General features: G+C 61.2%; 103 protein-coding genes and 1 pseudogene. 50 read left to right on the top strand and 54 right to left on the bottom strand.

Annotated features, from left to right (window positions below; genetic code table 11):
• Positions 1-62 precede the first annotated feature (62 nt).
• The 5 genes from AC07W0_RS18235 to arcD (AC07W0_RS18255) form a co-directional block, all read right to left on the bottom strand.
• Positions 63-425, bottom strand: coding sequence for a DUF5064 family protein (locus AC07W0_RS18235; RefSeq protein WP_102617895.1), 363 nt, complete (start codon positions 423-425; stop codon positions 63-65).
• An 18-nt stretch (positions 426-443) separates the two neighbouring features.
• Positions 444-1,373 carry a carbamate kinase gene (gene arcC, locus AC07W0_RS18240; RefSeq protein WP_017847146.1) on the bottom strand — a complete coding sequence of 310 codons (930 nt, stop codon included), beginning with the start codon at positions 1,371-1,373 and terminating at the stop codon, positions 444-446.
• 185 nt (positions 1,374-1,558) lie between these two features.
• Positions 1,559-2,569, bottom strand: a complete 1,011-nt coding sequence (locus AC07W0_RS18245; RefSeq protein WP_017847147.1) for an ornithine carbamoyltransferase — start codon at positions 2,567-2,569, stop codon at positions 1,559-1,561.
• 69 nt (positions 2,570-2,638) lie between these two features.
• The gene (gene arcA, locus AC07W0_RS18250; protein ID WP_017847148.1) at positions 2,639-3,895 is read right to left on the bottom strand and encodes an arginine deiminase; all 1,257 of its coding nucleotides are present in this window, start codon (positions 3,893-3,895) and stop codon (positions 2,639-2,641) included.
• A gap of 24 nt (positions 3,896-3,919) precedes the next feature.
• Positions 3,920-5,347 (bottom strand): arginine-ornithine antiporter, encoded by a 1,428-nt coding sequence (arcD, locus tag AC07W0_RS18255; protein ID WP_026140052.1) that lies wholly within the window; start codon positions 5,345-5,347, stop codon positions 3,920-3,922.
• Between the two features lie 440 nt (positions 5,348-5,787).
• On the opposite strand from arcD (AC07W0_RS18255), the gene arcD (AC07W0_RS18260) reads away from it, so the two are divergent.
• Entirely contained in the window at positions 5,788-7,215 is a 1,428-nt protein-coding gene (arcD, locus tag AC07W0_RS18260) for an arginine-ornithine antiporter (protein WP_017847150.1), read from the top strand.
• Between the two features lie 59 nt (positions 7,216-7,274).
• Here the strand turns inward: arcD (AC07W0_RS18260) and AC07W0_RS18265 are convergent, their stop codons facing one another.
• The 7 genes from AC07W0_RS18265 to AC07W0_RS18295 form a co-directional block, all read right to left on the bottom strand.
• Entirely contained in the window at positions 7,275-8,624 is a 1,350-nt protein-coding gene (locus AC07W0_RS18265; RefSeq protein ID WP_102617894.1) for a CoA transferase, read from the bottom strand.
• A 40-nt stretch (positions 8,625-8,664) separates the two neighbouring features.
• Positions 8,665-10,008, bottom strand: coding sequence for a sensor histidine kinase (locus AC07W0_RS18270; RefSeq protein ID WP_102617893.1), 1,344 nt, complete (start codon positions 10,006-10,008; stop codon positions 8,665-8,667).
• A gap of 67 nt (positions 10,009-10,075) precedes the next feature.
• Positions 10,076-10,543: an LTXXQ domain protein gene (locus AC07W0_RS18275; RefSeq protein ID WP_046490095.1), complete on the bottom strand. Its 468-nt coding sequence runs from the start codon at positions 10,541-10,543 to the stop codon at positions 10,076-10,078.
• Between the two features lie 169 nt (positions 10,544-10,712).
• Positions 10,713-11,390, bottom strand: coding sequence for a response regulator transcription factor (locus tag AC07W0_RS18280; protein WP_046382270.1), 678 nt, complete (start codon positions 11,388-11,390; stop codon positions 10,713-10,715).
• A gap of 7 nt (positions 11,391-11,397) precedes the next feature.
• Entirely contained in the window at positions 11,398-11,805 is a 408-nt protein-coding gene (locus AC07W0_RS18285) for an SH3 domain-containing protein (protein WP_102617892.1), read from the bottom strand.
• A gap of 106 nt (positions 11,806-11,911) precedes the next feature.
• Positions 11,912-12,211: a YciI family protein gene (locus AC07W0_RS18290; protein WP_017847156.1), complete on the bottom strand. Its 300-nt coding sequence runs from the start codon at positions 12,209-12,211 to the stop codon at positions 11,912-11,914.
• Between the two features lies 1 nt (position 12,212).
• A complete protein-coding gene (locus tag AC07W0_RS18295; RefSeq protein ID WP_102617891.1) occupies positions 12,213-12,809 on the bottom strand; it encodes a septation protein A in 597 nt (198 codons plus the stop codon).
• 87 nt (positions 12,810-12,896) lie between these two features.
• Here AC07W0_RS18295 and AC07W0_RS18300 point away from each other — a divergent pair, with 87 nt between their 5' ends.
• The 5 genes from AC07W0_RS18300 to rluB all read left to right on the top strand — a co-directional run bounded on the left by AC07W0_RS18300 (position 12,897) and on the right by rluB (position 17,698).
• Positions 12,897-13,760 carry a PHP domain-containing protein gene (locus AC07W0_RS18300; RefSeq protein WP_046382274.1) on the top strand — a complete coding sequence of 288 codons (864 nt, stop codon included), beginning with the start codon at positions 12,897-12,899 and terminating at the stop codon, positions 13,758-13,760.
• Positions 13,761-13,773: 13 nt separating this feature from the next.
• On the top strand, positions 13,774-14,403 hold the full coding sequence (locus tag AC07W0_RS18305) for an L-threonylcarbamoyladenylate synthase (RefSeq protein WP_017847159.1): 630 nt from the start codon (positions 13,774-13,776) through the stop codon (positions 14,401-14,403).
• Positions 14,404-15,222: a segregation and condensation protein A gene (locus tag AC07W0_RS18310; RefSeq protein WP_017847160.1), complete on the top strand. Its 819-nt coding sequence runs from the start codon at positions 14,404-14,406 to the stop codon at positions 15,220-15,222.
• A gap of 12 nt (positions 15,223-15,234) precedes the next feature.
• On the top strand, positions 15,235-16,161 hold the full coding sequence (scpB, locus tag AC07W0_RS18315; RefSeq protein ID WP_046382275.1) for an SMC-Scp complex subunit ScpB: 927 nt from the start codon (positions 15,235-15,237) through the stop codon (positions 16,159-16,161).
• 292 nt (positions 16,162-16,453) lie between these two features.
• On the top strand, positions 16,454-17,698 hold the full coding sequence (gene rluB / locus AC07W0_RS18320; RefSeq protein ID WP_017847162.1) for a 23S rRNA pseudouridine(2605) synthase RluB: 1,245 nt from the start codon (positions 16,454-16,456) through the stop codon (positions 17,696-17,698).
• 189 nt (positions 17,699-17,887) lie between these two features.
• On the opposite strand, the gene AC07W0_RS18325 is transcribed toward rluB, so the two are convergent.
• Both AC07W0_RS18325 and AC07W0_RS18330 read right to left on the bottom strand, forming a co-directional pair.
• Complete coding sequence (locus tag AC07W0_RS18325) at positions 17,888-18,847, bottom strand: CgnE/CgnB domain-containing protein (protein ID WP_102617890.1); 960 nt, start codon at positions 18,845-18,847, stop codon at positions 17,888-17,890.
• Positions 18,848-18,920: 73 nt separating this feature from the next.
• Positions 18,921-19,058 (bottom strand): hypothetical protein, encoded by a 138-nt coding sequence (locus AC07W0_RS18330; RefSeq protein ID WP_003175756.1) that lies wholly within the window; start codon positions 19,056-19,058, stop codon positions 18,921-18,923.
• A gap of 648 nt (positions 19,059-19,706) precedes the next feature.
• Between AC07W0_RS18330 and AC07W0_RS18335 the strand changes: the two genes are divergently transcribed.
• Positions 19,707-21,122 carry an amino acid permease gene (locus AC07W0_RS18335; RefSeq protein ID WP_102617889.1) on the top strand — a complete coding sequence of 472 codons (1,416 nt, stop codon included), beginning with the start codon at positions 19,707-19,709 and terminating at the stop codon, positions 21,120-21,122.
• Between the two features lie 110 nt (positions 21,123-21,232).
• On the top strand, positions 21,233-21,646 hold the full coding sequence (gene arfB / locus AC07W0_RS18340) for an alternative ribosome rescue aminoacyl-tRNA hydrolase ArfB (RefSeq protein ID WP_017847165.1): 414 nt from the start codon (positions 21,233-21,235) through the stop codon (positions 21,644-21,646).
• Here the strand turns inward: arfB and AC07W0_RS18345 are convergent.
• The 4 genes from AC07W0_RS18345 to AC07W0_RS18360 form a co-directional block, all read right to left on the bottom strand.
• The gene (locus tag AC07W0_RS18345) at positions 21,643-22,839 is read right to left on the bottom strand and encodes an MFS transporter (RefSeq protein WP_102617888.1); all 1,197 of its coding nucleotides are present in this window, start codon (positions 22,837-22,839) and stop codon (positions 21,643-21,645) included. The two genes, arfB and AC07W0_RS18345, sit on opposite strands and share 4 nt — an antisense overlap.
• 103 nt (positions 22,840-22,942) lie before the next feature.
• A complete protein-coding gene (locus tag AC07W0_RS18350; RefSeq protein ID WP_046382277.1) occupies positions 22,943-23,125 on the bottom strand; it encodes a hypothetical protein in 183 nt (60 codons plus the stop codon).
• Positions 23,126-23,199: 74 nt separating this feature from the next.
• On the bottom strand, positions 23,200-23,328 hold the full coding sequence (locus tag AC07W0_RS18355) for a hypothetical protein (RefSeq protein WP_017847168.1): 129 nt from the start codon (positions 23,326-23,328) through the stop codon (positions 23,200-23,202).
• Positions 23,329-23,488: 160 nt separating this feature from the next.
• Positions 23,489-23,800, bottom strand: a complete 312-nt coding sequence (locus AC07W0_RS18360; protein WP_102617887.1) for an Mpo1-like protein — start codon at positions 23,798-23,800, stop codon at positions 23,489-23,491.
• A 160-nt stretch (positions 23,801-23,960) separates the two neighbouring features.
• Here AC07W0_RS18360 and AC07W0_RS18365 point away from each other — a divergent pair, with 160 nt between their 5' ends.
• Positions 23,961-25,019 carry an AraC family transcriptional regulator gene (locus AC07W0_RS18365; protein WP_102617886.1) on the top strand — a complete coding sequence of 353 codons (1,059 nt, stop codon included), beginning with the start codon at positions 23,961-23,963 and terminating at the stop codon, positions 25,017-25,019.
• Here the strand turns inward: AC07W0_RS18365 and AC07W0_RS18370 are convergent.
• Positions 24,976-26,430 (bottom strand): TrkH family potassium uptake protein, encoded by a 1,455-nt coding sequence (locus AC07W0_RS18370; protein WP_017847171.1) that lies wholly within the window; start codon positions 26,428-26,430, stop codon positions 24,976-24,978. The two genes, AC07W0_RS18365 and AC07W0_RS18370, sit on opposite strands and share 44 nt — an antisense overlap.
• Positions 26,431-26,587: 157 nt before the next feature.
• On the opposite strand from AC07W0_RS18370, the gene AC07W0_RS18375 reads away from it, so the two are divergent.
• Positions 26,588-30,823: a dermonecrotic toxin domain-containing protein gene (locus AC07W0_RS18375; protein ID WP_173677817.1), complete on the top strand. Its 4,236-nt coding sequence runs from the start codon at positions 26,588-26,590 to the stop codon at positions 30,821-30,823.
• 78 nt (positions 30,824-30,901) lie between these two features.
• On the opposite strand, the gene AC07W0_RS18380 is transcribed toward AC07W0_RS18375, so the two are convergent.
• The 5 genes from AC07W0_RS18380 to AC07W0_RS18400 all read right to left on the bottom strand — a co-directional run bounded on the left by AC07W0_RS18380 (position 30,902) and on the right by AC07W0_RS18400 (position 36,342).
• Positions 30,902-32,245 carry an imelysin family protein gene (locus AC07W0_RS18380; protein ID WP_102617884.1) on the bottom strand — a complete coding sequence of 448 codons (1,344 nt, stop codon included), beginning with the start codon at positions 32,243-32,245 and terminating at the stop codon, positions 30,902-30,904.
• Between the two features lie 127 nt (positions 32,246-32,372).
• Positions 32,373-34,424 (bottom strand): putative bifunctional diguanylate cyclase/phosphodiesterase, encoded by a 2,052-nt coding sequence (locus AC07W0_RS18385; RefSeq protein WP_017847174.1) that lies wholly within the window; start codon positions 34,422-34,424, stop codon positions 32,373-32,375.
• Between the two features lie 203 nt (positions 34,425-34,627).
• Entirely contained in the window at positions 34,628-34,810 is a 183-nt protein-coding gene (locus AC07W0_RS18390) for a hypothetical protein (protein ID WP_102617883.1), read from the bottom strand.
• Between the two features lie 157 nt (positions 34,811-34,967).
• A complete protein-coding gene (locus tag AC07W0_RS18395) occupies positions 34,968-35,564 on the bottom strand; it encodes a superoxide dismutase (protein ID WP_017847176.1) in 597 nt (198 codons plus the stop codon).
• Positions 35,565-35,742: 178 nt separating this feature from the next.
• Positions 35,743-36,342 carry a LysE/ArgO family amino acid transporter gene (locus AC07W0_RS18400; protein ID WP_017847177.1) on the bottom strand — a complete coding sequence of 200 codons (600 nt, stop codon included), beginning with the start codon at positions 36,340-36,342 and terminating at the stop codon, positions 35,743-35,745.
• A gap of 100 nt (positions 36,343-36,442) precedes the next feature.
• Between AC07W0_RS18400 and AC07W0_RS18405 the strand changes: the two genes are divergently transcribed.
• The 10 genes from AC07W0_RS18405 to AC07W0_RS18450 all read left to right on the top strand — a co-directional run bounded on the left by AC07W0_RS18405 (position 36,443) and on the right by AC07W0_RS18450 (position 47,494).
• Positions 36,443-37,336: a LysR family transcriptional regulator ArgP gene (locus AC07W0_RS18405; protein ID WP_017847178.1), complete on the top strand. Its 894-nt coding sequence runs from the start codon at positions 36,443-36,445 to the stop codon at positions 37,334-37,336.
• A gap of 52 nt (positions 37,337-37,388) precedes the next feature.
• On the top strand, positions 37,389-38,387 hold the full coding sequence (locus AC07W0_RS18410; RefSeq protein WP_017847179.1) for an NAD-dependent epimerase/dehydratase family protein: 999 nt from the start codon (positions 37,389-37,391) through the stop codon (positions 38,385-38,387).
• Positions 38,388-38,514: 127 nt separating this feature from the next.
• Entirely contained in the window at positions 38,515-39,360 is an 846-nt protein-coding gene (locus AC07W0_RS18415; RefSeq protein ID WP_102617882.1) for an ATPase, read from the top strand.
• 114 nt (positions 39,361-39,474) lie between these two features.
• Positions 39,475-40,734: a D-mannose isomerase gene (locus AC07W0_RS18420; protein ID WP_102617881.1), complete on the top strand. Its 1,260-nt coding sequence runs from the start codon at positions 39,475-39,477 to the stop codon at positions 40,732-40,734.
• A 104-nt stretch (positions 40,735-40,838) separates the two neighbouring features.
• Positions 40,839-42,125, top strand: coding sequence for an ABC transporter substrate-binding protein (locus AC07W0_RS18425; protein WP_102617880.1), 1,287 nt, complete (start codon positions 40,839-40,841; stop codon positions 42,123-42,125).
• Positions 42,126-42,202: 77 nt separating this feature from the next.
• The gene (locus AC07W0_RS18430; protein WP_026140056.1) at positions 42,203-43,111 is read left to right on the top strand and encodes a carbohydrate ABC transporter permease; all 909 of its coding nucleotides are present in this window, start codon (positions 42,203-42,205) and stop codon (positions 43,109-43,111) included.
• The gene (locus AC07W0_RS18435; RefSeq protein ID WP_017847184.1) at positions 43,104-43,949 is read left to right on the top strand and encodes a carbohydrate ABC transporter permease; all 846 of its coding nucleotides are present in this window, start codon (positions 43,104-43,106) and stop codon (positions 43,947-43,949) included. The genes AC07W0_RS18430 and AC07W0_RS18435 overlap by 8 nt, the downstream gene beginning before the upstream one ends.
• Positions 43,950-43,951: 2 nt before the next feature.
• On the top strand, positions 43,952-45,112 hold the full coding sequence (locus tag AC07W0_RS18440) for an ABC transporter ATP-binding protein (RefSeq protein ID WP_102617879.1): 1,161 nt from the start codon (positions 43,952-43,954) through the stop codon (positions 45,110-45,112).
• A gap of 87 nt (positions 45,113-45,199) precedes the next feature.
• Positions 45,200-46,546 carry a carbohydrate porin gene (locus AC07W0_RS18445; protein WP_017847186.1) on the top strand — a complete coding sequence of 449 codons (1,347 nt, stop codon included), beginning with the start codon at positions 45,200-45,202 and terminating at the stop codon, positions 46,544-46,546.
• Positions 46,547-46,648: 102 nt separating this feature from the next.
• Positions 46,649-47,494, top strand: coding sequence for a D-hexose-6-phosphate mutarotase (locus tag AC07W0_RS18450; RefSeq protein ID WP_017847187.1), 846 nt, complete (start codon positions 46,649-46,651; stop codon positions 47,492-47,494).
• A gap of 132 nt (positions 47,495-47,626) precedes the next feature.
• Here the strand turns inward: AC07W0_RS18450 and AC07W0_RS18455 are convergent, their stop codons facing one another.
• Positions 47,627-48,487: a MurR/RpiR family transcriptional regulator gene (locus AC07W0_RS18455; RefSeq protein WP_169850571.1), complete on the bottom strand. Its 861-nt coding sequence runs from the start codon at positions 48,485-48,487 to the stop codon at positions 47,627-47,629.
• Positions 48,488-48,706: 219 nt separating this feature from the next.
• Between AC07W0_RS18455 and zwf the strand changes: the two genes are divergently transcribed.
• The 3 genes from zwf to AC07W0_RS18470 are packed head-to-tail and all read left to right on the top strand — an operon-like array spanning position 48,707 to position 51,556.
• Positions 48,707-50,173 carry a glucose-6-phosphate dehydrogenase gene (gene zwf, locus AC07W0_RS18460; protein WP_017847189.1) on the top strand — a complete coding sequence of 489 codons (1,467 nt, stop codon included), beginning with the start codon at positions 48,707-48,709 and terminating at the stop codon, positions 50,171-50,173.
• Positions 50,160-50,873 (top strand): 6-phosphogluconolactonase, encoded by a 714-nt coding sequence (gene pgl, locus AC07W0_RS18465; RefSeq protein ID WP_046382287.1) that lies wholly within the window; start codon positions 50,160-50,162, stop codon positions 50,871-50,873. Before zwf ends, pgl begins: the two co-directional genes overlap by 14 nt.
• 17 nt (positions 50,874-50,890) lie before the next feature.
• Positions 50,891-51,556, top strand: coding sequence for a bifunctional 4-hydroxy-2-oxoglutarate aldolase/2-dehydro-3-deoxy-phosphogluconate aldolase (locus AC07W0_RS18470; protein ID WP_017847191.1), 666 nt, complete (start codon positions 50,891-50,893; stop codon positions 51,554-51,556).
• Positions 51,557-51,701: 145 nt separating this feature from the next.
• On the opposite strand, the gene AC07W0_RS18475 is transcribed toward AC07W0_RS18470, so the two are convergent.
• On the bottom strand, positions 51,702-52,937 hold the full coding sequence (locus tag AC07W0_RS18475) for an aminotransferase class V-fold PLP-dependent enzyme (protein ID WP_102617878.1): 1,236 nt from the start codon (positions 52,935-52,937) through the stop codon (positions 51,702-51,704).
• Positions 52,938-52,948: 11 nt separating this feature from the next.
• Positions 52,949-53,185: a DUF3820 family protein gene (locus tag AC07W0_RS18480; RefSeq protein ID WP_003213031.1), complete on the bottom strand. Its 237-nt coding sequence runs from the start codon at positions 53,183-53,185 to the stop codon at positions 52,949-52,951.
• Between the two features lie 207 nt (positions 53,186-53,392).
• Here AC07W0_RS18480 and AC07W0_RS18485 point away from each other — a divergent pair, with 207 nt between their 5' ends.
• Entirely contained in the window at positions 53,393-53,860 is a 468-nt protein-coding gene (locus tag AC07W0_RS18485) for a ferritin-like domain-containing protein (RefSeq protein ID WP_102617877.1), read from the top strand.
• A 54-nt stretch (positions 53,861-53,914) separates the two neighbouring features.
• On the opposite strand, the gene AC07W0_RS18490 is transcribed toward AC07W0_RS18485, so the two are convergent.
• Positions 53,915-54,385 carry a MaoC family dehydratase gene (locus AC07W0_RS18490; RefSeq protein ID WP_017847194.1) on the bottom strand — a complete coding sequence of 157 codons (471 nt, stop codon included), beginning with the start codon at positions 54,383-54,385 and terminating at the stop codon, positions 53,915-53,917.
• A gap of 57 nt (positions 54,386-54,442) precedes the next feature.
• Positions 54,443-55,387: an alpha/beta hydrolase gene (locus AC07W0_RS18495; protein ID WP_046489897.1), complete on the bottom strand. Its 945-nt coding sequence runs from the start codon at positions 55,385-55,387 to the stop codon at positions 54,443-54,445.
• Positions 55,388-55,597: 210 nt separating this feature from the next.
• On the opposite strand from AC07W0_RS18495, the gene fadD2 reads away from it, so the two are divergent.
• Together fadD2 and fadD1 are read left to right on the top strand one after the other, a co-directional pair.
• On the top strand, positions 55,598-57,286 hold the full coding sequence (gene fadD2, locus AC07W0_RS18500) for a long-chain-fatty-acid--CoA ligase FadD2 (RefSeq protein WP_017847196.1): 1,689 nt from the start codon (positions 55,598-55,600) through the stop codon (positions 57,284-57,286).
• Between the two features lie 384 nt (positions 57,287-57,670).
• Positions 57,671-59,362 carry a long-chain-fatty-acid--CoA ligase FadD1 gene (gene fadD1, locus AC07W0_RS18505; RefSeq protein WP_017847197.1) on the top strand — a complete coding sequence of 564 codons (1,692 nt, stop codon included), beginning with the start codon at positions 57,671-57,673 and terminating at the stop codon, positions 59,360-59,362.
• Between the two features lie 116 nt (positions 59,363-59,478).
• Here the strand turns inward: fadD1 and AC07W0_RS18510 are convergent, their stop codons facing one another.
• A complete protein-coding gene (locus AC07W0_RS18510; RefSeq protein WP_017847198.1) occupies positions 59,479-59,856 on the bottom strand; it encodes a hypothetical protein in 378 nt (125 codons plus the stop codon).
• Positions 59,857-60,055: 199 nt separating this feature from the next.
• Between AC07W0_RS18510 and AC07W0_RS18515 the strand changes: the two genes are divergently transcribed.
• From AC07W0_RS18515 to def, 3 genes are all read left to right on the top strand, one after another.
• Positions 60,056-60,241: a CsbD family protein gene (locus AC07W0_RS18515; protein WP_046382290.1), complete on the top strand. Its 186-nt coding sequence runs from the start codon at positions 60,056-60,058 to the stop codon at positions 60,239-60,241.
• A gap of 180 nt (positions 60,242-60,421) precedes the next feature.
• Positions 60,422-61,372, top strand: a complete 951-nt coding sequence (locus AC07W0_RS18520; RefSeq protein WP_017847200.1) for a YihY/virulence factor BrkB family protein — start codon at positions 60,422-60,424, stop codon at positions 61,370-61,372.
• A 3-nt stretch (positions 61,373-61,375) separates the two neighbouring features.
• Positions 61,376-61,915, top strand: a complete 540-nt coding sequence (def, locus tag AC07W0_RS18525) for a peptide deformylase (protein ID WP_046489890.1) — start codon at positions 61,376-61,378, stop codon at positions 61,913-61,915.
• A 43-nt stretch (positions 61,916-61,958) separates the two neighbouring features.
• Here def and AC07W0_RS18530 read toward each other — a convergent pair whose 3' ends face one another.
• From AC07W0_RS18530 to gntR, 5 genes are all read right to left on the bottom strand, one after another.
• Positions 61,959-62,375 carry a GNAT family N-acetyltransferase gene (locus AC07W0_RS18530; protein ID WP_102617876.1) on the bottom strand — a complete coding sequence of 139 codons (417 nt, stop codon included), beginning with the start codon at positions 62,373-62,375 and terminating at the stop codon, positions 61,959-61,961.
• A 397-nt stretch (positions 62,376-62,772) separates the two neighbouring features.
• Positions 62,773-63,285 carry a hypothetical protein gene (locus AC07W0_RS18535; RefSeq protein WP_057004505.1) on the bottom strand — a complete coding sequence of 171 codons (513 nt, stop codon included), beginning with the start codon at positions 63,283-63,285 and terminating at the stop codon, positions 62,773-62,775.
• A 177-nt stretch (positions 63,286-63,462) separates the two neighbouring features.
• Complete coding sequence (locus AC07W0_RS18540; RefSeq protein WP_046489885.1) at positions 63,463-63,888, bottom strand: hypothetical protein; 426 nt, start codon at positions 63,886-63,888, stop codon at positions 63,463-63,465.
• Between the two features lie 213 nt (positions 63,889-64,101).
• Complete coding sequence (locus tag AC07W0_RS18545) at positions 64,102-64,734, bottom strand: glutathione S-transferase family protein (protein ID WP_017847205.1); 633 nt, start codon at positions 64,732-64,734, stop codon at positions 64,102-64,104.
• A 175-nt stretch (positions 64,735-64,909) separates the two neighbouring features.
• On the bottom strand, positions 64,910-65,941 hold the full coding sequence (gene gntR / locus AC07W0_RS18550; RefSeq protein ID WP_162231529.1) for an HTH-type transcriptional regulator GntR: 1,032 nt from the start codon (positions 65,939-65,941) through the stop codon (positions 64,910-64,912).
• 213 nt (positions 65,942-66,154) lie between these two features.
• Between gntR and AC07W0_RS18555 the strand changes: the two genes are divergently transcribed.
• A complete protein-coding gene (locus AC07W0_RS18555) occupies positions 66,155-66,688 on the top strand; it encodes a gluconokinase (RefSeq protein WP_017847207.1) in 534 nt (177 codons plus the stop codon).
• Positions 66,689-66,772: 84 nt separating this feature from the next.
• Complete coding sequence (locus tag AC07W0_RS18560) at positions 66,773-68,125, top strand: GntP family permease (protein WP_057004503.1); 1,353 nt, start codon at positions 66,773-66,775, stop codon at positions 68,123-68,125.
• 141 nt (positions 68,126-68,266) lie between these two features.
• Here the strand turns inward: AC07W0_RS18560 and alaC are convergent, their stop codons facing one another.
• On the bottom strand, positions 68,267-69,484 hold the full coding sequence (alaC, locus tag AC07W0_RS18565) for an alanine transaminase (protein ID WP_017847209.1): 1,218 nt from the start codon (positions 69,482-69,484) through the stop codon (positions 68,267-68,269).
• A 196-nt stretch (positions 69,485-69,680) separates the two neighbouring features.
• On the opposite strand from alaC, the gene AC07W0_RS18570 reads away from it, so the two are divergent.
• Positions 69,681-70,163, top strand: coding sequence for a GyrI-like domain-containing protein (locus AC07W0_RS18570; protein WP_017847210.1), 483 nt, complete (start codon positions 69,681-69,683; stop codon positions 70,161-70,163).
• 107 nt (positions 70,164-70,270) lie between these two features.
• On the opposite strand, the gene AC07W0_RS18575 is transcribed toward AC07W0_RS18570, so the two are convergent.
• Positions 70,271-70,765: a GNAT family N-acetyltransferase gene (locus AC07W0_RS18575; RefSeq protein ID WP_102617875.1), complete on the bottom strand. Its 495-nt coding sequence runs from the start codon at positions 70,763-70,765 to the stop codon at positions 70,271-70,273.
• Positions 70,766-70,909: 144 nt separating this feature from the next.
• Here AC07W0_RS18575 and AC07W0_RS18580 point away from each other — a divergent pair, with 144 nt between their 5' ends.
• The 3 genes from AC07W0_RS18580 (at position 70,910) to AC07W0_RS18590 (ending at position 73,052) form a co-directional block, all read left to right on the top strand.
• Complete coding sequence (locus tag AC07W0_RS18580; protein ID WP_046382301.1) at positions 70,910-71,329, top strand: YybH family protein; 420 nt, start codon at positions 70,910-70,912, stop codon at positions 71,327-71,329.
• Positions 71,330-71,371: 42 nt separating this feature from the next.
• Positions 71,372-71,716 (top strand): YciI family protein, encoded by a 345-nt coding sequence (locus tag AC07W0_RS18585; RefSeq protein ID WP_017847213.1) that lies wholly within the window; start codon positions 71,372-71,374, stop codon positions 71,714-71,716.
• A gap of 118 nt (positions 71,717-71,834) precedes the next feature.
• Positions 71,835-73,052 (top strand): RNA polymerase sigma factor, encoded by a 1,218-nt coding sequence (locus AC07W0_RS18590; RefSeq protein ID WP_102617874.1) that lies wholly within the window; start codon positions 71,835-71,837, stop codon positions 73,050-73,052.
• Between the two features lie 54 nt (positions 73,053-73,106).
• On the opposite strand, the gene AC07W0_RS18595 is transcribed toward AC07W0_RS18590, so the two are convergent.
• On the bottom strand, positions 73,107-73,961 hold the full coding sequence (locus tag AC07W0_RS18595) for a LysR family transcriptional regulator (RefSeq protein ID WP_102617873.1): 855 nt from the start codon (positions 73,959-73,961) through the stop codon (positions 73,107-73,109).
• A gap of 87 nt (positions 73,962-74,048) precedes the next feature.
• Here AC07W0_RS18595 and AC07W0_RS18600 point away from each other — a divergent pair, with 87 nt between their 5' ends.
• The gene (locus AC07W0_RS18600) at positions 74,049-74,561 is read left to right on the top strand and encodes a multidrug/biocide efflux PACE transporter (protein WP_102617872.1); all 513 of its coding nucleotides are present in this window, start codon (positions 74,049-74,051) and stop codon (positions 74,559-74,561) included.
• Here the strand turns inward: AC07W0_RS18600 and AC07W0_RS18605 are convergent.
• A complete protein-coding gene (locus AC07W0_RS18605; protein ID WP_017847217.1) occupies positions 74,460-75,218 on the bottom strand; it encodes an SDR family NAD(P)-dependent oxidoreductase in 759 nt (252 codons plus the stop codon). The genes AC07W0_RS18600 and AC07W0_RS18605 overlap by 102 nt on opposite strands.
• Positions 75,219-75,323: 105 nt before the next feature.
• Here AC07W0_RS18605 and AC07W0_RS18610 point away from each other — a divergent pair, with 105 nt between their 5' ends.
• Entirely contained in the window at positions 75,324-76,220 is an 897-nt protein-coding gene (locus tag AC07W0_RS18610) for a LysR family transcriptional regulator (RefSeq protein ID WP_017847218.1), read from the top strand.
• Here the strand turns inward: AC07W0_RS18610 and AC07W0_RS18615 are convergent.
• Positions 76,217-77,134, bottom strand: coding sequence for a LysR family transcriptional regulator (locus tag AC07W0_RS18615; protein WP_046489870.1), 918 nt, complete (start codon positions 77,132-77,134; stop codon positions 76,217-76,219). The two genes, AC07W0_RS18610 and AC07W0_RS18615, sit on opposite strands and share 4 nt — an antisense overlap.
• Before the next feature lie 104 nt (positions 77,135-77,238).
• Here AC07W0_RS18615 and AC07W0_RS18620 point away from each other — a divergent pair, with 104 nt between their 5' ends.
• The 3 genes from AC07W0_RS18620 to AC07W0_RS18630 are packed head-to-tail and all read left to right on the top strand — an operon-like array spanning position 77,239 to position 79,903.
• Entirely contained in the window at positions 77,239-77,997 is a 759-nt protein-coding gene (locus tag AC07W0_RS18620) for a 5-oxoprolinase subunit PxpA (RefSeq protein WP_057004500.1), read from the top strand.
• Positions 77,998-78,053: 56 nt separating this feature from the next.
• Positions 78,054-78,932 carry a 5-oxoprolinase subunit B family protein gene (locus AC07W0_RS18625; protein ID WP_046489868.1) on the top strand — a complete coding sequence of 293 codons (879 nt, stop codon included), beginning with the start codon at positions 78,054-78,056 and terminating at the stop codon, positions 78,930-78,932.
• Positions 78,929-79,903, top strand: a complete 975-nt coding sequence (locus tag AC07W0_RS18630; protein ID WP_102617871.1) for a 5-oxoprolinase subunit C family protein — start codon at positions 78,929-78,931, stop codon at positions 79,901-79,903. The genes AC07W0_RS18625 and AC07W0_RS18630 overlap by 4 nt, the downstream gene beginning before the upstream one ends.
• 140 nt (positions 79,904-80,043) lie before the next feature.
• On the opposite strand, the gene AC07W0_RS18635 is transcribed toward AC07W0_RS18630, so the two are convergent.
• Together AC07W0_RS18635 and AC07W0_RS18640 are read right to left on the bottom strand one after the other, a co-directional pair.
• Positions 80,044-81,660 (bottom strand): inorganic phosphate transporter, encoded by a 1,617-nt coding sequence (locus tag AC07W0_RS18635; RefSeq protein WP_017847223.1) that lies wholly within the window; start codon positions 81,658-81,660, stop codon positions 80,044-80,046.
• A 140-nt stretch (positions 81,661-81,800) separates the two neighbouring features.
• Complete coding sequence (locus AC07W0_RS18640) at positions 81,801-82,823, bottom strand: transporter (RefSeq protein ID WP_017847224.1); 1,023 nt, start codon at positions 82,821-82,823, stop codon at positions 81,801-81,803.
• 835 nt (positions 82,824-83,658) lie between these two features.
• Here AC07W0_RS18640 and AC07W0_RS18645 point away from each other — a divergent pair.
• Positions 83,659-83,769: pseudogene (locus AC07W0_RS18645) on the top strand (hypothetical protein); the annotation flags it as partial.
• Positions 83,770-83,997: 228 nt separating this feature from the next.
• Positions 83,998-84,702 carry a methyl-accepting chemotaxis protein gene (locus AC07W0_RS18650; protein WP_371918780.1) on the top strand — a complete coding sequence of 235 codons (705 nt, stop codon included), beginning with the start codon at positions 83,998-84,000 and terminating at the stop codon, positions 84,700-84,702.
• A gap of 59 nt (positions 84,703-84,761) precedes the next feature.
• Here the strand turns inward: AC07W0_RS18650 and AC07W0_RS18655 are convergent, their stop codons facing one another.
• Positions 84,762-85,070 (bottom strand): PepSY domain-containing protein, encoded by a 309-nt coding sequence (locus AC07W0_RS18655; protein WP_017847226.1) that lies wholly within the window; start codon positions 85,068-85,070, stop codon positions 84,762-84,764.
• 87 nt (positions 85,071-85,157) lie between these two features.
• Positions 85,158-86,285 (bottom strand): glycerophosphodiester phosphodiesterase family protein, encoded by a 1,128-nt coding sequence (locus AC07W0_RS18660; protein ID WP_017847227.1) that lies wholly within the window; start codon positions 86,283-86,285, stop codon positions 85,158-85,160.
• Between the two features lie 233 nt (positions 86,286-86,518).
• On the opposite strand from AC07W0_RS18660, the gene AC07W0_RS18665 reads away from it, so the two are divergent.
• Positions 86,519-86,842: a DUF2025 family protein gene (locus AC07W0_RS18665; protein WP_017847228.1), complete on the top strand. Its 324-nt coding sequence runs from the start codon at positions 86,519-86,521 to the stop codon at positions 86,840-86,842.
• Between the two features lie 58 nt (positions 86,843-86,900).
• On the opposite strand, the gene AC07W0_RS18670 is transcribed toward AC07W0_RS18665, so the two are convergent.
• Positions 86,901-87,221: an antibiotic biosynthesis monooxygenase family protein gene (locus AC07W0_RS18670; protein WP_046489860.1), complete on the bottom strand. Its 321-nt coding sequence runs from the start codon at positions 87,219-87,221 to the stop codon at positions 86,901-86,903.
• Positions 87,218-87,925, bottom strand: coding sequence for a CTP synthase C-terminal region-related (seleno)protein (locus AC07W0_RS18675; protein ID WP_017847230.1), 708 nt, complete (start codon positions 87,923-87,925; stop codon positions 87,218-87,220). Before AC07W0_RS18675 ends, AC07W0_RS18670 begins: the two co-directional genes overlap by 4 nt.
• An 80-nt stretch (positions 87,926-88,005) precedes the next feature.
• Between AC07W0_RS18675 and AC07W0_RS18680 the strand changes: the two genes are divergently transcribed.
• Positions 88,006-88,887: a LysR family transcriptional regulator gene (locus AC07W0_RS18680; RefSeq protein WP_057004496.1), complete on the top strand. Its 882-nt coding sequence runs from the start codon at positions 88,006-88,008 to the stop codon at positions 88,885-88,887.
• A 20-nt stretch (positions 88,888-88,907) separates the two neighbouring features.
• Here AC07W0_RS18680 and AC07W0_RS18685 read toward each other — a convergent pair whose 3' ends face one another.
• From AC07W0_RS18685 to AC07W0_RS18695, 3 genes are all read right to left on the bottom strand, one after another.
• A complete protein-coding gene (locus AC07W0_RS18685; protein ID WP_102617869.1) occupies positions 88,908-89,432 on the bottom strand; it encodes a DUF1003 domain-containing protein in 525 nt (174 codons plus the stop codon).
• 117 nt (positions 89,433-89,549) lie between these two features.
• Complete coding sequence (locus AC07W0_RS18690) at positions 89,550-90,608, bottom strand: diguanylate cyclase (RefSeq protein WP_046382314.1); 1,059 nt, start codon at positions 90,606-90,608, stop codon at positions 89,550-89,552.
• Between the two features lie 191 nt (positions 90,609-90,799).
• The gene (locus AC07W0_RS18695; RefSeq protein WP_102617868.1) at positions 90,800-91,426 is read right to left on the bottom strand and encodes a TetR/AcrR family transcriptional regulator; all 627 of its coding nucleotides are present in this window, start codon (positions 91,424-91,426) and stop codon (positions 90,800-90,802) included.
• Positions 91,427-91,550: 124 nt separating this feature from the next.
• Here AC07W0_RS18695 and AC07W0_RS18700 point away from each other — a divergent pair, with 124 nt between their 5' ends.
• From AC07W0_RS18700 to AC07W0_RS18710, 3 genes are all read left to right on the top strand, one after another.
• Positions 91,551-92,609 (top strand): MBL fold metallo-hydrolase, encoded by a 1,059-nt coding sequence (locus tag AC07W0_RS18700; RefSeq protein WP_102617867.1) that lies wholly within the window; start codon positions 91,551-91,553, stop codon positions 92,607-92,609.
• 198 nt (positions 92,610-92,807) lie between these two features.
• On the top strand, positions 92,808-93,461 hold the full coding sequence (locus tag AC07W0_RS18705; protein WP_102617866.1) for a hypothetical protein: 654 nt from the start codon (positions 92,808-92,810) through the stop codon (positions 93,459-93,461).
• Positions 93,462-93,601: 140 nt separating this feature from the next.
• Complete coding sequence (locus tag AC07W0_RS18710) at positions 93,602-95,107, top strand: amidase family protein (RefSeq protein WP_102617865.1); 1,506 nt, start codon at positions 93,602-93,604, stop codon at positions 95,105-95,107.
• A gap of 58 nt (positions 95,108-95,165) precedes the next feature.
• Here the strand turns inward: AC07W0_RS18710 and AC07W0_RS18715 are convergent, their stop codons facing one another.
• From AC07W0_RS18715 to AC07W0_RS18730, 4 genes are all read right to left on the bottom strand, one after another.
• Positions 95,166-95,540, bottom strand: a complete 375-nt coding sequence (locus AC07W0_RS18715) for a helix-turn-helix domain-containing protein (RefSeq protein WP_102617864.1) — start codon at positions 95,538-95,540, stop codon at positions 95,166-95,168.
• Positions 95,541-95,697: 157 nt separating this feature from the next.
• Positions 95,698-96,651, bottom strand: coding sequence for a hypothetical protein (locus AC07W0_RS18720; protein ID WP_046489847.1), 954 nt, complete (start codon positions 96,649-96,651; stop codon positions 95,698-95,700).
• A gap of 117 nt (positions 96,652-96,768) precedes the next feature.
• The gene (locus AC07W0_RS18725) at positions 96,769-97,413 is read right to left on the bottom strand and encodes an HAD-IB family hydrolase (RefSeq protein WP_102617863.1); all 645 of its coding nucleotides are present in this window, start codon (positions 97,411-97,413) and stop codon (positions 96,769-96,771) included.
• A 364-nt stretch (positions 97,414-97,777) separates the two neighbouring features.
• The gene (locus tag AC07W0_RS18730; RefSeq protein ID WP_102617862.1) at positions 97,778-98,704 is read right to left on the bottom strand and encodes a LysR family transcriptional regulator; all 927 of its coding nucleotides are present in this window, start codon (positions 98,702-98,704) and stop codon (positions 97,778-97,780) included.
• A 304-nt stretch (positions 98,705-99,008) separates the two neighbouring features.
• Between AC07W0_RS18730 and AC07W0_RS18735 the strand changes: the two genes are divergently transcribed.
• The 3 genes from AC07W0_RS18735 to AC07W0_RS18745 are packed head-to-tail and all read left to right on the top strand — an operon-like array spanning position 99,009 to position 101,794.
• Positions 99,009-100,445, top strand: coding sequence for an NAD-dependent succinate-semialdehyde dehydrogenase (locus tag AC07W0_RS18735; RefSeq protein WP_102617861.1), 1,437 nt, complete (start codon positions 99,009-99,011; stop codon positions 100,443-100,445).
• Between the two features lie 12 nt (positions 100,446-100,457).
• Positions 100,458-100,790: a carboxymuconolactone decarboxylase family protein gene (locus AC07W0_RS18740; protein WP_017847243.1), complete on the top strand. Its 333-nt coding sequence runs from the start codon at positions 100,458-100,460 to the stop codon at positions 100,788-100,790.
• A 2-nt stretch (positions 100,791-100,792) separates the two neighbouring features.
• Positions 100,793-101,794 (top strand): NAD(P)H-quinone oxidoreductase, encoded by a 1,002-nt coding sequence (locus AC07W0_RS18745; protein WP_102617860.1) that lies wholly within the window; start codon positions 100,793-100,795, stop codon positions 101,792-101,794.
• Positions 101,795-101,980: 186 nt separating this feature from the next.
• Here AC07W0_RS18745 and AC07W0_RS18750 read toward each other — a convergent pair whose 3' ends face one another.
• Entirely contained in the window at positions 101,981-103,231 is a 1,251-nt protein-coding gene (locus AC07W0_RS18750; RefSeq protein ID WP_079444551.1) for a ribonucleotide-diphosphate reductase subunit beta, read from the bottom strand.
• Positions 103,232-103,644 lie beyond the last annotated feature (413 nt).

Here is a 103,644-nt window from a genome sequence, read left to right on the forward strand (position 1 = left end):
GATCAAAAATGGGGGAGGGGCGGTGCGACGATTCGACTTGCCCCTCCCACATTTGGACCGAGTTATGCGAGGTGTTCGGGGTTGACGGGGTCGCCGGGCTTCACATTCAACTGATGCCGCACATCTTCGAACATCAAGTCGTACTGCTTGTGCATCTCGCCATTGAGTGTCGCGATCTTCGGCATCCCGTACTTCTGCGCGATATTCATCGCGTGCCGGGCAAAGTCGAAGGCCTGGTCCTTGGGCAGGAAGAATTCTTCCTTGAGGTCCTTGCCCTCCACAGAACCATGCAGGGTGAACAGCATCCCCTGGCCTTCCTTGGGGTGCTGGCTGATTTCATAGTCGATGCACAGGTTGTAGCTGTAGTCGCTGTCGTTCAGCGCGTGGCGTTCGATGTGCAAGTGCCCGGGTTCAAAGGTAGCCATAGGCATTTCTCCTCAACTTCACAGATAACGGATGCCAGGGGTCGCTGTGCTGACACGGGTGCCGGCGGTGCCCTGGACGATGGCTTCGATGTCCGAGAGTGAACCGATCACTGCGGTTTTGCCAGTCTGGCGGGCGAACTCGCAGGCCGCTTGGACCTTGGGCCCCATGGAACCGGCGGCGAAACCGAGTTTTTCCATGTCGTCCGGGTGGGCCTGGCTGATAGCCTTCTGGGTGGGTTTGCCGTAGTCGATGAACGCCGCGTTGACGTCGGTGGCGATCACCAGCAAATCGGCTTCCAGTTGCGAAGCCAGCAGCGATGAGCACAGGTCTTTGTCGATGACTGCTTCAATGCCGCGCAGTTTGCCGTCTTCGCCATACATCGTCGGGATACCGCCACCGCCGGCGCAGATCACGATGCTGCCTTTCTCCAGCAGCCATTGGATCGGGCGAATTTCAAAGATGCGTTTCGGCCGCGGGCTGGCCACCACGCGGCGGTATTTATCGCCATCCGGGGCAATGGTCCAGCCTTTCTCAGCGGCGAGTTTCTCGGCTTCGGCCTGGGAGTACACCGGGCCGATCGGTTTGCTGGGTTTTTTGAAGGCCGGGTCGTTGGCGTCCACTTCGACCTGGGTGAGCAGGGTGGCAAACGGGACTTCGAAGTCCAGCAGGTTGCCCAGTTCCTGTTCGATGATGTAACCGATCATGCCTTCGGTTTCGGCACCGAGCACGTCCAGCGGGTACGGCGAGACGCTGGTGTAGGCTGCTGCCTGCAACGACAGCAGGCCGACTTGCGGGCCGTTACCATGGGCGATCACCAGCTCGTTGCCGGAATGGATCTTGGCAATCTGTTCGGTGGCGATTCGGATATTGGCGCGTTGGTTGTCCGCTGTCATGGGTTCACCACGGCGGAGCAGGGCGTTACCGCCCAGTGCAACGACGATACGCATAATGCAATCCTTCTAGAGTTCAGCGTGTGAACACAGGACTAAGTGTGGGAGGGCGCTTACTCCCGATGGCGGGCTAACATTCAATACTTGTGTCGACTGATACACCGCTATCGGGGGCAAGTCGAATCGTCGCACCGCCCCTCCCACATTTTGACCGTGTTCCTACAGTAGACGTTGTGTCGAAATCAGATATCCGCCAACGCCGACACCAGGATCGCCTTGATGGTATGCATGCGGTTTTCCGCCTGTTCAAAGGCAATGTTGGCCGGGGATTCAAACACCTCTTCGGTCACTTCCACGCCATTGGCCAGGTTCGGATAACGCGTGGCGATGTCCTTGCCGACCTTGGTTTCGCTGTTATGGAACGCCGGCAGGCAGTGCATGAACTTCACCCGGGGGTTGCCCGAGGCTTTCATCATCTTGGCGTTGACCTGGTACGGCAGCAGTTGCTCGATACGCTCGTCCCACGCTTCCACTGGCTCACCCATGGACACCCAGATATCGGTGTGGATGAAGTCCACGCCCTTCACCGCCTCAAGAGGGTCTTCGGTGATGGTGATGCGCGCGCCGCTTTCTTCGGCAAAGGCCTGGCACTGTTTGATGAAGTCTTCGTGGGGCCACAGGGCTTTCGGCGCGCCGATACGCACGTCCATGCCCAGCTTGGCGCCGATCATCAGCAGCGAGTTGCCCATGTTGTAGCGCGCGTCGCCCAGGTAGGCGTAGCTGATGTCATGCAGCGGCTTGTCGCTGTGTTCGCGCATGGTCAGGGTGTCGGCGATCATTTGGGTCGGGTGGAATTCGGCGGTCAGGCCGTTGAACACCGGCACACCGGCGAACTTGGCCAGTTCTTCGACGATTTCCTGCTCGAAGCCACGGTATTCAATGGCATCGAACATCCGACCGAGGACGCGGGCGGTGTCTTTCATGCTTTCTTTGTGGCCGATCTGCGACGACACCGGGTCGATGTAGGTGACGTGGGCACCCTGGTCGTGGGCCGCGACTTCGAAGGCGCAGCGGGTGCGGGTCGAGGTTTTTTCGAAGATCAGCGCGATGTTCTTGCCCTTGAGGTGCGCGCGCTCGGTGCCGGTGTATTTGGCGCGTTTGAGGTCGCGGGACAGGTCCAGCAGGTAGTGCAGCTCGCGGTTGGTGTGGTGCATCAGCGACAGCAGGCTGCGGTTGCGCATGTTGAAAGCCATGGTGGATCTCCTTGTGTTCAGGTTATCCCCTTGGCCGACGCCTTGTGGGCGGCGGCCAAGGCCTGGAAATTAATAGTCGATAGGGTCGCGGATGATCGGGCAGGTCATGCAGTGGCCGCCGCCACGGCCACGGCCGAGTTCACCGGCACTGATGGTGATGACTTCCACGCCGGACTTGCGCAGCAGGGTGTTGGTGTAGGTGTTGCGGTCGTAGCCGATCACCACGCCAGGCTCCAGGGCCACGACGTTGTTGCCGTCATCCCACTGCTCGCGCTCGGCGGCGAAGCTGTTGCCGCCGGTTTCGACCACACGCAGGGTTTTGAGCTTGAGGGCGGTGGCGACCACGTCGAGGAAGCTTGCGTCTTCACGGCGCACATCGATGCCACCGGGCTTGCTGTCGTCCGGGCGCAGGCTGAAGGCGACGATCTGGCTGACCACTTCGGGGAAGATGGTGACCAGGTCGCGGTCGCAGAAGCTGAACACGGTATCCAAGTGCATCGCCGCGCGGGATTTCGGCAGGCCGGCGACGATGACGCGCTCGACGGCTTTGTGCTTGAACAGGTTCAGCGCCAGTTGGCCGATGGCCTGGCGCGACGAACGCTCGCCCATGCCGATCAACACCACGCCGTTGCCGAGCGGCATGACGTCGCCGCCTTCGAGGGTGGCGTTGCCATGGTCCTGGTCCGGGTCGCCGTACCAGATCTGGAAGTCGGCGTTGGTGAACTCGGGGTGGAATTTGTAGATGGCGCTGGCCAGCAGGGTTTCCTGGCGTCGCGCCGGCCAGTACATCGGGTTCAGCGTCACGCCGCCAAAGATCCAGCAGGTGGTGTCGCGGGTGAACTGGGTGTTCGGCAGCGGCGGCAGGATGAAGCTGGAGTGGCCGAGGAAATCGCGGAACATCTCGATGGTCTTGCCACCGAAGCTGTCCGGCAGGTCATCGGCCGACACGCCGCCGATCAGGAACTCGGCGATTTTGCGCGGCTCCAGGCTGCGCAGCCACGAGCCGACTTCGTTGATCAGGCCGAGGCCGACCTGGTTGGCGGTGATCTTGCGTTCCAGAATCCAGTCCAGGGCTTCGGGGATGGCGACGATATCGGTCAACAGGTTGTGCATTTCCAGCACATCGATGTCCCGTTCGCGCATCTTGGTGACAAAGTCGAAATGGTCGCGCTTGGCCTGGGCCACCCACAGCACATCATCGAACAGCAGTTCATCGCAGTTGTTGGGGGTCAGCCGCTGGTGGGCCAAACCTGGGGAGCACACCATGACTTTACGCAGTTTGCCGGCTTCGGAATGTACGCCGTACTTCACTTTTTCCGTGGTCATTACAGATCCTCCAGTGAGCAACAATTACATAGTCAGGAAGCCGGCGTAGAGGCCATAGGCAGCCACCAGGGCGCCAACGACCACCGCAGCGAAAATCAGCTTCTCGACGTTGGTGAAAATCGGTTTGCCCAGTTCATGCTTGGCCTTGGCGAACAGGATCGCGCCAGGGGCATAGAGCAGGGCGGAGAGCAGCAGGTATTTGGTACCGCCGGCGTAGAGCAGCCAGACCGCATAGATCAGCGCGATCGCGCCGATGATCAGGTCCTTTCTGCGCTCGGCCGGGGCGTTTTCGTAGGTCTCGCCACGTACCGCCAGCAGCAGCGCATAAGCTGCCGACCACAGGTAAGGCACCAGGATCATCGAGGTGGCGAGGTAGATCAGCGACAGGTACGTGCTGGCGGAAAACAGGGTAATCACCAGGAACACCTGGACCAGAGCGTTGGTCAGCCACAGGGCATTGGCCGGCACGTGGTTGGCGTTCTCGCGGCGCAGGAACTCCGGCATGGTGTGGTCCTTGGCGGCGGCGAACATGATCTCCGCACACAGCAACACCCACGACAGCAGCGCGCCGAGCAGCGAGATGACCAGGCCGACGCTGATCAACACGGCGCCCCAGTGGCCCACGACGTGCTCCAGCACGGCAGCCATCGACGGGTTCTGCAGCTTGGCCAGTTCCGGTTGGGTCATGATGCCCAGGGACAGCACGTTGACCAGCATCAGGAACAGCAGCACGGTGATAAAGCCGATCACAGTGGCCTTGCCCACGTCGCTGCGTTTTTCGGCCCGCGCCGAGAAGATGCTTGCGCCTTCGATGCCGATGAACACCCACACGGTGACCAGCATCATGTTGCGCACTTGGTTCATCACGCTGCCCAGGTCCGGGTTTTTCAGGCCCCAGATGTCAGCGGTGAAGATGTCCAGCTTGAACGCGAATACGGCGATCAGCACGAACAGCACCAGCGGCACGACCTTGGCGACGGTGGTCACCAGGTTGATGAACGCCGCTTCCTTGATCCCGCGCAATACCAGGAAATGCACGGCCCACAGCAGCACCGAAGCGCCAATCACCGCGGCCGGGGTGTTGCCCTCGCCAAAGATCGGGAAGAAGTAGCCGAGGGTGCTGAACAAGAGCACGAAGTAGCCGACGTTGCCCAGCCAGGCGCTGATCCAGTAACCCCAGGCGGACGAGAAGCCCATGTAGTCGCCGAAGCCGGCCTTGGCGTAGGCATATACGCCGCCGTCGAGATCGGGTTTGCGGTTAGCCAGGGTCTGGAACACAAACGCCAGGGTCAACATGCCTACAGCCGTAATCACCCAGCCAATCAGGACGGCGCCGACATCGGCGCTGGCCGCCATGTTTTGCGGCAGAGAGAAGATCCCGCCGCCAATCATTGAACCCACGACAAGTGCAACCAGTGCGCCAAGTCGAAGTTTTCCGGCAGATTCAGACATTGCATGACTCCAATGCAGGAGAAGAGAGACCACAGAATAATTCCGTGCGCTAATCAAACAGCTGACTTAGATCACATCATTGGCACATTCCATTGTGAATTAATGACTTAGAGTGAAAATGCCGTGCGCGCGATAGTGCCGCCAAGGCGCTCGTCGTAGAGCCTCTATGCGCTTTTTTATTATTAAGGTTTCCTGATTGCCGGGACGTTTCAAGCTAGTCCCTTTTGGTGAATGTGCAAACTTTTTCCGGGCCGGCTTGGCAAGACGCTCAAAACCTTAAAGTTCAATACTTATTTAATTTATAAATTTGACTAAACTCTGTTTTTTGACATGCCTTTGGGTTATTAGAGCCTGCGCTTTATTCGCGATATCTGATAAACGCTAACGCGCCTGCGTAAATTAGTTGAGTACACGGTGGTTCTTTTAATTCTGGAGAATTCATGTCGCAATCGTCTGAAAAGCTTCGACTCAGCGCCTTGATCGCCCTGGTGGTGGGCTCCATGATTGGCGGCGGGATTTTTTCCCTGCCACAAAACATGGCCGCGCGCGCGGAAGTCGGCGCGGTATTGATCGGCTGGGCGATCACCGCCGTGGGCATGCTGACCCTGGCATTTGTGTTCCAGACCCTGGCCAACCGCAAACCCGAACTGGATTCCGGGGTGTATGCCTACGCCAAGGCCGGTTTCGGCGACTACATGGGCTTCTCGTCCGCCTGGGGTTACTGGATCAGTGCGTGGATGGGCAACGTCGGTTACTTCGTGTTGCTGTTCAGCACCCTTGGCTATTTTTTTCCGGTATTCGGTGAGGGCAATACGCCTGTGGCCATCGGCTGCGCCTCGATGTTGCTGTGGGCCGTGCATTTTCTGGTGATGCGCGGGATCAAGGAGGCGGCGTTCATCAACCAGATCACCACCGTGGCCAAGCTCGTGCCGCTGTTGATGTTCGTGGTCATCGCCGGCGTGGCGTTCAAGGCCGATGTCTTCACCGCCGACATCTGGGGCCTGGGCAAGCCGCATTTCGGCAGTGTGATGAATCAAGTGCGCAACATGATGCTGGTCACGGTGTTCGTGTTCATTGGCATCGAGGGCGCCAGCGTGTACTCGGCGCGGGCGCAGAAGCGCTCGGACGTGGGCCGGGCCACGGTGATCGGGTTTCTCGGTGTGCTGGCGTTGCTGGTGCTGGTGAACCTGCTGTCCCTGGGGATCATGAGCCAGGCGGAACTGGCGCAATTGCAGAACCCGTCCCTGGCCGGCGTGCTGGAGCACATCGTCGGTCCCTGGGGCGCGCTGCTGATCAGCATCGGTTTGGCGGTATCGCTGCTGGGCGCGTTGTTGTCATGGGCGCTGCTCTGCGCGGAAATCCTCTACGCCACGGCCCATGACAAGACCATGCCGGCCTTCCTGAAAAAGGAAAACGCCAATCAGGTGCCGGTCAATGCGCTGTGGCTGACCAATGTGATGATCCAGATATTCCTGGTGATCACGCTGTTTTCCGAAAGCACCTACACCACCCTGATTTACCTGGCTTCATCCATGATCCTGGTGCCTTACCTGTGGTCGGCAGCCTACGCGGTGTTGTTGAGCGGGCGCGGGGAAACCTACGAAGGCGCCCAGCGCCAGCGTCTGAAAGATCTGCTGGTGGGCCTGATTGCATTGGGCTACGCAGTGTGGCTGCTGTACGCCGGGGGGCTGAAGTATTTGCTGCTGTCGGCGTTGCTATATGCGCCGGGCGTGGTGCTGTTTGCCCTGGCCAAGCGCGAGCAGGGCCTGCCGTTGTTTACCCATGTGGAAAAAGGCATTTTCGCCTGTGTGATTGCGGGCGCGGGGCTGGCGGCGTATGGGCTGTATAGCGGGGTGTTGTCGTTATGAGCTGGGTGGCTTGATCGTGTGGGCCTCATCGCGGGCACGCCCGCGATGGCGGTCTCAGGTCACCAGCGAGGCCGGTGCGACCCCAATTCCCCTGCCGGCAAATCCCACTGCAACGGTGTGCCGCTGATGGTCAGCGGCGCGAGCAATCGGTGCGCCGGTCCCCAGGCGGTTTGCTCCACCACCAGCCCCTGGTCTTCGAGGGCTTCGGCCCGCAATGCCGGTTGCTCCGGAACCGGCCCGGCCTCCATCAAGCATTTTGCCGTGCGCGCCAACGATAATCGCGCCGAGCCGCCACGGCCGGACGCCAAGCGCTCGCGCAGGGCCAGGATCGCGCTGGCCGCCATCAAGTAGCCGGTGGCGTGATCCAGCGCCTGCAACGGTAGCGGCACAGGTTCATTCGTGTGTTTCCAGGCCATGCCCGCGTCGGCGATGCCGCAGCTCATCTGCACCAGACTGTCGAAGCCCCGGCGGTTACGCCACGGGCCGCTCCAGCCATAGGCGTTGAGGCTCACGTCGATCAGGCCGGGGGCGAGCTGTTGCAATGCGCTGGCGGTGTAGCCCAATTGCTCGAGGGCATCGGCGCGGTAACCGTGGAACAGGATGTCGGTGTCTTTGAGCAACCCTTCGAAAACCTGGCGGTCTGCGGCGGTTTTCAGGTCCAGGCGCGCACAGCGTTTGCCCAGGGTCATTTCCGGCACCACGCCCGGCTCGTTCCAGGTCGGCGAGTCGATGCGCAGCACGTCCGCGCCCAGCCCGGCGAGAAAACGACTGGCCACGGGGCCGGCCAGCACGCGGGTCAGGTCCAGCACTTTGATGCCGGCCAGCGGGCGAGCCGCCGCGCCGCGCCAGAGCCTGTTGGCGGTGGGTTCAAAGGTTTGGCGCTGAACCAGGTGCTCGGCATTCACCGCCAAGCCTTGGGGATGTTGCTGCCAGGCCTGCCACGACCGCATCTGCGCGGCACAACCGCCGGCATCGACAATCGCCTGCTCCAGCTCGGCAGCGTTCCACGCGACGACCTTGCTCGCCATCTCGGCACGGTCAGCGACGTGGCCCAGCACCCGCTCGGCAGCAGCACGGTGATGCGGCGCGTTGGTGTGCAAGCGAATCCAGCCGTCGGCGCTGGCATAGTCACCGGCCACCGGGTCCCACAGTGGCGGTACTTGCCAGCCTGTGGGGCGGATCGAAGACGAGAACCAGAAAGACGCGAGGCGTCGGTCCACGCTCACGCTGGGCAAGCGCCCGGTCTGTTGCAGGATGAGTTGGGCAACTGCCTGGCCGGCGGCGCCGATGCTGGCGCAGGCCAGGTCGCTCACGGCGAAGATCGACGGCAGGGCGCCGGCCCCGGTCGAGGTCAGCGGGGTGCGCGGTAGATCGAGTGCGGCTTGGATGGGAGTCAGCAGGTCAGTCATCGAAGGCCCTCCATAAGAGAAGGGCCACTATAGAAGATCATCACACCGGTGTGACAACTCCCGGCGTCAATGGCAGCTCGATGCTGGCGCTGAAACCGCCGTCGGGATGATTGGCCAGGATCAGGTTGCCGCCATGCCGTTCCGCTGCGCGCCGTGCAATCGCCAGGCCCAGGCCGTGGCCCTGCGCCGTTTGGCCGGGGGCGCGGTAGAACGGCTCGCCCAGTTGGCTCAGGTGCTCGGCTTCGACGCCGGGGCCGTGGTCGCGCACGCTGATCAGAATGCGTTCGCCCAGGCGGCGCGCCTGCAACTCGATCGGTTGGCCGGGCGGGTTGAAGCGCTGGGCATTGCGCAACAGGTTATCCACGGCGCGTTCGATCATGGTCGGCCAGCCTTTGAGGCGCAGGTCGGGATCGGCGCTCAGTTGCACCACTTGGTCTGGCGCGCTGAGTTGGGCGTCCTTTTGCAGGGTCTTGAGCAGCGGGATGAGGTCGACGTCTTCGGCACTGGCGTTGTCGGCATCGACCCGGGCCAGCACCAGGATTTCGCTGATCAGCGCTTCCAGGCGGTCGCACTCGCGGGTCAGGCGCGGCCAGAGTCTTTCCCGTTCCTCGGGGCCGGCCCGTTCGGCCAGGGCCAGGGCGATACGCAGGCGGGCCAGGGGCGAGCGCAGTTCGTGGGACACGTCTCGCAGCAGCTGGCGCTGGCTGCCGATCAGGCTCTGCAAGCGTGCGCCCATGCGGTTGAAGTCGGTGGCGAGTACGCCGAACTCATCGCGGCGGTTGGCCAGTTGCGCCAGGCTGTTCTGCTGGTAGGTGGCCTGGCCGAGGTCGTGTACCGCGCCACGCAGGCGGCTTAAGGGGCGGGTGATGGACAGTGTCACCAGCAGGCTGAACAGGGTCAGCACCACCAGGGCAATCGCCAATGCGCTCAACGGCCACATCAGGCTGCTGCGATGCCAGGCGTCCAGCTCCGGGTGGGGGATGCGATAGATCAGCAGGTAGGTGTCGCCGGTCTTTTCGCTGGTGTACTCGGCGGTCAGGCGCCGCCAGGGCAGGTGGCCGTCCTTGCTGTCGTTCTGCCGGGCTTCGAAGGCGGCGGCGCGGCGCGGAAAGGTGCCGCGTACCACGGGCTCGCCGCTTTCGTTGAGTACTTGCACGTCAATGTGATACTGACGCTTGCGCTGTTGCAGCAAGTCTTGGGCGGCGTCCTCGCCCTGGGCTTCGTAGAGTTGGGTCCACTCTTCGGCCAGGTTATTGAGGCCGGGGTGGCGGCTGAGAATCCAGGCGTCCTGGTTGAGCATATGCCCAAGCAGGATCGACAGCCCGGCAACCAAGGCGATAGCCAGCCAGAAACTGGCCAGGATGCGCCAGAACAATGAACGCACAGGAAACCCTCAAACAGGAAAAGCCCAGCGGCGTGAACCGCTGGGCTGGGGCAGTGAAGCTAACGCATTATTGCGCTTTTTGCGGCTGCTGCGCTTTCCAGGCCTGGAATTCCTTCCATTCGGCGCGGCGTTGTTCCTGTTTCTTGACGATCTCGTCGAATTTCTTCTGCTGGTCAGGCTTGAGTACGGCACGGATATCGGCCTGGGTTTTCTGCTTGCCGGCGGCGATTTCATCTTGCATGGCTTTCTGGTCAGCAGCCGGGAGTTTGTCCAGGTACTTTTTGACCAGGTCTTTGCGAGCCTGCCATTGGCCACCCATCAGCTTGCCAATTTGCTCGCGCTGTTCCTTGCTCAAGTCCAGCTGGCTGAGCGGGCCACCTTTGCCACGCGGACCGTGTTCACCGCCGTGGCCCGGGCCACCCATCATCATGTGGCCTTCTGGGCCGCCCATCGGGCCTGGGCCTTCGGGCATTGCCGCCATGGCAACGGTGGGCAGGGCAGCGGCGAACATCAGAGCGATTAGGGTCTTGCGCATGGTGATTCTCCTGTCTCTATTCCGGTGAGTCCGGATGTGAGTAGATTACGGAGATCAAGGTCAGCGGCGGTCAGGTGTGGGTAAAGCTTGGGTAAAGAGGGTTTTGGCGGCGCCTGACAAAACCCTTGGGAACGAGCAGATCAACAGTGGGATCAGTGTGGCGCGGGGTTCAGAGGCTGTAGTAGTAGCCGCGGCTGCGCAGCGCCACGATCCGTGGCCGGCCATCCGGGTGCGGGCCGATCTTCTTGCGCAGGTTGCTGACGTGCATGTCGAGGCTGCGATCGTAGAGGGTCAGCTTGCGGCCGAGGGCGATCTGCGCCAGTTCCTGTTTATCCAGCGGTTCGCCGGGCTGGCGCAGCAAGGCTTCGAGCAGGCGGCTTTCGGAGACGGTGAGGGTGAATTCCTGATTGTCGATGCTGACCACGCCGCGCACCGGGCTGAAGCACAGGTCGCCCAGTTCGAGCTGGGTCGACACGGCAGCCGGGTGGCTGCGACGCAGCACCGCGCGCAGGCGGGCAGTCAGTTCCCGCGGGTCACAGGGCTTGGCCAGGTAATCGTCGGCGCCCAGTTCCAGGCCGAGGATGCGGTCCAGCGGCTCGCCCCGGGCCGACAGCATCAGCACCGGCAACTCCGGATGGTCGTTGCGCAATTGCTTGAGCAGCTCCAGGCCGCTGCCGTCGGGCAACATCACGTCGAGCACCACGGCCGCCGGGGCGCTGTCGGCCAAGGCTTTGCGGGCGCTCAAGCCGTCGTGGCAGGCGCGCACCTGGAAGCCTTCCTGGCCCAACCAACTGGTCAGCAGCTCACAGAGCTCCTGGTCATCATCTATCAGTAACAGCTCGCTCATGACTCACTCAATTTAGCCATTGTCGACGGCGACGGTGCCCACCGCTGGCGAAGATCCCGCACAGCAAGGCGATCAGCGCGACGGCCGCGCCGGTGACAAACCACTGCTGCTGTTCGGTCAGCCATCGGGTCAAGCCGCCGCCCTGTGCCTCTTTGAGTTGCTGGGCCAGGCGTTGGTTCTCTTGGCGCAAGCGACTCAACTGGGCACTTTCACGCGCAGCCTCCGTGGTTTGCAGTTGCTTGCTCAGTTCTTCACGCAGCCGTTCGCTTTCTTTCAAGCGTTGCTGCAATTCGGTGATCTGGCTGCCGGCGCTCAAGGACAGGGGCGTAGAACTGCCGGTGCTTGAGGTTTCTTCAGCGTGGGCCGTAGCCCCGATCATTAACACTGCCAACAGACACAACTGACGTAAGCGCATCGGAACTCCTGATTCCACACGAATATTCAGAACGTTGTCGGCAGGTTACCCAGAATAATGAGCAATTAGGAGTGCGCCGAACCGAATTGGTTCGGCGCAACCGGGGTCAAGGCAGGACTTGCTTGAACGGTTTGATCACCACGTCCGCGTAGACGCCGGCCGCTACATACGGGTCAGCCTTGGCCCAGGCCTGGGCATCGACCAGGGACGCGAACTCGGCAACGATCAGGCTACCGGTGAAACCGGCGTCGCCCGGGTCGTTGCTGTCGATCGCCGGGAGCGGGCCGGCCAACACGATGCGGCCTTCGGCCTGCAGTACTTTCAGGCGCTCGACGTGGGCCGGGCGCGCGGAGAGGCGTTTTTCCAGCGAGTTGGCAACGTCGGTGGCAATGATGGCGTAGAGCATGTCAGTCCTCGGTTTTCGGCGAAGTGGGTTCGGTGTCATGCAGGTGGCGCGACAGGTAGATGCCTTGGCCGACCAGGAACAATAAGGTCATGCCCAGACTGCCGAACACCTTGAAGTCGACCCAGTAGTCCTGGAAGGTGAAGGCCACGAACAGGTTGGCGGCGCCGCAGAACAGGAAAAACACGATCCAGGCCATGTTCAGGCGGGTCCATACCGGCTCCGGCAGGGTCAGGGCGTGGCCCATGATCCGCTTGATCAACAGGCGGTCGCCAATGAAGTGGCTGCCGATAAACGCCAGGGCGAACAGCCAGTTCACCACCGGGGCTTTCCATTTAAGGAAGGTTTCGCTGTGGAAAGCCAGGGTCAGGCTGCCGAAGACCAGGCAGGCGACCAGGGTCAGCCATTGGCTTTTTTCGAGTTTGCGCTGGGAGATGAAGATGGCGCCGTAGACCACGATGGAGCTGATGATCAGCACGGCGGTGGCGCTGTAGATGCCTCCGAAGGTCAGTTCATGGCCGGCGAGATCGATGACCCTGGGGTCGAGTTTGTAAACGATGAAAAACAGCAACAGCGGGATGAAGTCGATGAATTGTTTCACAGTAAGAGCCAGAAGCTGGATGTGGCGGCATAATAACAAACATCCTTGGTAGCGAAAGCGCCACCTGACTTGAGGTTACACACTTCCGTGAATGTTGATTTGCACTGCCACAGCACGGCCTCCGATGGCGCCCTGGCGCCCGCGGTGCTGGTTGCGCGTGCGTTTGAAAAAGGCGTGCGAGTCCTGTCGTTGACCGACCACGATACCCTCGAAGGCCTCGACGAAGCGCGCGAAGCCGCCCAGGCCCTGGGTATGCAACTGGTCAACGGCGTGGAATTGTCCTGCACCTGGGGTGGCGCCACCATTCATGTGCTTGGCTACGGTTTCGACCAAAAAGCTCCGCCGCTGGTGGAGGCCATCGCCCAATTGCGCGATGGCCGCTGGCTGCGCTCCGAAGAAATAAGCCGCAAGCTCGGCCTCAAAGGCATGTCCAACGCCCTCGACGGCGCCCGGGCCATCCAGCAGGAACTGGGCGACAGCGGCAACGCACCGGCCCGGCCGCATTTCGCCGATTGGATGGTGCGCGAAGGGTTTGTCAGGGACCGCGCCGAAGCCTTTCGCAAATGGCTGGGCGCCGGCAAGCTGGGCGACGTCAAGCAGCACTGGCCGACCTTGGACGACACCGTCGAGACCCTGCGGGCCTCCGGGGCATGGGTCAGCCTGGCACATCCCTGGCATTACGATTTCACCCGCAGCAAGCGTCGCAAGCTGATTGGCGACTATATTGGTGCGGGCGGCCACGCAATTGAAGTGGTCAACGGGCATCAACCCGCAGAACAGGTTGGCAGCCTGGCGATTCTTGCCCGCGAATTTGGTCTGCTGGTCAGCGCCGGCAGTGACTTTCATGGCCCAGGCGGCTGGTCCGAGATCGGCGAATATCGCCCGGTCCCGGAAGACTTGCCGCTCTTGTGGGGGCGATTCAAGCATGACCCCATTATTGCCACCGTCTGAACAGGTAGAGCACGTGAGTCAATTCTTCCAGATTCATCCGGAAAACCCTCAGCCACGCCTGATCAAGCAGGCTGTGGAGATCATTCGCGCCGGTGGCGTGGTGATCTATCCAACGGATTCGTCCTACGCCATCGGTTGTCAGATCGGCGACAAAAACGCGGTCGAGCGTGTCAGACGCCTGCGTCAGTTGGACGACAAGCACAACTTCGCGCTGATCTGCAGCGACCTGTCCCAACTGGGCCTGTTCGCCAAGGTCGACACCGGCACCTTCCGCCTGCTCAAGGCCCACACGCCGGGGCCGTACACCTTTATTCTCAACGCCACCCGCGAAGTGCCGCGCCTGCTGCTGCATCCGAAGAAGCGCACCATCGGCCTGCGCGTGCCGGAACACCCGATCGCCCTGGCGCTGCTGGCCGAGTTGGGCGAGCCGCTGATGAGCGTGTCGCTGATCATGCCCGGCGCCACCGAACCGCTGGAAGACCCCTACGAAATGCGCCAACTGCTGGAAAAACATGTCGACCTGATCATCGACGGTGGTTTCGGCGGCGGCAAGGCGTCCACCGTGATCAACCTGGCCGACGGCGACCCCGAAGTGATCCGCGTCGGCTGCGGCGACCCGGCGCCGTTTATGGCCGAGGCCTGAATGTCGGCCGTGGAAACCGTCGACAGCCAGGCCGGCGCCCAGCAGGAACTGCCGTTTGCCATGGTATATGGCCAGGCGGTCATGGAAATGCCGCTGGACCTGTACATCCCGCCGGATGCCCTGGAGGTGTTCCTCGAGGCCTTCGAAGGCCCGCTGGACTTGCTGCTGTACCTGATCCGCAAGCAGAACATCAACATCCTTGACATCCCGGTGGCGGAAATCACCCGCCAGTACATGGGCTATGTCGAGCTGATGCAGTCGGTGCGCCTGGAACTGGCCGCCGAGTACCTGGTGATGGCCGCGATGCTCGCCGAGATCAAGTCGCGCATGCTGTTGCCGCGCTCGGAGACGATCGAGGCCGAAGAGGACGACCCGCGCGCCGAACTGATCCGACGCCTGCAGGAGTACGAACGCTTCAAGGCCGCCGCCGAAGGCATCGACGGCCTCAGCCGCGTGGGCCGCGATGTGGTGGTGCCCAAGCTCGATGCGCCGGAAGCCCGGGCGCGCAAGCTGTTGCCGGACGTGAGCCTGGAAGAGTTGCTGATGTCGATGGCCGAGGTACTGCGCCGTGGCGACATGTTTGAACACCACCAGGTCAGCCGCGAGGCATTGTCGACCCGCGAGCGCATGAGCGATGTGCTCGAACGCCTCAAGGGCGGCGGTTTTGTGCCGTTTGTCGAGCTGTTCACCGCCGAAGAGGGGCGCCTGGGGGTGGTGGTGACCTTTATGGCGATCCTTGAGCTGGTCAAGGAATCCTTGGTCGAGCTGGTCCAGAATGAGCCTTTTGCGGCTATCCACGTGCGGGCGCGAGCCGAATAACGAGCTGAATCGATGAATCTGACTGAACCCCGCGAACTGGCCCCGCTGCTGGAGGCCTTTCTTCTGGCCTCGGGTAAGCCGCAATCCCTGGAGCGCCTGTTCGAACTCTTTGAAGAGGCCGAGCGTCCTGAACCGCCGGTCTTCAAGAAAGCCCTGGAGATCCTGCGCAAGTCCTGCGACGGCCGTGCCTTTGAACTGCGCGAAGTGGCGTCGGGTTATCGCCTGCAGATACGTGAGAAGTTTTCCCCATGGGTCGGCCGCTTGTGGGAAGAACGCCCGCAGCGTTATTCCCGGGCGATGCTGGAAACCATGGCGCTGATCGCCTATCGCCAGCCGATCACTCGCGGTGAAATCGAGGACGTGCGCGGCGTGGCGGTCAACAGCCATATCGTCAAGACGTTGCTGGAGCGCGAGTGGATTCGCATCGTCGGTTACCGCGACGTGCCCGGCAAACCGGCGATGTTCGCCACCACCAAGGTGTTCCTCGACCACTTCAACCTGAAAAACCTCGACGACCTGCCGCCCTTGGCCGAATTGCGCGAGATGGAAACCGAGCCGGAACTCGACTTCGACGACGCCCCGGTCCCGGCGAGCCTGCAGGAACTGGCCGATGCCACGGCCGAGCCGGAAGAACCGAAGGACGAAACCAGTTTCCATACCTTGTTGCTGGAACTGGATGACATGGAGCAGGGGATCAAGACCGACTTCGATGACTTGCTGCGTGATGGCGCGGCCGAGCCCGAAAGCCAGGTGAATGTTGAAGTCGAGCCGGAGCCCGAAGCGGAACCTGAGGAAGACATTCTCGGCGTCGCCCAAGCCCGCGAAAAACTCCTGGCCGCCGTCGCCGCCCTCGAACAGCCGCCGCTGAGCGACGAAGAGGACGAAGCCCGTGCCCTGGCCGAAGCGATCGAGGCCGAGCGCCGCCAGCTCGACGACTGACGCCCACCGGCTGTAGGAGCGAGCTTGCTCGCGAAAAACCCAAGAACACCGCCGACAACCAGATTCCACGCGTTATCGTTGACGATTTTCGCGAGCAAGCTCGCTCCTACAGCCGGTGGGCACCACCGGTCGGCGGAAAAACCACCGACTCGGCACTTATCGACTAGCCTCTGATGCGCAACGCGCGCCATGCGCGTATGATTCGCGACCCTTTGCCGATGTATTCGGCCAAAGCCCCGCTTTCAACACTCTTCAGGCCACGCCTGAATCGACCCACCGGGAGGTGCTTAAGATGAACGATAAAGACCAGAACGACAGCCAGGAAATCGGCCCAGCAGGCGAAAAACTGCAAAAGGTGCTGGCGCGTATCGGCGTGGGCTCGCGCCGCGACGTCGAAGCCTGGATCACCCAGAAGCGCATCAAGGTCAACGGCGTCGAGGCCACCCTCGGCCAGCGCGTCGACCTGCACGATGCAATCACCATTGATGGCAAGGTCATCAAGCGTGAAGAGGCCGCCGAATCGGTGCGCCGCGTGATCATGTACAACAAGCCCGATGGCGAGATCTGCACCCGTGACGACCCGGAAGGCCGTCCGACCGTGTTCGACAAGATGCCAAAGCCCAAAGAAGGCCGTTGGATCAACATCGGCCGTCTCGACATCAACACCACCGGCTTGCTGATGTTCACCACCGACGGTGAGCTGGCCAACCGCCTGATGCACCCGTCCTACGAGATGGACCGCGAATACGCCGTGCGTGTGCGTGGTGAAGTCGACGACGAGATGATCGAACGCTTGAAAGCGGGCGTCGTCCTCGAAGACGGCCCGGCCAAGTTCACCGACATCAAGCAAGCACCCGGCGGCGAAGGTTTCAACCACTGGTACCACTGCGTGGTGATGGAAGGTCGCAACCGTGAAGTGCGTCGCCTGTGGGAATCCCAGGGCCTGGTGGTCAGCCGCCTGAAGCGCGTGCGCTTCGGTCCGGTGTTTCTCAACTCCGACCTGCCGATGGGCCGCTGGCGCGAAATGAGCCAGTACGAAGTCGACATCCTCAGCGCCGAAGTCGGCCTGACGCCGGTCGCGATGCCGCAGATGAACGCCAAGAGCAAAGACAAGCTCGAACGCATGCAGCGTAAATCGTCGCGCCCGGTGGCCCGCACCGAACGCGTTGCCCGCACCCTGCGCCCAGCGCTGGATGCACCGGCTACCGGCGGGCGGATTTCCCGTGAGCCGCACATTGAAGGCGAGCGTCGTCCAACCGCGCCATCGCGTCAGGAAGGCGAACGTGCGCCACGCACGCCGCGTCCTGCCGGCCGTGGCGAAGCGCCAAGCGGTGGTCGCGGTAATCGCGGTGAAGCCGGTCGCGGTGCGCCCGCAGGTCGCCCGGCCGACAACGCCAGCACCAAGCGCCCAGCCAAGCCCGCGCCGAACAAGCGCCCAGGCCTGAAACTGGTGGCGGACGAGCCCTCGGGCAAGCGCCGTGGCGCGCCGGCCGGTTCCGGTCAACGCCCGGGTTTTGGTCGCAAGAAACCGCAGTGATGTAAGCGCTGCATAAAAACGCCAACCCTCGGGTTGGCGTTTTTTTTGGATCTGCATTTGCAATGCCATCAACTGTGGGAGGGAGCTTGCTCCCGATAGCAGTCTATCTGCTTGCACATGCATTGACTGAACCACCGCTATCGGGAGCAAGTCGAATCGTCGCATCGCCCCTCCCACAGTTGGATCTGATCAGAACGCAAAGGTGCCATCGAACACCGGCTTGTCATCCAGCGCCAACACCCCGCTGGCGAAGATCAAATCCAGGTGATGACTGCCTTTCTGCCCGCCACCCAACCCAAGGTGCAGGCCGCAGTGACGCTCTTCGAACCCGGCGTTGCGCGCATACAGATCCTTGACCCCTTCATTGGTACCGATCCCCAGTTCCTCCACGCGGCGGTTCGATGGGTTGGCGTTCAGGTACTTGTTGAAATCGTCCGCCAGCCCCGGGACGTCGCTGGCCACACTGCAGATGGTCGAGTTTTCGATCCACAGCTCCAGCGGTGATTGCAGCACGCCATATTTGCGTGCGAAGGGGATGGTGCTGAGGAAGGTGCCGACAAACCGCACCTGGCCGTTGATGGCTTCGCTGTGGGTGGCGATCTCGCCGGGGGCCAGGTCGTGGTTGCCGATGCCGTTGATATTGGTCCACTTCTTGATGCTGCTCAGCGGTGCTCGCAGGCGTGAGCCGTGCCGATCGCTGAAGCTCAGCACCGAGGCCTGGGACATGCGCCGGATCAGCGTGGCGTTGAGGTCGGCGATGCGTTGCGGCTCGACGCTGAAGGTGTCGTAGAAGTAGTCGCCGTAGTCCTTGAACAGCAGGGATTTTTTCCAGTGCTCGGCCATTACGCCATGCAAGGCGCGGATAAAGTCCGGGCCTTCGGCGCGGGGGTTGGGCAGGGTCGAGGCGTCGTAGAAAAACAGGTACAGGTCGCAGGTTTCGATGGCTTCGGCCAGGGTGTCGCTGGCGGCCAGGTCCAGGCGCTGCACCTGGAAGTTGAAGCGGGCGGCGCTGCCGAGGCTGATCGCCTGGGCAATCGCCTCGTAGCGTTCGGTATGGCCCAGCAGCACGGTCGGCCGGTTCAAGCCGCTGAGGGCCGGATGGTGGGCGAGGTAGTAGAGAAAGTGTTCGACGGCGCGGGCCTTGTCCATGACGGGTGTCCTTGTGTGCCTTGGGTAAGGGGGCAGGTGCAGCGCACTGCACCTGCCGGATGCCTGCCGAGGGTTAGAACGGCCACATCGCGGTGCCAAAAGGCACCACGGCATCGGCTTGCATCATTTCAACGGCGGCCTCATGGGTCGGCGCTTCAAACCAATCGTCGAGTTGCAGTTCGGTTTCCAGGTCGTTTTCCAGTGCTTGCATGGTGTATCTCCTAGAGGACGTTGTTTGAGAACGGCTTACCCGCGGGCTTCGCTGGGCAAGTGAAAGAACCTAGGTGAGAGTGTTTCGGAATGCAAAAATTTTATTGACACGGTCTCATTTGGATTTTTTGTTCTGTTTTTGACGCGCCATTTTTTCCCCATGCAAAACAGCGCACTGGGGCAGGCGAGTGTTCGGATATGTCCTACCGCCAATTTTTTGTGAACTGACAGATACTGGCTGGGTGTAACGCCGATTTTCCGCGCTGTAACGATTGATTTACGCAAAAGGCCTGCGGTATCGGGCCAGCACCGCGCTGTAAGGAATACCTGACAGATTGTCGCGGAGGCTCGCGAGGGCCGTCCGCAAGCGGTCGAGCGGTGTACAATGCGCCGCGTTTTACTGTGACCCCCTTGCGTAACCGCGCAAAAGGCCAAGACCTCAGGGTTAATCCACCCTGATCACTCCGCCTGGCCACGAGCCAGACGGGTTCGATTTCGTCACAGATAAAAACAAACAGGTGACGCATGACCGATAGAACGACGCTGTATTCCTGGTGCCTGCGCTGGGGTTTGAGCGGCGCTGCTTGAGTCGAACAACAAGGCAGCAACCTGCATTCAACATCATCAAACCTTGCGTGAGAGCCTTTTCATGAGTGGACCCGATTCCTCTTCAGGCGAACTGAAACGTGGCCTGAAAAACCGTCATATCCAGTTGATCGCCCTCGGTGGCGCCATCGGCACCGGCCTGTTCCTGGGTTCGGCCGGGGTGCTCAAATCCGCCGGCCCGTCGATGATCCTGGGCTATGCCATCTGCGGCTTCATTGCCTTCATGATCATGCGCCAACTCGGCGAAATGATCGTCGAAGAGCCGGTAGCCGGCTCCTTCAGCCACTTTGCCCACAAATACTGGGGCGGTTTCGCCGGCTTCCTGTCGGGCTGGAACTGCTGGATTCTGTACATCCTGGTGGGCATGTCGGAGCTGACGGCTGTCGGCAAATACGTGCATTACTGGTGGCCGGAGATTCCGACCTGGGTGTCGGCGGCGGCGTTTTTCGTGTTGATCAACCTGATCAACCTGGCCAACGTCAAAGTCTTCGGCGAGGCTGAGTTCTGGTTCGCCATCATCAAGGTGGTGGCCATCGTCGGCATGATCGCCCTGGGCAGCTACCTGCTGGTCAGCGGCAGCGGCGGCCCGCAAGCCTCGGTGAGTAACCTGTGGGAACACGGCGGCTTCTTCCCCCACGGTGTCGGTGGGTTGGTGATGGCCATGGCGCTCATCATGTTCTCGTTCGGTGGCCTGGAAATGCTCGGCTTTACCGCGGCCGAAGCCGACCAGCCACGCACTGTGATTCCCAAGGCGATCAATCAGGTGATCTACCGCATCCTGATCTTCTACATCGGCGCCCTGGTGGTGCTGTTGTCGCTGACGCCGTGGGACAGCCTGCTGGCGACCCTCAATGCGTCCGGCGATGCCTATAGCGGCAGCCCATTCGTGCAGGTGTTCTCGATGCTCGGCAGCAACACTGCCGCGCATATCCTCAACTTTGTGGTGCTGACCGCCGCGCTGTCGGTGTACAACAGCGGCACCTACTGCAACAGCCGCATGCTGCTGGGCATGGCCGAGCAGGGCGACGCGCCGCGGGTGTTGGCGAAGATCGACAAGCGCGGTGTGCCGGTGCGCTCGATCCTCGCCTCGGCGGCGATCACCCTGGTGGCGGTGCTGATGAATTACCTGATCCCGCAACACGCGCTGGAACTGCTGATGTCGCTGGTGGTGGCCACGCTGGTGATCAACTGGGCGATGATCAGCTTCTCCCACTTCAAGTTCCGCCAGCACATGAACCGCACCGGCCAGGTGCCGTTGTTCAAGGCGCTGTGGTATCCGTATGGCAATTACCTGTGCCTGGCGTTCGTGGTGTTTATCCTGGTGATCATGCTGATGATTCCGGGGATTCAGGTCTCGGTGTATGCGATCCCGGTGTGGGTGGCGTTCATGGGGCTGTGTTACTGGATCAAGAACAAGCGCCGCGCGGATCAGCGTCTGGCGATGGCCGCGCTGGAGTAACCCTTCGATGCTGTTGAGCAAACCCGGCCGCGTGCCGGGTTTGTCGTTTGAAGGGATGGGCGGGGCGCATTCGCGTATCCTTGGGCTCCCCTTAGAGGAACCCGTTGCTCATGCTGGTGATTTCCAACAACGTCCACTTGCCCGACGCCGAGATCGAGCTGACCGCCATTCGCGCCCAGGGCGCCGGCGGGCAGAACGTCAACAAGGTGTCGAGCGCGGTGCATCTGCGCTTTGATATTCCGGCCTCGTCGTTGCCGGAATTCTATAAGGAGCGCTTGCTGGCACTGCGCGACAGTCGGATTACCAGCGACGGCGTGCTGGTGCTCAAGGCCCAGCAATACCGCACCCAGGAACAGAACCGCGCCGATGCGCTGGAGCGCCTGGTGGAGTTGATCCTCAGCGCCACCAAGGTGGAGAAGAAACGCCGCCCGACCAAACCGACCCTGGGCTCGAAGAAACGCCGCCTCGAATCCAAGACCAAGCGCGGCAGCATCAAGGCCGGGCGCGGCAAGGTCGACTTCTAGGCGTCGCGCGCCTCGCGGGCCTTGGGTGCTTGCCGGTACAGGTAGACACTCAGCAGCAACCCGACCAAAGCGGCGAGGGCGGCGAACAGGAAGATCGACGCAAAGCCAAAGCCGGCCGCCACGGCCCCGGCCAGCGGGCCGGTGATCCCCAGCGACAGGTCGATGAACAGCGAGTACGCGCCCACCGCCGAACCCCGGCTGGACGCAGGCACCAGATTGACCGCCTCCACTCCCAGCGCCGGAAACACCAAAGAAAAACCGAAGCCGCTCAACGCCGCGCCCGCCAGTGCCCACGGCGCATCCGGCGCCAGCCACAGCAGCAGCAAGCCCAGCACCTCCACCGACAGGCAGGCGATCGCCACGCGAAAGCCGCCGATGCGGTTGATCAAATTGCCGAACAACAGGCGCGCGCCGATAAAACTGGCGCCGAACAGGCTCAGTGCCCACACCGCGTTATCCCAATGCTGGGTGGTGTAATACAAGGTGATGAAGGTGGCGATGGTGCCAAAGCCGATGGAGCCCAGCGCCAGTGCGCAACCGTGGGGCAATACCCGGCCCAGCACATTCATGAAAGGCAGGCGCACCCCGGCGACAATCGGTGTCGGCTCTTTGCGCCACGCCAGCAGCAGGCCCAGCGCCGCCAGCAGCAGGATACTCACGCCCATGCTCCACAAGCCGAGGTGACGCACCAGCAGCACCCCCAACGGCGCGCCGACCGCCAGGGCGCCATAGCTGGCGATGCCGTTCCACGAGATGACCTTCGCCGTGTTCGCCGCCCCCACCCGGCCAATGCCCCAGCCGATGGCGCCCGAACCTACCAGGCTTTCGGCACTGCCCAGCACCAGGCGGCCGATGAGCAGGCTACCCAGGCTCAGTGCCGGCAGGCTGGAAAACCACGCCGCGAGCAACATGAACACGCCGCTCAGGCCGCAGCCCGCCAGGCCGATCAGCACGGCGCGCTTGCTGCCCAGGTTATCGATGATGCGCCCGGCATACGGCCGGCTCAGCAGGGTGGCGAGGTATTGCACACTGATCACCAGCCCGGCGATCACCGCGCCAAAGCCCAGCTCACTGTGGACATAGCCCGGCAACACGGCCAGGGGAATGCCGATATTCAGGTAGCCGATAAAGGTGAACAACACGATGGAAACAACTTGCAGCGTGACCGCCATGGGGCGCTGGGTATCTGGCATGGGAAGGGTCCACTGTCGCAGCAGGTAAAGATAGGCTGCTAATGATACCGATGCTTTGGCCCGCGCAGGGCAGTAAAAAGCCAAAACGTCGGTCTAAACCGCGTCAGGACCGGGCAGGAGCGAGCAATTGCGTGGTGACCAGGGCGGCCAGGGCGTTTTCCTGGGTGCCGAAGCGCTTGAGCAGCAGGGCCTGTTTGTCCGCGTTGAGGCGGTTCCATACGTCGACCATCTGCAGGGCAGTGTCGAGTATGGCGGCGTTGGGGCTATCGGAGTGGTTGTCGGTCATGGCGGGTATCTCGGGAATTTCAGGCAGTGTGGAAAGCGCTCAAAGGTGCGCTTTCCACACGGTCTGGTACGGCGTCAGTCCTGGCTTTCGCGGTCGACTGGTTTTGCTTCTTTGGCCTCAGGCTGCTTGTCGCCGGCCTGCTGCGGTGTTGGCTGCTCTGTTGGGTGCAGGCTTGGGAAGGGGAGATTAGGTATCTCGTGCATCGTCGTCGCTCCTCGCAAAGTCTGTTTTTTCAATCGCAGGTGATTCCGCGCTCTCAAAAAGCCTTGGCAGGATACAGCACTGTAAATGACAAAAAGACTTTTATATCGACGGACGGACAAAGCGTCATCGTTAAAGCACAAGTGACCAGACGTCGCACGGCTAGAACGGCACTTTGCCCAGGATCATGTCGCGGTACATCACGAAATCCCCGAGCAGGCTGTAGAACGGATACTGGAAGGTCGCCGGGCGGTTCTTTTCGAAGAAGAAGTGGCCCACCCAGGCGAAGCCGTAGCCGGCGATGGGCACCGCAATCAGCAGGCCGAGGGCGCCTTTGCCCAGCACATACGCCAGAAGCCCAATCACCAGCGTGGTGCCGATAAAGTGCAGGCGCCGGCAGGTGCTGTTGCCGTGTTCTTTCAGGTAATACGGGTAAAACTCGGCGAAGCTATTGAATTGCTTGGTATTTCCCACGGTGGTCGGCCCTCTGATTGTTATGCCGTCGAACAGTTGTTCGGCGGGGAGCTTATTTAAGTCTAGAGTGATCAGTGGTAACAGCCAGTGACATTAGATGCCACTTTAGTATCCTTGCCTTCCTGGCTGCGGTTTCAGCCTGCTTTATTAAGAAGACGCCATGAGCGAACGAACAACTTCTGCAAGCTGGGCGATGGGGATAGTCAAGGCACTGGAAATGGACGGCCTGGATTGCCAGGTGTTGTTCAAACAATTGGGCCTGGACTATGCCGCCCTCAACGACCCCGATGCGCGCTTTCCGCAAGACTCCATGACGCGGCTGTGGCAGCGTGCCGTGGAATTGTCGGGCAACCCCGCGATTGGCCTGAACATGGGCAAAGTGGTGCGCCCGGCGTCGTTTCACGTGACCGGTTACGCGCTGATGTCCAGCAACACATTGGCGGAAGGCTTTATGCGCCTGGTGCGCTACCAGCGGATCATCGCCGAAAGCGCTGACCTGAGTTTCCAATTATTACCCGAAGGCTATGCGCTGATTCTGACAGTACATGGCGATCACCTGCCGCCCACCCGGCAAAGCGCCGAAGCCTCGCTGGCCTGTGCGCTGGCGCTGTGCGGCTGGTTGACCGGGCGTACCCTGCAACCGCGCAAGGTGCTGCTGCAAGGTGAGCAACCCGCCGACCTCGCGCCCTACAAACAGGCGTTCCATGCGCCCCTGGAATTCAACGCGGCCTATGACGCGCTGATTTTCGAGCGCGCCGACATGGAGGCGCCGCTGCCCACCGCCAATGAGGCAATGGCGCTGCTGCACGACCGGTTTGCCGGTGAATACCTGGCGCGCTTCTCCGAAAGCCGCGTGACCCACAAGGCGCGGCAGGTGCTGTGCCGCCTGTTGCCCCAGGGCGAACCCAAGCGCGAAGTGGTGGCCCAGACCCTGCACCTGTCCCAACGCACGTTGCAGCGGCGTCTGCAGGAAGAGGGCACCAGTTTCCAGACCCTGCTGGACGACACCCGCCGCGAACTGGCCGAGCAATACCTGGCGCAGCCGAGCATGACCCTGCTGGAGATCGCCTATCTGCTGGGCTTTGCCGACCCGAGCAACTTCTTCCGCGCCTTCCGCCGCTGGTTCGACGCCACGCCCGGCGAGTACCGCGCGCGCTTGCTGGATACGTCGACGGTCAGTGACGCCAGAACGCCGGGATGCACAGAACAAAGACTGTAATGATTTCCAGCCGGCCGAGCAGCATGCCCAGCGCCAGGATCCACTTGGCCGCGTCCGGCAGGCTGGCGAAGTTGCCGGCCGGGCCGATGGTTTCGCCCAGGCCCGGGCCGACCCCGGATACCGTGCTGGCGGCGCCGGTCAGCGCGGTCATCCAGTCCAGGCCGAGCAGCGACAAGGCCAGGGCGATCATGCAAATGGTGATGGCGAAGAAAAACGAGAAGGTCAGGATAGAACGCACGATCTCTTCGTCGAGACGGTGGCCGTTGTACTTCTGCTTGATCACCGCGCGCGGGTGAATCAACTGGTTCAAGTTGGCCTTGAGCAGGATATAGGCGACCTGGAAGCGGAAGATCTTGATCCCGCCCGCCGTTGACCCCGAGCAACCGCCGATAAAACCCAGGTAGAAAAACAGCATCAGTGAGAAATTGCCCCACAGGCTGTAGTCCCCCAGTGCAAAACCGGTCGTCGTCACCACCGACGTCACGTTCAGGGCCACATGGCGCAGCGCATCCAGCCAGTGCAGGTTGGTGGTCCACCAGTACCAGGTGCCGAGCACCAGCCAGGTCATCAACAGCAAGGCGAGCAAACCCTGCACCTGCTGATCCTTGATCAACGCCCGGCGGTTGCCGCGCAACGTGGCGACGTACAGGGTGAACGGCAGGCTGCCGAGGATCATCACCACCACCGCTACCCAATGCACCGCCGGTTGTTTCCAGTGCGCCAGGGACTCATCGGAGGTGGAAAACCCGCCGGTGGAAATCGCCGACATCGCATGGTTGATCGCATCGAACAAGCCCATCCCGGCCCACCAGAACGCCAGGCTGCCAAGGATGGTGATGCCCACATACGCCGCCACGATCAGCCGCGCCACCATGTGCGAACGCGGCATGACCTTTTCCGAGCGGTCCGAGGACTCGGTCTGGAACAGGCGCATGCCACCAATGCGCAGCAGCGGCAGGATCGCCACCGCCATGCCGATAAAGCCGATCCCGCCGAGCCAGTGCAGCAGCGAACGCCACATCAAAATGCCGGGCGACATGGTGTCCAGCCCGCTCAACACCGTGGAACCGGTGGCGGTGATGCCGGACATGCTTTCAAAAAACGAGTCGGTGTAGCTGATGTTCTGCGTCAGGAAAAACGGCAGCGCGGCGAAGATGCACACCACCACCCAACTGCTCACCGTCAGCAGGTACATGTCCCGGGGACGCAGGTGGATATGTTCCGGGCGACCGGGAATCACCAGGGCCAGGCCGGCGATAAAGGTAATCAGGCTGGCCCACAGGAACGACGGCAGGTCGCTGGTGCGTTCGAAGATCACCAGGATGACCATCGGAACGACCATGGCGATCGCGAGGGTGATCAGGAAGATGCCGATGATGAAGCCAATGATGCGAAGGGTCGGCAACGCCATGAAGTCTGCTCGGGTGACAGGGGAAGGGCGCCATTCTACCTGGGGTGCAGGGCATGTAAACCTTGGCCGCCGATCGGCGGCGCGTAGCTATGTAGCGCATGGTTCAGGGGGGGCTTAGGCACGATGGGTCGGTATGTTTCCTATTCGAGAGGCCACCATGCCGTCTGATTTATTGTTATCTGCACCGCCAACTGTCAAGGATGCCCCGCAACAGGTCGCGTTGCGCGAACAGTTAATGGCGCTCGACCGCCAGATCGCCGAGCAGTTTCAGTCGCCACCGACGTTCCATTCATTTGTGCAGCATGCGTTCGAGCAAGCATTCCCGACCTTGACGCCCAGCCTCGATGTGCGCCACGCCTTTATCCGACTGCCGGAGACGCCCATCCCGCCAGCGACGTCAGAGGCGCAACCGCCCACCGAGGCCGAGTTGCTGCCCACGCTGTTCGATGCGGTGGTGCAACGTATCACCGCTGACCAGCCAGCGAGTTATGCGGGGCGCATGGCGACCCTGCATCGGCTGCCGGCGACGGGCGAAGCGCTGCTGCCCTTGAGCGGTATCACCCCGGCCGGGCTGGATAAATTCCTTGACCGCCTGGCCACCGGGCTGAGCGCTTCTTACAGCGCTTTCGTGCAAGCCTTCTGGACGCGCGCGCGCAGCCTGACCGATGCGCGCACGCAGAAACAATGGTTGGTGCAAACCCGTATCGAACTGCTGAAAACCGAAGTGGCGCTACTGGCTGCCGACCGCTTGCTCAGCCCCGCTGACCAGGACCTGTTCGCCCTGGTGCTGCGTCACCCGCACGCCCAGGCACGACAGACGCTGCGCGCTGACCGGCCGTGTGTCTACGCGGTTGCCCTCAAGGGAGCTCCCGGCGCTGCGGACCTGACCTTGCGCGGCGCCTTTGTGCTGACCTCCAGAGACCCGGAACAAGCCGTGGTGAGGGCGCAGGAGGCGGTCGAGCCGGCTCGGGTGCGCCCCGTGGATCCAAGCATGAACGTCGGCACGCTGCTGCTGTTTCTGCCGGACTCCGGGCTTGAAGCGTTTGACTCCCTGGCCAGCCTGGATCGGGAGCTGCATCGGCGTTTGAACCACCCTGTCGAATTCGCCGCTGTGCTCGCTGGCCTGGCGGTGGCGGATCAGGCGCAAGGCTTGGCCCTGCATCGTCAGCTCAAGACCACGGGGCAGGTGGTCTACCACGAACAGCTTGAGTCGCCGTTCGTTGAGAGTGTCGAGGCGCAATGCCGGTTGATGCTCGACAACTTCACCTCAACCCTTTTGCGCTACCCATCACCGGTCGACCCCATTGAAGTGGCCGAGCTGCCGCAGGTGCTGGACCGGGTCACGGACCCCGCTCGCCTTTTCAGTGCTGGCGGGGTGTTGTGGGGCCGCGAAATCAAGCGCGGACAGGCGCAGCTCCGGACCTTTCTGCACGACGCATCCCCCGCCGATAAACAGGCGTGGCGCGCCGCGATGGCCGATTATTACGAGCTGCTGTCGCGTCTGCCGGACGCCGAGGGCTTGCCGTCGCTGGCGCAGTTCAGTGATAAACCGACGCTGCTGGCATACGCCAACCAACAGCTGCGCATTCGCCTCAAGGCTGACTATGCACTGGACATCGACCCCGACACTGTCCGCGTACACACCAAAGAACCGTTCGTGCCGGCGACTGTCGTGGTTCCGGGCGCGCCTGCTCCGGCGCCGCGCGAGCCCGGTACAGCGTTGTTCCGGCAGCGAAGCCGCACGCTGACCGAACTGGCCCTGGAGAATCTCGGCGGGCTGGATTTCAACTTCACGCACTTTTCCAGGCTCAGTGAAAACACGCGCAAAAAGCCTGATGAAGCACTGCTCCCCGAAGATCTGGAAGCGGCCCCGGCCTATGACGGGCTGACCCTGCAACAGGTCAAGGATCTGGTACGCGCGGTCAATGTCGGACAAGGCTACGACGCCTTTCTGAAGGACCGCCTTATCACCTCGCCGGCTGCGCTCGCGCAAAAACACACCTATGGCCAAGTCATGCGGCGGCAACTGCGTCTCGACGCCATCGAGGCCAAGATCCACGGCGACTTCCTCCCGGACCGCCTGGCCCGTGGCTTCAATTGGGTGCGGGCGGTGCTCGATGCCCCCGTCGACAGTGATCGGCGCGAGCGCGTCGACGGGCATCGGATTCTCGTGCAGCACTTGAAACTGCGCGGTCAGCGCGTGCGCGGGGTACTGCTGTTCGGCACGGCCGCCGCCGGGGTCGGCTCGATCGTTGTGTACACCCCGCAGGCGCCCGACGGTCGCGTGTTCCACGAGTACGCCAAAGACCGCCTGATGAGCGACTTCATCATCAACAGCAGCTGGCGCGCCTACCTGCTAGGGCGCGTGGAACGGGCCTTCGAGCCTCACGTCCGCGCCGTGCTCAGGGGCCGCGGCGACGTGTCGATGGTGAGCCTGAGCCGGATTGCCGACGACTTCTTCGAGGAGGCTTATGAGGCTGAAGCGAACTGCGTGATCAACGACGCCGCCGCGCAAGCGAAGAGCACCCGGCAAGTCGACATCGAAACCGGCCTGAACGTCGCCACCGTGGCCTTCGACGTGCTGTCCATGGTGCTGCCGGTCAGGATCATGTTGCCGATCGGTTTGGCGCGCAGCCTGTTTTCGGTGTTCAACGCCGTCGAGGCGCTGGACCTGGGCGACCGCGCCGGTGCCGCACAGTCGTTCGTGCGCTCGCTGGGCGAGCTGGTCGGTGCGCTGGTGGACGGCGCGGTCGGCGCCCGCGCACCGGTGGCGGGCTCCCGGCCAAGGGCGTTGCCGGCGGAGATGGCGCTGGGGAAAAAGCCCGAGGGTGTGGCGCCGTTGGCCGGATGGGAAGGCCAGGGCGTGTATCACGCGCCCTCGAACGCCGCGGGTGCCCAGCACTACTTCCTCAATGACGGTGGGCGTTGGTACTCGATCCTCGATGACGGCGACAAAGCCGCCTGGCGGCTCAGGGACGCACGCAAGCTGACGCAATATCACTACGCGCCGATTCGGCGGAATGCGTCGGGGCAGTGGGAAATAGGTTCCCATCCGCTAGCCGGACTCAAGGGCGGCAACGCGCCGGAGCGTGCCCTCAGGAACCTTTACCCTCGGCTGGATGAGGTGCAGGCCAGACGCGTGTTTGAGTCGTTCAACTTCCCGGCGGGGCGCGAAATCGAATATCGGCTGGCCCTGGTCGAAAACCTGCGGCTGAGGCTCTCCACGGCGGCCTTCGAGACCTATCTGAACGTACCGCTTCTGCGGTTTCAGTGGCGTCTGGACGGGATTGATCTGCCAGACCTGCCGGTGGTGGCGACCCGCCATCCGCCGCCCGCCGAGCTGCCACCGAGCCTACCGACGCCACCACGCGCCAGTACCCGTGTCGCGGCGCCCGAGGCCACGGTGGTGCGTCCTGCAAACGAACAATTCATCGAGTGGGGCAGAACCCTCGACGTGGCCGAACTCGAGGTGGTGGATGCGACGCGGGGCATCTATCGGCGGGTTGCCGGTGATCCGCAGTGGCTGGGGCAGGAATACATCAAGATGGACCAGCGCTATTTCGCGATTTTGCCCCGCGACCCCAGCGCGCCCAACGACGTATTGATTCGTGACCCGAGGCGGCCGGCCATGCATTTCCTGGATCTGGAAAACCTGCTGCGCTCCGGCATTTACAATCAGCCCCGACAGGTGAAGTTTGCCACCGGTGACGGGCTGTGGGTCGTCGCCAGTGGCGTGGCCTTGAAAAAACTGGTCACCGCCTATGTGCGCGAGGCGTTTGCGCTGTTGGCCACCCGCAGCCAAGTCGAACTCGCCCAGATCCTGTTCAATCGGGCCAACCCGGGGGGCTTGACCCAACTGGGCCTGCGCTCGCTGATACGCACCCTGCGGGACTGGCAGTTCTGGCTGCCCACGGCGCAGGGGCGGTTGGCCGATCCGTTTTCGTTGCTGCCGCCCACCCACACGCTCAGCGACGGCAGTTGGCTGTTGCCGACCGCGCCCGGGCATTACCGCCGCCTGGACTTTCGTCCGGAGCCCGTCGCGGTGCCGCTGTTCAACGCGCTCCCGCCCGGCTCGGCCGGCTGGTTGCGGAGCTTGATGAGCGAGGTGGTGAGCCGCTGTCGCTACGGCGTGCTTGGCGGCTATGACGTTGCCGGCGAGTTGCTGTTCCGGCGTGCGGGGGATGTCAGGCTGTATTGGTTGAGAACGCGGCGTGTGGTCGGTGAGCGGATTGCCGCCGACGCGCAGGTTGCGCCCTACCGCAGCTTGATGGATGAGCCGACGCGAACCCTGGTCGCCCAGGCTGAGGCCAGTCATAACCTGGTACCGCTGATCGGCGGCATCCAACTGACGACGCCCATCGCGTCGCCGCAGATTTTTATCATTCGGGTGTAATGCCTTCGACTGCGGGCGTAAAAAAAATGCCCCGAGCGAGTCGGGGCATTCTTTATGGCACTTAGGCGTCGGCAGTGATCAGAACTCGTGATCAGCGCTATCCGGGTTCAAATCGCTGATCCCCAGCTTGCCGGCAGCCGCTTCGATCGAACCGGTCTGCTTGACCAGTGCGGCGATGGCGTCCCGCACGATCTGGTTGCCCGCGTCGTTACCCGCAGCGATCAACTGGTCGTAGTGCTCACCCTTGTTGGCGTGGTCAACCATGACCTGGATCTTCGCTTCGGTCGCCGCCAGGTCCGCTTTCAACGCGGCGTCGGCGGCCGGGTCGGCCTTGGCCACCAGGGATGACAGGCTGGCGCCGGTCATTTTGCTGCCGTCAGTGCGGGTGTACTCGCCCAGGTAGACGTTGCGGATGCCCTTGGCGTCGTAGAAGTGCGAGTTGTGGGTGTTGTCGCTGAAACAGTCCTGCTCGTCTTCCGGCGAGTTGGCTTCCAGGGACACCTTCATGCGCTCACCGGCCAGTTCGCCGAGCGACAGGCTGCCCATGCCGAACAGCATTTTGCGCAGGCCGTCGGTGGCCGGTTCGGCCTCCAGCGTGGCGCGGTAGTTGTCTTCGACGTTGGGTTTCCAGTTGCCGACCATTTCTTCCAGGTCGCTGACCAGCAACTGCGTCACGGCGCGCAGGTACGTGCGGCGGCGCTCGTTGTGGCCACCGGTTGCACCGTCGCCGGTCATATAGTCCGACGCAGGCCGGTTGCCGGCGCCCGGGCCGGTGCCGTTCAGGTCCTGGCCCCACAGCAGGAATTCGATGGCGTGGTAGCCGGTGGCGACGTTGGCTTCGGAACCGCCCAGCTCATTGAGGCTGGCGAGTTTTTCCGGGGTGATGTCCTTGACGTCGACCTTGTCTTCGCCGACCTGGATCTCGGTGTTGGCGATGATGTTGGCCGTGGCGCCTGGGTTGCCCAGCGCGTGCTCGTAGGATTTGTCGGTGTAGTCGATCAGGCCTTCGTCCAGGGGCCAGGCGTTCACTTGGCCTTCCCAGTCGTCGATGATGGTGTTGCCGAAGCGGAACACTTCGCTCTGCAGGTACGGCACGCGCGCGGCGACCCAGGCGGTACGGGCGGCTTTGAGGGTCTCGTCGTTCGGGTTGGCGAGGAAGGTGTCGATCGCGGTTTGCAGGGTTTTCGCGGTGGACTCGGCATCGCTGTACACCGCGAACACCATGTCAGCGTAATGCGCGACCACGGCCTTGGCGGCGGTTTCGTCGACCTGGCCGGCAGGGGTGGCAGCCGCCGGAGCGGCAGTGCTGGCGGCCGGGGTCGGCGCCTGGGGCGCGGCGGCCTTGTCTTTACCTTCGCCGCAACCGGCGAGCGAAATGGCAATGGCCAACAGACTGGCGGTGGCCAGGGGCATACGAATCATGGCGAACATCCTGCATCGGTCGTTGATAGGGCGCGCGGGGGCCGCGCAAAACTGCAACATAATGCGAAAGATTTGCATTTTCTGTAAAGGGTTATACGAGGGAAATCTCAACTATCGTTTGGTCGTGTCAGAGAATGGCCGCGTTATTGCGTTCGGCCTGCTTCAAATACGCCGCCAATTCCCGTGCCGGCAACGGTTTGCTGTAGTGGTAGCCCTGACCTTCATGGCAGCCCTCGGAGATGATGTAAGCCTCCTGTTCCGCGGTTTCCACGCCTTCGGCGATCACCTGCATGCCCAGGCTTTTACCCAATTGGATAATCGCGCGCACGATGGTGGCGTCGTCGTCATCGTCGAGCAGGTCCTGCACGAAGCTCTTGTCGATCTTGATCTTGTCCAGCGGCAGGCTTTTCAGATAGCTCAAGGATGAATAGCCGGTGCCGAAGTCATCGATGGCGATCAGCGCACCGGAGCGGCGCAGGCTCAGCAGGTGCTGGGCGGCGGTGCTGATGTCTTCCATCAGGCCGGTCTCGGTCACTTCCAGTTCCAGGCTGCGCGGTGGCAAGCGATAGATCTGCATCAGGTTATTCACCACCCGTGGCAATTCGGTGTGGTGCAGTTGCACGGTGGACAGGTTGACCGCCATGCGCAGCTCGGTGAAGCCTTGGTCGTGCCATTCGCGCAATTGTCGACAGGCCTGGTCGAGCACCCATTCACCGATCGCGATAATCGTGCCGTTCTGTTCCGCCAGGGGGATGAACAAGTCCGGCGGCACCAGGCCGTGTTCCGGGTGCTGCCAACGGATCAACGCTTCGACGCCGACCACACGGTGGTCGCGGTAGCTGATCTGCGGTTGGTACACCAGGTAAAACTGGTTGCGGCTCAAGGCGTCGCGCAGGTCTTTCTCCAGTTCGCGGCGTCGGCGCATTTCACTGTCGACACTGGCGATATAGAACTGATAGCGGTTGCGCGAACGGCTCTTGGCCAGGGTCATGGTCTGTTCGGCTTTTTGCAGCAGTTTCTCGGTGCTGTCGCCGTCTTCCGGGAACAAGGTGATGCCGATGGTGGCGCGTAGGCGAATCTGCTCGCTGTCGAGGGCAAACTCCGCTTCCAGGTCATCGAGGATGCTTTGCGCCAGTTCGGCGGCTTCGTAGGGCTGATCGATATCGGCCTGCACCAGGGCGAACTGGTCGCCGCCGAGGCGGGCGAGGGCGCCGAGGCGGCCGCTGTGGGCGCGCAGGCGATCGGCCAGGGCCAGCAGCAGTTTGTCGCCGGCCTGGTAGGTGAACTGCTCGTTGACGCTTTTGAAGTCATCCAGGCCCACGCACAACACGGCGACGCGGCGCTGCCGACGGCCGGCGTCGATCAGGATCTTGTCCAGTTGCTCCTGCAGTTTCTGGCGGTTCGGCAGGCCGGTGAGAAAGTCGTACTGGGCCATGCGCAGCAGGCTGGATTCCGCTTCATGGCGCAGGTGGGTGTTGCGTTCGATGGATTCGAGCAACTGGTTGGCCGTATTGATCCACAGCCCCAGTTCATTGCGTTCGTGGCCCTTGAGCTGGGGGATCTTGTGTTCGCTGGGGCGGTCGGGGTTGATCGAGGTCAGGTGCTCGATAATCCGCGACAGCGGCTTGGTCAGCAGCCAGTGATACACCAGGTACAGCACCAGGCCCATGGCCAGTGCGCGCAGCACCCCGGAAATAAAAATGATCACCGAGCTGACAATGAAACCCTTGCCGTAGGTGGCCGTGTCGAGCGTGATGCTCAGGTCGCCGTAATACTCGCTATAGGGGCCTTTGCCGACCAGGGCGGTGGTGAACGTGCGCTCCTGGCCGAGAATCAGGTCGGTCAACCAGCGGCTGGAGGATTGCTGCAAGGCGCGGTTTTTTTCCGCGAGCATGGTTTCGTTGGGATGGCCGATGGAGGCCATGCGGACCGCGTCGTCCTGAAACAGACCTTCGATCACCTGCATGCCCATCTCGCGGTCCAGGCTGTAGACGGCCTGGGTCGAGGGGTCGCGAAACATGTCGAGGATGCGCTGGGCATCATCGGCCACGGCCTGGCGCGTCTTGTAGGCATCGAAAACGATCTGCGCCACGCTCAGCGCCACGCCCACGATCAATGCCGACAGCAGCACAACCCGTAGCAACTTCACCGACAAGCTGTTTTTGAGTTCCAGCTTCAAAGGGGCATTCCTTGTCTCATGCGGGTGGCCTTCAATATGCCATGAGTATTGGCAATCTGGTGATGGCAGTCAAAGGAACATTGCGGCGCGATGCTCCATGACGCCATGGTGGGCCGGTCTGTTGCGGGCGGGGTCGTCAGGCGAGGGGGGAATTCAAGTGATGGCGGACTGATTTTGCTCCGCCACCGTTCACGCTTTCCCAATCAGAATTTGATTTGCTGCTGTTGATTCGTTGCGCTGCCGGCAGCACTCGTTGCGTTTTTCAGAAGGTCTTTTGCGACATTCATGGCCATACCGGCGGCCTGTTCAGACAACGGCATTAGCACGGGGGCGAGTGCTGCGGCTGCGGAGGCTGCTGCTCCTAATCCTGCTGCGCCTGCGATCATAAGTTAATTCTCCGACATTGAATGAAAGGGACATTCCTCTCACTGCCTGGGTGGCAATTTCCGCGCAGTTGGTTCCGTCATGCCCGGCTGGCGCCGCCGTCGAACGCACAAAAAAAAAGCCCGGCAATCGCCGGGCTCTTTTTACTGCAAGGGGTGCTTAGGCAGTGAAGGCCTTGCCTTCGAACTGCTCAGCCACGAACTTCCAGTTGACCAGGTTCCAGAACGCTTCCACATATTTTGGACGGGCGTTGCGGTAGTCGATGTAGTAAGCGTGTTCCCAGACGTCGCAGGTCAGCAGCGGGGTGTCGCCGCTGGTCAGCGGGTTGCCGGCGCCGATGGTGCTGGCCAGGGCCAGGGAACCGTCAGCCTTTTTCACCAGCCAGCCCCAACCGGAACCGAAGGTGCCGACGGACGTCTTGGTGAATTCTTCTTTGAACTTGTCGAACGAACCGAACGCAGCGTTGATGGCCTCAGCCAGTGCGCCGGTCGGTTGACCGCCGGCGTTTGGCGCCAGGCAGTTCCAGTAGAAGGTGTGGTTCCAGACCTGAGCGGCGTTGTTGAAGATGCCGCCCGAAGAAGACTTGACGATTTCTTCCAGGGTCTTGCCTTCGAACTCGGTGCCAGGCACCAGGTTGTTCAGGTTCACGACATAGGTGTTGTGGTGCTTGTCGTGGTGGTATTCCAAGGTTTCCTTGGAAATGTGCGGCTGCAGGGCATCGTGTGCGTAGGGCAGCGGCGGCAATTCGAAAGCCATGATGATTCTCCTAATCAGGTCAGTTGCGGTGAGCGCAAGGCCGATCACGGGCGGCCAAACAAGCGCCGGGGAGTTTGTACTCTTTGCGGCGCCGGGTCCGGATCATAGCACTCGGGGTGTGGCAAAACCACGCAACAACTGTGTGGGATAGAGGTTCCAGAGCGTTTTGGAATATTCATCATGCACTGATCAATTGATAGGCCACGCTGAACATCATCCCCGCCACCAGAAGGTCGAGCAGACGCCACGTCGCCGGACGTGCTAGCCACGGGGCCAACCAGGCGGCGCCGAGCGCCAGCGTGGCGAACCACAGGAACGAAGCGCTGGCCGCGCCGGCCACATAGGCGCCGGGTTCGGTCTGCTGGGCGCCCAGCGAGCCAATCAGCAGCACGGTGTCCAAGTAAACGTGGGGGTTGAGCAACGTCACCGCCAACGCGCTGAGCAACACGGCGCGCAATGAGCGCACCTTGAGGGCGTCGCCTTGGTCGAGGCTCTGTTTCGAACAGGCCCGCCGCAGCGCGCAGGCGCCGTACCACAGCAGGAACGCGGCACCGCCCCAGCGGGCAATCCCCAGCAGGATCGGGCTTTGCGCCAGTATCGTCGCCAGGCCGAATACCCCGGCGGCCACCAGCAGCGCATCGCAGACCACGCACAGGGCCGCCACCGGCAGGTGGTGTTCACGACGCAGGCTTTGCGCGAGCACAAAGGCGTTCTGGCTGCCGATGGCCATGATCAGCCCCAACGCGACCAGCAGGCCGTTCATATAGCTTTGCCACATAGTTGAAGATCCTTGCTCAAGCCGAAACGATGCTGGCTATCTTCCCTGGCATAGCTGTATAAGAAAAACCAATATTGCTGATCGCTCATTAGAGAAACTGATGTTTGACTATAAATTGCTCTCCGCCCTGGCGGCGGTGGTGGAACAAGCCGGCTTCGAGCGCGGTGCCCAGGTGCTGGGGTTGTCGCAATCGGCGATCTCCCAGCGTATCAAGCTGCTGGAGGCACGGATCGGCCAGCCGGTGCTGGTGCGGGCCACACCGCCGACGCCGACCGATATCGGCCGGCGCCTGCTCAACCATGTGCAACAGGTACGGCTGCTGGAGCGCGACTTGCAAAGCCAGGTGCCGGCGCTGGATGAAGAAGGCATGCCCGAACGCCTGCGCATCGCGTTGAATGCCGACAGCCTTGCCACCTGGTGGGCCGAGGCCGTCAGCGACTTTTGCGCCGAGCAGCATTTGCTGCTGGACCTGGTGGTGGAAGACCAGACCGTCGGCCTCAAGCGCATGCGCGCCGGTGAAGTGGCGGCCTGTATCTGCGCCAGTGAACGCCCGGTGGCCGGGGCGCGCAGCCTGTTGCTGGGCGCCATGCGCTATCGGGCGCTGGCGAGTCCGGCGTTTATCGCACGGCACTTCCCCAACGGTGTGCGCGCCGATCAACTGGCGCGCACGCCGGCCTTGGTATTCGGCCCGGACGATTTCCTGCAACACCGCTACCTGGCCGCGCTCGGGGTGGACGGCGGTTTCGAGCACCATTTGTGCCCGTCGTCCGAAGGGTTTATCCGCTTGGCGGAAGCCGGGCTCGGTTGGGGCCTGGTGCCCGAACTGCAGGTCGGCGACCAGCTGCAAAGAGGCGTATTGGTCGAGTTATTGCCAGATAAGCCCATCGATGTGCCGCTGTACTGGCATCATTGGCGCAGTGGCGGGCAACTGTTGGGTTTGTTGACCGACCATCTGGCCCAGGCCTGTGGTCAATGGTTGGTGCCGTTGGACTGATGGCGGGCGTCAAGGCAACAGCGATGAAAAACGAAAGAACACGGAGTAATACATGAAGATTCTGGTCACCGGCGCAAGCGGCTTCATCGGCGGGCGCTTTGCGCGTTTCGCCCTGGAGCAGGGCCTGGACGTGCGGGTCAACGGGCGGCGCGCCGAAGGTGTGGAACACCTGGTACGGCGCGGTGCCGAGTTTATCCAGGGTGATTTGAATGATGCCGACCTGGTGCGCGAACTGTGCCGCGATGTCGAAGCCGTGGTGCATTGCGCCGGCGCTGTCGGGCTGTGGGCGCGCGCTCAGGATTTCCATCGAGGCAATGTGCTGGTGACCGAGAACGTTGTCGAAGCCTGCCTCAAGCAACGGGTCGGGCGCCTGGTTCACTTGTCGTCGCCGTCGATCTATTTCGACGGCCGCGACCACCTGGGGCTGACCGAAGACCAAGTGCCCAAGCGCTTCAAGCATCCTTATGCCGCCACCAAGTACCTGGCCGAGCAAAAGGTGTTCGGTGCCCAGGAATTCGGCCTCGAAGTCCTGGCCCTGCGCCCGCGTTTTGTCACCGGCGCCGGCGACATGAGCATCTTCCCGCGTCTGCTGAAAATGCAGCGCAAGAACCGCCTGGCCATCGTCGGCGACGGCCTGAACAAGGTCGACTTCACCAGCGTCCACAACCTCAACGAAGCGCTGCTCAGCAGTCTGCTCGCCACCGGCTCGGCGCTGGGCAAAGCTTACAACATCAGCAACGGCACCCCGGTGCCGGTGTGGGATGTGGTGAACTACGTGATGCGCCAGATGGACTTGCCCCAGGTGACGCGGTATCGGTCCTACGGTTTGTCCTACAGTATCGCCGCGTTGAACGAGGCATTCTGCGCGCTGTGGCCCGGGCGCCCGGAGCCGGCGTTGTCGCGCCTGGGCATGCAGGTGATGAACAAAGATTTCACCCTCGACATCAGCCGCGCAAGGCATTATCTCGACTATGACCCCAAGGTCAGCCTGTGGACCGCGCTCGACGAGTTCTGCAGCTGGTGGAAGGCCCAGGAACCGGGGCTGAAGTAAGCTCACAAGCAGCAACACATCGGGAACCGAATTCAGGGTTCCAGGTCGATCAGTGCGGTAGGACAGCGGTTTATACTGCCGCCGCTCGGCTTTTCAGATAGCTATCTCACCGATTCAGGGTTGATTCATGCGTAACGATGCCAACGACGATTTCGACAATGTTCCCAGCCTGCGGGCCGACTCCTTGGACGATGATGATTTCGTGCCGACCGCCGCCACCTCCGTGCGTTCGCGCAATACCCCTGTGGTCAAGGTCAAGAGCGCCAGTACCGGGCCGCTGTGGGCCTTGGTCGGCGCGCTGCTGATCGCCTTTGCCGGCCTGGCCTGGTGGAGCTTCCAGCAGATCTCCCTGATGGGTCAGCAACTGGTTGCCACCCAGGAAAGTTTTGCACGCATCAGCGAAGAAGCGGCGGGGCGCCTGCAGGATATTTCCGGCAAGTTCGTGGCCAGTGAGGCCAGCGTGAACAACGGCAGCGAAGCGCTGAAACTGCAGATCAAGCAGCTGGAAACCCAGTTGCTGGAGCAGGGCAAGCAGCAAGTCGGCGTGGCCGGCCAGGCCACCGAACTGGATAAGCGCCTGGCCCAGATGACCGCCAGCACCACCGACCTGTCCAACGCCAACGCCAAGCTGCAAGGCCAGGTGCAGGCGTTGACCGACGCCGTGGCCAGCCTCAAGGCCGCACAAGGTGAGGCCGCCAAGCACGATGCCGAGATCCGGGAACTGGTCGCCGATGTGGCGGCCCTGAAGAAACAGGGCAACCCGAGTGCAGCCATCGCCCGTCTTGAACAAGACCTAGTGGTGCTAAAGAGCGCGCAGGACAACCAGCCGGGCAATAGCGACGCGCCGACCAATAAAGAGTTCGATGTGTTCCGCATCCAGACCACCCGCAATATCACCACCTTGCAGAGCCAGATGCAGAACCTGAACCAGCGCCTCAATGCGCCGGCCGCGGTCACGCCGATCGGTCAGTAAAGGGTTTGGGCAAATGTCACCATCTGGTGACATTTGCCTTGTCCTTCGTTACATGTGCTCACCTCGCCCTTGTTTAGACTCCGGTCATCCCACAAACAATAATAAGGGCTCCCCATGACCACCCAACCACTGCCTGCCAGCAGTTGGCTGAACGCGCCTGCCCACCACGCCTGGCTCGCCAGCGAAGGCCAGCGCCTGCTGTCATTCGCCAAGGCTTCGCGCCTGCCCGACGGGTTCGGCAACCTGGACGATAAAGGCCAGTTGCCGGCCGATGCCGTTGCCGAGACCATGAACACCGCGCGCATGACCCATAGCTTCGCCATGGCTCACGCGATGGGGTTGCCCGGTTATGCCGGGCTGGTCGAGCATGGGGTGGCCGCCCTCAGCGGCGCGCTGCGCGATAACGCGCACGGTGGCTGGTTCGCCGCGCCCCACGCTGTGGATGGCAATACGGGCAAGGCTGCCTACCTGCACGCTTTTGTCGCCCTGGCCGCCAGTTCTGCGGTGGTCGCGGGCGCACCCGGCGCACAAGCCCTGTTGAACGACGCGATCCAGATCATCGAGCAGTTTTTCTGGAGCGAGGAGGAGGGCGTCATGCTCGAATCCTTTGCCCAGGACTGGAGCGGCGTCGAAGCCTATCGCGGCGCCAACAGCAACATGCACGCGACGGAAGCGTTCCTCGCCCTGGCCGACGTCACCGCCGACACACGCTGGCTGGACCGCGCGCTGCGCATCGTCGAGCGCGTGATCCACACCCACGCCGCCGGCAACCGGTTCATGGTGATCGAGCATTTCGACGCCCAGTGGACACCCTTGCGCGGTTACAACGAAGACAACCCCGCCGACGGCTTCCGCCCCTATGGCGTGACCCCCGGCCACGGCTTCGAGTGGGCGCGGCTGCTATTGCACCTGGAGGCTGCGCGCCTGCGGGCCGGGCTGGCCACACCGGACTGGCTGGTGACCGACGCCAAAGGCCTGTTCGCCAGCGCCTGCGACAGCGCCTGGGCCGTGGATGGCGCCCCCGGCATCGTCTACACCCTGGACTGGAACCAGCGCCCGGTAGTGCGCGAACGCCTGCACTGGACCCACGCCGAAGCCAGCGCCGCCGCGCAGGCCTTGCTCAAACGCACCTTCGAGCCGCATTACGAAACCTGGTACCGGCGCTTCTGGGAGTTTTGCGACAGCCATTTCATCGACCGTACCCACGGCAGCTGGCACCACGAACTCAGCCCGCACAACCAGCCCAGCAGCAAGATCTGGGGCGGCAAACCGGACCTGTACCATGCCTGGCAAGCGGTCCTGCTGCCGGCGCTGCCGTTGGCGCCGAGCATGGCCAGTGCGTTGGGCTCCGGGTGCTATGTCACCAAGTGGTGACATTTGTGCATCCCTTTGTTACCTGCGCTTAAAAATTCCCTGTTTAAACTCCGTGCAGCGCAAGCTCCAGACTTGCATGCATAACAACAAGAAAAGGTACTCAGATGAACGCGATTAATCGCCTCGCCGTCGCTATTTCCATTGCCTCGTTGTTTCCCCTCAGTGCATTTGCCGCCGACTCGAAAGGGACGGTTGAAGTTGTGCATTGGTGGACCTCGGGCGGTGAAAAAGCGGCTGTAGATGTCCTGAAGGCCCAAGTTGAAAAAGACGGCTTCACCTGGAAAGACGGTGCTGTCGCAGGTGGCGGTGGCGCCACGGCCATGACCGTGCTGAAAAGCCGCGCGGTCGCCGGCAACCCACCCGGCGTAGCCCAGATCAAAGGCCCGGACATCCAGGAATGGGCATCCACCGGCTTGCTCGACACCGACGTCCTCAAAGACGTGGCCAAAGAAGAAAAATGGGACTCCCTGCTCGACAAGAAAGTCTCCGATACCGTGAAGTACGACGGTGACTACGTTGCCGTTCCGGTGAATATCCACCGCGTGAACTGGCTGTGGATCAACCCGGAAGTCTTCAAGAAAGCCGGTATCACCAAGAACCCGACCACCCTCGAAGAATTCTACGCCGCCGGCGACAAGCTCAAGGCCGCTGGCTTCATCGCGCTCGCCCATGGTGGCCAGCCTTGGCAGGACAGCACCGTGTTCGAAGCGGTCGTTCTGTCGGTGATGGGCGCCGATGGCTACAAGAAAGCCCTGGTTGACCTGGACAACGGCGCGCTGACTGGCCCGCAAATGGTCAAGGCGCTGACCGAGCTGAAGAAAGTCGCGACCTACATGGACGTCGACGGCAAAGGCCAGGACTGGAACCTCGAAGCCGGCAAAGTCATCAACGGCAAGGCCGGTATGCAGATCATGGGTGACTGGGCCAAGTCCGAGTGGACCGCCGCGAAGAAAGTCGCCGGCAAAGACTACGAGTGCGTAGCCTTCCCGGGCACCGACAAAGCCTTTACCTACAACATCGACTCCCTGGCGGTGTTCAAGCAGAAAGACAAAGGCACTGCAGCCGGTCAGCAGGACATCGCCAGAGTCGTGCTGGGTGAAAACTTCCAGAAAGTGTTCAGCATCAACAAGGGTTCGATCCCTGTGCGCAACGACATGCTGAACAAAATGGAATCCTACGGTTTCGACTCCTGCGCCCAGACCGCAGCCAAAGACTTCCTGGCTGACGCCAAGAACGGCGGCCTGCAGCCAAGCATGGCGCACAACATGGCCACCACGCTGGCCGTGCAAGGTGCGTTCTTTGACGTCGTGACCAACTACATCAACGACCCGAAAGCCGATCCGGCCGACACCGCCAAGAAACTCGGCGCTGCGATCAAGTCGGCCAAGTAACGGTTGACCGGATGGGGGAGCCCTGGCCCCCATCCGGCACGTTCCTGTAGTCCTTTTCCTCTGTATTGGATTTTCCCATGAGCTCTGTTGCTGTGTTCAGCAAAGCCTCGCCGTTCGATGCCCTGCAGCGCTGGCTACCCAAACTGGTGCTGGCGCCAAGCATGTTCATCGTGTTGGTGGGCTTCTACGGTTACATCCTGTGGACGTTTGTGCTGTCGTTCACCACGTCGACGTTCCTGCCGAGCTACAAATGGGCGGGCCTTGCGCAGTACGAGCGGTTGTTCGACAACGATCGCTGGTGGGTCGCGAGCAAGAACCTGGCGCTGTTCGGCGGAATGTTCATCGGTATCACCCTGGTGATCGGTGTGACGCTGGCGATTTTCCTCGACCAGAAAATCCGTCGTGAAGGCTTTATCCGCACCATTTACCTGTACCCGATGGCGCTCTCGATGATCGTCACCGGTACGGCCTGGAAATGGCTGCTCAACCCGGGCATGGGCCTGGACAAACTTCTGCGGGACTGGGGCTGGCAAGGCTTCCGTCTCGACTGGCTGATCGACCCGGACCGCGTGGTCTATTGCCTGGTGATCGCTGCCGTGTGGCAAGCCTCCGGTTTCATCATGGCGATGTTCCTGGCCGGCCTGCGTGGCGTCGATCAATCGATCATCCGTGCCGCGCAGATCGACGGTGCAAGCCTGCCGCGCATCTACTGGAGCGTGGTGCTGCCGAGCCTGCGTCCGGTGTTCTTCAGTGCGGTGATGATCCTGGCGCACATCGCGATCAAGAGTTTCGACCTGGTGGCGGCGATGACCGCAGGCGGACCGGGCTACTCGTCCGACCTGCCGGCGATGTTCATGTACTCGTTCACCTTCAGTCGCGGCCAGATGGGCATGGGTTCGGCCAGTGCAATCCTGATGCTCGGTGCGATCCTCGCGATCATCGTGCCGTACCTGTACTCCGAGCTGAGGACCAAGCGTAATGACTAGTCTTGCCGCAAAACCTGCCATCAGCCTGAGCCGCATCGCGATCTACGCGGTGCTGATCTTCGCGGTGCTGCTGTACCTGGTGCCGCTGGTGGTGATGTTGCTCACCAGCTTCAAGACCCCGGAAGACATCAGCACCGGCAACCTGTTGAGCTGGCCGACCGTGGTCACCGGCATCGGCTGGGTCAAGGCCTGGGCCACGGTGGATGGCTACTTCTGGAACTCGATCAAGATCACCGTGCCGGCTGTGCTGATTTCCACCGCCATCGGTGCGTTGAACGGCTATGTGCTGTCGTTCTGGCGCTTCCGTGGTTCGCAGTTGTTCTTCGGCCTGTTGCTGTTCGGCTGCTTCCTGCCGTTCCAGACCGTGCTGCTGCCCGCGTCGTTCACCCTCGGCAAGATGGGCCTGGCCAGCACCACCACCGGCCTGGTGTTTATCCATGTGGTCTACGGCCTGGCGTTCACTACGCTGTTTTTCCGTAACTACTACGTGAGCATTCCGGATGCGTTGATCAAGGCGGCGCGCCTGGACGGTGCAGGTTTCTTCACCATCTTCCGTCTGATCATCCTGCCGATGTCGACCCCGATCATCATGGTCTGCCTGATCTGGCAGTTCACTCAGATCTGGAACGACTTCCTGTTCGGCGTGGTGTTCTCCAGCGGCGACTCGCAGCCCATCACGGTGGCGCTGAACAACCTGGTCAACACCAGCACCGGGGCCAAGGAATATAACGTGGATATGGCGGCGGCGATGATCGCCGGGCTGCCGACCCTGCTGGTCTATGTGATCGCAGGCAAGTATTTCGTGCGCGGCCTCACGGCCGGCGCGGTCAAGGGGTAATCATGGCTACGCTTGAACTTCGCAATGTAAACAAGACCTATGGCGCCGGCCTGCCCGACACCTTGAAGAACATCGAACTGTCGATCAAGGAAGGCGAGTTCCTGATCCTGGTCGGCCCGTCGGGGTGCGGCAAGTCCACGCTGATGAACTGCATCGCGGGCCTTGAGACCATCACCGGCGGCGCGATCATGATCGGCGACCAGGACGTCAGCGGCATGAGCCCCAAGGATCGCGACATCGCCATGGTGTTCCAGTCCTACGCGCTGTATCCGACCATGAGCGTGCGTGAAAACATCGAGTTCGGCCTGAAGATTCGCAAGATGCCCCAGGCCGATATCGACGCCGAAGTGGCGCGGGTGGCCAAGCTGCTGCAGATCGAACACCTGCTCAACCGCAAGCCGGGCCAACTCTCCGGCGGCCAGCAACAGCGCGTGGCCATGGGCCGGGCCCTGGCGCGTCGGCCGAAGATCTACCTGTTCGACGAACCGCTGTCCAACCTCGACGCCAAGCTGCGCGTCGAGATGCGTACCGAAATGAAGCTGATGCACCAGCGTCTGAAAACCACCACCGTCTACGTCACCCACGACCAGATCGAAGCGATGACCCTGGGCGACAAAGTGGCGGTGATGAAGGACGGCATCATCCAGCAGTTCGGCACGCCGAAAGAGATCTACAACGATCCGGCCAACCTGTTCGTGGCGAGCTTTATCGGTTCGCCGCCGATGAACTTCATTCCTCTGCGCCTGCAGCGCAAGGACGGCGGCCTGGTAGCGCTGCTCGACAGCGGCCAGGCGCGTTGCGAGCTGCCGCTGAGCATGAGCAACGCCGGCCTGGAAGACCGTGACGTGATCCTCGGCCTGCGCCCGGAGCAAATCGTGCTGGCGACGGGGAAGGGCAACGGTGCGTCGAGTATTCGTGCCGAAGTCCAGGTCACCGAGCCGACCGGCCCGGACACCCTGGTGTTCGTGCAGCTCAATGACACCAAGGTCTGCTGCCGCCTGGCGCCCGATGTGGCGCCGCAGGTGGGCGAGACCCTGACCCTGCAATTCGATCCGGCCAAAGTGTTGCTGTTCGATGCCAAGACCGGCGAGCGCCTGGGCACCGCTGCGTCGCTGCCGGCACAGGATCGTGCCGACAACGTGGCCCAGTTCAAGGGTCGCTGAATTAGGTAAGTTGTTGTTTTTATTAAAAAAAATGTAACCCGCGTTAGATAAAAACAGTTTAATAACAATAAAGACGAGGATGTAGGGATGAAAAAGCAACACAACAACACCCGGCTGATCTGCCAATTGTCAGCAGTGGCAGCCCTGGTCCTGTCCGCCAATGCGATGGCGGACGACGCGTTCAGCGCCGATTCCAAATGGATGACCGGCGATTGGGGCGGTGAGCGGACCAAGCTGATCGAGCAAGGTATCGATATCAAGGCTGACTACGTCGGCGAAGTCGGTGGCAACCTGAGCGGCGGCTACAACAACGACAAAACGGCGCGTTACGCTGACCAGTTCGGTCTGGGCGTGGCACTGGATCTGCAAAAGTTGTGGGGCTGGGATAACACCCAGGCCAAGATCCAGCTGACCAACCGTAACGGCCAGAACATCTCCAACGACCGTATCGGTGATCCGCGTGCTGGCACCTTGAGCTCGTCTCAAGAAGTGTACGGCCGTGGCCACATGGTGCGTCTGACCCAGTTCTGGATTCAGCACCAGATGTTCGACAACAAGCTGGACGTGAAGCTCGGTTACTTCGGTGAAGGCGAAGACTTCAACACCTTCCCGTGCGACTTCCAGAACTTGTCGTTCTGCGGCTCCCAGGTCGGTAACTACGTCAGCACCTGGTACAACTGGCCGGTCGCCCAGGCCGCGATCCGCGTGAAGTACCACATCACGCCTGAGCTGTATGCGCAGATCGGTGCGTACAACCAGAACCCGTCGCAGTTGGAGCACGGCAACGGCTTCAAACTCAGCGGCAGTGGCACCAAGGGCACCGTGATCCCGGTGGAATTGGTCTGGTCGCCGAAGGTCAATAACCTGCCGGGCGAATACCGTGTGGGTTACTACAAGAGCGCCGCCGATGCCAGCGACGTCCGTGAAGACGTCAACGGCAACGATGCTGCCACCACCGGCGCGGCCTACCGTACCCACAGCAGCAAAAAAGGCTATTGGTTCGTTGCGCAACAGCAACTCACTACCCATAACGGCGACGCGTCTCGTGGTCTGAACATCGCGGCCAACGCCACGTTCCACGACAAGGACACCAACACCGTCGATAACTACCAGTCGATCATGTTGGTGTACAAAGGGCCTTTCGACGCGCGTCCAAAAGACGACGTGGGGATTGGCGCTGCTCGTCTGCACGTTAACGATGACGTGAAGAAAAACGCCGAGCTGCTCAACGTTGCCAATGGCGTGAGCGACTACGACAACCCACTGTACGCGCCGCTGCGCAGCACCGAGTACAACTACGAAATCAACTACGGTTTCCACGTCACCAACTGGCTGACCGTGCGTCCCAACCTGCAATACGTCGTCCACCCGGGCGGCGTGGATAAAGTCGACAACGCGCTGGTGGCCGGTCTGAAAATTCAGTCGGTGTTCTAACGCTGTTGCGATAAGCTCCTTCTCTCTGTGCGCATTTGCGGGTAGCCATGGCTATCCGCTTTTTTTTGGATTGCACTGTGAAGATATTCAGGACCGTGGCACATGCATGAGCATCCGCTGCAACGCTTTTTCAAATCCCTGCGCGAGCGTCCGGTGTTCGCCTGGGAGCGCTTCCAGACGCGCGATGTGTTGGTGATCGACCATCCGTTGTGCCAGGCGGTATTCAGCCGCCAGGGCGCGCAATTGCTGCATTTTCAGCCCCGTGGGCAGAAACCCTGGTTGTGGTGCGCAGCCAAGTGGCCACAAGTCGGTGCCATTCGCGGCGGCGTGCCGGTGTGCTGGCCGTGGTATGGCCGGCATCCCAGCGAAAATGCGTGGCCGTCCCATGGTTGGGCGCGGCTGATCGATTGGAAACTGCTCGACAGCAACACCGACGACGACGGCGTGCGCCTGCACTGGCAGTTGCAGTTGTGCGACTGGCAGGTGGACTTGCACGCGCACCTGGGCGAAACCCTGGAGTTGCGCTTGTGTACCGAGCATCAGGATGAGCTGCCGTGCCAACTGAGCCATGCGTTGCACGCTTACTGGCGGATTGGCAATGTCGGTGAGATAGCGCTGTCTGGGCTCGACGGGGCGCAAGGTTATGACCAGCTCAATCGCCAGGCTTGCCAGCAGGAAGGCGAGTTGCGCGTGGAAGGCGGGTGTCAGCGCGTGTTCCAGCATGAGGGCGAGCTACACCTCAAGGACCACGCCTGGCAGCGCGAATTGTGCATCGACACCGGCGACAGCGCCGACACCGTGGTGTGGCACCCGGGCAGCCGGCCGCTGTTGGGCGTCAGTTTTAATGAGGCGTCGGGGTTTGTATGCGTGGAGTCGGCGATGGCCGGGGCCAGCCTGGCGCCGGGGGAGCGGGCGCATCTGAGTTTGCAGGCCAGGGCTGGGGTTTAGCGCTGTTGCTGATACCGTCTTCGCGAGCAAGCTCGCTCCCACATTTGAAGCGTATTCCAAGATCGGACTCGTCAAAATGTGGGAGCGGGCTGGCTCGCGAAGAGGCCGGGACTGCTGGAGGCATTGTCTGCCTCAGTTGAACTCGTCGCCAACCGGATACCGGCTGTCATTCAAGCTCTCTTTGATCTTGCGCAGGTGCGGCTGGAAGTCCACGCCACGGCGCAAGGTCATGCCGGTTGCCAGTACATCCAGCACCGTCAGTTGGATGATCCGCGAGGTCATCGGCATATAGATGTCGGTGTCTTCCGGCAGCGGAATGTTCAGGCTCACGGTGCTGACCTTGGCCAGCGGCGAGTTCTCGGCGGTCACACCCAGCACCGATGCGCCGTTTTCCCGGGCAATCCGCGCCACTTCCACCAGCTCGCGGGTACGCCCGGTGTAGGAGATGATCACGAACAGCTCGCCGGTGTGCGCCACCGAAGCAATCATGCGCTGCATCAGCACGTCGGCATGGGCGGTCACCGACAGGTTGAAGCGAAAAAACTTGTGCAACGCATCCATGGCCACCGGGGCGGACGCGCCGAGGCCGAAGAAGTGGATCTGGCGCGCCTGGATCAACAGGTCCACGGCCTTGCTGATCAGGTTCGGGTCGAGGGCCTGGCAGGCGCTGTCCAGAGAGGCAATGGCGCTGCCGAAGATCTTCTGGGTGTAGGCCTCGGGGTCATCATCGGCCTCCACCGCACGGCTGACATACGCCGCGCCGCTGGCCAGGCTTTGCGCCAGTTGCAATTTGAGTTCAGGGTAACCGCTGACGCCGAACGAACGGCAGAAACGGTTGACCGTCGGTTCACTGACCGAGGCGGCTTGGGCGAGGGCTGCGATCGAGAAGCGGGTCGCCTGCTGTGGGTTGAGCAGGATGACCTCGGCGACTTTTTTCTCGGCCTTGTTCAATTCTTCGAGGCGGTTCCGGATCTGTTCCAGAAGATTTCGCACGCGGTCCATACAGTGTTTCCTTGGGGCGACGATGCAAATAAAGGGTGGTCACCAATCGACGAGTGGCCCTTTGCGGTGGCCTATCCTACTTAGGGTAGCTGAACACCACCACTCGGAATGCGTATTTCGGGAAAATGTTGTGGTTATTACTACATTTTTCCTTGAGTGATGCCTTGAAAAAAGGTATTTGTAGCTTAACTTGATAAAAGAACAAACATCATGCCTTCGATAACGGTAGAACCCTGCACCTTTGCCCTGTTTGGCGCGTTGGGTGATCTGGCGCTGCGCAAGTTATTTCCTGCCCTCTATCAACTCGATGGTGCCGGGCTCTTGCACGACGACACGCGCATCCTGGCCCTGGCCCGCGAAGCCGGTTCCGAGCAACAGCACCTGGCGCATATTGAAACAGAACTGCGCAAATACGTCGGCAAGGAACTGGACGAAGCCATCGCCCAGCGTTTCCTGGCGCGCCTGACGTATGTTCACGTCGATTTCATGAACGCCGATGACTACGTGGTCCTGGCTGAAAAAGCCGGCACCGGGCAGCGCCTGATCGCCTACTTCGCCACGCCTGCGGCGGTGTACGGGGCGATCTGCGAAAACCTGTCCAAGGTCGGCCTGGCGGACAATACCCGCGTGGTGCTGGAAAAACCCATCGGCTCGGACCTGGAATCTTCGCGCAAGGTCAACGACGCTGTCGCACAGTTTTTCCCGGAAAACCGCACGTACCGCATCGACCATTACCTGGGCAAAGAAACCGTCCAGAACCTGATCGCCCTGCGTTTCGCCAACAGTCTGTTCGAGACCCAGTGGAACCAGAACTACATTTCCCACGTGGAAATCACCGTGGCCGAGCAGGTCGGCATCGAAGGCCGCTGGGGTTACTTCGACAAGGCCGGGCAGCTGCGGGACATGATCCAGAATCACCTGCTGCAGCTGCTGTGCCTGATTGCCATGGACCCGCCGGCCGACCTGTCCGCCGACAGCATCCGTGACGAGAAGGTCAAGGTGCTCAAGGCCCTGGCGCCGATCAGCCCGGACGGCCTGACCACCCAGGTGGTACGCGGCCAGTACATCGCCGGCTACAGCGCCGGCAAGCCGGTGCCGGGTTACCTGGAAGAAGAGAATTCCAACACCCAGAGCGATACCGAAACCTTCGTCGCCCTGCGCGCCGATATCCGCAACTGGCGCTGGGCCGGGGTGCCGTTCTATCTGCGTACCGGCAAGCGCATGCCGCAAAAGCTGTCGCAGATCGTTATCCACTTCAAGGAACCGTCCCACTACATCTTCGCCCCCGAGCAGCGCTTGCAGATCAGCAACAAACTGATCATCCGCCTGCAACCGGACGAAGGTATTTCCTTGCGCGTGATGACCAAGGAGCAGGGCCTGGACAAGGGCATGCAACTGCGCAGCGGTCCGCTGCAACTGAATTTTTCCGACACCTATCGCAGCGCGCGGATTCCCGATGCCTACGAGCGGTTGTTGCTGGAAGTAATGCGCGGCAATCAGAATCTGTTTGTTCGCAAAGATGAAATCGAAGCCGCGTGGAAGTGGTGTGACCAGTTGATCGCCGGGTGGAAAAAATCCGGTGATGCGCCCAAGCCGTATGCGGCGGGTTCCTGGGGGCCGATGAGCTCGATTGCACTGATCACGCGGGATGGGAGGTCGTGGTATGGCGATATCTGAATTGAAACTGCCTCAGGGCGTCACTGCCCATGAGTACCGTTCGCCGGCGTTGCTGGCCGATGGCCTGGCCAACGACGTGGCCGAACAACTGCGCGCGGCCATCAGTGCCCGTGGCGAAGCGACCCTGGTGGTGTCCGGCGGCCGTAGCCCCGTGGCGTTTTTCCAGAACCTGGCCAAGCAGGGTCTGGACTGGTCCAAAGTCACCGTCAGCCTGGCCGATGAGCGCTGGGTGCCGGTGGAGCACGTCGACAGCAATGCCGGCCTGTTGAAGAAGTACCTGTTGCAAGGCCCGGCAGCCAAGGCCAAGTTCCTCAGCCTGTACAGCGCCGCCGCCAATCTTGAAGATGCCGCCGAGCAGGCTGATCGCCTGCTGGCCGAACTGCCAGCCATTGATGTGCTGGTACTGGGCATGGGCGACGACGGCCACACCGCGTCGTTGTTCCCCAACAGTCCGAACCTGAGCGAAGCCCTGCAGGCCGACGGTACCCGCCGTTGCTGGCCGATGCTCGCGCCGACCGTACCACGCCAGCGCCTGACCATGAGTCGCGCGCTGCTGGCTACGGCGAACTACACCGTACTGTCGATTTCCGGCAGTTCGAAATTGACCACGTTGAGCGCCGCGCTGGCCAGCAACGACGTTGCTGCCATGCCGATTCGCGCATTTTTGCAACCTACATTAGAGATTTACTGGTGCCCATGAGCCAAGGATCAGCCGCTATGAAAAGCCCTCAATCGACCGTGTCCATGGCGGATAAAGTTGCCCTGATCGACAGCCTCTGCGCCAAGGCGCGGATCCTGCCGGTGATCACCATCGCCCGTGAACAAGACATCCTGCCACTGGCCGACGCCCTGGCAGCCGGTGGTTTGACCGCATTGGAAGTGACCCTGCGTTCCGAGTTCGGCCTCAAGGCCATTCAGGTCCTGCGCGAGCAACGCCCGGAGTTGTGTACCGGCGCCGGCACCGTGCTCGATCGGCATATGCTCGAAGCCGCGGAGGTTGCCGGCTCGCAATTTATCGTCACCCCCGGCATTACCCGCGACCTGCTTGAAGCTTCGGTCCACAGCCCGATCCCACTGCTGCCGGGCATCAGCAATGCCTCCGGAATCATGGAAGGCTATAGCCTGGGTTATCGCCGCTTCAAACTGTTCCCGGCCGAAGTCAGCGGCGGCGTCGCAGCCATCAAAGCCCTGGGCGGCCCGTTTGGCGAAGTGAAATTCTGCCCGACCGGCGGCGTTGGCCCGGCCAATATCAAGAGCTACATGGCGTTGAAAAACGTGATGTGCGTGGGCGGTAGCTGGATGCTCGACCCGGAATGGGTCAAGAACGGCGACTGGGCGCGTATCCAGGAAGTCACCGCCGAGGCACTGGCGCTGCTGGACTGAGCTGATTCATCGAATCGTTGTTGCTGTGCTTAACGGCATTTTTGCGGTGCGCTTGGTCGGCGGACCGCTTTTTTTTGCCTGCGCAAAACCTTGAGACCCACACATCTTCAAATGTGGGAGGGAGCTTGCTCCCGATAACGGTGTATCAGCCGATATTTTCGCTGACTGACACTCTGCAATCGGGAGCAAGCCCCCTCCCACATTTTTCAGCCGCGCTGAGTGCGGTGATGGCGTTGATCAGTGCATGGATGTCTGCGGTTGATGTCGCCAACCCCGGTGTCACCCGGATACAGGTGCCGAACGCCGCTCCACTGCGGGTAGTGGTAAACAGGTTGTAGTCCCTGAGCAGGCGGTCCGCCATCACCGGCTGATCCCGCCCGATGAACTTGAACGCCGTGATCCCGCAATACAGTCGCGGATCATCCGAGGTCAGCACTTCAATCCCCGGTAATGGCCGCACCTGGCGTACCCACAGATCCCGCAGGTAATTCATCCGTGCGCCTTTGGCCGCGGCGCCCCCCAATGCGCGGTGTTCTTCGAACACCAGCGGCAAGGTCATCAGCGCCGGGAAGTTCGGCGTGCTGTAGGGCGTGCGGGCGCGCACGTCGGTGATGGGGTAATGGAACTCACCCATGTCCGGGTCGATGTCGGCCAGGCGCTCGGTGGCTATATATAGAAAACCCAGGGTCAGCGGTGCGCCAATCCATTTGTGCAGGTTGAAACCGGCGAAAGCGATACCCAGTTCAGCGAGGTTGAACTCGATCTGGCCAAGGGCGTGGGCGCCGTCGAGGATCACGTCGACAGCGTGTTCGCGAACCGCTCTGGCAATGGCTTCGACCGGCATGACCAAGCCGGTGCGGTGGGTCACGTAGGTCAACGCCATCAGTTTCAGGCGAGGGTATTGGACGAAGGCATCGCGATAGCTCTGCAGCAAGCTATCGAAACTGGCCGGGTGGGCGTGGGAAATTTCGATCACTTCCACCCCTCGGTAGCCGGCCAACCAGCGCATGGCGGCCTTGACCGTGTCGTATTCCAGGTCGCTGATCAGCACTTGGTCGCCCGGTTGCAGGCGGTTGTAGTTGCGGATCAGCGACTGCAAGGCTTCGGTGGCGTTGCGGGTGAAGGCGACCGATTCGGGGTCGGCGTCGATCAGTTCGGCCAGTTGGCGGCGGATCTCGACGTTTTCGCCCTGCTCGAAACGCTGGCGCACATGCACCGCGTTACTGCGGTTGATAAACGCGACGTGCTCGAGGTACTGCGCTTGCACCACGCGGCTCATGCGCCCGAAGTAGCCGTTTTCCAGGTTGATCGGGCCTGGCTCCAGTGCATAGCGGTCGGCGATGGCCTGCCAGTGCGCTTCGTTGGCTGCATTGCATGGCATGGTGCGGGTTCCTAGTGACGAGGCGCGGGTTTGCCGTGTTTGGCGCGCAGTGGCTCCAGCAGTTCGGACAGGCCGTTGTGGTCGATTTCCTGCATCAATGCCAGCAACCCGCCCAGCTCGCCGTGGGGGAAACCTTCGCGGGCAAACCAGTTCAGGTAGGGGCCGGGCAGGTCGGCGATGATCCGTCCCTTGTACTTGCCGAAGGGCATTTCGCGGGTGATCAGCAGTTCGAGTTTTTCGGGGTTCATGACGGCTCAGGCGTTTGCATCGAGGTCTTGGAAAATACAGGCATTCTGCATGAAGGCCAAATGACAGATCATGCAAATAACGCACATACAGATCGTTCAATTATTTTTAACTTATTGAAATCTAAAGAAAAAGTTGTTTTTTAAAACCTGGCACGGGCGCTGCAATCATTAATGCAACCTTTCTCAACCCACATAAGGAATTGAAAAATGACTGATATCAATAAAGAGTCCATCTCCGTATTGAACGACCTGATCGAAACCAGCATCGACGGTCAAAAAGGTTTCAAAGAGTGCGCTGATGACATCAAGCATCCCGAACTCAAAGCGCTGTTTGCCAAGCGCTCCGCAGACTGCGCCACTGCCGCCGCCGAGCTGAAAACCGCCGTGCGTGCCCTGGGTGGCGACCCGGAACAGTCCGGCAGCGTTGCCGGCGCCCTGCACCGTGGCTGGGTCGATGTGAAGTCGATGGTCACCGGTAAAGACGAAGAGGCTGTGTTGAACGAAGCCGAGCGCGGTGAAGACCACGCCCTCAAGGCTTACAAAGCAGCGATCGAGAAGATCACCCAGCACAACCTGGGGGGCATTCGTGACTTGGTTGAGCGCCAGTACCACGGCGTACAACGTAACCACGATCAGGTGAAAGCCTTGCGTAACCAGGCTCGCGCTCAGTCGTGAGCCGTCGCTGAATAAAAAATCCCCGCCGATGCGGGGATTTTTTATGGGAGTTGATCAGCCGATGGTGATGGCTGGCAGTTCGGTCAATGTCACGACCTGTTGCTTGCGTGGCGCGAGGATTTCCGCTTCGCCATCCACCACCAGCTCATCGCGCTGGTTGAACACGCGGGTGGCGATACGCACGCGGAACTTTGGCAGCTTTTCGAGGATTTCCAGACGCACGGTCAGGGTATCGCCGATTTTCACCGGTTTCTGGAAGCTCATCTGTTGGCCGATATAGATCGTGCCCGGCCCAGGCAGCTCACAGGCAACCGCCGCGCTGATCAGGGCGCCGCTGAACATGCCGTGGGCGATTCGCTCCTTGAACATGGTCGCCTTGGCAAATTCCGCATCCAGGTGTACCGGGTTGTGGTCGCCGGACATCGCGGCGAACAGTTGGATGTCACGCTCTTCGACGGTCTTGCTGTAGCTGGCGGTCTGGCCGACTTCGAGGGCTTCGTATGGGGTGTTGGTTACCTGGGTCATCTAAAGGTGCATCCTGTGGCTAATCGATAATTTAATTGGCTGATTTTAAACGAAAAATTATTCGCAGCGAGTCGGCCTGCGCGAGGTCAGGGCCTGGTCGAGCCACGTCAGCACATCCGCGGTGACTTCGTCGCGGTTGGTTTCGTTGAATAGTTCGTGACGCGCCTGCGGGTAGATATTCAGTTGCAGGTTCTGGCAGCCAGCCTCACGCAGGGCATGGGCCAGTCTTTTCAGACGCTTGCCTTCACTCACCGGATCACATTCGCCGCCGATCACCAGGATCGGCAAGCCCGGATCGATCTGCGCGAGATTGGACGCTTTGCTGATTTGCTGCAAGCCGCCCAGCAGGTCGATCCACAGTTGGTTGGTGCAGCGGAACCCACAAAGCGGGTCGTGGCGGTAGCGGTCGACTTCGTCCGGGTCACGGCTGAGCCAGTCGAAAGCCGTGCGGTTGGGCTTGAACGCTTTGTTGAACGAGCCGAACGATAGGTACTCGATCAGCGCACTGCGGCCGCGCAAGCCCTGGCGCAGGCGTTCGGCACGGGCGATCAGCCGCGCGGCGCGGTACAGCGCCACCGGCTGGAAATTCGAACCACTGAGAATCGCCCCATGCAGGCTGGCGCTGTGGTGCAGCAGGTAAGCCTGGGCGATATAGCTGCCCATGCTGTGGCCCAGCAAAATGATTGGCACTCCCGGCAACTGCTGGCCGATGTGCTGGTTGAGGCTGGCCAGGTCGCCCACCACCTTGTTCCAGCCGTCCCGCTCGGCGAACAGGCCCAGGGTGCCCTCGTCGGCGGTGCGACCATGGCCGCGCTGGTCCAGGGCAAACACCCCGTAGCCCGCCCCACATAACGCTTCGGCCAGGCGCGCATAGCGACCGCCATGCTCGGCCATGCCGTGGGACACCATGATCAACGCCTTCGGCGGCGTGTCCGGCAGCCATTGATTGACGTACAGGCGGCTGTGGTCATTCGCGGTCAGCCAGAAGGTGGTGTGGTTCATGGCGCTTCCTTTGCTCGGGGTCATTGCAGTGTATAGCCCATCCTCGGCCAAGCGGCTGATCAGTACAGACCCTTGTAGGAAGATTCACGCTATCAATGACGCTATTGCCTGTATTTGCCTGTTTGGCCATAGCTGCTAACGTCCCCGAAGCTCCGCTTTTTATAGCAGCAGAAAAGCGGCCAGGCACATTCAGGTAAGAGGACAAGAATAATGCAACCTGATTTCTGGAATGACAAACGCGCGGCGGGCGTTCCCAACGAGATCGATCTGACCGCCTACAAGTCGGTGATTGAAGTCTTCGAGCGTTCCTGCAAGGCCTTTGCCGACCGCCCGGCGTTCAGCAACATGGGCGTCACCCTGACCTACGCCGAGCTTGAGCGCCAGAGTGCGGCGTTCGCCGGCTACCTGCAGCAGCACACCGACCTCAAGCCGGGCGATCGCATCGCGGTGCAGATGCCCAACGTGCTGCATTACCCGGTGGCGGTGTTCGGTGCGCTGCGCGCCGGGTTGATCGTGGTCAACACCAACCCGCTGTACACCCCGCGCGAGATGCGTCATCAGTTCAAGGACGCCGGCGTGCGCGGCCTGATCTACCTCAACCTGTTTGGTTCGCGGGTGCAGGACGTCTGCACCGACACCGAGATCGACTACCTGATCGAAGCCAGGATGGGCGACTTCATGCCAGCGGCCAAGGGCTGGCTGGTCAACACCCTCGTCGACAAAGTGAAGAAAATGGTCCCGGCCTATCACTTGCCGCGCGCGGTGTCGTTCAAGCGCGCCTTGCGCATGGGCGCAGGGCAGGGCGTGACGCGCCACCCGGTGAGCCTCGATGACGTTGCGGTGCTGCAATACACCGGCGGTACCACCGGCCTGGCCAAGGGCGCAATGCTCACCCATGGCAACCTGGTGGCGAACATGCAGCAGGTGCGCGCCTGCATGTCGCAGACCGGCGAGGATGGCCACCCGCTGATCAAGGAAGGCCAGGAGGTGATGATCGCGCCGCTGCCGCTGTACCACATCTATGCGTTCACCGCGAACTGCATGTGCATGATGGTTTCCGGCAACCACAACGTGTTGATCACCAACCCGCGTGACATCGCGGGCTTTATCAAGGAGCTGAAAAACTGGCGCTTCACCGGCTTGCTCGGGCTCAACACGTTGTTTGTGGCGTTGATGGACCATCCCGACTTCAAGAGCCTGGACTTCTCCAGCCTTAAACTCACCAACTCCGGTGGCACGGCGCTGATCAAGGCCACCGCCGAACGTTGGGAGCAACTCACCGGTTGTGCGATCGGCGAAGGGTATGGCCTGACGGAAACGTCGCCGGTGGCCAGCACCAATCCGTATGGCAGTCAGTCACGCCTGGGCACCGTAGGCATCCCGGTGCCGGGGACGGCGATGAAGGTGATCGATGATGAAGGCGCCGAGCAGCCCCTGGGCGAACGCGGCGAGCTGTGCATCAAGGGCCCGCAGGTGATGAAGGGCTACTGGCAGCAGCCGGCCGCCACCGCCGAGGCGCTGGACGCCGAGGGGTGGCTCAAGACCGGCGATATTGCCGTGATCGACGAGGATGGGTTTGTACGCATCGTGGATCGCAAGAAGGATTTGATCATCGTCTCGGGTTTCAACGTTTACCCCAACGAGATCGAAGACGTGGTGATGGCTCACCCGGCGGTGGCCAACTGCGCGGTGATCGGCGTACCGGACGAGCGCACGGGGGAGGCGGTGAAGCTGTTTGTGGTGGCGCGTGCCGAAGGCGTGAGCCTTGAGGAGTTGAAGAACTACTGCAAGACCAACTTCACGGGGTACAAGGTGCCCAAGCACATCGTGTTGCGTGAGTCGTTGCCGATGACGCCGGTGGGCAAGATCCTGCGGCGCGAGTTGCGCGACATCGCCTGATGTGAAATGCAGTCGACAATGGGGGAGGGGGCTTGCCCCCGATGGCAGTGGATCAGTCACCAAATATGTTGGCTGATTCACTGCTATCGGGGGCAAGCCCCCTCCCACATTTGTCTGTGTTTATCCCGTTAAGCCCTGTTCTAGAGCCATTTTCAAGCGTATAGAATTTTTGCTCTAAAAATGACTATTAGTTATTCATGAGTCATGTTTATGACTGTAGGGGCCTCTTTTGGCTCTAGTCGGCCCTTGGCAAAGCTGCTACTCTCGGCGCGCTTTGTGACCTCTCGGCCTGCTTAAACGCGCCAGACTCACCTAAAAAACATACACCAATAATAATCGCATCAAATGCGATGATGAATTCGCGTCGCTGAGGAGTGGGCTTCCATGAACGTAGACTTTTGGAAGGATAAGTACCCCGCCGGGATTGCTGCAGACATCAATCCAGACGAGTATCCAAATATTCAGGCGGTACTGAAACAGTCCTGCCAGCGCTTCGCCAACAAACCGGCTTTCAGCAACCTGGGCAAGACAATCACCTACGGTGAGTTGTACGAATTGTCCGGCGCTTTCGCCGCGTACCTGCAACAGCATACCGATTTGAAGCCTGGCGATCGAATCGCCGTGCAACTGCCCAACGTCCTGCAATACCCAGTCGCCGTGTTCGGTGCCATCCGTGCCGGCCTGATTGTGGTCAACACCAACCCGCTGTACACCGCGCGGGAAATGGAACACCAATTCAACGACTCCGGGGCCAAGGCCCTGGTCTGTCTGGCCAACATGGCGCACCTGGCTGAAAAAGTCGTGCCCAAGACTGCCGTCAAACACGTGATCGTCACCGAAGTCGCCGACCTGCTGCCGCCGCTCAAGCGCCTGCTGATCAACAGCGTCATCAAGTACGTGAAGAAAATGGTCCCGGCCTATCACTTGCCCAAGGCGATCAAGTTCAACGACGTGCTGGCCAAGGGGCACGGCCAACCGGTCAATGATGTCAGCCCGGCCAGCAGCGACGTGGCGGTGCTGCAATACACCGGCGGCACCACCGGCGTGGCCAAGGGCGCGATGCTGACCCACCGCAACCTGGTGGCGAACATGCTGCAGTGCAAGGCGCTGATGGGCTCCAACCTCAATGAAGGCTGCGAGATCCTGATCACTCCGCTGCCGCTGTACCACATCTATGCGTTCACCTTTCATTGCATGGCGATGATGTTGATCGGCAACCACAACATCCTGATCAGCAACCCGCGCGATCTGCCGGCGATGGTCAAGGAGCTGTCGAAGTGGAAGTTCAGCGGCTTTGTCGGCCTGAACACGCTGTTCGTGGCGCTGTGCAACAACGAAGGCTTCCGCAAGCTGGACTTCTCTGCGCTGAAAGTCACCCTGTCCGGCGGCATGGCCCTGCAACTGGCCGCAGCTGAGCGCTGGAAGGCCGTGACCGGCTGCGACATCTGCGAAGGCTACGGCATGACCGAGACCAGCCCCGTGGCGACGGTCAACCCGATCCAGAAGATCCAGATCGGCACTATCGGCATTCCGGTGCCGTCGACCTTGTGCAAAGTCATCACCGATGACGGCGTCGAGCTGGGCCTGGGCGAGGTCGGCGAGTTGTGCGTCAAAGGCCCGCAAGTCATGAAGGGCTACTGGCAGCGCGAAGACGCCACCGCCGAGATCCTCGACAGCGAAGGTTGGTTGAAGACCGGTGACATCGCGATCATCCAGCCGGACGGCTACATGCGGATTGTCGACCGTAAAAAAGACATGATTCTGGTCTCCGGTTTCAACGTCTATCCCAACGAACTCGAAGACGTGCTGGCGACCCTGCCGGGCGTGCTGCAGTGCGCGGCCATTGGTGTGCCGGACGAGAAGTCCGGGGAACACATCAAGATCTTCATCGTGGTCAAGCCGGGCGCCACCCTGACCAAGGACCAGGTGATGGAGCATATGCGTGCCAACGTCACCGGCTACAAGGTGCCCAAGGCCGTGGAATTCCGCGATGCCTTGCCGACCACCAACGTGGGCAAGATCCTGCGTCGCGAATTGCGTGATGAAGAACTGAAGAAACTGGGCCTGAAAAAGTAACCCAGGCCTAAATGTGAGAGGGGGCTTGCTCCCGATGGCAGAGTGTCAGCCACTGCATCGAGTGACTGAACCACCGCTATCGGGAGCAAGCCCCCTCGCACATTCTGACGGCGTTCCTACAGGGTGAATGGCGCGAAGCTGACGCCAGCACCGGCTGGGCGTACATCCTTGAGGAACGAGTCCTTGTCCGCGCTCAGTTCCAGGGTAATCTCTGGCTTGCGCTTGCCCGCATTGCGCACCACCAAGCCTTCGAGCTTTTCACGCAGGAACACCGTCGGCACCTTCAGGTGCAGCAACTGGTCAGTCTCGGCGTTGTGCAGCAACAAGTGAATCCACTCGTACTGGCCCACCGCGATCCGCGCCACCGGCAGGTCGAACCACCAGATGTTGCGTTTGCGGTCCAGGTCGGTGAAGTGGCAGTTGTTGACGCCGAGTACGGCACCGCCCAGTTCCTGGTTTCTGCGGGCGATGGCCTGTGCTTTATTGAGTTTCATAACCTTCCTACGGGATCTGTTATTCAGCGTTGTAGCCTGAATGTGCCGGGCATTCTCGTGGGTTGGCCGCAAAACATAAAGCCAAACCTGCTGTCGGCGATGAAATGCCCGCGTAAAAATAATTGAAACTCTGCCGAACAGCCCTGGGTCAATCTCTAGGTAATGACCAAAAGCCCTCGATTGTTCCAGGAGAAATACCATGAGCAGCACATCGGATAAGGTAAAAGGCGTCGCCAACGAAGCAGTCGGCAACATCAAGCAAGGTGTCGGCAAAGTGACCGGTAACGACAAGCTGCGCGCTGAAGGGGTGGTCCAGGAAAAGAAAGGCGAAGTGCAGAAAGCCGTGGGTGATATCAAGGATGCGGTGAAGAAAGCGATCAAGTGACCCTGATTCGCCGGTTGGATTCACCCAGCCCGACGGCCATCCACGGATGGCCGTTTTTGTGTCACCTGAAGCGGTTAATCTTTCGAAATTGTTTCAATGTCGCCAAATAGGCTACCTTGATGTAGAAAACGGCCCCTGAGTCGCCCACGAACCTGACTTTTTGCGGCGAAAGGAGACGCTATGATTTTTCCGGTACTCGATGGTCTCAAGCTGCACCAGGTGCTGGTACGCACGGTCAAGGAATTCGTCAACGACGAGATGTCCACCTACGCCTCGGCACTGGCCTACCAGATGCTGTTCTCGTTGTTTCCGTTCCTGCTGTTTCTCATTGCGTTGATCGGTTTCCTGCATTTGCCGGACTTCTTCACCTGGCTGCGCCTGCAGTCGGAACTGGTGTTGCCGCCCCAGGCTCTCGAGCAGGTCAACCCGGTGATCGACCAGTTGCAGCAGTCCAAGGGCGGTCTGCTTTCGGTGGGTATCGTGATTGCCCTGTGGACCGCGTCGGCCGGCGTGCGCCTGATGATGAGCGCGATGAACGCCGCCTACGACGTGATCGAAGGCCGGCCGATCTGGAAGCGTTTCCCGCTGTCGATTTTCTACACCGTCGGCATCGCTGGCATGTTGCTCGCCGCCGCCGCGCTGATGGTGCTCGGCCCGCAGGTCATGGAATGGCTGGCAGGGCAGATCGGCATGCAGGAATTCGTGGTCACGCTGTGGACCATCCTGCGCTGGCCGCTGATTGTGATCCTGCTGATGTTCGCCGTGGCCCTCATGTATTACGTGATGCCTGACGTGCAGCAGAAATTCCGCTTCATCACCCCAGGCTCGGTGCTGGCGGTGGTGGTGTGGATCGTCGCGTCCCTGGGCTTTGGCTATTACGTCAAAACCTTCGCCGACTACAACGCCATGTATGGCAGCATCGGCGCGATCATTGTTCTGCTCCTGTACTTCTATATTTCCGCCGCCGTGTTGTTGCTGGGGGCGGAGATGAATGCCGTGATCGAGCACATGTCGGCCGAAGGCAAGGACCCGGGAGAAAAGACATTCGATGAAAACACCCATGCCGGTGAAAAAAAGCACGTCTCCGGTCTTGGCCGAGACCATTCCAAGCCCACTCCCGATGAAGTCTGATTGATGATCCGTGAAATCCTGAAAATGGGCGACGAGCGCCTGCTGCGTATCGCCCCGCCGGTTCCACCGGAAATGTTCGACAGCCCCGAACTGTGGCAACTGATCGATGACATGTTCCAGACCATGGAGCACGTCGGCGGTGTCGGCCTGGCCGCGCCGCAGATCGGTGTTGACCTGCAACTGGTGATCTTTGGTTTCGAGAGCAGCGAACGCTACCCGGATGCGCCGGCCGTACCACAGACGATTTTGATCAACCCACTGATCACGCCGCTCAGTCCGATCATGGAAGAGGGCTTTGAAGGCTGCCTGTCCGTGCCCGGCCTGCGTGGCGCGGTGGACCGTTATCAGCAGATCCGCTACGAAGGTTTCGACCCCAAGGGCGAACCGATCATCCGCATTGCCGATGGCTTCCATGCGCGGGTGGTGCAGCACGAGTGCGATCACCTGATCGGCCGCTTGTACCCGTCGCGGATTAGCGACTTCAGCAAGTTCGGGTTCATCGAGGTGATGTTCCCCGACATGGACCCGACGGCCGACGAGTAGCCTCCTGACACAACGCAACGTCAACCTCAGCTCCCACGGGAGGTTACAAGGCGCGTTCCATGCCCATCGCGATCATCGGCTTGTTGCGCTTGTAGCGCACCAACCGTTCGCTGAGGGACTGCGGCAGCACGGTATCTTGGGTGAAACCCATGCATTGATACCAGCCTTCCAGGTCCGGATGACACATCAGCCAGACCGTACCCTCCCCATCGGCCACCGCTTGACGAATCAAGCGCGCCGCCAGCCCCTGACCGCGATAGGCCGGGTCGACAAACACCCCGGTCAACCATTGCCCGCCCACCACTGGCGTCAGGCATAAGCCGGCGACGATCTCGCGGTCCCGCGCCACCCACAGACGTCCGCCTTTGAGTGTCTTCATCGGCGAATCGTGGTGACGATAAAACTTGTTCAGCAGCGGCCACAGGGGCTCTGCCAGCGGTTCGATGTGCAATTCGGGCATGGTGTTCAGGCAGGCGTTATCCAGGGCCGGGGATTATAAGCGCCTAATGTGCGGCAATAGGTGGTATACCCACTGTTACATCCCCTGTAAGTGGAGCATGCATCATGGCCAAAGGTATGGATTCAAAGAAAGCCGCGAAGAAAAAACCGGCAAAGACCGCCGATGAAAAACGCGCTGACAAGAAAGCCAAGAAATCCGAGACAGGGCTGTTCGGTCACTGAGTTGAACGTGTAGAAGCCTACGATCTGCAAGATGTTCCCGCCTTACCGCACAGAGCAGGACACACCTGCTCTGAGCTGTCGATGCCCAACTAGCGTGATGGCACCCAGTGCCGGGAAATCAACGTCCTGGCACACGGCGTTACTGCGCGATCGAATGGCCCCATTGGCCGGGTCGCTTAGATCGCGGCCAAGGTCTCTTTCACCGATTGCGCTTGTGGCTCTGCCGTCTTCACGGCTACCTGCTGCTCTTGCTGTTGCTTCAGACGATCAGCCACTTGCTTGGCGATTGCATCCTGTTTTTCCTGCGGCATTGTCTGCACCTCCGCCTCGGTCAACCCCTGCTCCTTGAGCAACTGTTCGCGAATGCGTTCGGCCGGGGTTTTACTCATGTAATCGGTGAAGTCTGCGCGCGCGGCACTCGTGGTAGAACCGGCTGCGGGCACATCCGTGGTCGCCGGGGTGGCGGCCGTTGAGGCCTGCAACTGCACGCGGGTCTTGGCGAAGGCTTCGTCGATGCGGTCGGCGGCCTTGTCCAGTTGGGTTTGCGCGGCGGGTACGCTCACACTTTGCTGCGCCGTTTGCAGGGCACCGCTGTACAGCGTGCTGGCGGCGGCGTTGGCGGGGTCCATGTCGGGGCGCTTGAGCTTTTCGACGGTCGACAAGGCTTGAGTGTTGTTGTTAATCAGCATGATCGGGCACCTATGCAAATGTTCGATGCGTCAGCTGGAGCAAATAGCGTGCCGGGTGCACAGCCCCGGTTTTACGGGGGGCTGGCATGGCGCTAGCGGCAAACATTGTTCTGGCGCCGGCCAAACGTTGCCGTCGACAGGCCATCTTGTGCAGTACCTTCCCGGTGGCAGGGCCGTTCAGTCGTGTTTGAAGTCCTCGACGATGAACGATCCGCTCGTGAAGTCCATTTCCAGGGCATGGTGAAGTGCCGCCGTTTTGGCCTTGAAGTGAAAGGACGCCTTCAGGACGCGGCCTTGCAGGTACAACACGGTGAATTTTCCGCTGGTTGCCAAATAGGTGCCCTGTTCACCTGACCTCGTGTCGTCAAATTCAAGCCTTACCTTGTGGTCTTCACTGGCCGTTGCACCAATCTCGTAGGTCTCGCCTTCCTTGATATTTTGGTCAATGCTGATTTTAAGCAGGGCGAAATCGGTCATGATCCCGACTGTTGAATTAAAGCCTGACCCGCCATTCAAATGAGCTACAAAGTCTGTGCTAAAGGGAACCGTCCATCCGGCTATTACCCCAGAGATTGCATCGTTTTTACCCAGTACCGAACCCATGATTGCTTCTCCATATTCAAGGGGCAATGTGTTGCACATTGCGTGTGCTTATGAATAGGCGAAGAGGAGAAACGGGGCTACTGTCAGACCTGACAGGTCCCTGCGCTTTCCTGACAGACGGTCTTTCGATGTTTCGAAAAAAGCGTTTTGCCGATTCTGTCGCAGGCACCTGAGAGCTGTGCGTTGAGTCCTTTCACGTTGCCGTCTTTGTGATCAGTCATGGCCGTCGAGGGCGAAGGTCTTAAAGCCGGCATGCTGGCCAAGGCGCTGGTAATACGCGGCAACTGCCGGGTAGGACGGGCGCTCCATCGGCGTCATCTGCCAGCGGTGAACCGAGAGGCCGATGAGGATGTCAGCCAGGGTGAATTCGTCGCCGGCCACGTAGGCACCGGTCTTTGCCAACTGTTGTTCCAGCAGGCCCATCTTGTCGTGCCAGGCTTGCACGCCCGCCTTGATGCGCTGCGGGTCCTGATGATCGGGGCTGTTGCGCACCAAGGCCTGGAAGGCATAGCCCCAGGACGGGTTGAGTTCGGTGGCTTGCCAGTCCATCCACTGCTCGACCCGGGCGCGAGGGGCGGGCTCGAGAGGCAGTAGGTCGTGGCGTTGGTAGAGGTTCACCAGATAGCGACAGATGGTGTTGGATTCCCACAGCACACCGTGGTCGTCGATCAGCACCGGCACTTGGGCGTTGGGGTTCAGGGCAAGGAATTCGGCGGATTGGGTCGGCTTGAAGCCGATGCCCCAGTCTTCGCGCACATAGTCGATGCCCAGTTCCTGGCAGGTCCAGAGCACTTTGCGCACGTTGATGGACGAAGCGCGACCCAAGATTTTCAGTGAGTGTCCCATGGTGCTTCTCTGGCAGTGGAGAACACTCAATCTAGCAGGGGGCGGGCACTACGGCGATGCCTTCAAGCGGGCACGGTTAAAAATGTGTGTGGGGCCATGGCTTTGCCCACTGGCAATACGCTCAGATCCCTCAACTGATGAATTGCCAGGGCAACATCGCAATGTCAGCCGCGTCCTACGTGCTCTCCCGCACCTGCAACTCAAACCCCATGTCCACCACCGGCTTGGCGATCTTGTTCCCCGCCATGACCGTCAGCAGATGCTCCGCCGCGCGCCGACCGATGGCCTCGCGCGGCGTGCTGATGCTGCTCAGGCGCGGCACCATGAAGGAGGAGGCGGGCAGGTCGTTGAAACCCAGCACGGCTACGCGCCCCGGGACGTTGATGCCGTGACGCAGGGCTTCGAGCAGCGCGCCCTGGGCCAGGTCGTCGTTGCCGAAGAAGATCGCATCCACATCCGGATGGGCCGCCAGCAACTGCAAGAACAACTCGCCGCCCAGGCCCACGGAGGAGGGGCGTGGCGTCAACAGTTCCAGCGCCGGGTCGTACAGCCCGGCCTGTTGCAGCGCACGGCGGAAGCCTTCGCCGCGCAGCAAGGTGCGTTGGTCCAGTTGCGCGCCGATATACGCTAGGCGCTTGCGCCCACGGGACAGCAAATGCGCCGCTGCCGTCTCACCCGCCGCCAACTGCGAAAAGCCCACGCAGTTCACGCCAGCGTTGGGGTCCAGATCCATCATGTACACGCACGGCACATTGCTGGCCTCGACCATCCGTCGCGCGCTTTCGGTCCGATCGAACCCGGTCAGCAGCAAACCCCGCGGCTGGTAGGCCATGTAGTTGCGCAGCAAGGTCTCTTCTTCGTCGCGGGAATAGTGGGAGTTGCCGATCAGCACTTCAAAGCCCTTGGGCCGCAGCACCTGGTGGATCGCTTCGAGGGTTTCGATAAACAGCAGGTTGGACAGCGAGGGCACCAGCACCACCACCGAATGGCTCTGGGCCGAGGCCAGGGCGCGGGCGGCGGGGTTGACCACGTAGTTCAACTCGGCGGCGGCCCGTTGCACTTTTTCCACCAGTTCGGTGGCCACGGTGCTGATGCCACGCAAGGCGCGGGAAGCGGTAATCGGGCTGACGCCGGCCAGGCGGGCGACTTCATTGAGGGTCGGGCGACCCGTGGTGCGTGTATTTTTATCGTTCTTGGAGGTCATCAGGCGGCTTGCCAAACAAAAATCGAGGCACTAAGGTAGCGCTGTCTCCAAACGGCTGCAAATGCTTGAATGCTGGGTTGCCTGATCCAGTTCAAATGCTTGGAGCGGATGCACGCGTCACTCCATAAAAAAAGACAAGACGGCGCGGGAAAAGCCTGTTTTTGCACTCGCCTTACAGCGTGCAAAGGTAGCGCTATCTGCGTCCTGAGGTGTTTCATGAGTCAACCTGTTACCGCCCTGGTCATCATGGGTGTCGCCGGCTGCGGCAAGACCAGCGTCAGTGAGGCCGTGTGCCGCCTGAACGGTGCCACCGCCATTGAAGGCGACAGCTTTCACCCCGCCGCGAACATCGAAAAAATGAGCGCCGGCCACCCCCTCGACGACAACGACCGCGCCGGCTGGCTCGACATCCTGTGCGATGAGTTACGCCGTTCGCTCAAGGCCGGCGAACACCCGGTCCTCACCTGTTCCGCGCTGAAAAAGAAATACCGCGACCACCTGCGCGAAGCCGCGCCGGGCCTGGGCTTTGTGTTTCTGGAACTGAGCCGCGAAGTCGCCGCCGACCGCGTGTCCCATCGCCCCGGGCATTTCATGCCGGCAAGCCTGATCGACAGCCAGTTCGCCACCCTTGAATCGCCCATCGGCGAGCCGCTGACCCTGGCCCTCAATGCCAGCGAAGACAGCGTCGAGGCGTTGGCCGAGCAAACCCATGCGTGGTGGTGCAAACACGGTTTTGAACCCGCTCATTAATTTTTGTGTCGGAAAAGATAGCGCTATCTCCGACAGCAAACTCAACACCCGCTTTAATAACAACAACAAACAGGAGAGACCCCCATGTTTGGCATGTCCCACGAGTCCTACCTGCTGCTTGATGCAGTGGTCACTATCATTGGTCTGATCTTCTTGATCACCAAGTTCAAGGTTCACCCGTTTATCGCGTTGATCATCGCCGCCGGCTTCCTTGGCCTGACCTCGGGCATGCCCGTGGACAAGATCATCAAGGCCTTCCAGGACGGCTTCGGCGGGGTGCTCGGCTTTGTCGGCATTATCCTCGCGCTGGGTACGATGCTCGGCAAGATGATGGCCGAATCCGGCGGTGCCGATCAGATCGCCCAGACCCTGATCCGCGCCTTCGGCAAGGAAAAGGTCCAGTGGGCGATGATGTTCGCCGCGTTCCTGGTGGGTATCCCGCTGTTCTTCGAGATCGGTTTTGTGTTGCTGATCCCGCTGGTGTTTATCGTCGCGCGCCGTACCGGCGTGTCGCTGATCAAGATCGGCATCCCGTTGCTCGCCGGCCTGTCGGCGGTCCATGGCCTGGTGCCACCGCACCCGGGCCCGCTGCTGGCCATCGGCGTGTTTGGCGCGGACATCGGCAAGACCATTCTGTACGGCCTGATCGTCGCGCTGCCGACTGCCATCATCGCCGGCCCGATCTTCGGTACGTTCATCGCCAAGTACATCCCGGGCAACCCGTCCCAGGAACTGATCGACCAACTGGCCCGCGAGTCGGAGCACAAGACGCTGCCGAGCTTCAGCATCACCCTGATCACCGTGCTGCTGCCGGTGTTCCTGATGCTGCTGAAAACCTTCGCCGACATCGCCTTGGCCGACGGTCATGTGGTGCGCAACTGGATGGACATGATCGGTCACCCGATCAGTGCCTTGCTGCTGGCGTTGCTGCTGTCGCTGTACACCTTCGGTCATCGCCAGGGCATCCATTCCAAGCAGATCCTCAAGCTGCTCGACGCCAGCCTGGCGCCGACTGCCGCGATCATCCTGATCATCGGTGCCGGTGGTGGTTTCAAACAGATGCTGGTGACCAGCGGCGTGGGCGACGTGATCGGCCATATGGCGGTGAACGCGCAGATCAACCCGATCCTGCTGGCGTGGCTGGTGGCGGCGGTGATTCGGGTGGCGACCGGTTCGGCGACCGTCGCGACCATCACTGGCGCAGGCATCGTGGTGCCGGTGGTGGGCATGATTCCGGGGGTTAACCGCGAGCTACTGGTGTTGGCGACGGGGGCGGGTTCGTTGATCCTGTCTCACGTCAACGATGCGGGGTTCTGGCTGGTGAAGCAGTACTTCAACATGACCGTGGCCGAGACGTTCAAGACCTGGACAGCGATGGAGACCATCCTGTCGGTGGTGGCGCTGATCTTCATTATGTTGCTGTCGTTGGTGGTGTGACAGACACACCGTAAGGCAAGGGTGCAAACCCAATCCAAATGTAGGAGGGGGCTTGCCCCCGATAGCGGTGTTTCAGTCACCCGATACAGTGACTGACACCCTGTCATCGGGAGCAAGCCCCCTCCCACATGTTTGACTGAGTTAGACGCCGGTTTTTGGTAAGAGGCCATCGGCGCGGAACATCCCGCGAATCCCGCGTACCGCCTGGCGAATCCGGTCCTGGTTCTCGATCAGTGCAAAGCGCACATGGTCGTCGCCATATTCACCAAAGCCAATCCCCGGCGACACGCACACCTTGGCTTCGAGCAGCAGCTTCTTGGCAAATTCCAGCGAGCCCATGGCGGCATACGCTTCGGGGATCTTCGCCCAGACGTACATCGACGCCTTGGGATTCTCCACCATCCAGCCCAACTCATGCAGGCCTTTGACCAGTACATTGCGGCGCTGGCGGTACTGCTCGGCGATGTCTTTCACGCACTGTTGGTCGCCTTCCAGCGCGGCAATCGCCGCCACTTGCAACGGGGTGAAGGTGCCGTAGTCGTGGTAGCTCTTGATCCGCGCCAGGGCGTTGACCAGCTCTGCGTTGCCCACCATGAAACCAATGCGCCAGCCGGCCATGTTGTAGCTCTTGGACAGGGTGAAAAACTCCACCGCAATGTCCTTGGCGCCCGGCACCTGCATGATCGACGGGGCTTTCCAGCCGTCGTAGACGATGTCGGCGTAGGCCAGGTCATGCACCACCAGCACGTCGTACTGCTTGGCCAGGGCGATCACCCGCTCGAAGAAATCCAGCTCCACGCACTGCGCGGTCGGGTTGGACGGGAACCCCAGGATCATCATCTTCGGCTTGGGAATCGAACCGCGAATCGCCCGTTCCAGCTCGGCAAAAAAGTCCACGCCCGGAATCAACGGCACCGAACGCACCTGGGCGCCGGCAATCACGGCACCGTAGATATGAATCGGGTAGCTCGGGTTGGGCACCAGTACGGTGTCGCCCTGGTCCAGGGTGGCCAGCATCAAGTGCGCCAGGCCTTCCTTGGAACCGATGGTCACGATGGCTTCCGACTCGGGGTCGATATCCACTTCATAACGGTCCTTGTACCAGCGCGAAATCGCCCGGCGCAGGCGCGGAATGCCTTTGGAGGTGGAGTAACCGTGGGTGTCTTCACGCTGGGCGACGGTGACCATTTTTTCCACGATATGTGGTGGGGTCGGGCCGTCAGGGTTGCCCATGCTCAAGTCGATGATGTCTTCGCCGCGCCGACGCGCAGCCATCTTCAGCTCGGCAGTGATATTGAAAACGTAGGGGGGGAGTCGATCTATGCGCGCAAAGCGGCGCGGCAAACCTTGGTCGGCCATTGTTGCCTCGAAAGTACGTAAGCGCCCGGAACCGTCCGAGCGACGTCGGCCACTGCGGTGGCCTGCGGGGCAGACAATACGGTTGATGATGGCCAGTTGTCCAGATGCGTAGGAACAATTTCTACATGCAGTGCAATCCGGATATACCCCTATACTCAATACGGGTTTGTTCTCTCATAAGAAGGAGACTGTTCAGATGGATCAGCAGACGCAACAACCGTTAGAGCCGCGCATGGAAGAGGGCAAGGCCCTGGTGATCGCCGGGGTGCAAGGGCATTATTCGAAGGCCACCACCGGGGATATTCCCAAGTTGTGGGGCGTGTTTGACGAGAGCGTCAAATACATCAAAAAGCGTTTGGGCGGTTTTACCTACGGGGTTTGTCATAACCCCAGACACGATGAGTTCGACTACATCGCAGGGGTTGAAGTCCCCGCCAAGGGTGATGTGCCGAGCAATTTCGAGTTCATCGAAATCCCGCCGCATCACTATGCCGTGTTCGCGCACTATGGCGAGGTACACGCGTTGCCGCAGACCTACGAGCGGATCATGTTCGAATGGTTGCCGCATTCCGGGTACAAGGTTGCCGGCGTGGATTTTGAGCGGTACAGCGCGGATTTTGATGTGAGAAAGGGCCTCGGCACCGTGGAGGTCTGGCTGCCTGTGGAAGCAAAGGCCTGAAGCGCCGGCCGAAGATGATGGCGACTCTTCGGCCGTTTTTCCTGCGCGGGTATGCTCATGATCCAGCGTGCCCTCAAGCGTTGGTCGCTGTCATCTCAACGTGACATCTACTGCGGCTCCAAGCCCCGACTCAAACGGCGTTCATACCCGCCCCGGCCCTTGTATGCCTCCCCGCGATCCACCCAGCCCAGCCCCAGGTACAAGCCCATCGCCGCGACATTGTGCGTGTCCACCGACAACTCCAGCGCCTTGATCTGCGGCCAGGCCTGAAGCGCCGCCGCGGGTAGCGCCTGCAGGCAGGCTTTGCCAAATCCCCGGCCCTGTTGGCTGCGATCCACCTGTAACGCGTGCAGCGTGGCGCTGTGGGCATCGGCCCAATGGGGCAGGCATGGCGGGCATTTGAGCAGGAGGAAGGCCACGGGCACATCGTCGGCCAGCAGCGCAAAGCCTTTGATGCCGGGGCTGGGGTTGACCAGCAGGGTGTTGAGTGCGCAATACATGTCGCCGCAAAACGGCAACTGCTCAGGGTGAACTTCGATCGCGCCGACTTGCTGTGTTTGCACAGCGTTCAGCGCCTCGTAGGCGACAAGGCGGGTTTGCATCGGGGCGTCCGAACGGCTGCAAAGAAGGGCGCAGTCTATCGGGTTTGCGCGCTGCGAGATTTTTTTTCAGCGCGCTGTCGATCGGGCGGCGGGCCATTCGACTAAGGGTGTCTCTGAAGATTTTCACCCCCCAGGAGTATCGCCATGAACACTGCAATCCACACCCTGATCAAACAATGGAAACAAGCCGTCGTCGCCAAGGACATCGATAAGATTGTCAGCTTTTACGCCGACGATATCATCGCGTTCGACGCGGTTAGCGCCCTGCAGTTCAAGGGCAAGGCGGCCTACCGCGCGCACTGGCAGGCGTGCATGGAAGTCTGCCCCGGCCCCGGTGTGTTCGACTTCCATGAGTTGCATATCGTCGCCGCCGACAACAGCGCCTTTGCCCATTGGCTGGCTCACTGCGGTGGCACCGGCCCGGACGGCGTGCTCAAGACCTGCTGGATGCGCGTCACCGTCGGTTACCAGCGTGTCGACGGCCAATGGAAGGTGGTGCATGAGCATTGGTCGGCCCCCTTCGACATGGCCACCGGCGTCGCGCTGTTCGACCTGAAACCTTGAGCCCCGCGAACTATAGTCAGTAGTCCGAAAACGGAGAACGCCATGAAATACCTGTGCCTGATCTACAGCAACGAACAGGTGTTGCACACCGCGCCGGACAGCCCGGCCGACCCGGAGTGTTTCGCCTACGCGCAGTCCGTCCAAAAGAGCGGGCGCATGCTCGCCGCCGAGCCGCTGGAGTCGGTGAGCACCGCCACCACTGTGCGTATGCGCAATGGCAAGCTGTCGATCACCGACGGGCCGTTTGCCGAAACCAAGGAGCAGCTCGCGGGGTTTTACCTGATCGAAGCCCGGGACTTGAACGAAGCGCTCCAGGTCGCCGGCGGCATTCCGGCGGCCCGGGTCGGCAGTGTGGAAGTACGCCCCGTGCGCCAATTGAATCTCTGAACACAAAACACCCATAAACAGGAGGTTTACCCATGAACACTCAACCTGCCGAATGTGAAAGGTCCATTAAACCTGGGGGCGGCGCGCCCAATCGCCCGGTGACCCGGGATCTGCCCGATTGACCCCTCCGATCGAGACGATTTACCGCCGCGAATCACGGCGCGTGCTGGCGACGCTGATTCGCCTGCTCGGCGATTTCGACCTGGCCGAGGAAGCGCTGCACGAGGCGTTCCTGGTCGCCATGCAGCGCTGGGAGCACGACGGCGTGCCGAGCAATCCACGGGCGTGGCTGGTCTCGACCGGGCGCTTCAAGGCCATCGATCGCCTGCGCCGCCAGGCCCGTTTCACCCCGTTATTGCAGGCGCAGGCCGATGCGCTGGCAGCGGCCGATTGGGACGACGAAGACGTGGAAGACGACCGCCTGCGCCTGATCTTCACCTGCTGCCACCCGGCGCTGGCGGCTGACGCCCAAGTGCCGTTGACCTTGCGTGAAATCTGCGACCTGACCACCGAAGAAATCGCCCGCGCCTTTCTGGTCCCGCCGGCCACCATCGCCCAGCGGATCGTGCGGGCCAAGGGCAAGATCCGCGAGGCGAAGATTCCCTATCAGGTGCCGTCGCTGGTCGAATTGCCCGAGCGCCTCGACAGCGTGCTGCGTGTGATTTACCTGGTGTTCAACGAAGGCTACTCGGCGTCGATGGGCGCGGATCTCACGCGCGACGACCTGACCCGTGAAGCCATCCGCCTCGGCCGTTTGTTGCTGGAGTTGCTGCCGGAGCCGGAAGTCATGGGCTTGCTGGCGTTGATGCTGCTGCACGAGTCGCGCCGCCCGGCGCGGACCTCGGCCAGCGGCGAGTTGGTGCTCCTGGACGAACAGGACCGAGCATTGTGGGATGCATCCCTGATTGCCGAAGGCTGCGCACTGGTGGAGCAAGCGCTGACGACCCGGCGCTTTGGGCCCTATGGCTTGCAGGCGGCGATTGCGGCGGTACATGCCGAAGCGCCCAGTGCCGAGCACACCGACTGGCCGCAGATTGTCGGGCTATACGATGTGTTGCTCCGCGCCGTGCCGTCGCCCGTGATCGAACTGAACCGCGCAGTGGCGCTGGCCATGCGCGATGGGCCGTTGGCCGGGTTGCAACAGGTGGAGGCGATTCTGGCGCGGGGCGAATTGCTGGACTATCACCTGGCGCATTCGGCGCGTGGCGAATTCTGCCGACAATTGGGGCGGCTGGACGAGGCGCGGCTGGCGTATGAAAAAGCCCTGTCTCTGACCCGGCAAACCCCGGAAAAGCACTTCCTCGAACGCCGCCTGGCCAGCCTGACCCCGATCTAGCGTCCAACGCATTTCCTCTGTGGGACCACCAAGCGCTGCCTGCTCTGGACGAACTCAATCGAGCATCTGCCCCAACAACCAACTCCCCGCAGGCCCCGGCGGATATTGCCGCGACCACAGCGCATCCACCGCCACCGAGCGCGGCCAACTGCGCACGCTCAGTTCAATCAGCCCGGCATTGCCAAAGCGTTCCACCAACCAGCGCGGCAGTGCGGCCCAGCCAAAACCGAGCTGGGCCATTTCCATCAGCATCAGAAAACTCGGCGCCGACCAGACGCGGCCCATGGGGCGGGTTTCATTCGGGTTGATGATGCTCGCCAGGCGCAGCTCACGGTGTTGCTGCAACACCTGTTGGTTGACGCTTTCCAGGCTGGCCAAAGGGTGCGTGGGCGCGACGAACAGGGCAATTTCCGTGCGCTCTTCCACCGGCGAACGGCTCAGGTCGGGTGGGTAAACCTCCTGGGCCTCGACCAGGGCAATCTGGGCCCGGCCACTTTGCACCAGGGCTATCAGGTCTTCGCACTCGGCGATCAGCCATTCCAGTTCCAGGTCGGGGTAGCGTTGCTCAAAGGCCTTGAGTGCAAGTTCGAAGCGCTCCGACTGGTAGGTGTCGGACATCGCAATCGTCACTTTCGCCTCCAACCCCAGGGATAGCTGACTTGCCGCCAACGCCAGCCGACTGCTCGCCTCCAGCACCTGCTCGGCGCGTTGCAGCAGCACATGGCCCGCGGCGGTCAGCGTCGGCTTGCGGCTGCTGCGGTCGAACAGCAGCACATCAAGGTCAATCTCCAGGCTCGCCACCGCCGCGCTGACGGTGGACTGGCTCTTGCCCAGCTTGCGTGCCGCCGCAGAAAACGAGCCTTGGGTCGCGGCCTGAACAAAGGCCTGGAGCACTTCATGGGAAGCCATGACTATCGCCTTTATCGATGGTTATTGGTTATAAAGTATCGATACAAAACGCAATGATGGCAACACAGTCACTCACGGAGCCGGGGCATGAACCCTACCAAGTCGATTACTGAACGTGTGTGCCAGGCCATCGGTTTCGAGGCCCTGGCGTTGTTGATCTGCACGCCGTTGCTGGCGTGGATCATGGACAAGCCCGCGGTGGAAATGGGCATGGTCACCCTGGCAATCAGCCTGATGGCGCTGACCTGGAACGTGATTTTCAACGGCCTGTTCGACCGCCTCAAGGCACGCCTGCAACTGGCCAACAACAGCTGGACCCGGGTGCTGCACGCCTTGCTGTTTGAAGGCGGGCTGGTCCTGATGTGCGTGCCGTTGATTGCCGCGTGGCTGAACATCAGCCTGCTGCAGGCGTTTATCCTCGATATCGGCGTGTTGCTGTTTTTCCTGCCGTACACCTACGTGTACCACTGGGGCTACGACGTGATGCGCGAAAAGCTCTTACAGAAACATGCCGCCCGAAGCCTCGATCCGCTGGCCGGTGATCCAGTGGCTGCCGTCCGCCAGCAGGTTGGCAATGGCCCCGCCGATATCATCCGGTAACCCGGCGCGGCCCAGGGCGGTGTTATTGGCGACCATCGCGTTGAGGTTGGCGTTGTCGCGCACGGCACCGCCGCCGAAGTCGGTTTCGATGGCGCCCGGCGCGAGGATGTTGACGCTGATACCGCGCGCGCCGAGTTCTTTGGCCTGGTAGCGGGTCAGCACTTCCATGGCGCCTTTCATCGCCGCATACGCGGCATAGCCGGGCAGGCTGAAACGGGCGAGGCCGCTGGAGATATTGAGGATGCGGCCACCGTCACGGATCAGCGGCAGCAGTTTCTGGGTCAGGAAAAACGGGCCTTTGAATTGAATCGCGACCAGTTGGTCGAACTGCGCTTCGCTGGTCTCGGCAAAGCTGGCGTGGATGCCGATACCGGCGTTGTTGATCAGAAAGTCGAAATCATCCCGTGCGAAAACACGCTTGAGCACGCCGCCGACGGCTTCGACGAACGCGTCGAAGGTGGCGCTCTGGCTCACATCCAGTTTCAGCATGGCGGCGCGGCCGCCCCATTGTTCGATCTGCTCGACCACTGCCTGGGCTTCATCCGCCTGGCTGTGGTAAGTGCCGATGATATCCACGCCTTGTGCGGCCAGGCGCAACGCGGCGCTTCTACCCAGGCCGCGGCTGGCGCCGGTGATCAGTGCGATTTTGCGGGTCATGGTGCAGTCCTCTGAGGTGATCGTGGGAATGAGTGTATTTGTCCGCCTGTAACGTGATAAACAGCGGTAAAGCGAAATCACTGGCCGGAAAAAGCGAACAATCCCATGAACAAACTGGAGTTGCTGCGCACCTTCGTGCGCGTCACCGAACTGTCGAGTTTCACCGGCGCCGGCGAGAGCCTGGGCCTGCCGCGTTCGACGGTGTCCGAGCATGTGCAGGCACTGGAAGAACTGCTCGGCGCGCGCCTGCTGCAGCGCACCACGCGCAAGGTGCAGGCGACCCAGGACGGCCGCGTGCTGTATGAACGCAGCAAGGACTTGCTTGCGCACATGGAGGAACTGGAGGGCTTGTTTCGCCAGGACGAAACACAACTGACCGGACGCATTCGGGTGGACCTGCCGACCATGATGGCGCGGGATTTGATCCTGCCGCGCCTGCCGCATTTCATGGACGCGCACCCGTTGATCGAGCTGGAAATCAGCGCCACCGACCGTCAGGTCGACCTGTTGGCCGAGGGGTTCGATTGCGTGCTGCGCGTCGGTGCGCAGCCGGACCAGTCGGTGGTCGCCCGGTTGTTGTGCAGCATGCCGATGATCAACTGCGTGAGCGCGGGCTACCTGCAACGCTATGGCGTGCCGCGGACGCTGGCCGACCTGGCCGACCACCACTTGGTGCATTACGTGCGCCCGCTGGGTTCGCGCTCGGCGGGGTTCGAATACCTGCAGGGCAACAAGGTGCAGCGCCTGCCCATGGCCGGGCGGGTCACGGTCAACAGCACTGATGCCTACAAGTCGGCTTGCCTGGGCGGTTTCGGGATTATCCAGGTGCCGGCCCTGGGCATTGGCGATCAGTTGGCCAGTGGCGAACTGGTGGCGGTTTTGCCGGAATACCCGGCGCCGCCGTTGGACGTGTCCCTGCTCTATGCCGGGCAGCGGCATTTACCGCTGCGGGTGCGGGTGTTCATGGACTGGTTGGCCGCGACGCTGCAAGCCCAACTCTAACGCCGCGCCGACAACTGCTGCGGGGCCAGGAAGGCGTCGTGGAAGTAGTCCCGGAACGCCTGCATCGCCGGGGTAAATGCGCGCTCGCGGTGCCAGGCCAGGCCGACGCTCATGGGCGTCACCGGGTCGGTCACGGTCAGGGTTTCGATGCGCTTGCCTTCCAGGGACCAGGGCCGATGCACCAGGTCCGACAGGATCGCCACGCCGCTGCCATTGGCGACCATGCTGCGCACCGCTTCCACCGAACTGGTGCGCAGCCGCACCTTGGGCGTTTGCCCGGCCTGTTCCCAGTAGCGCATGGCACTGTGTTCGGCTTCGTCGACAGTCAGCAGGATGTAGGGCTCGCGGGCCACATCCGCCAGGCTGACGGCGCCGCGTTCGCACAATGGGTGATGGCTGGGCAGCCACAGGCGGCGTTCGGAGTTGAAGAGGATTTCCGACACGATATCCGCGTGGGTGAGGTTGGCGGTGAGCACCACCGCCATGTCGAACTGGCCGTCGAGCAGGCCGTGTTCGATGGCCTGGCGCTCCTGCTCGAACACCTCGATGGCCACGTCCGGGTGCCAGTGTTCCATGCGCTGCAGATGGTGCGGCAGGAAATAACCGAGCACCGTGTAACTGGCGGCGACCCTTAGCACGCCGCTGGCGCGGTAGTCGGGCAGTGGGCTGTTCAGCGCGTCGTCGACACTGCGCACGATCACATAGGCGCGGTTGAGAAAATGCCGCCCGGCGTCGGTCAGGTTCATGCCCTGCGCCGAACGCACAAATAATTGCACGCCGAGCATCGCCTCCAGTTCCTTGATCGCCGTGGTCACGGCCGATTGGGAGATGTTCAGGTGAATCGCCGCCTGGGAAATCTGGCCGATCTCGGCGGTGGCGACGAAGTAGCGGATTTGGCGCAAGGTCAGCGACATGGCGATATCTGTTTTTCAGAAGATAGGCCATCTGATAATAGATCTTCCCAAGGGGTCAAGCCGCAGCCTACTTTTCAGCATCACCTTTGGCGGAGCGACTTTTCATGCAGGCAGTGGATTTCAATTCAGACATGGGCGAAGGCTTCGGCCCCTGGACGATCGGCGATGGCGTCGATGCCGAGCTGATGGCCTACATCAGCTCGGCCAATATCGCCACCGGCTTCCACGCCGGCGACCCCGGCACCATGCGCCGCACCGTCGCACGCGCCAAGCAACTGGGGGTCGCCATCGGCGCCCATCCGGGCTTTCGCGACCTGGTGGGCTTCGGTCGCCGCCATATCAACGCGCCGGCCCAGGAGTTGGTGGACGACATGCTCTACCAGCTCGGCGCCCTGCGTGAAATCGCCCGCGCCCAGGGGGTGCCCCTGCAACACATCAAGCCCCACGGCGCGCTCTACATGCACCTGGCCCGCGATGAAGACGCCGCGCGGTTGTTGGTGCAAAACCTGCAACTGATTGAGCCGACACTGTTGCTGTACTGCATGCCGAACTCGGTGATCTGGCGCATAGCCAAGGAACTGGGGCAGCCGGTGGTGCGTGAGTTCTACGCCGACCGCGAGTACGACCTGAGCGGCTCCATCGTGTTCACCCGCACGGTGCGCGCCCTCGACCCTGCCACCGTCGCGGCGCGGGTCCTACGGGCTTGTCAGACGGGTCTTGTACGCACCGTAGAAGGCGAAGACCTGTTTATCGAATTCGATTCCATCTGCCTGCACAGCGACACCCCCGGCGCCCTGGAATTGGTCGAAGCCACCCGTGAAGCCCTGGACCAAGCGGGCATTGCGGTCAGAACACCCGAATAAGATCGACCCCATACTTTTTTGCCTGCCTTTCTATAACGATTCCAAGAGGAACAGACATGGCTGAAACGTCCCCCATCCGCTACAGCTTCGGCGCCGATGAACACCTGTTCGCCGAGGTCAGCGACAGCATGTCCCTGGAGGCTTTCTTCAAAGGCATGGCCGTGACCCGCGCCGTGGAACGCCTGGCGTTGGACGGTGTGCTGGATGTGTGCCTGGCCAACGCCTCCTTCCAGATCCGCTTCGACCCGGACCGCATTGCGCCCCATGTGCTGCTCGACGCGGTGCAAAGCGCCGAAGCCCAGGCCGTGGCCGAACGCACCTTGCACACGCGCATCATCGAAATCCCGGTGCTCTACAACGACCCCTGGACCCACGAAACCCTGATGCGCTTTCGCGATCGCCATCAAGACCCCAGCGGCACCGACCTGGAATATGCGGCGCGGATCAACGGCCTGGCCGATGTCGACGCTTTCATCGCGGCCCACAGTGGCGCGCCGTGGTTCGTGTCGATGGTCGGCTTTGTCGCGGGCTTGCCGTTCATGTTCCAGATGGTCGAGCGCGAGCGGCAGTTGCAGGTGCCCAAGTACCTGCGCCCGCGCACCGACACGCCGAAACTGACCCTTGGCCATGGCGGCTGCTTTGGCTGCATCTATTCGGTGCGCGGCGCCGGCGGCTACCAGATGTTCGGCGTCACCCCGGCACCGATCTACGACCCGGCGCAGCAGTTGGCCTACCTCAAGGACCACATGGTGTTCTTCCGGCCGGGCGACATCGTGCAGTTCAAACCGATCGACCGCGAGGCCTACGACCTGGCCGTCGCCGAGGTGGACGCAGGACGTTTCGAGCTGCGCATCCGCCCCCTGGAATTTTCCCTGGATGCGTTTCTCGCCGACCCCATCGGTTATCCGAAAACCCTGCAGGAGGCGCTGGCATGATCAAGGTGCTCAAACCCGGCCTGGCGACCTCGGTACAGGACCTGGGCCGCGAAGGTTATTACCACCTGGGTATTCCGCCGTCGGGCGCGCTGGACCAGTACGCGCTGAGCGCGGCCAACCATTTGGTGGGCAACCCGCCGGGCGCGGCCGGCCTGGAATGCACGCTGATCGGTCCCGAGCTGGAGTTTCGCCGGGACGCCTTGGTCGCCCTCAGCGGCGCCTTGATGGCGCCGCGCCTGGACGGTGAAGTGGTCCACCAGGACACCGCGTTCCAGGTCCGCGCCGGGCAGGTGTTGCGCTTCGAATTTCCCCTGGCCGGTGCGCGTACCTATCTGGCGGTCGCCGGCGGCATCGACGTGCCGTTGGTGCTCGGCAGTCGCTCGACCTACACCCTCGGCGCACTCGGTGGCTTTCACGGGCGGCGGTTGCAGGCGGGGGATGAGCTGCCCATCGGCGAGCCCTGTGGGCAGGGGCGGGCGGGCAACAGCTTGCCGATGGCCTTGCGCCGGGCAGTCGGTGGCGATGTGACCTTGCGCGTGGTGCCCGGCCTGTATTACGAACGCCTGACGGCGGCGGCGAAAAGCAGCTTTTTTGCCGAGCCGTGGACGGTGGGGTCCGAGGCGGACCGTATCGGCTATCGCTTCAAGGGCGGCAGTGCGTTGAGCTTTCAGCCACGGGAGCAGCCGTTTGGCGCGGGGTCCGATCCGTCGAACATCGTCGACAGTTGCTACCCGATCGGCTCGATCCAGGTGCCGGCCGGGCTGGAGCCGATCGTGCTGCATCGGGACGCGGTGTCGGGCGGCGGCTACGCGATGATCGGCACGGTGATCAGTGCCGACCTGGACTTGATCGGGCAGATGCAGCCGAACCAGCGGGCGGGGTTTGTGGCGGTCAGCCTGGAGCAGGCGTTGGAGGCGCGGCGGGTGTACAAGAAGCGTCTGAAGGCAATGACCGGGCTCTTCAATACCTGAAACACCACCCAGCAAAATGTAGTGGGTCAGCAGAGTTTGGTGAACAGCCAGTAGCGCAGCATCGCCACCCTGGCCACTGCCACGCCGGCCAACAATGTGGGAGGGAGCAAGCCCCCTCCCACCTTTGATCCGGCGCTGGGTCAGAAGAGTTGGGTGAATAACCAGTACAGGCTACCCGACAGTAGAATCGCTGCCGGCAAGGTCAGCACCCAGGCCATCAGCAAATTGCGGATGGTCTTCATCTGCAAGCCGCCGCCGTTCGCCACCATGGTCCCCGCCACGCCGGACGACAACACATGGGTGGTCGACACCGGCAAGCCGAACATATCCGCAGCGCCGATGGTCAGCATCGCCACGGTCTCGGCCGAGGCGCCTTGGGCGTAAGTCATGTGCGTCTTGCCGATTTTCTCGCCCACGGTCACCACGATGCGCTTCCAGCCGACCATGGTCCCGAGCCCCAGGGCGATGGCCACGGCGATCTTCACCCACAGCGGAATGAAGCGCGTGGAGTTGTCGATCTGTTGCTTGAACAGTTGCAGCTTGCCTTGGGTGTCGGCGTCGAAGTTGCCGATCTTGGCCTTGTCCATCAAACGAATGGTTTCGCTGGTCAGGTACATGTCGTTACGCACGTTGCCTACGGCTTCGGCGGGGACTTTAGCCAAAGAGCCGTAGCCTTTGACTTCATCGCCGATCTGGCCGGCGAGGGCGGCGAGGGCCGGGATCAGTTCGGGTGTGGCGTCCTTGGTCCGCACGTAGGTCGAGAGGATGGGGCGCGGGTCGCCCGGCAGCGCTTGCGGCGCGCTTTTCATCAGCGCGACCTGGGTCACTTCAGCCACCGCGGCAAACTGCAGCGATTGTTCGGCGGGCATGGCGCGGTTCAGCGCATACGCCATCGGCAGGGTGCCGACCAGGATCAGCATGATCAGGCCCATGCCTTTTTGCCCGTCGTTGGAGCCGTGGGCGAACGATACACCGGTGCAGGTGAGGATCAGCATGCCGCGAATCCACCATGGCGGCGGGGTGTCGCCTTTGGGCGCCTTGTACAGCGCGCGGTTTTTCACGAAGGCGCGCAGGGCCAGCAACAGCAGGGCGGCGAAAGCGAAACCGATCAGCGGCGAGAGCAGCAGGGCGTAACCGATCTTGATCGCCTGGCTCCAGTCCACGCCGCTGGTGCCATCACGCCCGTGCATCAGGGCATTGGCCACGCCGACGCCGATGATCGAACCGATCAGAGTATGGGAGGATGAGGCCGGCAGGCCCAACCACCAGGTGCCGAGGTTCCACAGGATCGCCGCGATCAGCAGGGCGAAGATCATCGCGAAACCGGCCGAGGAACCCACCTGCAAAATCAGCTCGACCGGCAGCAGGGCAATGATGCCGAACGCCACTGCGCCGCTGGAGAGCAGCACCCCGAGGAAGTTGAAAAAACCCGACCACACCACCGCGAACTGCGGCGGCAGCGAGTTGGTGTAGATCACCGTCGCCACGGCGTTGGCGGTGTCGTGGAAACCGTTGACGAATTCGAAACCCAGGGCGATCAGCAGCGCCACGCCCAGCAGCAGGAACGGCGTCCAGGTGGTGACCAGCGTGCCCAGTTCGTGCATGTCGCGCATCAGGCTGTAGGCGGTGAACAACAGGCCCATCGCGAGCACGGCAAAGAAAATGATCACCGTCAGCAGGCCGGGTTTTTTGTCCAGCCTGGGTCGGGTATCAACGGATGACGTATGCGTTGAAGCTGTCAGGGAAGGGGTGGCCATGCAGTAACATCCAGTGTCGGAGAGGATGTCGCTCATGATCATTGCAGAATATTACAGAGATGCTGCGATAGATCAGTGTTTAGCGGATTGGATTGGCCGCTGGTCTACAAACGCACAGATTTTTTGAGCGCATGTGAGGGTCAGTAGTCGTTGCGTTTCCTGAAGGCCCAGCGCCCGGCAATCAAGGTAAAGGTCGCGACCAACGCCACCAGAATCCAGAAGCCTTCCGGGTCTTGGGAAAGCGGCACGCCGCCTACGTTCATGCCGAAAAAGCCGGCAATGATATTGATCGGCAACGCCAGCACCGTGACCACCGTCAGCGTAAACAGCGTGCGGTTGCTTTGTTCGTTGAGGTTGGCGGCGATTTCTTCCTGCAACAACTTGATGCGTTCGCCCAGGGCCGTCAGGTCGTTGATGATCAGCGCAAACTCCTCGGTGGATTTGCGCAGCTCCTTGACGTCTTCCTTTTGCAGCCACTGCGGCGGGCGGTTGAGCAGCCGCAGCAGCGAGCCGGGCTCCAGCGCCAGCAGGCGTTGCAGGCGCACCAGCACCCGGCGCATGGCGCCCAGCTCGGCGCGGTTGGTGGACAGGTGCGAGGAGAGCAATTGGTCTTCGATGTGGTCGACGCTGATGCTGGTCTTGCGCACGATCTGCGTCAGCACCTCGCCCTGGTCGCGCAGCAGGTGGACCAGTAGCTCCAGCGGCGAGCGGAAGTGCTCACCGGCCTTGACCGACGAACGCAACTTATCCACCGAGTGCAGCGGTTGCAGGCGCGCGCTGATCAGCAAGTGACTGCGGGCGCAGACCCACAATGTGGAAATATCCGACGAGACCATGCTGCTGAAGTTGAACACCACGTCGTTGACCACCGCGAGCAAGGCAGAGTCGACGTGTTCGATACGGGTGGAGCGTGAGCCTTCGTGCAAGGCTTCGAAGAATTCTTCCGGCAATTGCAGGTGCGCCAGCATCCAGCGCTCGCATCCGGCATGAGCCAGGTTCAGGTGCAGCCATAGAAACTCCTGCGGGTCTTGCGGTTGCTGCAAGGCTTGGAGAGCGGTGGCTGAATCAATCTGCTCACCCTTTTCGCCTGGGCGGAAACGGAAACCGTAAAGCAAGCCAAACAGATCGGAATCCTGGTGGCTGTGGTCGATGCTGTGGTTCATGGAGTCTCGCAGAGAAAGGACCTGTAGGACGTTTCACAGGTTCGCGTGAGCGAATCATTGCAAGGATGCTTGACAGTTTTGTGACAGTTTTCGACTTGATGACATTTTATTGACCGGCTATCGAAATGAGCTCAAGAAGTGTCTAGATCGGCCGATTCAGGGCACAACAACCGCTGCGGATGACGGCGCCTTCGACGACAGGGATGTCATGACGTATTTGCACCTTTTCCTTGTTTCGAGGCTTTTCCCGATGACTTTTTTACGAACATCCCTGCGGGCACAGATTTTGTCGCTGCTCGGCGGCAGCCTGCTGGCGATGCTGTTGATCGCCCTGGCCTGTTTCAACTTCCTTTCCAACGGGGTGCAGAGTTACCGCAGTTTGCTCGATGGGCCGTTGCTCACTTCACAGTTGATCGATGAGGCCAACCTGCAATTCAAAGTGCAGGTGCAAGAATGGAAAAACGTGTTGTTGCGCGGCAAGCAGCCGCAGGACCTGGAGAAATACTGGGGCCAGTTCCAGGATCGGCAGCGCGATGTACAAGGCATTCTCTCGCGGCTGGTCACCCAGACCGCCGGTGACCCGGCGCTGAGCCTGCGTATCCAGAACCTGCGTAAGGAGCACCAGCAGCTCGGCGTTGCCTACCAGAAGGGCCGCGATGCCTACTTGGCCGCCGGCGCCGACCCGAGCGCCGGAGACGCTGCGGTCAAGGGCGTGGACCGCGCCGCCAGCGAACAGATGAGCGCGCTGGTCAGCGACCTGCGTGCCCAAAGCACCCAGCAATCCCAGGTCATCAGCGCCCATGCCGAGCGCACGGTGATGGTGGGGCTGGCGATCATGTTGCTGTCCGGCGTATTGATCGGCCTGTTCAGCCTGTGGTTGATCAACCGCAACCTGATCCTGCCGATCCGTGGCTTGATCGAGTATGTGAGCCAACTGAGCCACGGCCGTTTTGCCGAGCGTGTCGCCAGTCGTCGCCAGGACGAACTGGGGCATCTGGCGGAGGCCGCGAACACCTTGCGCGACTTTTTGGCCGAAACCTTCAGCCGCCTGCAGCACAGTGCCACCGACCTGGTCCACGCCAGCGGTGAGTTGAATTCGATCGCCGGGCAAATGGCGACCGGCACCCACGAACAATTCAACCGTACCGACCAGGTGGCCACGGCCATGACCGAAATGTCGGCCACCGCCCAGGAAGTGGCGCACCACGCCGCCAGTGCGTCCCGCGCGGCCGATGACGCAGACCAATCGGCCCGCGAGGGCGGCGAAGTGATGAAAGTCACCATCGCCACCATCGGCCAGATGCGTACTGAAATCCTCAACACCGGCACCATCATCCGCCGCCTGGAAACCGACAGCGTGCGGATCGGCAAGGTGCTCGAAGTGATTCGCGGGATCGCCGAGCAGACCAACCTGCTGGCGCTCAACGCCGCGATCGAGGCGGCACGGGCGGGTGAGGCGGGGCGCGGGTTTGCGGTGGTGGCCGATGAAGTGCGCAGCCTGGCGCAACGCACGGCGGCGTCGATCATCGAGATCAATCAGATTATCCAGGCGGTGCAAACCGGCGCGGTCGATGCGGCCGAGGCGATTGTCACTGGCCAGTCGTGCAGCGATGACAGCGTGGAAAAAGTCACCCAGGCCGGCGCGATGCTGGCTCACATCACCCAGGCCGTCGAAGCGATTCGCGACATGAACCGCCAGATCGCCACGGCGGCCGAGGAGCAGACGTCGGTGGCCGAGGATATTTCGCGCAATATCACCCAGATCACCACCGTGGCCACCGCCAACCTCGACAACGTGAAGCGCACCGAAGCGGCGAGCCAGAATCTGCGTGGTTTGTCCGGCGAATTGAACGAGGTGACGGCGCGACTGAGCGCTTGATCAAGCGCCCATAAAAAACCGCGCCACCCGAAGGTGGCGCGGTTTTTTCAGGGTTTGACTCAGGTGTCTTGCTTGTCTTCGAGCACGGTGCCGGTCTTGGCGTCGAGTTTCACTTCAAAGCGCTTGCCGGCGGTGTCGGTCAGTTCAACTTCGTAGACCAGGACGCCGCTGTTGTTGTGGTCCAGCTCGGTGTCGGTAATCTGGGCGCCGGCGTGTTTGGCCACGGCGGCGGCGTTGAGCTTGTCGAAAGGCATCACGGCACCGGATTTGAGCAGACCTTCGATATGATCCGGGCGGACATCGGCCTGGGCCAGGCCGGCGGCCAGGGTCAGGGCGGTCGCGGCAAACAGAGCAGTCAAGGTTTTCATGGTGTGTATCCTTTTTCGGTGAGCTGTTTAAGTGGCGCCAGATTAACCGGCGCAACTTAATTCATCCTTAATGGCACACTGACTCGCTCAGTATTTGTGGTCGTTCAGCAGGTCCTGCACGCTGGACGACGGCCAGCGCTTGTAGAACTTCAGCAGTTCGGCGGCGCGGTTGGTGAAGATACCGTCGACGCCGGCGTTCATCACTTTCTCGAAGTCCACAGGTTCATCCACGGTGTAGACGTGTACCAGCAGGCCCTTGTCGTGGGTCAGCTTGTTCATTCCAGGCTTCACCAGGTCGGTGTAGCTCTGGTCGCCAAGGGCGGTCAGCTCCGCCGACGGGCCCGTGCCGATGGCGCCGAGGCTCTTGGCTTCGTCGACCCACTTTTCGAACTCGGCGGCGTCCTTGGGCTCTTGCTTGGCGTAGTAAGCGGCCTTGGTCGCTTCGCCGGATTCGGCGAAGGTTTGCTTGGATTTCGGCTCGATGCTGCCTTCACCCACCCACAACAGCAGGATTTTAGGGGTGTTGGGCATTTCTTTCTGCAGCTCTTTCAGGCTGGCCGTCTCGAAGGTCTGCAGCACTACGCGCCCTTTGCCCTGGCCGACACCGGTGTTGCTCTTGCCCAGCTTGGAGCCGGCGGAGCTCAACCAGCCTTTGTCCAGCAGCTTGTTTTTCAGGTCGGCTTCGATGCCCGGGAATTGCTTGGGCTCTTTGGTTTCGATGTACAGGCCCGGTTTGTGCTGCGGGTTGCCTTCGGCGATCTTGATGATGTCGTCCAGGCTGAGGATTTTCAGGCCGACGAAGCCCGGGCGGGCGCGGTCCGGGTAGGCGGCGTTGAACCAACTGCCGGCGTCGAGGGTTTGCAGTTCTTTCCAGGTGAACTCGTTGGCCGGAGCGTCTTTGCGCTCGGGGAACTTGGTGGCCACGTCGGTGGTGCGTTGCAGGTTGTTGTCGTGCAGGGCGAACAGCACGCCGTCCTTGCTGCGCTGCAGGTCCAACTCCAGGTAGTCGGCGCCCAGGTCGCGCGCGACCTTGTAGGCTGCGGCAGTGGACTCGGGGGCGTCGTAGGACGCACCGCGGTGGGCGATCACCGCAGGGTAGGGAATGCCTTCGTTAGTTGCCAATTCAGCCGGGCTGATCGGGTCGGCAGCCTGCGCCTGGCCAAGGCCAAGCATCAGGGCGAGCAGCAAGGCACTCTTGGTGAACGTGACAGGCATATGTGGAGTCCTTTCGTGGAGGGAGCTTTGAGAAGGCTTCCTTTTTAACAATTGATAACGAAAGGCGCTATCACCAAACCGACATTAACGTGTGTGCGCGCTAATTTTCTGGGTTTTTTTTGCGTGGCTTTGCAGTACTCTTGCCGCGAACCGCCCCGTAAGAGGGCAGTACTTTCCGCCACGCGTGTAAACCATCTTTCCAGTCCCTGTGGGACTTTTCAGTGAGGTTTACCATGCGAATCACCTCCGAGCTTATCTGCCAGGCCGCCGACCAGCTTCACGGTTTTGTCGGCCTCAACCGCAAGACCGGCCAGTACATCGTGCGGTTCAGCGAAGACTCCTTCGGTATGGATGTCGCCGATGACGGCATCATCCCCACTGCCGAATTTGTCTGGCTGCCGGCCCCCGAGCACGTCATGACGTTGTCCCGTGAGCGTCTGCAACTGCTGCTCGATCAGAACATCGACGACCGCATCAACATCACCGAGCCGCTGCGCGTGTACATGCGGCGGGTGGAGATCCCGCAGATCAGTGCGTTGCGCAGTCTCGTCAGCTAGCCTGAGCGGCGTTTTGGCATCGATGAAGATCAACGGCGGGAGGGCTTCCGGCTGCCGTTCAGTTCTGGAATGTATAGGCCCGCTCCACCTTGCATACGCGGGAGTGAAACGCCGAGTACCAAGTGGAACGCCCCTGCTCGCGCACCGCCCGATGCTCGGCCTGTTGTTTCCAGGCGAGGATGTCGGCTTCGCTGCGCCAGTACGATACGGTGATCCCCAGGCCATCCTCCCGCGCCGACTCAACCCCGAGAAAGCCCGGCTGCTCGCGCGCCAGTTCCAGCATGCGCGTGGCAGCCTCAGCGTAACCGTGGTCACCGGCGGTGCGCAGTGAGCTGAAAATCACTGCGTAGTAAGGCGGGGCGGGGGTGTGGGCAATCATACCGAGGTCTCCTGGCAGGCTTTGAGCAGAGCGATCGCCAGCGGCGGCGTGACGCCTTTGAGGGCGGCGCGTTCGGGTTGGAACAGCGTGGCGACAAAGAACGGATGGTCCAGCAACTCCACCGCGCGCAGGTCGCCGGCGGAGTCGTGGCCGCAGGGGATCAGAGCACCGTCCAGCAGCGCGCTGGCGAAGTCGGGGTTGATGCCGTAGCGGCAGCGATAACCTTCGTGGATATCGCGTGTGCCGTAGGCGTCGGCGATGCGCGTGTAGGCGGCCAGGCGCACGGTGTCGGTGGCTTCCACCAGAGAACAGCTCAGTGGCGCGATCACCGCACGTGGGGCGTTGGGGGCCAGTTCGCCATGTTCGGCATCGGCCCAGCCCAACACATTGCGGGCATATTCCAACACCGCGTGTTGAAAACCGCCGCAGGTGCCGAGGAAAGGGCGCCGCTGCTCGCGGGCAAAACGGATCGCACGCAGTGCGCCGTCGATGTCGCGGTACGGGCTGGCGGGCACGCACCAAAAGCCATCGAAACCCTGCAGCGCGGAGGTGGTGTTGAGGGTGTCGGTCTCCAGCCATTGCGTGCGAACCGTCAGGCCCAAGGCGTCGGCGGCCTGTTGCAGCGCCACGGGAATGGCCTGGTGCGCAATGACATCGGGGTTGTAATCGCCGATCAGGGCGAGGTGCAGCGTGCTGGCGTTCATCTTAGGCATCCCCTGGCTTGTTGTGTCCTGACGCGCACTATAGATTGGCGTTCACGCAATCAATATTGGCGTTTACCCACATGCTCAATGCGCTCACGCACTATCGAATCGATTACCCCGACCTGTCGCTGATCCTCGCCCTGGTGCGCGGTGGCACCCTGGCGCGGGCGGCCGCGTTGTTGCGGGTGGATGTGTCGACGGTGTTCCGCGCCGTGCGGCGCCTGGAGGCCGCGCTGGGCCAGACGTTGTTTGAAAAAAGCCGCGCCGGTTACCTGCCCACCGGCCTGGCCAGTCATCTGGCGCAACAGGCCGAACGCGCCGAACAAGCCCTGGAAGCGGCGCGGGTCGGCGTCGAGCAAGGCGGTGAAGTGATCAGCGGCACCGTGCGCCTGACCTGCACCGACTCGGTACTGCAAGGCTTATTGTTGCCGGCGCTGGCGCAGTTCATGCCGGATTACCCGGCGCTGACCCTGGAGCTGAGCACCTCCAATGACTTCGCCAACCTCAGCCGCCGCGATGCCGACATCGCCTTGCGCCTGACCCGGACACCGCCGCAGCATCTGGTCGGACGTTGCCTCGGCACCGTGAGGTATCAGGTGTGCGCGAGCACAGATTTTGCGCGTCAGCACGCAGGACGCGAGCTGGCAGAGCTGGCCTGGATCGCACCGGATGATTTCCTGCCCGATCATCCCACCGTCGTCTGGCGCCGCGCGCAGTTGCCGGGTGTGCGTCCCGGCTATCGCTGCAACAGCATGTTGTCGGTCACCGAACTGGTGCGGGCAGGGCTGGGCGTGGCGGCGCTGCCGGATTTCCTGCTGGATGAACACCTGCAACCGCTGGGCCCCGCGTTGGCGGGGCATGACACGGCGCTATGGCTGCTGACGCGCCCCGATTGCCGGGCATTGCGCTCGGTGGTGACGCTGTTTGATCAACTGGGGCGGCATGTACGACTGAGCCCCTGAGACCGGCAGGCATGGGGTGCTTAAGGTTTTCGCACAAACTGCGCATGCATTTCACACGTCAGGGTATCGATACGCTCGGTCAGTTGCTTGGTCATTTCCGTCAGCCGAGTGTTCTGCTCCAGCAGTTCCAGCAACTGTTTGCTGGTGTTCTGCGCCTCGGCCTGGCGCTCGGCATTGGCGACGGCCAGCGCTTCACGGTGCTGCGCGTCGGCGTCGGACTGGGCTTTGTCGCGCGCGGCCTGGCGTGTCTGGGCCAGCAGAATCAGCGGCGCCGCGTAGGCCGCTTGCAGGCTGAAGGCCAGGTTGAGCAGGATGAACGGGTAGACGTCGAAGTGCGTGACGCCGCTGACGTTGAGCGCAATCCACACGGCCACGATCAAGGTTTGCGCACCGAGGAACATCGGCGTGCCGAAGAAGCGTGCGAAAGCCTCGGCCTTGAGGGCGAAGGTGTCGTTGCCAAAGGTCGGCGCCAGGTGCGCGTGGCGTCGATGGAAACGCAGATGATCGACGGGGACGGCTTTGGGGTTGTCGGGGGTTGGGCTCATGGCAAACTCGGGTCATCAATGTTTAAGACAGGTGGCCACTATAGCCTTGGCGACCTGTCTTACGCATGAATAACCCGAGGACAACCTGGGGTGCCTACGAGATGCCGTATGACCGCCTCAGGCGGAATGGGCGACCGCGTAGTTACTCGCATTGACCCGGTTGCGCCCGGTGTCCTTGGCGGCGTACAGCGCGCGATCCGCCGCGTTCAGCCAGGTGGCGGCATCGGTGAAGATCCGTTGGAAATCGGCGAGGCCGATGCTCAGGCTCACGCGCAACTCGGGGATCTGCGGGTTGCGATAATTACTGAAGTTTTCGCGGATACGCTCCATCACCCGTGCGGCTTCTTCCAAGGGCATTTGCGGAAGAATCACACAGAACTCATCGCCCCCGTAGCGTCCGGCCAGATCGTTTTCGCGCAGGTTGCGCCGTATCTCCAGGCTCAGTTGGCGCAGTACGGCATCGCCGACGATATGGCCGTGAGTGTCATTGATTTGTTTGAAGTGATCGATATCGATCAGCGCGATGGTGGCGTGGCTTTGCTGCTGCCGGCACTTGTGGAACTTGAGGTGCAGCAGATCTTTCCAGGAACCGTGGTTGAGCAGGCCGGTGAGGCTGTCGGTGCGGCTCAGGGCGCTGAGGGCACGTTTGTGTTCCGACAGTTTGATCGCCAACTCGTAGCAGACCATGCCGATGGCCATGGGGTACAACGTCAACATCGGCAGGCAGGTGTAGACCTGCAGCAGGCTGACGTCGGGGTTGAACCGCACGCCGAACAGCGCCCATGCCACCCCGATCCCCACCCCTTGCGCGAGCAAACCGCGCAGGAACAGGCGCTTGCCGCCGGCGGCGAAGTTGTTCATGGTCATCATCGAGAGGATGGTCACGGCCGTCAGCGGCGTGAACTGGGCGGCGGCGGCCCAGAAACCACCGCACAACGAGTCATACAAAATGTTGCGCTGTTCGGCGTGGTAGGGGAAGGGTGAGCGGATTGACAGTTGGTACGCCACATGTGCCCACGCCAACCCATTGAACAGCAGGAACGCCCACACCCAGCCCGGCATCGCGAGCGGGTACAAGCCGCCGATGACACTGATGCAGCCGATACCCAGGCCGATGATCCTTGGCTTGTAAATACGCCTGGCAAATGAAAGCCCTTTGCCTCGTCTGTTTTCCATAGATTCCCAGGTCAGCTCTTTTTCACAGATTCAGCCGCGCGCGTGTGCAGGGATAACCGTTGATCGGATAATGTGTGTGAATATTGTCGATTATTCATGTAGGAATAATCAGTGTCCTTCCAGGCCATTCGCGCAAAACAGAGGGCAAATAGGCCAAAAACGACCAGGTATGTCGCGTCTGCAACGGTCGTTTACTGCGGGCGGCGAGTATCGGCGTCGTAGCAGGCCAGAAACATATCGATTGCCGACTCGATCACGCGGGCTTGGTCGGCGGCGTCGAGGGTGGGTTGGCCGAGGGTGATCTGCGGCCAGAAGGCGAACGCCTTGAGCAGGCTTTGAATCTGGTGCGCGGCGAAGGCCGGGTCGGTACACGTGAGCCGGCCGTCTTCCTGGGCGGCGCGCACCCATTGAGTGAAACCTTCTTCGCGCATGCTCAAGCGGTTGACCATGTCCTGGACGCGCTCCGGCGAGTGAATGGTGGCGGCGATGGCGACCCGGGCCAGGTCGAGGAAGTTAACGTCCGACATCATCTTCATCTTCGCTTCCAGCAACCCGCGCAGTTGTTCACGCAGCGGGCGGTCGCCGGCGTAGCTCACGTCGAGTTGCGCGACGCTGCTGGTCCAGAGTTGGTTGAGAATTTCGGCGAACAACTCTTCTTTGCTGGGGAAGTGGTTGTACACCGTGCGCTTGGAAACGCCGGCGGTGGCGGCGATCCTGTCCATGCTGGTGACCTCGAACCCATTGACCCGAAACTCTGCGATGGCGGCGGCCAGGATGGCTTCGCGTTTGCGTTGGGTGAGGCGTTGAGGCGCAGTCATGAACAGTGATCGACTCTAAAAGGAAAATTACACTCGGTAGTTTACTTGCTCCGGGTTTTGTTGCAATCTTGAAACTACACTGTGCAGTGTAATTCCATGAGCGGTCCGTAGGAGTCACCTTGTAATGGCCACGATTTCAACCCGTCTCGATTCCTCGCCTGTGGTACGCAAAGCTGCCGAACAGGAGCAAGGCACCTTCAGTAACCATGCTCCCGTACAGCGCGCCGGCTTCGGCAGAACCTTGCGCATTTTCTGGAAGATGCTGTTTCACAAGCCGCGCAGCACGCGGCCGGTGGGGGATATTCCGGTACATTCGCTGACCCGCGAACAGCTGTCGGCCGCCCCCGACCACAGTGTGTTCCGCCTGGGGCATTCCACCGTGCTGCTGAAAATGCGCGGCAAATTCTGGCTGACCGACCCGGTATTCGCCGAGCGCGCTTCGCCGTTCAGTTGGGCCGGCCCCAAGCGATTCCATGCGCCTCCGATCAGTCTCGAAGACCTGCCGCCGTTGGAAGCGGTGATTCTTTCCCACAACCATTACGACCATCTCGACCGCAAGGCCGTCATCCAACTGGCCGACAAGACCCGCTACTTCCTTGCGCCGCTGGGCGTCGGCGACATCCTGGTGAAGTGGGGTGTGGACGCCGGCCAAGTGCGGCAGTTGGATTGGTGGCAGGGCAGCGAAGTCGATGGCATTCATTTTGTCGCCACTCCCGCGCAGCATTTTTCCGGGCGTGGTTTGTTTGATAGCAACCAGACGCTGTGGTGTTCCTGGGTGATGATCGATGGCGCGCGTCGCGTGTTTTTCAGCGGCGACACCGGTTATTTCGACGGCTTCAAACGCATCGGCGAACAGTACGGGCCGTTTGATCTGACGCTGATGGAAACCGGTGCTTACAACGTCGACTGGCCCCATGTACACATGCAACCGGAGCAAACCCTGCAGGCGCACATCGACCTCAAAGGCCGCTGGCTGCTGCCGATTCACAATGGCACCTTCGACCTGGCCTTCCATGCCTGGCACGAGCCTTTCGACCGTATCATGGCGTTGGCGTGGGAGCGCAACGTGTCGATTACCACACCGGCCATGGGGCAGGCGTTCAGTTTGAACCAGCCCGCGCGAGGTGTCGCGTGGTGGTTGGAGGTGGAGGTTCAGAGCGGTAAGGAAGCGCTTGTGAACTGACGGTTGGGGAAATCGGAAAAAAAGGAATTTTCAAGGTGTTGCAGGCCTACGACAAACGCCAGATGAGAGTGCGATGATCTCGGGAAGGTCAATTTCCGGGAGTCGGCTCTGATGGACAATAAATGTGGGAAGTCTTTGCTATCGCCTATGTCTTGTCGGCGGGAAGCGTTTTTACCCCCCTCTGCGGAACCGGTTTGTTTGGCGCAGGCGCCCTCCAACGCTCACGTCGAAACGGGGACCACTACGGCACTGGGCATCGGCTACGTCCCCGATGCACATCTTGGTGCCGGCGTCGTAATCCCCGGCTATAACGTGCCGGCCTTGCCTCTGAAACCTGTGCGCGACCCCGCGCTGTCATTGATCGCCTTGAGTGGGGTCGAGCCCACTGAATCGGGCAAGGTGGAAGCTGCCTTGGTGCAACACTCCAGCAATTGCGCCGTCCCCTACACGTTGGCGGGCACTCGCGTGGGGTTCGCCGACCGCCTTGTGCGTGGCAATGATCAGGAGCCGATTGAACACAGCGCATCCTTCCTGGAAGCGTTGGGTTTCCTGCGTCAGGCCGGTGCCCAACTGGTGGCGGTGCCGGCAGAGCGGGCTGATGACGGCCTGCGCTTCACCCTGCATTCGCGCAATGAAATCGATGAGCGTGTGAGTGAGTATCGGCTGGATGCGCTGGTGTCCGAGAGCCATAGCGCTGCATTCCATGCCGCGTGCTGGAGTGGCTACCCGAGCCTTGGTGAGCCGCTGGGGGACGGGGCGACGCTGTGGTTCTATGGCGCACAGTGGTCGAAAGACTCGCTGAAGGTGCTGGTGCAGGGCTATCGCAACGCCCGTGGCCTGACTAATGGGTAGGCAAAGCTACCAACTGCGCTGAACAATCCCACGGTATGAACAACCTGCGTCGCGCAGCCTGGAAGGAGGGGGGTTTTTAGACTGGTGTACGGATCAATGTGGGTCCTTCATCACTTCTTACGCCTTCCGGGAGGTGCTTCATGTTGGGTATTGGTTATGGCATGGGTGTGTTTGTTCACCAGGTGCAGCGAGTGCTGCCTGCGCAGTCTTCATCGGGGGCTTCAGCGCCGGTTCCCCCGGGAACGGAATACGCCAGTGTGCGTGAGCTCGGCGAGCAAATGGCCCGGCCGGGTGGGCTCACTTCGGCGAATCTGGTTAGTTACCTGCAGGAGCGCATTCATAAGCTCGACCCCAAATTGAGCTCGATCATTGAACTGAACCCCGAGGCCTTGCAGATCGCCCGCGAGCTCGATCTGGAGCGCGCCAATGGCAAGGTGCGTGGCCCGCTGCATGGCATTCCCGTGTTACTCAAGGACACTATCGAGACGGGAGATACCCAGCAAACCAGCGCTGGCGCCTTTGGCTTGGTGGGCAGTGCGGCGCCCAAGGATGCCTTCATCGTCGAGCGCTTGCGCGAGCAGGGGGCCGTGATCCTGGGTAAAACCAACTTGACTGAACTGGCGGGCTTTCGCGGTGGCCCCGATGGTTCGAGTGGGCGGGGCGGGCAGACGCGTAACCCGCATCAAGCGGGCGCAGAGGTGGGTGGTTCGAGTTCGGGGTCGGCCGCCGCGGTCGCCGCAGGCTTCGCCCCCTTGGCGGTGGGCACCGAGACCAATGGCTCGATCATCGTGCCGGCGGCGTTCAACGGGGTGGTCGGTTTCAAGCCCGGCGTGGGTTTGTTGAGCCGCAGCGGCATCATTCCAGCCAGCCATCGGCAGGACACGCCGGGCCCGATGACGCGTTCGGTGTTTGATGCTGCATTGATGCTTAACGCGATGTCGGGCAGGGACCCTCATGATGCCGCCAGTGTGGATGCGCCCCAAGGGATTGATTACACCGCGTTGCTCAAGCCCGGTGCGTTGCAGGACAAACGTATCGGCTATCCCGTGACCTTTTCCGCGAATGGCGAAAGCTTACCGGTGGACAACAGTCCGCAATTTCGCAAGACGCTTGAAGTGCTTCGCGCGCAAGGCGCGGTTCTGGTGCCGGTCGATATGCGCTTGGCCGACGCATCACGCTATGGCGAACTCTTGTACGCCGATGTGAAGGATGAGTTGAACGACTACCTGGCCAAGCGCGAGGGGTTGCCGGTCAAGTCGGTGTCCGAGTTGATCGCGTTCAATGAAAAGCGCGATGGCACCGACACCGATCACCAACCGACACTCAAGGAGATCAACGCGTCCACCCTCACCGCCGATGAGCGCCAGCCGTTATGGGACGCAATGATCGAGGATTTTCGTGGCACGGTGGATGAGCTGATCGCGCGGGAAAACCTCGACGCCATGGTGTCGGACTTTGATACGAACAGCTACTTCGCGGTTGCGGTGGCCGGCTACCCAGGGATCAGCGTGCCATCCGGGAAGAATGAGGACGGCGTGCCGACCAGTGCGTACTTCTTTGGTGCCCGTGGGTCTGAACCCACACTGCTTGCTGTGGGCCATGGCTATGAGCAGGCGGCACAGAAGGTCGCCAAGCCCAGCCTCTAAGCCGTCAGGCAATGTTCACACCCAGGCGTGGCCAACGTTGGGGTTCGCACTCAGCGCCTTACTGCGCCTGCGGGGTTGGTGAATCAATTGACGTCGCTGTTGAACCCATCAATCGAGACAGGATGTTTTGTGCAGCGGGTTCCGTTGCGGCGGCTCCCAACTTGCGCGCACGCATCCCCCAGCCAGGCGCAAACCCTGGGAAAAACACCAACCCCTCGGCTTCCAGGCGAAACGCCAGGGTCAGGCGCACGTCGTCGTCCACGGTGCCCTGGGTTTCAAACCGTTGAATCGCATCCACCGTCACACCGGCCTGGCGCGACAGCTCTTCGCGGCTCCAGCCGAGCATGACGCGGGCCTGCACGCTGTGCTTGGCGGTGAATTGATGCAGGACGATCTGCTGTTCTACGAAAGAGCTCATTGCCAGAGAGGACATGGGGTGTCTCCAGGGTTCGACGGGGAGGACAAACTATACTGTGTTTTTGTACAGTTGTTTTGACCGCTCATCAACTGGAATTTTCTCCGGCGCCGACACCGTTCTATTTTGAGGCTTGCACGAGGGTATTCGTGTGCGAGGTCGGGCACGGTCTCGGCTAACCCGCCTCAGCCGCCGGCACTTCGCGAATAATCAAATGATCCAGATTCTCGATATCGGCGCTGAACACCCCAAACGTCTGCTCGGGGTTTTTCTTGCTGGGCACCTGTCTAAGTGCCGGCGTCACCCCGTAAAAGAAGCAATATAACGGCCGTGCGCTGCTGGCCGCGGCCTTGATCTGCTCGAGGAACGCTGTGCGCTTGCGGTAATTCTCGATGAGTTTCTTGCTCAGGTAGACGTTGACCGAGTAGGGCTTCTTGTCGAGCCAAACCTTCTTTTCGAAGTCGATGCGAAAGCTGTTGGTGTAGTCCTTGATCGCTTTGATCCGGCCCCAGTAGATCAGGCCCTGATTGTCCTGCAGGTACTCAATCTTCTTGAAAAACGTCCAGTACGTCGCGGTATGGTCGCCGATCTTCAAGGGCATCGCCTTGAGCTTGTCCTTGTCGTCGAGGTTCGACACATAACATTCCACCGGGTGTGCGAACACGCTGGTTTTATCCGGGGTGGTGTCGTTGGCGCCGACAGACGCGCTGGTGCGGGTTGAAGGGGGCTTCGCCGGGGCTTGTGGGACTTGCCCCTCAGTGCCGGCCTGCGGGTTTTTACGCGGGTAGGTGCGCCGGGTCAGGACGAATTCCGATGGGAAGTGTTCCTCGCGCTCGTCCTCACTTTCGCCCGTGGCAGGCTTGTGGCTGCTGGCGTAACGGCAACCCTCGATGTGCCGGGTGCCTGGGGTGTTCTTGAAATGCGGGGTGCGTCGGTAGTTGACGTTTTTTGCGTTGAATGTGCTCAGCACATTGCCTGCGTCAAAGGCCGCGCGGCATGTGTCGTTGGGGCAGAGGAAACGGTCCGTGTCGGAGTCGTAGGCGTCGGTTTCGTCGAAATTCAACTCTCGCACGTCGTAGATCGACAGCTTGTCGTCGAGACTCAGGCTGTAGGCCGTGTCGAATTTCATGGGCTCGGGTCCGTGAGAGGTTTGGCTATTGATAGCCGGATATTACGCAGATGTCGCTAGGAAACCGCAACCTCGCGTATCCCAGCGAGGCTGCGATGGCATCCCCCACCGCCCCTATCAGCGCTGCAACCTGGCCTGCTGCTTCTTCCCATGAAAATGCCGAAAATGCGCGTCCTGCGCCGCCGCCAACAACTCCCGATCCCCACGCGTATCGCCCCAGGCCCTGAGCCGATACTCCCCCAGGTCGCCATACACCGCTTCAAGTCGCAGCACCTTGTTCTCGCACCGGCAGTTGTTCCCGGTGAGCTTGCCGGTCAACACGCCGTTGACGACCTCAAGTTCGGTCCCGATCAACTTGATCCCAAGCCGATCGGCAAACGGCTGCAGCACCAACGCCGGCGACGCCGAACACAACGTCACCACCGCCCCCGAGCCCAGCTCCTGCTCCACCGACAACACCCCCGCCGGCCGCATCAACCGCGCCCAACTGCGCTGGCAGTACTCCTCGGCCTTCTGCTGCACCCACGCCTTCTCCACCCCGGTCATAAAGGTGCGGATCAACTGCGCCTTCAACTCGTCCCGGCTGATCTGCCGCACCAGAAACCGCAGCCCAGGCACCGCCAGCTTGACCATCCGGCCATAGAACTCGCCGGCGCCAAAGGCAAACTTGAGGAAGGGCACGAAACTGTCGTGATGGGTCAGGGTGCCGTCGAAGTCAAAGACGGAAAGTACTTTGGCATCAACGGGGCCGGCTTCGAGCATATCTGGGTTCACGGGGTGGCCTCGGTCCTGGCTAGTATTGATTGAGAATGCATCAGCTGTGACCGCAAGAGTTTACTCCTGTATCAATCGGCCGATTGTCGAGTAGAGCCCAGCGGTGAATTCATCCCGGTCATTCGAGCGGTGACAGTGCTGATAGCAATTGGCGGACAAGGCTACAGCATTGGTGATGCGATCCGAACCCTTCGTGATGGACTGCAAAAAATGGCAAAACAAACACTTCAAGTGGTATGACCGAACCTTAGCCCGCCTGATGGTCTTTAGCGTCTTCTGTTTCGAAATGCCTCGAAATGAGGAAGACACCCATCCTGATACAGCCTCCCCGTCGGGCCTTGGTTGGCGTCCTTCAAGCGATGAGCTCCTGAGCGGTCATCATCAGCTCAGTACCGACCCGATTTTTTAACGTATCGATGAATCGAGTAACTTTTGCATCGATGAACTGACGTGATGTGTAGACGGCGTAAACATTACGCTCGTAGGTATGGTACTCGGGCAAAACACGCACGAGCCTGCCTGAACGCAAGTCCTCAATGGCTGAAAAACCGGCCAGCAAACCTATGCCTGCTCCCTCTCGAATGGCGGCTGCCATTGCGTCCATATCATTGACGCTGAAACTCGGGCCTTTGGGGGTAAATACCGCATCCCCGGTCTTGCTCTTTAATTGCCATTCATCCCGCACATAATCGACGGTGCCCAACAGCAAACACTGATGATCGCTGAGATCTTCTGGCGTTACAGGGGCAGCGTGTTGCTCCAGATATGCTGGAGACGCCACCAGCACACAATGGCTGATGCCGATCTTTTGGCTGACATACGCTGAATCTGGCAGCGTTCGGGCAATCAGAATCGAGACGTCCAGTTGGTCTTCCAGGAGGTTAGGCATTCGCTGAGAAAGCATTAAGTCCACGGTGACATCGGGGAATTCCCGGCGGTAATCCAGCACGGCCGAAGTAACCAACTGCCGTGCTAGCCCCGGCACACAATGCACACGCAACGTCCCCCTGGGTTTCAACGCGGCGTTGCTCGCTTCGGCTTCTGCATTTTCAAGGTCTGCCAGAATTTTGGTACAGCGCTCATAAAAGCGCCGGCCAGCGTCTGTCACCGAAAGGCGGCGGGTCGAGCGCTGTAACAGGCGGGCGTCGAGCACGTTTTCAAGCGCGGAAACCGCACGCGAGACATTGCCGACCGTAGAGTCCAGATGGTTAGCCACCGCAGTAAAACTGCCCATCTCAACAACTTTGACGTACACGGACATGTTCGTAAGCTTATCCATCCAACTCTACCTGTCGATCTGATTGCAAACGTTCTTCACTGCCGAAGTCCGCACCCCAAAAAACAATCGAGCCTGGAACGACGAGCCAGGCTTGATTGCCGCATGACGTGGGCGGTATTTGCAGATGCTACACGCTCCTGGCGGTGCTCGATATTACCTCCAGGCACAACAATGATTCCCTTCTGGTCGGCTAAATCAAACGGTTCGTACTCCATAGACTTGGTTGCACAGGGCGCCTGAACACGGCAACCCAGGCGCTGAGTCTTGTACGAACTTGTTGATAAACCAACCGAAGGGCAACCTCATGAACACGTCTTACGACCCGCTTTATCTCTTTATCGGTGGTGAATGGATCAGTGCCGAAGGCCGCGCGACCGCCGCTGTCGTCAACCCCGCAACCGCACGTGAGATCGGGCGTGTTCCACTCGCCACCGCAGGCGACCTCGATCACGCGCTCGAAGTGACTCAACAGAGCTTTGAACAATGGCGCCAGACCGTACCCGACAAGCGCGCAAAAATTCTCAAACGCGCTGCCGATCTCATCCTGGAACGGGCCCCACACATCGCCGAGCAAATGACGCTGGAAGAAGGCAAACCGCTTGCGGAAAGCCTGGATGAGGTCACGCGTGCGGCTGAATACTTCGAGTGGTTTGCCGAAAGCGCGCGCCGTATCGATGGGCGTGTAGTCCCGGCCAATCGTCCCGGTGTGCTGCAAATGGTAAAACGCCAAGCCATCGGCCCTGTCGCTGCGTTCACGCCCTGGAATTTCCCGGCCATTACACCCGCCCGCAAGCTCTCGGCAGCCTTGGCCGCAGGTTGCAGTGTCATCCTCAAGCCAGGGGAAGAAAGCCCCTCCACCGCGCTGGCCCTGGCGCGTGCTCTCGACGATGCAGGATTGCCTAAAGGCGTGTTGCAAGTGGTCTTTGGTGTGCCGGACCAAGTTTCCAGCCACCTGATCGCTTCTCCCATCGTTCGCAAGGTGACCTTTACCGGTTCGGTCCCCATCGGTCGGCTGCTATCCGCTCGTGCTGCCGAGGGCGTCAAGCCCATCACCCTTGAACTGGGAGGACACGGGCCGGTGCTGGTATTCGATGACGCAGAAATCGAAAAAGCAGCCGTCGAAGGCGTTGCCAATCGGTTCCGCGGGACTGGCCAAGTCTGCATCTCGTCAACGCGCTTTCTGATTCAGCGTGGCGTCTATGAAACGTTTGTTGAGCACTTTGTGACGGCCACCCTCGCGTTGAACATTGGCGATGGCCTGACGCCCGGCACCCAGGTTGGGCCGCTCGCCAATCCACGGCAGTTGGCCAAGATGGAAGAGCTGGTGGCAGATGCGGTTGCCAAAGGCGCACGCGTGTTGGCCGGTGGTAAACGCCTGGAATGCAGCGGCTACTTTTTTGAGCCCACCGTGTTGGCGGATGTGCCTATGCATGCCCGAGTCATGCATGAAGAACCCTTCGGGCCTATCGCCGTGCTGATGCCATTCGATCACTTGGCTGATGGTTTGAAGGAGGCCAATCGTCTGCCTTACGGGCTTTCAGCCTACGCGTTCACGTCTAGTGCTCGAACGGCCATTGACGTCGCTGACGGGTTAGAGGCCGGGATGATCGGGATCAACCAATACCGCATCGTCGCCACAGAACTTCCCTTCGGCGGCATGAAAGAAAGCGGCCACGGTTCGGAAGGTGGCATTGAAGGCATCGAGCACTACCTCACCCACAAATTCATCAGCCAGGTTTAAGGAGACAGCATCGTGTCCAATCTCAATTTCAGCAGTCCTCGTGAAGCGGCTCGGGCGTTTACCCCAAAGCTGTCGCAATTCGTTGATTCGACGTTGTATCCGCAGATCTGGAGCGATCCGGCATTGTCCCCACGCGACCGCAGCCTGATCACAGTGGCCGCATTGATTGCCGGTGGTCACTCTGAAGAGTTGCCCGCGCATCTGCGACGGGCGCTGAGCAACGGGGTGACCCATGACGAAATCGCCGCCGCGATCACTCACCTGGCGTTCTACGTAGGCTTTCCAGGCGCCATTACCGCCTCTGCTATCGCTAATGCCACGTTTACCGAACCGGAGAAAAATTGATCATGAAAGCCATCAGCATCAGAGCATTCGGCGCGGCGGACGTACTTGAACTGGCAGATGCTCCCAATCCACACCTGCGCCCAACCGATTTGCTGGTACGTGTCTATGCCGCTGGCGTGAACCGTGCGGACCTGACACATCGAACGGGTGGCTACGGCCATCCGAATTTCGGTGACTCGCTGATCATCGGGCTGGAGATCGCCGGTGAGGTGATTGGCAAAGGTGATTTGGTCGCGGGTTTCGAGGTTGGAGATCGAGTGATGGGGGTCGTCGGAGGTGGGGCCTATGCCGAGCTTGCGCGTATCGATTACCGCATGGCCATGCATATCCCTGCGCAGCTGGACTATGTGCATGCCGCGGCTATTCCCGAGGTCTTCGTCACGGCCCATGAAGCGATGATGCACCTGGCTCGGCTCAAGTCCGGCGACTCGGTATTGATCCACGCCGCCGCAGGCGGTGTGGGATCTGCCGCCGTTCAACTGGCCTACGCCACCGGGGCGACGGTGTATGCGACAACCGAGGGCAGCAAGCTGGCGCGTGTCGAGCATTTAGGCGCGGATATTGCCATTGATTACAGGACGCAGGATTTTGCTGAAGTCATCGCAGCCAAAACCAATGGTCGAGGCGTTGATGTCGTCATCGATTTCATTGGCGAGCCCTACTTTGCACGCAACATCGCTTCTCTCGCTCATGGCGGCCGACTTGTTCAGGTCGGTATCCTGGGCGGAGGCGGTAAGGTGAGCGTAGAACTGGAACACATTCTTTACCGTCACTTGCAAATCATCGGTACAGTCATGAAGTCGCGTACACAGCCGGAGAAGCACGACATGATCAAGCGCTTTCGCGAGTATTGGCTTGATCGCTTCGATGGCGCTGGAAGTTTGGAGCCGGTCGTCGACAGTACTTTCCCGCTGTCACGCGCGGCCGATGCCCATCGCCGAATGGAGTCGTCTGAAAACGTTGGAAAAATCATCCTGACGATGCAGCCTGCGGACTTGGTTTAAGTGCGAGGGCTAAAGAGGGTGGCATAGAGGCTTCGTTGGCACAAATATGCGGGCACCGTCACCCTTGATGCTGGCGTTCTGATGGGGATTTGGCCGGATTACAGGTAATCCATCTGCTGTTCCAAATCACTGAGTTTTTTGCAAAAAAAAGAGCTGCCAATGGGCAGCTCCTTTGTACCGTTAAAATCAATCCCAGCTCAACGCACCGCCAGTTTGGTACTCGATCACACGGGTCTCAAAGAAATTCTTCTCTTTCTTCAAGTCCATGATCTCGCTCATCCATGGGAACGGGTTAGTCGTCCCTGGATACTCTTCCTTCAAACCGATCTGCGACAGACGACGGTTAGCGATGAACTTGAGGTAGTCCTCCATCATCGCCGCGTTCATGCCGAGTACACCGCGTGGCATGGTGTCGCGCGCGTATTCGATCTCCAGCTGGGTCCCTTGCAGGATCATCTGGGTCGCTTCTTCCTTCATCTCGGCGTCCCACAGGTGTGGGTTTTCGATTTTGATCTGGTTGATCACGTCGATGCCGAAGTTCAGGTGCATTGACTCGTCGCGCAGGATGTACTGGAACTGCTCGGCCACGCCGGTCATTTTGTTGCGGCGGCCCATGGAGAGGATCTGGGTGAAGCCGCAATAGAAGAAGATGCCTTCCAGTACGCAGTAGTAGGCGACCAGGTTGCGCAGCAGTTCTTTGTCGGTGTCGACGGTGCCGGTTTCGAATTTCGGGTCGGAGATGGAGCGCGTGTATTTCAGGCCCCAGGCGGCTTTTTTCGCGACCGATGGGATCTCGTGGTACATGTTGAAGATCTCGCCTTCATCCATGGCCAGCGATTCGATGCAGTACTGATAGGCGTGGGTGTGGATCGCCTCTTCGAAGGCCTGGCGCAGGATGTACTGGCGGCACTCCGGGTTGGTGATCAGGCGGTACACGGCCAGGACCAGGTTGTTGGCGACCAGCGAGTCGGCGGTGGAGAAGAAGCCGAGGTTGCGCATGACGATGCGACGCTCGTCGTCGGTCAGGCCTTCGGGGTTTTTCCACAGCGCGATGTCGGCGGTCATGTTGACCTCTTGCGGCATCCAGTGGTTGGCGCAGCCGTCGAGGTATTTCTGCCAGGCCCAGTCGTACTTGAAGGGCACGAGTTGGTTGAGGTCGGCGCGGCAGTTGATCATGCGCTTTTCGTCGACAGCGACGCGGGCGGAGGCGCCTTCGAGCTCGGCGAGGCCTTCGGCGATGTCGAGTTTGTCGAGGGCAGCCTTGGCGCGGATGATCGCGGCGGAGTCGTTGGCGGTGACGGCGCGGGCTTCGATGGCGGCAGCGGCGCCGGCACCGTCGAGGCGGTCCATGTTGGCTTCGGTGGCGTGGCCGGCGTTGGCGCCTTTGACGGCGACTTCGCCGTCTTCTTCTTTGTCGAATTCGTCCCAGCTCAGCATGACGTGTCGTCTCCTGCGTGAGGGCTCGAAGGTGCCCGTGTGAAACCGGATGGTTGGGGGTTCACACGGCCCTCGGGCCGCGGTGGATCTTAAGGAATCGTTTGTTGCAACAGCTAGCGCAGGCATTAAACGCAATGGGGTGAACGGGTGCTCTGCGTGAGGCTTGAGGGGCGGAGCGATAGATGCATGCTCCTGCGGAGGCCTCAGGTCGGCTCTTCATCCCAGTGTAAAGGGATATTGCAGGCCCGATTTACCCGCGCATTATAGGGAAAAAAACGGCTTTGTGTTGTGGCAGATGCGCTCGGATTGCTGACAAAACGCCTGGTATTCGAGCCAGAGCGAGGGTTTACAGGGGGTTGGTGCAGGAGGATTTTTTTGACGGACGGTGGGCTATTTATTGCGGGGGGTGGCGA

The sequence above is a fragment of the Pseudomonas sp. GW704-F2 genome, assembly GCF_059423025.1.

What these genes read in the sequence shown, in the direction of transcription:
- AC07W0_RS18235 (WP_102617895.1), bottom strand. Translation starts at nt 425, where the DNA reads ATGGCTACCTTTGAACCCGGGCACTTGCACATCGAACGCCACGCGCTG.
- arcC (WP_017847146.1), bottom strand. Translation starts at nt 1,373, where the DNA reads ATGCGTATCGTCGTTGCACTGGGCGGTAACGCCCTGCTCCGCCGTGGT.
- AC07W0_RS18245 (WP_017847147.1), bottom strand. Translation starts at nt 2,569, where the DNA reads ATGGCTTTCAACATGCGCAACCGCAGCCTGCTGTCGCTGATGCACCAC.
- arcA (WP_017847148.1), bottom strand. Translation starts at nt 3,895, where the DNA reads ATGACCACGGAAAAAGTGAAGTACGGCGTACATTCCGAAGCCGGCAAA.
- arcD (WP_026140052.1), bottom strand. Translation starts at nt 5,347, where the DNA reads ATGTCTGAATCTGCCGGAAAACTTCGACTTGGCGCACTGGTTGCACTT.
- arcD (WP_017847150.1), top strand. Translation starts at nt 5,788, where the DNA reads ATGTCGCAATCGTCTGAAAAGCTTCGACTCAGCGCCTTGATCGCCCTG.
- AC07W0_RS18265 (WP_102617894.1), bottom strand. Translation starts at nt 8,624, where the DNA reads ATGACTGACCTGCTGACTCCCATCCAAGCCGCACTCGATCTACCGCGC.
- AC07W0_RS18275 (WP_046490095.1), bottom strand. Translation starts at nt 10,543, where the DNA reads ATGCGCAAGACCCTAATCGCTCTGATGTTCGCCGCTGCCCTGCCCACC.
- AC07W0_RS18280 (WP_046382270.1), bottom strand. Translation starts at nt 11,390, where the DNA reads ATGAGCGAGCTGTTACTGATAGATGATGACCAGGAGCTCTGTGAGCTG.
- AC07W0_RS18285 (WP_102617892.1), bottom strand. Translation starts at nt 11,805, where the DNA reads ATGCGCTTACGTCAGTTGTGTCTGTTGGCAGTGTTAATGATCGGGGCT.
- AC07W0_RS18290 (WP_017847156.1), bottom strand. Translation starts at nt 12,211, where the DNA reads ATGCTCTACGCCATCATTGCCACCGACGTTGCCAACTCGCTGGAAAAA.
- AC07W0_RS18310 (WP_017847160.1), top strand. Translation starts at nt 14,404, where the DNA reads ATGTCGGCCGTGGAAACCGTCGACAGCCAGGCCGGCGCCCAGCAGGAA.
- scpB (WP_046382275.1), top strand. Translation starts at nt 15,235, where the DNA reads ATGAATCTGACTGAACCCCGCGAACTGGCCCCGCTGCTGGAGGCCTTT.
- rluB (WP_017847162.1), top strand. Translation starts at nt 16,454, where the DNA reads ATGAACGATAAAGACCAGAACGACAGCCAGGAAATCGGCCCAGCAGGC.
- AC07W0_RS18325 (WP_102617890.1), bottom strand. Translation starts at nt 18,847, where the DNA reads ATGGACAAGGCCCGCGCCGTCGAACACTTTCTCTACTACCTCGCCCAC.
- AC07W0_RS18330 (WP_003175756.1), bottom strand. Translation starts at nt 19,058, where the DNA reads ATGCAAGCACTGGAAAACGACCTGGAAACCGAACTGCAACTCGACGAT.
- AC07W0_RS18335 (WP_102617889.1), top strand. Translation starts at nt 19,707, where the DNA reads ATGAGTGGACCCGATTCCTCTTCAGGCGAACTGAAACGTGGCCTGAAA.
- arfB (WP_017847165.1), top strand. Translation starts at nt 21,233, where the DNA reads ATGCTGGTGATTTCCAACAACGTCCACTTGCCCGACGCCGAGATCGAG.
- AC07W0_RS18345 (WP_102617888.1), bottom strand. Translation starts at nt 22,839, where the DNA reads ATGCCAGATACCCAGCGCCCCATGGCGGTCACGCTGCAAGTTGTTTCC.
- AC07W0_RS18350 (WP_046382277.1), bottom strand. Translation starts at nt 23,125, where the DNA reads ATGACCGACAACCACTCCGATAGCCCCAACGCCGCCATACTCGACACT.
- AC07W0_RS18355 (WP_017847168.1), bottom strand. Translation starts at nt 23,328, where the DNA reads ATGCACGAGATACCTAATCTCCCCTTCCCAAGCCTGCACCCAACAGAG.
- AC07W0_RS18365 (WP_102617886.1), top strand. Translation starts at nt 23,961, where the DNA reads ATGAGCGAACGAACAACTTCTGCAAGCTGGGCGATGGGGATAGTCAAG.
- AC07W0_RS18370 (WP_017847171.1), bottom strand. Translation starts at nt 26,430, where the DNA reads ATGGCGTTGCCGACCCTTCGCATCATTGGCTTCATCATCGGCATCTTC.
- AC07W0_RS18375 (WP_173677817.1), top strand. Translation starts at nt 26,588, where the DNA reads ATGCCGTCTGATTTATTGTTATCTGCACCGCCAACTGTCAAGGATGCC.
- AC07W0_RS18380 (WP_102617884.1), bottom strand. Translation starts at nt 32,245, where the DNA reads ATGATTCGTATGCCCCTGGCCACCGCCAGTCTGTTGGCCATTGCCATT.
- AC07W0_RS18390 (WP_102617883.1), bottom strand. Translation starts at nt 34,810, where the DNA reads ATGATCGCAGGCGCAGCAGGATTAGGAGCAGCAGCCTCCGCAGCCGCA.
- AC07W0_RS18395 (WP_017847176.1), bottom strand. Translation starts at nt 35,564, where the DNA reads ATGGCTTTCGAATTGCCGCCGCTGCCCTACGCACACGATGCCCTGCAG.
- AC07W0_RS18400 (WP_017847177.1), bottom strand. Translation starts at nt 36,342, where the DNA reads ATGTGGCAAAGCTATATGAACGGCCTGCTGGTCGCGTTGGGGCTGATC.
- AC07W0_RS18405 (WP_017847178.1), top strand. Translation starts at nt 36,443, where the DNA reads ATGTTTGACTATAAATTGCTCTCCGCCCTGGCGGCGGTGGTGGAACAA.
- AC07W0_RS18410 (WP_017847179.1), top strand. Translation starts at nt 37,389, where the DNA reads ATGAAGATTCTGGTCACCGGCGCAAGCGGCTTCATCGGCGGGCGCTTT.
- AC07W0_RS18415 (WP_102617882.1), top strand. Translation starts at nt 38,515, where the DNA reads ATGCGTAACGATGCCAACGACGATTTCGACAATGTTCCCAGCCTGCGG.
- AC07W0_RS18420 (WP_102617881.1), top strand. Translation starts at nt 39,475, where the DNA reads ATGACCACCCAACCACTGCCTGCCAGCAGTTGGCTGAACGCGCCTGCC.
- AC07W0_RS18425 (WP_102617880.1), top strand. Translation starts at nt 40,839, where the DNA reads ATGAACGCGATTAATCGCCTCGCCGTCGCTATTTCCATTGCCTCGTTG.
- AC07W0_RS18430 (WP_026140056.1), top strand. Translation starts at nt 42,203, where the DNA reads ATGAGCTCTGTTGCTGTGTTCAGCAAAGCCTCGCCGTTCGATGCCCTG.
- AC07W0_RS18435 (WP_017847184.1), top strand. Translation starts at nt 43,104, where the DNA reads ATGACTAGTCTTGCCGCAAAACCTGCCATCAGCCTGAGCCGCATCGCG.
- AC07W0_RS18440 (WP_102617879.1), top strand. Translation starts at nt 43,952, where the DNA reads ATGGCTACGCTTGAACTTCGCAATGTAAACAAGACCTATGGCGCCGGC.
- AC07W0_RS18445 (WP_017847186.1), top strand. Translation starts at nt 45,200, where the DNA reads ATGAAAAAGCAACACAACAACACCCGGCTGATCTGCCAATTGTCAGCA.
- AC07W0_RS18450 (WP_017847187.1), top strand. Translation starts at nt 46,649, where the DNA reads ATGCATGAGCATCCGCTGCAACGCTTTTTCAAATCCCTGCGCGAGCGT.
- zwf (WP_017847189.1), top strand. Translation starts at nt 48,707, where the DNA reads ATGCCTTCGATAACGGTAGAACCCTGCACCTTTGCCCTGTTTGGCGCG.
- pgl (WP_046382287.1), top strand. Translation starts at nt 50,160, where the DNA reads ATGGCGATATCTGAATTGAAACTGCCTCAGGGCGTCACTGCCCATGAG.
- AC07W0_RS18470 (WP_017847191.1), top strand. Translation starts at nt 50,891, where the DNA reads ATGAAAAGCCCTCAATCGACCGTGTCCATGGCGGATAAAGTTGCCCTG.
- AC07W0_RS18475 (WP_102617878.1), bottom strand. Translation starts at nt 52,937, where the DNA reads ATGCCATGCAATGCAGCCAACGAAGCGCACTGGCAGGCCATCGCCGAC.
- AC07W0_RS18480 (WP_003213031.1), bottom strand. Translation starts at nt 53,185, where the DNA reads ATGAACCCCGAAAAACTCGAACTGCTGATCACCCGCGAAATGCCCTTC.
- AC07W0_RS18485 (WP_102617877.1), top strand. Translation starts at nt 53,393, where the DNA reads ATGACTGATATCAATAAAGAGTCCATCTCCGTATTGAACGACCTGATC.
- AC07W0_RS18490 (WP_017847194.1), bottom strand. Translation starts at nt 54,385, where the DNA reads ATGACCCAGGTAACCAACACCCCATACGAAGCCCTCGAAGTCGGCCAG.
- AC07W0_RS18495 (WP_046489897.1), bottom strand. Translation starts at nt 55,387, where the DNA reads ATGAACCACACCACCTTCTGGCTGACCGCGAATGACCACAGCCGCCTG.
- fadD2 (WP_017847196.1), top strand. Translation starts at nt 55,598, where the DNA reads ATGCAACCTGATTTCTGGAATGACAAACGCGCGGCGGGCGTTCCCAAC.
- fadD1 (WP_017847197.1), top strand. Translation starts at nt 57,671, where the DNA reads ATGAACGTAGACTTTTGGAAGGATAAGTACCCCGCCGGGATTGCTGCA.
- AC07W0_RS18510 (WP_017847198.1), bottom strand. Translation starts at nt 59,856, where the DNA reads ATGAAACTCAATAAAGCACAGGCCATCGCCCGCAGAAACCAGGAACTG.
- AC07W0_RS18515 (WP_046382290.1), top strand. Translation starts at nt 60,056, where the DNA reads ATGAGCAGCACATCGGATAAGGTAAAAGGCGTCGCCAACGAAGCAGTC.
- AC07W0_RS18520 (WP_017847200.1), top strand. Translation starts at nt 60,422, where the DNA reads ATGATTTTTCCGGTACTCGATGGTCTCAAGCTGCACCAGGTGCTGGTA.
- def (WP_046489890.1), top strand. Translation starts at nt 61,376, where the DNA reads ATGATCCGTGAAATCCTGAAAATGGGCGACGAGCGCCTGCTGCGTATC.
- AC07W0_RS18530 (WP_102617876.1), bottom strand. Translation starts at nt 62,375, where the DNA reads ATGCCCGAATTGCACATCGAACCGCTGGCAGAGCCCCTGTGGCCGCTG.
- AC07W0_RS18535 (WP_057004505.1), bottom strand. Translation starts at nt 63,285, where the DNA reads ATGCTGATTAACAACAACACTCAAGCCTTGTCGACCGTCGAAAAGCTC.
- AC07W0_RS18540 (WP_046489885.1), bottom strand. Translation starts at nt 63,888, where the DNA reads ATGGGTTCGGTACTGGGTAAAAACGATGCAATCTCTGGGGTAATAGCC.
- AC07W0_RS18545 (WP_017847205.1), bottom strand. Translation starts at nt 64,734, where the DNA reads ATGGGACACTCACTGAAAATCTTGGGTCGCGCTTCGTCCATCAACGTG.
- AC07W0_RS18555 (WP_017847207.1), top strand. Translation starts at nt 66,155, where the DNA reads ATGAGTCAACCTGTTACCGCCCTGGTCATCATGGGTGTCGCCGGCTGC.
- AC07W0_RS18560 (WP_057004503.1), top strand. Translation starts at nt 66,773, where the DNA reads ATGTTTGGCATGTCCCACGAGTCCTACCTGCTGCTTGATGCAGTGGTC.
- alaC (WP_017847209.1), bottom strand. Translation starts at nt 69,484, where the DNA reads ATGGCCGACCAAGGTTTGCCGCGCCGCTTTGCGCGCATAGATCGACTC.
- AC07W0_RS18570 (WP_017847210.1), top strand. Translation starts at nt 69,681, where the DNA reads ATGGATCAGCAGACGCAACAACCGTTAGAGCCGCGCATGGAAGAGGGC.
- AC07W0_RS18575 (WP_102617875.1), bottom strand. Translation starts at nt 70,765, where the DNA reads ATGCAAACCCGCCTTGTCGCCTACGAGGCGCTGAACGCTGTGCAAACA.
- AC07W0_RS18580 (WP_046382301.1), top strand. Translation starts at nt 70,910, where the DNA reads ATGAACACTGCAATCCACACCCTGATCAAACAATGGAAACAAGCCGTC.
- AC07W0_RS18585 (WP_017847213.1), top strand. Translation starts at nt 71,372, where the DNA reads ATGAAATACCTGTGCCTGATCTACAGCAACGAACAGGTGTTGCACACC.
- AC07W0_RS18595 (WP_102617873.1), bottom strand. Translation starts at nt 73,961, where the DNA reads ATGGCTTCCCATGAAGTGCTCCAGGCCTTTGTTCAGGCCGCGACCCAA.
- AC07W0_RS18600 (WP_102617872.1), top strand. Translation starts at nt 74,049, where the DNA reads ATGAACCCTACCAAGTCGATTACTGAACGTGTGTGCCAGGCCATCGGT.
- AC07W0_RS18605 (WP_017847217.1), bottom strand. Translation starts at nt 75,218, where the DNA reads ATGACCCGCAAAATCGCACTGATCACCGGCGCCAGCCGCGGCCTGGGT.
- AC07W0_RS18610 (WP_017847218.1), top strand. Translation starts at nt 75,324, where the DNA reads ATGAACAAACTGGAGTTGCTGCGCACCTTCGTGCGCGTCACCGAACTG.
- AC07W0_RS18615 (WP_046489870.1), bottom strand. Translation starts at nt 77,134, where the DNA reads ATGTCGCTGACCTTGCGCCAAATCCGCTACTTCGTCGCCACCGCCGAG.
- AC07W0_RS18620 (WP_057004500.1), top strand. Translation starts at nt 77,239, where the DNA reads ATGCAGGCAGTGGATTTCAATTCAGACATGGGCGAAGGCTTCGGCCCC.
- AC07W0_RS18625 (WP_046489868.1), top strand. Translation starts at nt 78,054, where the DNA reads ATGGCTGAAACGTCCCCCATCCGCTACAGCTTCGGCGCCGATGAACAC.
- AC07W0_RS18630 (WP_102617871.1), top strand. Translation starts at nt 78,929, where the DNA reads ATGATCAAGGTGCTCAAACCCGGCCTGGCGACCTCGGTACAGGACCTG.
- AC07W0_RS18635 (WP_017847223.1), bottom strand. Translation starts at nt 81,660, where the DNA reads ATGGCCACCCCTTCCCTGACAGCTTCAACGCATACGTCATCCGTTGAT.
- AC07W0_RS18640 (WP_017847224.1), bottom strand. Translation starts at nt 82,823, where the DNA reads ATGAACCACAGCATCGACCACAGCCACCAGGATTCCGATCTGTTTGGC.
- AC07W0_RS18650 (WP_371918780.1), top strand. Translation starts at nt 83,998, where the DNA reads ATGTCGGCCACCGCCCAGGAAGTGGCGCACCACGCCGCCAGTGCGTCC.
- AC07W0_RS18655 (WP_017847226.1), bottom strand. Translation starts at nt 85,070, where the DNA reads ATGAAAACCTTGACTGCTCTGTTTGCCGCGACCGCCCTGACCCTGGCC.
- AC07W0_RS18660 (WP_017847227.1), bottom strand. Translation starts at nt 86,285, where the DNA reads ATGCCTGTCACGTTCACCAAGAGTGCCTTGCTGCTCGCCCTGATGCTT.
- AC07W0_RS18665 (WP_017847228.1), top strand. Translation starts at nt 86,519, where the DNA reads ATGCGAATCACCTCCGAGCTTATCTGCCAGGCCGCCGACCAGCTTCAC.
- AC07W0_RS18670 (WP_046489860.1), bottom strand. Translation starts at nt 87,221, where the DNA reads ATGATTGCCCACACCCCCGCCCCGCCTTACTACGCAGTGATTTTCAGC.
- AC07W0_RS18675 (WP_017847230.1), bottom strand. Translation starts at nt 87,925, where the DNA reads ATGAACGCCAGCACGCTGCACCTCGCCCTGATCGGCGATTACAACCCC.
- AC07W0_RS18680 (WP_057004496.1), top strand. Translation starts at nt 88,006, where the DNA reads ATGCTCAATGCGCTCACGCACTATCGAATCGATTACCCCGACCTGTCG.
- AC07W0_RS18685 (WP_102617869.1), bottom strand. Translation starts at nt 89,432, where the DNA reads ATGAGCCCAACCCCCGACAACCCCAAAGCCGTCCCCGTCGATCATCTG.
- AC07W0_RS18690 (WP_046382314.1), bottom strand. Translation starts at nt 90,608, where the DNA reads ATGGAAAACAGACGAGGCAAAGGGCTTTCATTTGCCAGGCGTATTTAC.
- AC07W0_RS18695 (WP_102617868.1), bottom strand. Translation starts at nt 91,426, where the DNA reads ATGACTGCGCCTCAACGCCTCACCCAACGCAAACGCGAAGCCATCCTG.
- AC07W0_RS18700 (WP_102617867.1), top strand. Translation starts at nt 91,551, where the DNA reads ATGGCCACGATTTCAACCCGTCTCGATTCCTCGCCTGTGGTACGCAAA.
- AC07W0_RS18710 (WP_102617865.1), top strand. Translation starts at nt 93,602, where the DNA reads ATGTTGGGTATTGGTTATGGCATGGGTGTGTTTGTTCACCAGGTGCAG.
- AC07W0_RS18715 (WP_102617864.1), bottom strand. Translation starts at nt 95,540, where the DNA reads ATGTCCTCTCTGGCAATGAGCTCTTTCGTAGAACAGCAGATCGTCCTG.
- AC07W0_RS18720 (WP_046489847.1), bottom strand. Translation starts at nt 96,651, where the DNA reads ATGAAATTCGACACGGCCTACAGCCTGAGTCTCGACGACAAGCTGTCG.
- AC07W0_RS18725 (WP_102617863.1), bottom strand. Translation starts at nt 97,413, where the DNA reads ATGCTCGAAGCCGGCCCCGTTGATGCCAAAGTACTTTCCGTCTTTGAC.
- AC07W0_RS18730 (WP_102617862.1), bottom strand. Translation starts at nt 98,704, where the DNA reads ATGGATAAGCTTACGAACATGTCCGTGTACGTCAAAGTTGTTGAGATG.
- AC07W0_RS18735 (WP_102617861.1), top strand. Translation starts at nt 99,009, where the DNA reads ATGAACACGTCTTACGACCCGCTTTATCTCTTTATCGGTGGTGAATGG.
- AC07W0_RS18745 (WP_102617860.1), top strand. Translation starts at nt 100,793, where the DNA reads ATGAAAGCCATCAGCATCAGAGCATTCGGCGCGGCGGACGTACTTGAA.
- AC07W0_RS18750 (WP_079444551.1), bottom strand. Translation starts at nt 103,231, where the DNA reads ATGCTGAGCTGGGACGAATTCGACAAAGAAGAAGACGGCGAAGTCGCC.